General features: G+C 52.2%; 102 protein-coding genes, 1 tRNA gene, 3 rRNA genes, 1 other RNA gene, 3 pseudogenes and 1 other annotated feature (2 of these 111 only partly in view). Of the genes and pseudogenes, 65 read left to right on the plus strand and 45 right to left on the minus strand.

Features of this window, described 5'->3' with window-relative positions:
- The 5 genes and pseudogenes from U0026_RS06175 to U0026_RS06195 form a co-directional block, all read right to left on the minus strand.
- Nucleotides 1-326: the beginning of a TonB-dependent receptor plug domain-containing protein gene (locus U0026_RS06175; protein WP_062779769.1), read on the minus strand. Its footprint begins 1,810 nt before the window's first position; the window shows 326 of its 2,136 coding nt (coding positions 1-326); it begins with the start codon at nt 324-326; the stop codon falls past the left edge of the window.
- 292 nt (nt 327-618) lie between these two features.
- Nucleotides 619-861 (minus strand): DinI family protein, encoded by a 243-nt coding sequence (locus tag U0026_RS06180; protein WP_062779767.1) that lies wholly within the window; start codon nt 859-861, stop codon nt 619-621.
- A 1,122-nt stretch (nt 862-1,983) separates the two neighbouring features.
- Nucleotides 1,984-2,128: pseudogene (locus tag U0026_RS06185) on the minus strand (integrase); the annotation flags it as partial.
- Nucleotides 2,112-2,321 (minus strand): annotated as a pseudogene (locus tag U0026_RS06190) (DinI-like family protein). The pseudogenes U0026_RS06190 and U0026_RS06185, both read right to left, overlap by 17 nt.
- 56 nt (nt 2,322-2,377) lie before the next feature.
- On the minus strand, nt 2,378-3,193 hold the full coding sequence (locus tag U0026_RS06195; RefSeq protein WP_327030504.1) for a glycosyltransferase family 32 protein: 816 nt from the start codon (nt 3,191-3,193) through the stop codon (nt 2,378-2,380).
- 127 nt (nt 3,194-3,320) lie between these two features.
- Here U0026_RS06195 and U0026_RS06200 point away from each other — a divergent pair.
- Nucleotides 3,321-3,713, plus strand: a pseudogene (locus U0026_RS06200) (DUF4113 domain-containing protein); the annotation flags it as partial.
- Nucleotides 3,714-4,376: 663 nt separating this feature from the next.
- On the opposite strand, the gene U0026_RS06205 reads toward U0026_RS06200, so the two are convergent.
- Genes U0026_RS06205 through U0026_RS06225 form a run of 5 tightly spaced genes read right to left on the minus strand, consistent with a single transcriptional unit; the run spans nt 4,377 to nt 8,080 of the window.
- A complete protein-coding gene (locus U0026_RS06205) occupies nt 4,377-6,710 on the minus strand; it encodes a phage/plasmid primase, P4 family (protein WP_126440632.1) in 2,334 nt (777 codons plus the stop codon).
- A 14-nt stretch (nt 6,711-6,724) separates the two neighbouring features.
- Nucleotides 6,725-7,045, minus strand: a complete 321-nt coding sequence (locus U0026_RS06210; RefSeq protein WP_062779907.1) for a DUF5375 domain-containing protein — start codon at nt 7,043-7,045, stop codon at nt 6,725-6,727.
- The gene (locus tag U0026_RS06215; RefSeq protein ID WP_062779906.1) at nt 7,042-7,269 is read right to left on the minus strand and encodes a hypothetical protein; all 228 of its coding nucleotides are present in this window, start codon (nt 7,267-7,269) and stop codon (nt 7,042-7,044) included. The genes U0026_RS06210 and U0026_RS06215 overlap by 4 nt, the downstream gene beginning before the upstream one ends.
- Complete coding sequence (locus tag U0026_RS06220; protein WP_073971259.1) at nt 7,266-7,817, minus strand: host cell division inhibitor Icd-like protein; 552 nt, start codon at nt 7,815-7,817, stop codon at nt 7,266-7,268. Before U0026_RS06220 ends, U0026_RS06215 begins: the two co-directional genes overlap by 4 nt.
- A complete protein-coding gene (locus tag U0026_RS06225; protein WP_062779902.1) occupies nt 7,814-8,080 on the minus strand; it encodes a helix-turn-helix transcriptional regulator in 267 nt (88 codons plus the stop codon). Before U0026_RS06225 ends, U0026_RS06220 begins: the two co-directional genes overlap by 4 nt.
- 550 nt (nt 8,081-8,630) lie before the next feature.
- Between U0026_RS06225 and U0026_RS06235 the strand changes: the two genes are divergently transcribed.
- The 4 genes from U0026_RS06235 to U0026_RS06250 all read left to right on the plus strand — a co-directional run bounded on the left by U0026_RS06235 (nt 8,631) and on the right by U0026_RS06250 (nt 13,099).
- Entirely contained in the window at nt 8,631-9,434 is an 804-nt protein-coding gene (locus U0026_RS06235) for a capsid protein (RefSeq protein WP_126440638.1), read from the plus strand.
- The gene (locus U0026_RS06240; protein ID WP_062779951.1) at nt 9,431-9,673 is read left to right on the plus strand and encodes an ogr/Delta-like zinc finger family protein; all 243 of its coding nucleotides are present in this window, start codon (nt 9,431-9,433) and stop codon (nt 9,671-9,673) included. The genes U0026_RS06235 and U0026_RS06240 overlap by 4 nt, the downstream gene beginning before the upstream one ends.
- A gap of 15 nt (nt 9,674-9,688) precedes the next feature.
- Nucleotides 9,689-10,264, plus strand: a complete 576-nt coding sequence (locus tag U0026_RS06245; RefSeq protein ID WP_126440640.1) for a phage polarity suppression protein — start codon at nt 9,689-9,691, stop codon at nt 10,262-10,264.
- A gap of 492 nt (nt 10,265-10,756) precedes the next feature.
- Nucleotides 10,757-13,099, plus strand: coding sequence for an AAA family ATPase (locus U0026_RS06250; RefSeq protein ID WP_062779208.1), 2,343 nt, complete (start codon nt 10,757-10,759; stop codon nt 13,097-13,099).
- 33 nt (nt 13,100-13,132) lie between these two features.
- Here the strand turns inward: U0026_RS06250 and U0026_RS06255 are convergent, their stop codons facing one another.
- The 3 genes from U0026_RS06255 to smpB all read right to left on the minus strand — a co-directional run bounded on the left by U0026_RS06255 (nt 13,133) and on the right by smpB (nt 15,541).
- The gene (locus U0026_RS06255; RefSeq protein ID WP_062779211.1) at nt 13,133-14,326 is read right to left on the minus strand and encodes an integrase domain-containing protein; all 1,194 of its coding nucleotides are present in this window, start codon (nt 14,324-14,326) and stop codon (nt 13,133-13,135) included.
- Between the two features lie 193 nt (nt 14,327-14,519).
- Nucleotides 14,520-14,882: a transfer-messenger RNA gene (gene ssrA / locus U0026_RS06260) on the minus strand.
- 176 nt (nt 14,883-15,058) lie between these two features.
- Nucleotides 15,059-15,541 (minus strand): SsrA-binding protein SmpB, encoded by a 483-nt coding sequence (gene smpB / locus U0026_RS06265; protein ID WP_062779214.1) that lies wholly within the window; start codon nt 15,539-15,541, stop codon nt 15,059-15,061.
- 151 nt (nt 15,542-15,692) lie between these two features.
- Between smpB and U0026_RS06270 the strand changes: the two genes are divergently transcribed.
- A complete protein-coding gene (locus U0026_RS06270) occupies nt 15,693-16,130 on the plus strand; it encodes a type II toxin-antitoxin system RatA family toxin (protein WP_062779216.1) in 438 nt (145 codons plus the stop codon).
- The gene (locus U0026_RS06275) at nt 16,120-16,416 is read left to right on the plus strand and encodes an RnfH family protein (protein WP_062779219.1); all 297 of its coding nucleotides are present in this window, start codon (nt 16,120-16,122) and stop codon (nt 16,414-16,416) included. The genes U0026_RS06270 and U0026_RS06275 overlap by 11 nt, the downstream gene beginning before the upstream one ends.
- 69 nt (nt 16,417-16,485) lie before the next feature.
- Here U0026_RS06275 and bamE read toward each other — a convergent pair whose 3' ends face one another.
- The 3 genes from bamE to nadK all read right to left on the minus strand — a co-directional run bounded on the left by bamE (nt 16,486) and on the right by nadK (nt 19,597).
- On the minus strand, nt 16,486-16,824 hold the full coding sequence (gene bamE, locus U0026_RS06280) for an outer membrane protein assembly factor BamE (protein WP_062779222.1): 339 nt from the start codon (nt 16,822-16,824) through the stop codon (nt 16,486-16,488).
- A 147-nt stretch (nt 16,825-16,971) separates the two neighbouring features.
- Nucleotides 16,972-18,633, minus strand: coding sequence for a DNA repair protein RecN (recN, locus tag U0026_RS06285; protein ID WP_062779225.1), 1,662 nt, complete (start codon nt 18,631-18,633; stop codon nt 16,972-16,974).
- 85 nt (nt 18,634-18,718) lie between these two features.
- Nucleotides 18,719-19,597, minus strand: coding sequence for an NAD(+) kinase (nadK, locus tag U0026_RS06290; RefSeq protein WP_062779271.1), 879 nt, complete (start codon nt 19,595-19,597; stop codon nt 18,719-18,721).
- Between the two features lie 121 nt (nt 19,598-19,718).
- Between nadK and grpE the strand changes: the two genes are divergently transcribed.
- A complete protein-coding gene (gene grpE / locus U0026_RS06295) occupies nt 19,719-20,312 on the plus strand; it encodes a nucleotide exchange factor GrpE (RefSeq protein WP_062779228.1) in 594 nt (197 codons plus the stop codon).
- Nucleotides 20,313-20,355: 43 nt separating this feature from the next.
- Here the strand turns inward: grpE and U0026_RS06300 are convergent, their stop codons facing one another.
- Both U0026_RS06300 and U0026_RS06305 read right to left on the minus strand, forming a co-directional pair.
- On the minus strand, nt 20,356-21,642 hold the full coding sequence (locus tag U0026_RS06300) for an HlyC/CorC family transporter (RefSeq protein WP_062779231.1): 1,287 nt from the start codon (nt 21,640-21,642) through the stop codon (nt 20,356-20,358).
- 16 nt (nt 21,643-21,658) lie between these two features.
- Nucleotides 21,659-22,450 carry a cytochrome C assembly family protein gene (locus U0026_RS06305; protein WP_062779274.1) on the minus strand — a complete coding sequence of 264 codons (792 nt, stop codon included), beginning with the start codon at nt 22,448-22,450 and terminating at the stop codon, nt 21,659-21,661.
- 213 nt (nt 22,451-22,663) lie between these two features.
- On the opposite strand from U0026_RS06305, the gene ffh reads away from it, so the two are divergent.
- The 10 genes from ffh to U0026_RS06355 all read left to right on the plus strand — a co-directional run bounded on the left by ffh (nt 22,664) and on the right by U0026_RS06355 (nt 31,594).
- Nucleotides 22,664-24,028: a signal recognition particle protein gene (gene ffh, locus U0026_RS06310; protein ID WP_062779234.1), complete on the plus strand. Its 1,365-nt coding sequence runs from the start codon at nt 22,664-22,666 to the stop codon at nt 24,026-24,028.
- Between the two features lie 224 nt (nt 24,029-24,252).
- Nucleotides 24,253-24,501, plus strand: a complete 249-nt coding sequence (rpsP, locus tag U0026_RS06315; protein ID WP_062779237.1) for a 30S ribosomal protein S16 — start codon at nt 24,253-24,255, stop codon at nt 24,499-24,501.
- 18 nt (nt 24,502-24,519) lie between these two features.
- Nucleotides 24,520-25,068, plus strand: coding sequence for a ribosome maturation factor RimM (rimM, locus tag U0026_RS06320; RefSeq protein WP_062779240.1), 549 nt, complete (start codon nt 24,520-24,522; stop codon nt 25,066-25,068).
- Nucleotides 25,069-25,098: 30 nt separating this feature from the next.
- Complete coding sequence (gene trmD, locus U0026_RS06325; RefSeq protein WP_062779243.1) at nt 25,099-25,866, plus strand: tRNA (guanosine(37)-N1)-methyltransferase TrmD; 768 nt, start codon at nt 25,099-25,101, stop codon at nt 25,864-25,866.
- A gap of 41 nt (nt 25,867-25,907) precedes the next feature.
- Nucleotides 25,908-26,255, plus strand: coding sequence for a 50S ribosomal protein L19 (gene rplS, locus U0026_RS06330; RefSeq protein ID WP_062779246.1), 348 nt, complete (start codon nt 25,908-25,910; stop codon nt 26,253-26,255).
- 133 nt (nt 26,256-26,388) lie between these two features.
- A complete protein-coding gene (locus U0026_RS06335; RefSeq protein ID WP_062779249.1) occupies nt 26,389-26,790 on the plus strand; it encodes a DUF2946 domain-containing protein in 402 nt (133 codons plus the stop codon).
- A 57-nt stretch (nt 26,791-26,847) separates the two neighbouring features.
- On the plus strand, nt 26,848-28,218 hold the full coding sequence (locus U0026_RS06340) for a PepSY-associated TM helix domain-containing protein (RefSeq protein WP_062779252.1): 1,371 nt from the start codon (nt 26,848-26,850) through the stop codon (nt 28,216-28,218).
- A gap of 237 nt (nt 28,219-28,455) precedes the next feature.
- The gene (gene aroF / locus U0026_RS06345) at nt 28,456-29,526 is read left to right on the plus strand and encodes a 3-deoxy-7-phosphoheptulonate synthase AroF (protein ID WP_052284537.1); all 1,071 of its coding nucleotides are present in this window, start codon (nt 28,456-28,458) and stop codon (nt 29,524-29,526) included.
- Between the two features lie 9 nt (nt 29,527-29,535).
- A complete protein-coding gene (gene tyrA / locus U0026_RS06350; RefSeq protein ID WP_062779255.1) occupies nt 29,536-30,657 on the plus strand; it encodes a bifunctional chorismate mutase/prephenate dehydrogenase in 1,122 nt (373 codons plus the stop codon).
- 64 nt (nt 30,658-30,721) lie between these two features.
- A complete protein-coding gene (locus U0026_RS06355) occupies nt 30,722-31,594 on the plus strand; it encodes an SMP-30/gluconolactonase/LRE family protein (protein WP_062779277.1) in 873 nt (290 codons plus the stop codon).
- Here U0026_RS06355 and pheA read toward each other — a convergent pair.
- The 4 genes from pheA to bamD form a co-directional block, all read right to left on the minus strand.
- A complete protein-coding gene (pheA, locus tag U0026_RS06360; protein WP_062779258.1) occupies nt 31,591-32,751 on the minus strand; it encodes a bifunctional chorismate mutase/prephenate dehydratase in 1,161 nt (386 codons plus the stop codon). The genes U0026_RS06355 and pheA overlap by 4 nt on opposite strands.
- A 23-nt stretch (nt 32,752-32,774) precedes the next feature.
- Nucleotides 32,775-32,899: a sequence feature (Phe leader region), on the minus strand.
- Nucleotides 32,851-32,898, minus strand: a complete 48-nt coding sequence (gene pheL, locus U0026_RS06365) for a pheA operon leader peptide PheL (RefSeq protein WP_121497579.1) — start codon at nt 32,896-32,898, stop codon at nt 32,851-32,853. It overlaps the preceding feature by 48 nt.
- A 117-nt stretch (nt 32,900-33,016) precedes the next feature.
- On the minus strand, nt 33,017-33,358 hold the full coding sequence (raiA, locus tag U0026_RS06370; protein WP_062779261.1) for a ribosome-associated translation inhibitor RaiA: 342 nt from the start codon (nt 33,356-33,358) through the stop codon (nt 33,017-33,019).
- A 272-nt stretch (nt 33,359-33,630) separates the two neighbouring features.
- Complete coding sequence (gene bamD, locus U0026_RS06375; protein WP_062779280.1) at nt 33,631-34,374, minus strand: outer membrane protein assembly factor BamD; 744 nt, start codon at nt 34,372-34,374, stop codon at nt 33,631-33,633.
- 132 nt (nt 34,375-34,506) lie between these two features.
- Here bamD and rluD point away from each other — a divergent pair, with 132 nt between their 5' ends.
- From rluD to U0026_RS06415, 8 genes are all read left to right on the plus strand, one after another.
- On the plus strand, nt 34,507-35,487 hold the full coding sequence (gene rluD / locus U0026_RS06380; RefSeq protein WP_062779264.1) for a 23S rRNA pseudouridine(1911/1915/1917) synthase RluD: 981 nt from the start codon (nt 34,507-34,509) through the stop codon (nt 35,485-35,487).
- A complete protein-coding gene (gene yfiH / locus U0026_RS06385) occupies nt 35,484-36,215 on the plus strand; it encodes a purine nucleoside phosphorylase YfiH (RefSeq protein WP_062779267.1) in 732 nt (243 codons plus the stop codon). Before rluD ends, yfiH begins: the two co-directional genes overlap by 4 nt.
- 129 nt (nt 36,216-36,344) lie before the next feature.
- Nucleotides 36,345-38,918, plus strand: a complete 2,574-nt coding sequence (gene clpB / locus U0026_RS06390) for an ATP-dependent chaperone ClpB (protein WP_062779268.1) — start codon at nt 36,345-36,347, stop codon at nt 38,916-38,918.
- Nucleotides 38,919-39,362: 444 nt separating this feature from the next.
- Nucleotides 39,363-40,902: ribosomal RNA gene (locus U0026_RS06395) — 16S ribosomal RNA — on the plus strand.
- A gap of 70 nt (nt 40,903-40,972) precedes the next feature.
- Nucleotides 40,973-41,048 (plus strand) — tRNA-Glu (locus tag U0026_RS06400).
- A gap of 214 nt (nt 41,049-41,262) precedes the next feature.
- Nucleotides 41,263-44,172 (plus strand): 23S ribosomal RNA (locus U0026_RS06405).
- 97 nt (nt 44,173-44,269) lie between these two features.
- A 5S ribosomal RNA gene (gene rrf / locus U0026_RS06410) occupies nt 44,270-44,385 on the plus strand.
- Together the 16S, 23S and 5S rRNA genes with 1 tRNA gene alongside form the textbook arrangement of a ribosomal RNA operon.
- Nucleotides 44,386-44,653: 268 nt before the next feature.
- On the plus strand, nt 44,654-45,952 hold the full coding sequence (locus U0026_RS06415; RefSeq protein ID WP_062774619.1) for an MFS transporter: 1,299 nt from the start codon (nt 44,654-44,656) through the stop codon (nt 45,950-45,952).
- A gap of 2 nt (nt 45,953-45,954) precedes the next feature.
- On the opposite strand, the gene U0026_RS06420 is transcribed toward U0026_RS06415, so the two are convergent.
- The 5 genes from U0026_RS06420 to trxC all read right to left on the minus strand — a co-directional run bounded on the left by U0026_RS06420 (nt 45,955) and on the right by trxC (nt 51,668).
- A complete protein-coding gene (locus U0026_RS06420; RefSeq protein WP_062774618.1) occupies nt 45,955-46,281 on the minus strand; it encodes a YfiM family lipoprotein in 327 nt (108 codons plus the stop codon).
- Between the two features lie 42 nt (nt 46,282-46,323).
- Nucleotides 46,324-47,679, minus strand: coding sequence for a CDP-diacylglycerol--serine O-phosphatidyltransferase (pssA, locus tag U0026_RS06425; protein ID WP_062774616.1), 1,356 nt, complete (start codon nt 47,677-47,679; stop codon nt 46,324-46,326).
- A gap of 108 nt (nt 47,680-47,787) precedes the next feature.
- A complete protein-coding gene (locus U0026_RS06430) occupies nt 47,788-50,439 on the minus strand; it encodes a bifunctional acetate--CoA ligase family protein/GNAT family N-acetyltransferase (RefSeq protein ID WP_062774615.1) in 2,652 nt (883 codons plus the stop codon).
- 35 nt (nt 50,440-50,474) lie between these two features.
- On the minus strand, nt 50,475-51,173 hold the full coding sequence (locus U0026_RS06435; protein ID WP_062774614.1) for a tRNA-uridine aminocarboxypropyltransferase: 699 nt from the start codon (nt 51,171-51,173) through the stop codon (nt 50,475-50,477).
- Nucleotides 51,174-51,242: 69 nt separating this feature from the next.
- Nucleotides 51,243-51,668 (minus strand): thioredoxin TrxC, encoded by a 426-nt coding sequence (gene trxC / locus U0026_RS06440; RefSeq protein WP_062774612.1) that lies wholly within the window; start codon nt 51,666-51,668, stop codon nt 51,243-51,245.
- 204 nt (nt 51,669-51,872) lie between these two features.
- Between trxC and U0026_RS06445 the strand changes: the two genes are divergently transcribed.
- Nucleotides 51,873-52,973 (plus strand): tRNA/rRNA methyltransferase, encoded by a 1,101-nt coding sequence (locus U0026_RS06445; RefSeq protein ID WP_062774611.1) that lies wholly within the window; start codon nt 51,873-51,875, stop codon nt 52,971-52,973.
- A 146-nt stretch (nt 52,974-53,119) separates the two neighbouring features.
- Here U0026_RS06445 and ung read toward each other — a convergent pair whose 3' ends face one another.
- On the minus strand, nt 53,120-53,800 hold the full coding sequence (gene ung / locus U0026_RS06450) for a uracil-DNA glycosylase (protein WP_062774609.1): 681 nt from the start codon (nt 53,798-53,800) through the stop codon (nt 53,120-53,122).
- Between the two features lie 317 nt (nt 53,801-54,117).
- On the opposite strand from ung, the gene grcA reads away from it, so the two are divergent.
- Nucleotides 54,118-54,501, plus strand: coding sequence for an autonomous glycyl radical cofactor GrcA (gene grcA, locus U0026_RS06455; RefSeq protein WP_062774607.1), 384 nt, complete (start codon nt 54,118-54,120; stop codon nt 54,499-54,501).
- Between the two features lie 85 nt (nt 54,502-54,586).
- Here grcA and U0026_RS06460 read toward each other — a convergent pair whose 3' ends face one another.
- Complete coding sequence (locus U0026_RS06460) at nt 54,587-55,954, minus strand: PTS transporter subunit EIIC (RefSeq protein ID WP_062774606.1); 1,368 nt, start codon at nt 55,952-55,954, stop codon at nt 54,587-54,589.
- A gap of 272 nt (nt 55,955-56,226) precedes the next feature.
- On the opposite strand from U0026_RS06460, the gene U0026_RS06465 reads away from it, so the two are divergent.
- A complete protein-coding gene (locus tag U0026_RS06465) occupies nt 56,227-57,426 on the plus strand; it encodes an enolase C-terminal domain-like protein (RefSeq protein ID WP_062774604.1) in 1,200 nt (399 codons plus the stop codon).
- Nucleotide 57,427: 1 nt separating this feature from the next.
- Here the strand turns inward: U0026_RS06465 and U0026_RS06470 are convergent, their stop codons facing one another.
- Nucleotides 57,428-58,147, minus strand: coding sequence for a GntR family transcriptional regulator (locus tag U0026_RS06470; protein WP_062774603.1), 720 nt, complete (start codon nt 58,145-58,147; stop codon nt 57,428-57,430).
- Nucleotides 58,148-58,205: 58 nt separating this feature from the next.
- Nucleotides 58,206-59,537: an ATP-dependent RNA helicase SrmB gene (gene srmB / locus U0026_RS06475; RefSeq protein WP_062774601.1), complete on the minus strand. Its 1,332-nt coding sequence runs from the start codon at nt 59,535-59,537 to the stop codon at nt 58,206-58,208.
- Between the two features lie 127 nt (nt 59,538-59,664).
- On the opposite strand from srmB, the gene trmN reads away from it, so the two are divergent.
- Nucleotides 59,665-60,405 carry a tRNA(1)(Val) (adenine(37)-N(6))-methyltransferase TrmN gene (gene trmN, locus U0026_RS06480; RefSeq protein WP_062774599.1) on the plus strand — a complete coding sequence of 247 codons (741 nt, stop codon included), beginning with the start codon at nt 59,665-59,667 and terminating at the stop codon, nt 60,403-60,405.
- On the opposite strand, the gene nadB is transcribed toward trmN, so the two are convergent.
- Entirely contained in the window at nt 60,390-62,009 is a 1,620-nt protein-coding gene (gene nadB / locus U0026_RS06485) for an L-aspartate oxidase (RefSeq protein ID WP_062774597.1), read from the minus strand. The genes trmN and nadB overlap by 16 nt on opposite strands.
- Before the next feature lie 408 nt (nt 62,010-62,417).
- On the opposite strand from nadB, the gene rpoE reads away from it, so the two are divergent.
- The 11 genes from rpoE (at nt 62,418) to acpS (ending at nt 72,039) form a co-directional block, all read left to right on the plus strand.
- Nucleotides 62,418-62,993, plus strand: coding sequence for an RNA polymerase sigma factor RpoE (gene rpoE / locus U0026_RS06490; RefSeq protein WP_052282240.1), 576 nt, complete (start codon nt 62,418-62,420; stop codon nt 62,991-62,993).
- 31 nt (nt 62,994-63,024) lie between these two features.
- Nucleotides 63,025-63,672, plus strand: coding sequence for an anti-sigma-E factor RseA (gene rseA, locus U0026_RS06495; RefSeq protein WP_062774595.1), 648 nt, complete (start codon nt 63,025-63,027; stop codon nt 63,670-63,672).
- The gene (gene rseB / locus U0026_RS06500) at nt 63,672-64,625 is read left to right on the plus strand and encodes a sigma-E factor regulatory protein RseB (RefSeq protein ID WP_062774593.1); all 954 of its coding nucleotides are present in this window, start codon (nt 63,672-63,674) and stop codon (nt 64,623-64,625) included. The genes rseA and rseB overlap by 1 nt, the downstream gene beginning before the upstream one ends.
- On the plus strand, nt 64,622-65,098 hold the full coding sequence (gene rseC / locus U0026_RS06505; protein WP_062774592.1) for a SoxR-reducing system protein RseC: 477 nt from the start codon (nt 64,622-64,624) through the stop codon (nt 65,096-65,098). Before rseB ends, rseC begins: the two co-directional genes overlap by 4 nt.
- Before the next feature lie 299 nt (nt 65,099-65,397).
- Nucleotides 65,398-67,197, plus strand: coding sequence for a translation elongation factor 4 (lepA, locus tag U0026_RS06510; protein WP_062774590.1), 1,800 nt, complete (start codon nt 65,398-65,400; stop codon nt 67,195-67,197).
- 15 nt (nt 67,198-67,212) lie between these two features.
- Nucleotides 67,213-68,187 carry a signal peptidase I gene (gene lepB / locus U0026_RS06515; RefSeq protein WP_062774588.1) on the plus strand — a complete coding sequence of 325 codons (975 nt, stop codon included), beginning with the start codon at nt 67,213-67,215 and terminating at the stop codon, nt 68,185-68,187.
- A 221-nt stretch (nt 68,188-68,408) separates the two neighbouring features.
- Nucleotides 68,409-69,089, plus strand: coding sequence for a ribonuclease III (rnc, locus tag U0026_RS06520; protein ID WP_062774586.1), 681 nt, complete (start codon nt 68,409-68,411; stop codon nt 69,087-69,089).
- Nucleotides 69,086-69,991: a GTPase Era gene (gene era / locus U0026_RS06525; protein WP_062774585.1), complete on the plus strand. Its 906-nt coding sequence runs from the start codon at nt 69,086-69,088 to the stop codon at nt 69,989-69,991. Before rnc ends, era begins: the two co-directional genes overlap by 4 nt.
- A 133-nt stretch (nt 69,992-70,124) precedes the next feature.
- On the plus strand, nt 70,125-70,832 hold the full coding sequence (gene recO, locus U0026_RS06530) for a DNA repair protein RecO (RefSeq protein WP_062774624.1): 708 nt from the start codon (nt 70,125-70,127) through the stop codon (nt 70,830-70,832).
- A 95-nt stretch (nt 70,833-70,927) separates the two neighbouring features.
- A complete protein-coding gene (gene pdxJ, locus U0026_RS06535) occupies nt 70,928-71,659 on the plus strand; it encodes a pyridoxine 5'-phosphate synthase (RefSeq protein WP_062774583.1) in 732 nt (243 codons plus the stop codon).
- Entirely contained in the window at nt 71,659-72,039 is a 381-nt protein-coding gene (gene acpS / locus U0026_RS06540; RefSeq protein WP_062774582.1) for a holo-ACP synthase, read from the plus strand. Before pdxJ ends, acpS begins: the two co-directional genes overlap by 1 nt.
- Here the strand turns inward: acpS and U0026_RS06545 are convergent.
- Together U0026_RS06545 and U0026_RS06550 are read right to left on the minus strand one after the other, a co-directional pair.
- Nucleotides 72,036-72,296, minus strand: coding sequence for a YfhL family 4Fe-4S dicluster ferredoxin (locus U0026_RS06545; RefSeq protein WP_062774580.1), 261 nt, complete (start codon nt 72,294-72,296; stop codon nt 72,036-72,038). The two genes, acpS and U0026_RS06545, sit on opposite strands and share 4 nt — an antisense overlap.
- A gap of 93 nt (nt 72,297-72,389) precedes the next feature.
- A complete protein-coding gene (locus U0026_RS06550; RefSeq protein ID WP_062774578.1) occupies nt 72,390-73,238 on the minus strand; it encodes a MurR/RpiR family transcriptional regulator in 849 nt (282 codons plus the stop codon).
- Between the two features lie 225 nt (nt 73,239-73,463).
- On the opposite strand from U0026_RS06550, the gene yfhb reads away from it, so the two are divergent.
- Both yfhb and tadA read left to right on the plus strand, forming a co-directional pair.
- Nucleotides 73,464-74,099 carry a phosphatidylglycerophosphatase C gene (gene yfhb / locus U0026_RS06555; RefSeq protein WP_062774576.1) on the plus strand — a complete coding sequence of 212 codons (636 nt, stop codon included), beginning with the start codon at nt 73,464-73,466 and terminating at the stop codon, nt 74,097-74,099.
- 67 nt (nt 74,100-74,166) lie between these two features.
- Nucleotides 74,167-74,667: a tRNA adenosine(34) deaminase TadA gene (tadA, locus tag U0026_RS06560; protein ID WP_062774575.1), complete on the plus strand. Its 501-nt coding sequence runs from the start codon at nt 74,167-74,169 to the stop codon at nt 74,665-74,667.
- Between the two features lie 206 nt (nt 74,668-74,873).
- Here tadA and mltF read toward each other — a convergent pair whose 3' ends face one another.
- Nucleotides 74,874-76,412, minus strand: a complete 1,539-nt coding sequence (gene mltF / locus U0026_RS06565) for a membrane-bound lytic murein transglycosylase MltF (protein ID WP_062774573.1) — start codon at nt 76,410-76,412, stop codon at nt 74,874-74,876.
- A gap of 245 nt (nt 76,413-76,657) precedes the next feature.
- On the opposite strand from mltF, the gene purL reads away from it, so the two are divergent.
- From purL to glnB, 5 genes are all read left to right on the plus strand, one after another.
- Entirely contained in the window at nt 76,658-80,545 is a 3,888-nt protein-coding gene (gene purL / locus U0026_RS06570; protein ID WP_062774572.1) for a phosphoribosylformylglycinamidine synthase, read from the plus strand.
- Nucleotides 80,546-81,130: 585 nt separating this feature from the next.
- Complete coding sequence (locus U0026_RS06575; RefSeq protein WP_062774570.1) at nt 81,131-82,567, plus strand: sensor histidine kinase; 1,437 nt, start codon at nt 81,131-81,133, stop codon at nt 82,565-82,567.
- Between the two features lie 17 nt (nt 82,568-82,584).
- Nucleotides 82,585-83,283, plus strand: coding sequence for a two-component system QseEF-associated lipoprotein QseG (gene qseG / locus U0026_RS06580; protein WP_062774568.1), 699 nt, complete (start codon nt 82,585-82,587; stop codon nt 83,281-83,283).
- Nucleotides 83,270-84,607, plus strand: a complete 1,338-nt coding sequence (glrR, locus tag U0026_RS06585; protein ID WP_062774567.1) for a two-component system response regulator GlrR — start codon at nt 83,270-83,272, stop codon at nt 84,605-84,607. The genes qseG and glrR overlap by 14 nt, the downstream gene beginning before the upstream one ends.
- Nucleotides 84,608-84,675: 68 nt before the next feature.
- A complete protein-coding gene (gene glnB, locus U0026_RS06590) occupies nt 84,676-85,014 on the plus strand; it encodes a nitrogen regulatory protein P-II (RefSeq protein WP_002438074.1) in 339 nt (112 codons plus the stop codon).
- Between the two features lie 53 nt (nt 85,015-85,067).
- Here the strand turns inward: glnB and hmpA are convergent, their stop codons facing one another.
- Nucleotides 85,068-86,258: an NO-inducible flavohemoprotein gene (hmpA, locus tag U0026_RS06595; RefSeq protein ID WP_062774564.1), complete on the minus strand. Its 1,191-nt coding sequence runs from the start codon at nt 86,256-86,258 to the stop codon at nt 85,068-85,070.
- A 325-nt stretch (nt 86,259-86,583) separates the two neighbouring features.
- Here hmpA and glyA point away from each other — a divergent pair, with 325 nt between their 5' ends.
- Entirely contained in the window at nt 86,584-87,837 is a 1,254-nt protein-coding gene (gene glyA, locus U0026_RS06600; RefSeq protein WP_062774563.1) for a serine hydroxymethyltransferase, read from the plus strand.
- Between the two features lie 137 nt (nt 87,838-87,974).
- Here the strand turns inward: glyA and U0026_RS06605 are convergent, their stop codons facing one another.
- Nucleotides 87,975-88,397, minus strand: coding sequence for a DoxX family protein (locus U0026_RS06605; RefSeq protein ID WP_062774561.1), 423 nt, complete (start codon nt 88,395-88,397; stop codon nt 87,975-87,977).
- Between the two features lie 251 nt (nt 88,398-88,648).
- Nucleotides 88,649-88,843 (minus strand): ChiQ/YbfN family lipoprotein, encoded by a 195-nt coding sequence (gene chiQ / locus U0026_RS06610; protein WP_062774560.1) that lies wholly within the window; start codon nt 88,841-88,843, stop codon nt 88,649-88,651.
- Nucleotides 88,844-89,047: 204 nt separating this feature from the next.
- On the opposite strand from chiQ, the gene U0026_RS06615 reads away from it, so the two are divergent.
- On the plus strand, nt 89,048-90,184 hold the full coding sequence (locus U0026_RS06615; RefSeq protein ID WP_062774558.1) for a 3-phenylpropionate MFS transporter: 1,137 nt from the start codon (nt 89,048-89,050) through the stop codon (nt 90,182-90,184).
- Here the strand turns inward: U0026_RS06615 and csiE are convergent.
- A complete protein-coding gene (csiE, locus tag U0026_RS06620; protein WP_062774557.1) occupies nt 90,181-91,458 on the minus strand; it encodes a stationary phase inducible protein CsiE in 1,278 nt (425 codons plus the stop codon). The two genes, U0026_RS06615 and csiE, sit on opposite strands and share 4 nt — an antisense overlap.
- A 116-nt stretch (nt 91,459-91,574) precedes the next feature.
- On the opposite strand from csiE, the gene U0026_RS06625 reads away from it, so the two are divergent.
- A complete protein-coding gene (locus U0026_RS06625; protein WP_062774555.1) occupies nt 91,575-92,213 on the plus strand; it encodes a DUF1007 family protein in 639 nt (212 codons plus the stop codon).
- On the plus strand, nt 92,204-93,190 hold the full coding sequence (locus tag U0026_RS06630) for a nickel/cobalt transporter (RefSeq protein WP_062774553.1): 987 nt from the start codon (nt 92,204-92,206) through the stop codon (nt 93,188-93,190). Before U0026_RS06625 ends, U0026_RS06630 begins: the two co-directional genes overlap by 10 nt.
- A 62-nt stretch (nt 93,191-93,252) precedes the next feature.
- On the opposite strand, the gene U0026_RS06635 is transcribed toward U0026_RS06630, so the two are convergent.
- Together U0026_RS06635 and suhB are read right to left on the minus strand one after the other, a co-directional pair.
- Nucleotides 93,253-93,681, minus strand: a complete 429-nt coding sequence (locus U0026_RS06635) for an OsmC family protein (protein ID WP_062774551.1) — start codon at nt 93,679-93,681, stop codon at nt 93,253-93,255.
- 140 nt (nt 93,682-93,821) lie between these two features.
- Entirely contained in the window at nt 93,822-94,625 is an 804-nt protein-coding gene (suhB, locus tag U0026_RS06640; protein ID WP_062774549.1) for an inositol-1-monophosphatase, read from the minus strand.
- 118 nt (nt 94,626-94,743) lie between these two features.
- On the opposite strand from suhB, the gene trmJ reads away from it, so the two are divergent.
- The 11 genes from trmJ to sseB all read left to right on the plus strand — a co-directional run bounded on the left by trmJ (nt 94,744) and on the right by sseB (nt 103,662).
- Nucleotides 94,744-95,478 (plus strand): tRNA (cytosine(32)/uridine(32)-2'-O)-methyltransferase TrmJ, encoded by a 735-nt coding sequence (gene trmJ, locus U0026_RS06645; protein WP_062774547.1) that lies wholly within the window; start codon nt 94,744-94,746, stop codon nt 95,476-95,478.
- A 227-nt stretch (nt 95,479-95,705) separates the two neighbouring features.
- Nucleotides 95,706-96,197 carry a Fe-S cluster assembly transcriptional regulator IscR gene (gene iscR, locus U0026_RS06650; protein WP_062774545.1) on the plus strand — a complete coding sequence of 164 codons (492 nt, stop codon included), beginning with the start codon at nt 95,706-95,708 and terminating at the stop codon, nt 96,195-96,197.
- A 163-nt stretch (nt 96,198-96,360) separates the two neighbouring features.
- On the plus strand, nt 96,361-97,575 hold the full coding sequence (iscS, locus tag U0026_RS06655) for a cysteine desulfurase (RefSeq protein WP_062774543.1): 1,215 nt from the start codon (nt 96,361-96,363) through the stop codon (nt 97,573-97,575).
- A gap of 26 nt (nt 97,576-97,601) precedes the next feature.
- Nucleotides 97,602-97,988, plus strand: a complete 387-nt coding sequence (gene iscU / locus U0026_RS06660; protein WP_062774541.1) for a Fe-S cluster assembly scaffold IscU — start codon at nt 97,602-97,604, stop codon at nt 97,986-97,988.
- An 18-nt stretch (nt 97,989-98,006) separates the two neighbouring features.
- Nucleotides 98,007-98,330: an iron-sulfur cluster assembly protein IscA gene (gene iscA, locus U0026_RS06665; protein ID WP_062774539.1), complete on the plus strand. Its 324-nt coding sequence runs from the start codon at nt 98,007-98,009 to the stop codon at nt 98,328-98,330.
- Nucleotides 98,331-98,408: 78 nt separating this feature from the next.
- A complete protein-coding gene (hscB, locus tag U0026_RS06670) occupies nt 98,409-98,924 on the plus strand; it encodes a co-chaperone HscB (RefSeq protein ID WP_062774537.1) in 516 nt (171 codons plus the stop codon).
- Nucleotides 98,925-98,939: 15 nt separating this feature from the next.
- Entirely contained in the window at nt 98,940-100,790 is a 1,851-nt protein-coding gene (gene hscA / locus U0026_RS06675) for a Fe-S protein assembly chaperone HscA (protein ID WP_062774535.1), read from the plus strand.
- Nucleotide 100,791: 1 nt separating this feature from the next.
- On the plus strand, nt 100,792-101,127 hold the full coding sequence (fdx, locus tag U0026_RS06680) for an ISC system 2Fe-2S type ferredoxin (protein ID WP_062774533.1): 336 nt from the start codon (nt 100,792-100,794) through the stop codon (nt 101,125-101,127).
- An 11-nt stretch (nt 101,128-101,138) separates the two neighbouring features.
- Nucleotides 101,139-101,339 carry a Fe-S cluster assembly protein IscX gene (gene iscX / locus U0026_RS06685; RefSeq protein WP_062774531.1) on the plus strand — a complete coding sequence of 67 codons (201 nt, stop codon included), beginning with the start codon at nt 101,139-101,141 and terminating at the stop codon, nt 101,337-101,339.
- Between the two features lie 106 nt (nt 101,340-101,445).
- Nucleotides 101,446-102,732 (plus strand): aminopeptidase PepB, encoded by a 1,287-nt coding sequence (pepB, locus tag U0026_RS06690; RefSeq protein ID WP_062774529.1) that lies wholly within the window; start codon nt 101,446-101,448, stop codon nt 102,730-102,732.
- A 153-nt stretch (nt 102,733-102,885) separates the two neighbouring features.
- Nucleotides 102,886-103,662 (plus strand): enhanced serine sensitivity protein SseB, encoded by a 777-nt coding sequence (sseB, locus tag U0026_RS06695; RefSeq protein ID WP_062774527.1) that lies wholly within the window; start codon nt 102,886-102,888, stop codon nt 103,660-103,662.
- A 105-nt stretch (nt 103,663-103,767) separates the two neighbouring features.
- Here sseB and U0026_RS06700 read toward each other — a convergent pair whose 3' ends face one another.
- The 4 genes from U0026_RS06700 to U0026_RS06715 all read right to left on the minus strand — a co-directional run bounded on the left by U0026_RS06700 (nt 103,768) and on the right by U0026_RS06715 (nt 108,381).
- Complete coding sequence (locus tag U0026_RS06700; protein WP_062774525.1) at nt 103,768-104,541, minus strand: MurR/RpiR family transcriptional regulator; 774 nt, start codon at nt 104,539-104,541, stop codon at nt 103,768-103,770.
- On the minus strand, nt 104,541-105,386 hold the full coding sequence (gene sseA / locus U0026_RS06705; RefSeq protein ID WP_062774523.1) for a 3-mercaptopyruvate sulfurtransferase: 846 nt from the start codon (nt 105,384-105,386) through the stop codon (nt 104,541-104,543). The genes U0026_RS06700 and sseA overlap by 1 nt, the downstream gene beginning before the upstream one ends.
- A gap of 72 nt (nt 105,387-105,458) precedes the next feature.
- The gene (locus tag U0026_RS06710) at nt 105,459-106,823 is read right to left on the minus strand and encodes a 6-phospho-alpha-glucosidase (protein ID WP_062774521.1); all 1,365 of its coding nucleotides are present in this window, start codon (nt 106,821-106,823) and stop codon (nt 105,459-105,461) included.
- Between the two features lie 13 nt (nt 106,824-106,836).
- A complete protein-coding gene (locus U0026_RS06715) occupies nt 106,837-108,381 on the minus strand; it encodes a PTS transporter subunit EIIC (RefSeq protein ID WP_062774519.1) in 1,545 nt (514 codons plus the stop codon).
- 273 nt (nt 108,382-108,654) lie between these two features.
- On the opposite strand from U0026_RS06715, the gene U0026_RS06720 reads away from it, so the two are divergent.
- Both U0026_RS06720 and pbpC read left to right on the plus strand, forming a co-directional pair.
- Nucleotides 108,655-113,601 carry an alpha-2-macroglobulin family protein gene (locus U0026_RS06720; RefSeq protein ID WP_062774517.1) on the plus strand — a complete coding sequence of 1,649 codons (4,947 nt, stop codon included), beginning with the start codon at nt 108,655-108,657 and terminating at the stop codon, nt 113,599-113,601.
- Nucleotide 113,602: 1 nt separating this feature from the next.
- On the plus strand, nt 113,603-115,343 hold the 5' portion of the coding sequence (pbpC, locus tag U0026_RS06725) for a peptidoglycan glycosyltransferase PbpC (RefSeq protein ID WP_062774515.1). 578 nt of this gene lie beyond the right edge of the window; the window shows 1,741 of its 2,319 coding nt (coding positions 1-1,741); it begins with the start codon at nt 113,603-113,605; the stop codon falls past the right edge of the window.

Here is a 115,343-nt window from a genome sequence, read left to right on the forward strand (position 1 = left end):
TCGATAAGAATCAGTACGCGGGATGAAGCTTCGCCGCGGATGCGGATCTGTTTACGACCTGCCAGCGCATTGTCGGTCACTTCCACACCCGGAATGTCCTGAAGGTCATCAGCAATAGAGGTGTTAGTGGAGTTTTTAAGCGTCTGCTGGTCGATAACCTGTATGGTTGCCGGGCTTTCCCAAAGGCTGCTCTCTGAGCGGCTGGCGGTAACCACAAGGGTTTCATCTTTCTGTGAAGCGGAAGCCGTGGCGGCGCAAACGGCACCAGAGATAAACAGTGGCAGGGCGGAGAGTACCAACGACCCCCGGGTAATGGTGTGCTGCATCGTTAACCCCATGAATAATTATTTAATGATAATGATAATGAGAATCAATATCACCGAGGTTCTCATGTGGTGTTGTTAAGCGTCTACCAAAGAAGGTATAAAACAAATGCATCTTTGATTTGTGTCAATTTATGACTGAGGTTGAGTAGTGAATTGTGACGTCGATCACTTTAATTCTGATGGTAATTAGAGGGTTATAGCGGAAATTTTATTTAAGGAAGGAAGTTATTACGAAAGGTGAAACGCAGTTCCCGGATATCAGTACCCGGGATCGCTACAGGTTAAGCATTCATTAGTCTTCGGTTAACCACATTTCTGCTTCTTCAAACATCTCCTGAATGGCGCGGCTAATTTGCTCTTTCTCATGCTTGCTGGCATCGGTGTTGATACTCGGTAGCGTCATCATCGGCTTCACGCGTACTTCAGCATCAGGAAAGATGCGATGAACCCGTTTGGTTAATTCATTCAGAATGATCTCTTTTGCGCCTGGAAGACCTTCAAAATTACGTTTGTCATAAACGAGCTCGACGAACATGTTGCTATCATCCTTAAGTTAAGTAGTCTGGGGGTATTTATACTGTGTTTTTATCCAGTGTCAAGTGTGGTGGGGTGATACGGTGTAAGTGTTTTTGCTGTTTTCACTGCTGGGCAGTCAGGTGCGGTAAGAGTTGAAAGAGATTTTTGAGAGGGGGTGCGGTAAGTTACGGGTACAAAAAGGCCCACAGGCTTACGTCGTGCGGGCTTTCAGGACTTCGTATCAGGCTCTGGTGACCATCAACAAAGGATTTTGGTGGGCTGGGGAGGTTTGACCCCCCGTCTGAATGATTTTAACTATTTGTTTTTATTGAAATCATGCTGAATCATAAGATCCACGTAGCTTTTGTAGACTTCTTCGTGTCCAGCCATTTGATATAGGTGTAAACCTTAACACATAGTTAGATTCAATATCTGTGCTATGATAACAATAATGACACTCAATACTAGAGGCCTACTTATTTGTTGTGGTTACCATCATTGTCCTGAAACTCTAAAATAAGTGTCGGGCCATTTATTTTCGTACTACCAAACATTCCATTTTATATCATTGCGAAACTGATGTTTTCAATTACTGTAACAATGGTGTTGTGTGATTCTAATAAAGCATTCTGAGTCTTTGAATTATAGGGTAATACAAAATATATATCATGATTCATGGTGACGCAAAAATACTGAAGATGTTTTTTGTTTATTTTGAATTTATATTCATTGTGATTTCATTCAAAAGCGAAACTATCGTCGGGTTTTCAATGTTTCTCTTGGAAAAATGGCTGAAAGTGTTTTAGTCCTTTGCAAACATCATATTCCCAGTGGTGCTTGAGTGAAACCGCCGTGCCCAAACCTATATTGTTAAGCTCTATGCGTATTCTCTCTTCTATGCATGGTACCTTAAAATCAAATTTAGTTAAGTTATTAGCCGACGTTTGAGTGCAATAATATTTTATTATCAATATGGTTTTTTATTAAATAATGCGTTGAAAAATAGTTAACCATATGGCATATAATGCGGCAATGGCTGAAATGAAAGTGCCAAACGAGGATGCATAGCTGAGGATTTTATCAAGCATATTGATGGTCACTTATTAAGTTCCCGCTCTGAAGTTAGAACGGGAATTATTAATTATTTAGCGTGGCTATGCAGGCTATTTACAGCGGTTGAGTTGTCATCTTCTTTAAGATATCTTCCGTAATGCCTAAATAGCATTTCAGGCCCCCATATGACCCATTTGGGCCGCTAGCCAGAACAGGTTAACTCGTTGACTGATTATATGCCTTCAGTTTTTCCCGACCACTTTTGCTGGCATCGCTATTTAAAATGTTCGCCGGCATTGGCTCCACTATCACTTCGGTATCAGGGAAGATCCGGCGTACCCGTTTCGTCAACTCGCCAGATATAACATCTCAGGTCCCTGCCAAACCATCAACATTATGCTTGTCATAAATCAATTCAACGAACATAAAACCTCTCCGGGAAATTACTGTAATTGTAATCATCATCAGGCCGAGTAGAGTGCTCATGGGGTTCTAAGTAAGAGTAAATATGAGATTTTTTTCGTTATCTTAACTGAAAAAAGTGTTTTTTCATTAGATAGAATAGGGAGTTCTCCTTTATCTGATCTTTTCTTTAATCGACTAACGAATAGCCTGTTGAAAATTTTTAATTTATCTTTTCTGGTGTGAGACATTAACCAAGAGCCGGAGAAGTGATGTATGGAATAATTTTTTTTATTATCAACCTTCTCGCAAAAGTAATTTGATGGGAAAATAATTTCTTTTTCTCGTAGGTGAATTGTGTTGTCTGATGAAAATGGTTGGGATATATTGAATTCCTTGACAAGGAATTCGGTGATTAGCAGTGTGTTTGGTGTGAGATTAAATTTATTTTTAATTATGAATTTTTTATTTTTATATGTATCCAGTAAATCTTTTATAATGCTATTTTCTTTAGAGGCACCCATTACCGCTGATGTAATAGGGAGAGTTTTGCCATTAAATACTTCATGGCAACTAAAAAAATTGAGTGATAGCAGGTTATCAAACTCTTTTGTTACCTCGACATCTGTATCCAGATAGATACCGCCGTGATGGTATAAAGCGTAGAGCCTTATATAGTCGGAGACAAAAGCCCATTTTTCATTTTTATACGCTTCGATCGCATAAGTGTTTTTAATAAAGTCCATACATTCATTCCCCCATTCTATAATTTCATAATCGGGGAGGAATTTTTTCCATGTAGCGATGCACTCTAAAACAAATGGGGGTTTAGTTTTATTACCGACCCAAATATAGTGAATCTTTTTAGGTATCAAGAAAAACCTCTTCATTGCCATCAATAACAGTTATGAAAATATTATCACTAACCGTACTTTTGTGCAGGTATTTTCCTTCCTGCCTTGGGTTGTTGACTCACCTGCACACATTGATAGGCGAGGTGATCATCTCTGAAATCATCAGCGCAAACCTTCTCCGCTCGCGCAGAATGAGCGTTATTACGGAAATAGTGTATCGGTAAAGCTACTGACACCTACGCAAGATAGCAGGGATATTATAGCGGCGGCTGTACGCTGTCTTGACGCCATTTGGGAGGATGGGCATCGTTATCAAAAGGCTGGTGTAATGCTTGGCGACTTCTATAGCCAGGGCGTAGCGCAGCTAATCTTTTTTGATGGTCACGCTCCGCAGAAAAATAGTGAAAAGTTGATGGAAGTTCTGGAACATCTCAATAATAAGGCTGGACGAGGTACATTGTCCTTCGCGCGGCAGGGTATTCAGCAACAGTGGCAGATGAAGAGAGAAATGTGTTCACCCCGGTACACGACGAGATTGAGTGACTTATTGCAGGTGAAGTGAAACAAAAAAGCCCGCATCAGCGGGCTTTTTTGTCATTCAGGAGCCACGGCTCCTTTACGTATTCTTTTTTGTCCCCTCACCGTCTGGTCGGTGCCCTGCTGAGACTGCTAACTTCCTGTTATTGCTAGTGCTGTCCTAGCACTGTCCAATCATGAGCTGGGGGAATCTGAATAAATTATACATCTAACTAAAATTAAAAGACTTTTTCTAATTCAGATTTCAGGTGTGTACTTAAACGTGTACCAATTATGGAATGTCACAAAAAATCTGTCTTCCTTTGATTGTTGTTTATTAATCATTTGGAGCAACGTTAGACATTATTCCTACACCATAAAAATCTTTTTTTGCGTTTAACTGTTCACACTGTTCATCTTGATATCTTCCATTATTAAATCAATGGGTTAAATGATGATGAGTTGGTGAATAGTGAACAGATGACTCTTCACTTTAATGCTTTTTGTTCGCGTTGAATGAGCCGGATCAGGCAACTAGGGGGGCAAAAAGTTTTTTTAGGTTTTACTGTTCACTCTGTTCACCTTCCATTTTTATATAATATTTTCATGATGTTAACTGATGAATAGACGGTGAAGGGTGAACAGTCGATTGTTCACCTCGCGGGACAGTTAGACATAAAAAGACCGGCTGTTGCCGGTCTGAGGTGGGTTATGTCGCTGCGGATTCATCGCATTTCGGCAGCCAGTCGCCGTTGCTGTCCTCCTTGAGCGTCAGGTTTGTCTGCGTCCCTTGTTTGGTGTGCCGCTTCTCGTAGTTCATCCCGTACTCTTTCAGCATCATCGGCAGCCCCAGCCCGAACATTTTCAGGCTCAGTACATGCTTGTACCCGTTCGCCTCCATATACACCAGATAGGCGTGATAGAGATAGTTACGTGGCTGTCGCGGGATGATATTGGCATTCCCCATAAACATTCCGTTCGTCTGCGGCAGCGCTTTCAGATAGCCGCAAAAATCAAACGTCGGATCAGCGTCGCGCTTGATACTGAGCGCCTCGTCGGAGTTTTGCTGTGACTGGAGCAGGGAGCGCGCCGTCATCGGGTCGCTGAACTGCTGCATAAGCTGGCGCACGATGACGGCCAGCTCGCGCGCAATTTTGTCCTTAAGCTGCGGGTCACGCTCCTCAGGGGCAATTTGCTCCGGGAAGTGGATTATCACCCGGCGACGGGATACGCCGCCGCTGCGGTCGGTAAAGCGCATCGGGTTATTGTTCACGGCCAGAATCACCGCCGGGATATAAGCCGAATAGGCGTCGCGGTATTTCGGGTCGACTGACACGGCATCGCCGCCGGTGATGGCTTTAAGTCCCGCGCCGTCACCGCTCCATTTCTCCTGGTCAGGCAGGCGTATCAACGAGAAGCCAATCAGCGCCGCGCGTTCACGTGGTGATTCCAGCGTCTCAATGGTCGCCGACGTAGCGTTATCCTCCCCGGCGAGCAGGGTCGCAATTTCAGCCAGGATACTTTTTCCGCTCCCTCCGGGGCCAGTCACTTCGAGAAAGAGCTGCCAGTCGTAGCGGTTCGCCAGCACCATAAACAGCGCGGCGAGTATCACATTACGCTTTTCAGCGTTGCCGCTGGCTGCACGGTCGAGCCAGCGCCAGAAGCTTGGCGCGTGGGTTTCCAGCGTTTCGCCCTCTACCGGCGGGGTAAAATCCACGTCACACAGGGTGCGCAGCCAGTGCGATTTGCTGTGCGGGCTGAACTTGCCGGTCACGGTATCGAGTACGCCATTGCGAAAACCAATCAGACGACGCGCCGGGGCGGCCTGCTGCGGGATAATCAGTTTCAGGGTGTCGACCACCGAGGCAATTCGCCCTGACGAGAACGGGGCGCGCAGACGCTGGAATAGTCCGGCCACGTCGCGTGCAAAGTCCGACGGTGGAATGATTTTCCATGTCCCGGCTTCATAGCGTGAGAGGAGCTGGCCGTTCGCATCCACGGCCAGCGCTTCGCCGTAATGCTCATGCACCCGCATCGCCTTTTCACTGGTACTCATGGCGGTAAATTCCGCTTCGCTCATGGTGTCGAAAGGGCTTTGTGCTGCTGGCCTGATGGCACTGTAAATCGCTTTGCGCGTGGCGTCCTCACCTTCCAGCGAAAACGCATCATTCCAGTCACCGAATACCGGCGGGAGGGCAACCGTGCCCTCACAGGCCTGTGCGGCCGTTTCGGCTTTGGTCTGGCCGTTCCCACTGAGGTCGCGGTCGGCGGCGAGGATAATCTGGCAGGCCGGGTGTTTCTGATGGGCAAGGCTCGCCAGAGAAAGGAGGTTCACGGACGAGAGCGCCACCATGACGGTTTCGCCGGTCAGGTGATGCACGGTGAGCGCGGTCGCATAGCCCTCCGCTATCCACAGCCGCTTTCCCGCCTCTTTTTTTCCCTCGATAAGATGATACGCCCCTTTCACCGCTCCGCCTTTCAGGGTGCGTTTGAGGCCGTCAGAATTAATAAGCTGAACGTTAACCACCGCGCCGGTATCGTCCTGCAGCGGCACGATCACATCACCGGCGCGGTACGTCACGCCGCCGGTTTTGTGCGTGGTGGTCAGCGTCAGGCATTCGAGCGCAGGAAAGCCCTTGCGGGTCAGGTAGGCGTTGCCGGTGGCCGGTCGGGTTTTCTCCATGAGCTTTACGGCCAGCGCGGCAGCCGCTTTGCGGTCGGCATCGGTTTCAGCCTCTGCGGTAGCAATCACTTCCGGGGCAACCGGTGGCAGGTTGCCGGTCACGGCGTTCACCTTCCCGGCAGCCCCTAACGGAGTCACTCCAAACACTTTCTCAACCAGTTTCAGACCGTCCCCCGCGCCGCACTGGTTACAAAACCACGTCCCGCGCCCCTCTTTATCATCGAAGCGAAAGCGGTCTGAGCCGCCACACACCGGGCAGGACTGATGCCGGTTTTTAATGACCTTCACACCCAGCACCGGGAGAATGCGCGACCAGTGGCCACATGCCAGTTTTACTGTATCTGTTACGTTCAATTTCATTGTTATTTTCTCCCTCAGTGCAGTACCGGTGTGGTGATATGGCGGGCACAGAGTTCATCCATCACGGCCAACCCGAGAAAGGACAGTGACGGCGCGGCTTTCAGTGGTCTGGCTTCCATTAAATCTTCCAGCAGAGCACAGGCAATCTGGCGGCCTTTTTCCTCGCCGTGCTGGCGCAAATAAAAGCCCTCCAGTTCATCAGAAATGGCGTTTTCCAGCGTATCGAGGGTGAGATGCGGGTAGCGGTGCTGACGTTCGCACAGGGTCAGCCAGGCACAGGCCACGGCACGACGATACAGGGCGGCGCGTAATACAGGCGGTAATGGCTTTTTCATACGTTACCCTCCCCGGCCAGCCAGCGCTGATTGCAGCGCTCGACCACGCCGTCGAGCTGTGCGGTCATCAGGTAAATCACGGAGGTGAGCTGGGATTGCTGCGCCGGGTCGCGGCGGAGGGTGGCACAGTCCTGCTCCTGCATCATCGCGCTGACAAAGTGGCCGATATTACGCAGGTGCTCAAGGCATTCGAGTTCTTTAATGCTGATGGTGGTGTGTTTCATGCGTGCACCTCTGCAACCGGCAGACGGCCAGCAAACGAGAGGATGTAATCACGAACAAGGGAAAGACGTGCGGTGTGTTCGTCACCGGCCACGGTGCGAAGCATGCAGATACGGGGTTTACGGTCTGCGCGACGAACAGCAGCAAACACGAAAACAAATTGCGGGTGAGATAGGGTGAGGGTCGTAGCCATAAGGGCAACCTCCTGTGAATAGCGGTTATTGCCACCACCGGAGTTCCTACGCTCATGGGTGGTGACCCGAACGGGGGTAGGAATACCGGCTTCACAGAATACCGGCCAGCCCGAAGGCTGCCCCGCCCGGGCCACCATTATCTGACAGAAGCCACGGTGAAAACACCACAGCCCGAAAAATGGGTGTACCTGAGCAACGACGTAAAAAAAGACGCATGGCGCGTCTGTTGTCGCCTGTGAATTACACGGGTTCCTACGCCCGGCTGTCGATTTTGCGACAGCGGGAAAACTATACCTGGAAACGGCGAACGGAAGCAAGCCAGAAAAAGGGGCTTTCAGAAGAACGGCCATCATCATGCGTCACAGCTCCGGTTACGAGCGGCGATCCGCTCGGCCATCCATGCGGTGATTTCTGACTGCGCCCACGCCACGTTTTTACCGCCAAGCGAGATCTGTTTCGGGAAAGCCTTCCGGCTGATGAGGTCATAAATCGTAGAGCGGGACAGGCCGCACAGGTGCATCACTTCGGGCAGGCGAATAAAGCGCTCTTGAGCGGCGTCAGAAAACGGTATTGGTGGGGCGACAGGCGCAGAAGACGGGGAAGAAAAAGCAGTATGCATCGGGCTACCTCATAAAGTCCATACAGTGCCGGTCGTGTCCGTCCGGCCTCGGGTAGCTCTCTATTTTGTGAATATTTTCTCTCAGGGCAACAAGTCATTTTGTACCGACTCGCCACACAACAAACTGTTAACAAGGGAATGGCAAACACTGACAATCAATGACAATCGTTGGCAATTCTTGATAATCCAGAAGCAAATTTATGATTACTATTATTTATATATATTGAGTTATTAATCGTAAAAAAATCTAAGCAGAAAGGCCGAAGAAAAATAGGTGGGTGAACAGAGGTGAACAGACGGTGAACAGTCAGCCCCTCAACTGTTCACCCTTTAATTTACTGTATTACTTATCTTTTTTCTTATGGTGAACAGTGGTGAATAGTTAATAGTGAAAAAACAAACAGAGAGAGTGATTTTCCTAGGCCTTTCTCTGGCGAGCCGGGTTTTTAAGTCCTGTTTGTGCCATGACTGCTACAACCTCAATGAATCGAGTTGTTGTCTGAGGGGCGGCAGAATGGCGTCAGGTTGAAAACACACAGAGAGCCCGACGATGAAAGCAGAGTTATTTACTTCAGTAATGAAAACCATTGGTAGCACGCAGAACGAGCAAATCCGCACGGCCATTGAGAGCGCACTGGATACTATTAACGAGAAGGCAAACCAGAACGCAGAGACCACGATAAACAACGCTCTTGATGCATTCAGTCAGGCTAAATCCGCACACACGGAAAATATGCTGAAACTGAATGATATTGAGGCCGCCATTACCCGCAGCGAGAAAGAACGCCAGAACGCGCTGAATGAGAGTGCCGAAGCTGAGCAGAACTGGCGCACCCGTTTTCGCGAACTGCGCGGCATGATGACCCCGGAGCTGAAAGCCGAACATGGTCAGCGGGTGGCCGGTCGTGAGCTGGCGGAGGAATTCACGGCCCTGATTGCTGAACTGGAAGATGATAAGACCCGTACCATGCTGGCAGCCTGCGCATCAGGAGATAAGTACGTCGGCACCCATTTTACGGTGTTCTCTGCCTATGCCCGAAACGAGTGGGCTGCCGTGATGAAATCCATTCCTCCTGCTCTGGTACGCGCTTTTGCTTTGCGTCTGCGTGAGCTCAAAATGAGTGGAGAAGAACACCCACACAATATTCTGATTCAGGAGCTGGGTGAGAACGTACTGGCACAGAGCCAGTATTACGCATTCAACATGGAGCATGAGCCGGTAATTTTACAGATTGGCCTTCACCGTCCTGCGCTCACCGGCGTGGATATGAAACTGTATAAAAGCCCTGTCCAGAGAACGTTGCGGGCTAAAGAACTGGCGCAGAAGAAACAACCGCAGGGGGTGAAGCCATGATGCGCTGTCCGTACTGCAAACAGGCCGCCCATGTTCGCACCAGTCGTTACCTGTCGGATAACGTCAAACAGAGTTATCTCCAGTGCGTGAATGTCTTCTGCTCCGCGACCTTTCGCACCATTGAGTCTATCGATGAGGTGATACGGCCACCGGCAGAAGAAAAGCCTACCCCGTCTCCAGCAGCACCCGTGACGCCGCCCCGTATTCTGGACTGCGCCCGTTCATCACTGCGCCACTGATTCAGGAGAAAAGAAATGATACGAGCACCATTGGAGCAGGCCTTTGAGACCTGTCAGAAGAATAAAACGGACTGGATGCACAGCAAGTCCGCGCTGGCACAGGCTGAAATGGCGCTGAAAGAACATGAGCTGACCTGCATCCGTTATGAGCCTGACGCAGCACAGGCACTGCGTGATGATATTGACCTGAAAAAATGGGCAGTAAACCAGTCAGCCGGTCGGTATATCCGGTCACATGAGGCTGTGCAGCGTATCAGCATGCGTCGCCAGCTCCACGCCTTTATGCAGGTCAGTGGCGACCCGCTAGCCGCAGCACTGGCGCCGGAATTAATGCACCTCAGCGAACAACCTGAAATCGTCAGGGAACGGGCTCTCGACCGGGCGGCCGCCAGCATTCGCGAAGCGCTATCAGTCCATCTGGCCAGCGGAAGAGATATTCATTATGCGCATGATGACCGGGATATTCTGACAACCATCGGGTTCCGGCCTGACAGAGCATCCAGAGAAGACAACCGTGCAAAATATACACCTGAACAGAGTCAGATTTTCATGTGCCGACAGGCCACGCAGACCCGCAAAAAATCTGCATAAAACACCCCGAAAATACCCGTCTTTTTAAGAAAAATAGCCATGCATGCATACGCTGCATGGCTTTGCATGCAAAACCCTGAATTTCCCACACTCCACCGCACCAGTGCTGGCGCGGCCTGAAGCCCTGCATGCACCTGCATTAAAAGCGCCCCCGGAAGCGGGCAGGCGAGGAGGGGGTAGTATTGCGCGCTGTCTATGATTATTTATTTTATCCTAACCATGATTGATAGATTGTTCATGAAGGAGACGTTCAAAGGCATAGCTGATGGCATTTGACAAAGACATAGGGGACGCTCTTGGGCATTAAGCCGCAAATGGATAGTGAAAGATAGAAATCTCCTTTTGCTGCGTTGCTGCATAATCATGAGAAGTATAAAAACTATTGAGATAGTTGATTGATTTTTGAGGATGATCTTTGTTATCTGGTAGAGTTTTGTATATTGTTTAGCTACTATATTTTAAGATTTATGAAATGTAAGTAAGGAGCGCTGCATGTTATACAAAATAGTTAAGCTAAATAATATTAAACAATTAAATCATCTATCCCCCCCTGATCATAGTTTCGATTCTCTCAATTTGATTTATGGGAATAATGGTGCTGGTAAATCTACAATATGCAAGATTTTTAGTTTACTTAATGAAAAGGATTTTTCATTAATAGAGAGGTTGAAATCTATAGAATGTAGTGAAGATGATTCTGTTGATTTAAATTTTCTTTTCATGGAAAATGGAAAACCAAAATCTATAGTAAAGAAAAATATTTCGGAGTTGATTTGGAAGTTCAAGGTTTTTAATCAAGAGTTTATTGATAATAATGTTTATGCTGGTTCTAAGGTGGCCAGTAGTAATTTAAAAAACTATCATGATTTTTGCTTGGGTGATGCCTCAGTCGATAAACAAAAAGAAATAAATGACCTTAAGTCTGAAAATGAAATCAACAATATCCCGGCTAATATATTAAGAACAAGCATTGAATCTAGGTTTCAACCAAGATTAGAATTCAAAGATATTTTAAAAATAAAGCGAAAAAAGGATTTTGATGTAGAAAATGAACTTGTAAGGCTAAATAAAAACCTTGCGGATTTATCAGATGTGGCTGTTATAAAGTTAAGAGTAAAACCTAAAAAAGTATCATTTGATAAACCATCAATCGATCTGAATTTTTTCGATGTATCATTAGATAGTATATCTAAAGAAGCGAAGGATAAAGTTGATCAACACATAGCCTTGCATCTAAAGGAGAGGGATGTTGGATGGCTTGAGAGTGGGTTAGGTCTCGTAACTGAAAAAAACAATTGCCCTTTCTGTGCTCAGCCTCTAAGTGAATCCCCTATTTTTTCGATGTTCAATACTTTCTTAGGGAATGAATATGATAATGCTGTTTCGAAGTTTGAAGGTGAAAGCTCAAAGGAATATCTCAGGTTAGCATCAAAATGTAATGAATTTGAAGGAATTAGAAATATTATAACAAATAACGAGATAGCAATAAATGCTTGGTTGGATAAGTTAGAGTTGAAACAATTTACATTTGACAATAGCAAGTTGGTTGAGGGATTTTATGATGTACTTTCTAAATTAGATAGATTTATTAACCAGAAACTGAAAGATGTTTTTCAAGAAGTGAATTTTAAACTTTTACAAGAAGAATTTAATTCTCTTTTTAATGAGATTGATTTTGGTGCTTATAATGAATATATAGATGCAACTAATAAATTAATTAATGACTACCTATTGACTCTTGATCAGACGACGATCTCAGATGTTCAGTTCCAGATCGATACTGTAAATAACTATAAATTGAAGTTTCGAAAAGATACTCTTGATGATTTGGCCGTTTATGAAAACCATGAAAAACAAAGAAAGGCTAATGAGTCAAAAATAAAGGTATTAAGAGAGAAGATAATTATAGAGCAAGAGTCCCTAATTTCTAACCATAAGGATGAGATTAATAAATTACTAATTGGTTTTAATAGTAATATTAGAATAGTTGGGATAAATAGAGATAATAAAGCAGGTGGAGGCAACACTAGATTTAAATTTAAAATCGCGTTTCTTGGTAAAGAGTTAGCATTAGAAAATGAATCAGATAGTAAGTTTTTACTGACTGAAGTCTTAAGTATGGGCGATAAATCAGCATTGGCATTAGCATTTTTCCTTTCTAAATTTAAAAATAAAATTCATGAAAATGATATTATTATCTTCGATGATCCTATGTCTTCATTAGATAGTCATCGAAGAAATAAGACTATAGTTGAGTTGTCAGATATCCTTAATAAAGGAGCGCAAGTTTTTGTTTTCAGTCATGATGCATCTTTTTTAACTGACATGAGGAAATATTCAGGAAACACATCTCTTGCAAAATGTTTTGAACTATATGTTAACATTAATGATTTAAATGAGTACGATCTAAATAGTTCTAAGGTTTTCAAAAGCAAAATAATTTATAAAGATAATTTTGATGTTTACGTGAAACATTCTTATGAACTTGAATATAAGACATTACATAGTTTTGTTAAATCGCCAACAGAAGATTCGAAAGTAGCTACAGCTAGATTAATACGCCCAATACTTGAAGCTTATATGAGAATGCATTTACCTAACCATTTTACGGAAGGGCATTGGTTGGGAGAAATGATCAGCCTCATTCGTAATGAGACCGATCCATATAGTCCTCTGTATGATAGTACAAGCTGTCTTAGTAAAATTGAACAGATAAATGAATTTTCAAAAAGCTATCATCATGCAGATGGTTTTGATACAAAGATTAAAGAACTAAATACACAAGAGTTGCATGAAGTTGCCAAAAATACTCTTCTTTTCATTACTGGCATTTAATTTAATTTAAAGTGAGGCATTGCCTCACTTTTATTAATTATTTCTTTTTACAAGTTCTGCCCACCAAAGCATGAGATCGATTCTCTGTGTTAAGTAAGTTGAACGATTATATGCACGCCTAACTTCATTTTTATCACTGTGCGCAAGAGCAGCTTCAATTACATCAGCATTAAATCCTGCTTCATTTAATGCTGTGCTTGCAATGGAACGTAAACCATGTGCAACCAACTTTCCCCCATACCCAATTCGTTTTAAAGCAGCATTAGCCGTCTGGCTATTCATAGCTTGCTTAGGATCATTTCTACTTGGAAAAACATGTTCTCGATGAGTACTGATAGGCGTCATTACCTCCAGAATATCCAAAGCCTGAGGAGATAAAGGAACAATGTGCTCACGTTTGCCTTTCATCCGTTCTGCTGGAATAGTCCACTGCTTAGTACCGAGATCGATTTCTTCCCATTTAGTACCGGAAGCCTCAGCAGGGCGGACAAGCGTCAGGAGCTGCCATTCAATCAAACAACGAGTCGAAACTGAGAGATTAGACATCACTAGTGAGCGCATCAACTTTGGCAATTCCTCCGGTCTCAACGTGGGCATGTTTTGCTTCTTCGGCCGTTCAAAAGCCATACCTACGCCTGACGCTGGATTAGCATCAAGCAAGCCGGTATTTACAGCGTAAATCATGATCTCATTAATTCTCTGTACCAGACGACGAACTGTCTCCAGTGCACCACGCGCTTTAATTGGCTCTAGCGCTTCAATGATCGTTCTGGCTTTGATCTCCTGAACAGGTATCTCGCCAATAGCAGGGAACACGTCCTTATCTAAGGAGCGCCAAATATCTTTTGCATAATCCGGTGTGACGCTTTTGCACTTTAGCTGGAACCAATTGGCAGCAACAGTAGAGAAAATGCTGTCCAGCTCTATTTGGAGCTGTTCTGAAACCATCTCTTGTTGCTGCTGAGGGTCTATCCCTTGTACCAATAGGGACAAATGCTGCTCGCGTATCTGACGTGCTGCTGCAAGCGTAAGGGCAGGATATGCGCCAAGGCTCAGATTTGTACGGCTGGTACTGTTTGGTCGCTGGTAGCGAAAACGCCAAAGTTTTTTACCAGAGGTTTTGACGAGTAAGAACAGACCGTCACCATCGTGCAGTGTAAAATCTTTTTCGCGAGGTTTCGCTTTTAGGATTTCGTTGTTAGTGAGGGGGCGTGTAATGCGCGCCATGTCTGGATTCCTTCCATAATTGGTACACGTTTAATGGACCACAGTATAGCGTGTACCTAAACGTGTACCAATTTTTACTGGATTTAGGCGGATCGTCTCGGACGTTTACAGACACAAAAAAGCCCGCAGGACTTACGCCATGCGGGCTTCTAGGACTTCTACGGATGACTCTAGAATCATCTTCGAAGGATTTTGGTGGAGCTGGGGGGATTTGAACCCCCGTCCGAAATTACTACATCCTCAGTACTACATGCTTAGTCAGTCTTTACATTCGCACGCCAGCTGCGGACAGACACGCCACTAACGAACTAGCCTGATTAGTTTTAGCACTTCAGCCCCAGGCAGGACATCCGCGCGATCTCTTTTGGGTTTGACCTCTCTTTATCCCCGTCTTAAGAGCGGAAGCTAGGGAGAGAGGGCTCCTAGCAGGTTATTAAGCTGCTAAAGCGTAGTTTTCGTCGTTTGCGACTATTTTTTTGCGGCTTTTTACGAGGCAAACCGCCCCTCGGCATGCACCTTGGGTTTCGCAAATCCCGTCGAATCCAGAATCAGCCCCAATAGCGTTACATCAAGTATAACAGAGTTACGTCATTCGTTACCAGTGAAAAACGTGCCTCAACAAGCCGTTAGCTGTGCGTTTATCACTCACACAGTGTGTTCCGGGGATTATTAAATGACATGCGATGCGTTCGCACCGGACATATGTCGATTTAAAATCCGCCGAAATACAGCTTAACGTCCAGCGTGTTTCATGATGCGGGCCTTGTCGACCTGCCATTCACGATCTTTAACGTCATCACGCTTGTCGTGCTGTTTCTTACCTTTGGCAACACCGATTTTGACTTTACACCAGGCGTTCTTCCAGTACAGAGAAAGTGCGACTACGGTGTAACCTTCGCGGTTGATGCGGCCATACAGGTTTTCCAGTTCACGCTTATTCAGTAGCAGTTTACGTGTACGCGTTGGATCGCAAACGTAGTGGGTGGAGGCTACCGCCATAGGCGTGAAATTGGCACCGAACAGATAGGCTTCGCCATCTTTTAGAATGACGTAGCTGTCGCCGATGTTGGCTTTGCCCGCGCGTAGGGATTTGACTTCCCAGCCCTGGAGGGCGAGGCCCGCTTCAAATTCTTCTTCGATAAAGTATTCGTGACGGGCGCGTTTGTTTTGCGCAATGGTGGCTGATCCAGGTTTGTGTGCTTTTTTCTTTGTCATATTATCCTGAAATTATCGCTTATCTGATAAACATAGCCTCAAGCTCCCGCGAGGCGTAATAGGTTATCTTAGCATGATATAGACAGTGTCCGTTTTTTTTAACAGTAGATAAATGATACTATTTACGCCGTGTTCGATCATGGAAATTGCTATGCCTCAGATTAGCCGTACTGCACTGGTTCCCTACAGCGCAGAGCAAATGTATCAACTGGTGAATGATGTGAATGCCTACCCGGATTTTATTCCTGGTTGTACTGGCAGCCGTGTACTGGAGTCAGGGCCGACGCAAATGACGGCGGCGGTCGATGTCTCTAAGGCGGGTATCAGCAAAACCTTTACCACGCGTAATACGTTAACCGATAACCAGAGCATCCTGATGCATTTGGTGGATGGGCCGTTTAAGAAATTGATTGGCGGCTGGAAATTTACGCCGTTGAGTCAGGATGCCTGCAAGATTGAGTTTCAGCTCGACTTTGAGTTTACCAATAAACTCATTGAGCTGGCGTTTGGCCGTATCTTTAAAGAACTGGCGCTGAACATGGTGCAAGCATTCACGATGCGCGCCCGAGAGGTGTACAGTGTCGGGTAACATCGTCGCCGAAGTTGTTTATGCGTTGCCGCAAAAGCAGTATTTGCAGCGGGTGACGCTGGAAGAAGGCTCCACAATTGAGCAGGCAATCCAGGCAAGCGGTTTGCTGGCGCTGCGTGATGATATCGACCTCAGTAAGAATAAGGTGGGTATTTATAGTCGCCCGGCTAAGTTGCAGGATATTGTTCACGATGGCGACCGGGTTGAGATCTATCGCCCACTGATAGCTGACCCGAAAGAACTACGGCGTCAGCGGGCTGAGAAATCCGCGCAGAATAAGGAATAACACCTTTTTTCCGTGTTTTTCAGATAATAAAAAAGCGCTCATTGAGCGCTTTTTTTGTCACCGCTGACCTTACTTCGTCAGGTTCGGTTTGTTGTCGATGTTGGTTAGCACGCCGCTGCTGTTGAAGGTCAGGGTCAGCGTCTGCTGAGTCACTTTCTCATGTCCTGGCTGCTGGCGGAAAACGTAGAACCAGGTGCTGGTGCCGAACGGGTCGGTCATCATTGGGGTACCCAGAGTGTAGGCAACCTGTTGTTGCGTCATGCCGGTATGGATTTTGGCAATATCGTTAGGTACCAGGTAGTTCCCCTGACTAATATCAGGACGGTAAACCACTCGCTCCAGAGTGGAACAGCCTGCAGTCATCATCAGAAGAACCGCTGCGGCGGCAGTCAGCGTTTTACAGCGCATAGTGATTTGATTCCTTTTCGTGCCCGAACAGTACGCGGCTCATAAGTATATGCCGATGATAATAGACCTGACGTGACTTGGAAACCTTTGCGATCGGGTCTAACGGCGTTTTTATTGTGAACTGAGACTCCCGGAAATCCAAAAAGTTTATGCAGCCAGCAACTCTTTCGCATTCGCAAGGGTGTTTCGTGTGACTTCGCTCCCACCAAGAAGGCGTGCTAGCTCTTGTAGACGGGCACGTTTATCTAGCGGCTGCATGTGAGTTTCAGTCATTTCACCGTCGGTTTCTTTGCTGACGTAGAAATGATGATGTCCGCAACCCGCTACCTGCGGCAGGTGGGTAACACACATGACTTGAGTTGATTCGCCTAACTGGCGCAGTAGTTTTCCCACCACCGCAGCGGTAGGGCCGCTGATGCCCACGTCAACTTCATCAAAAACGAGGGCCGGCGTTTCCATTTTACGTGCGGTAATCACCTGAATGGCTAACGCAATACGCGACAGTTCACCACCGGAGGCGACTTTGGCAATGGCCTGTAGCGGTTGCCCTGGGTTGGTGGTGACGCGGAATTCAATGCGGTCTGCACCTTCAGCCGTCAGATGCTGCTCTTCAAAGCGGACGTCGATATCAAATACGCCGTGCGGCATGGAGAGCATATGCATGCTGTCGGTAATCAACTGCGCTAATTCGTCGGCACTTGCCTTACGCTGCGCATGCAGCAGCTGTGCCGTTTCTAGCGCCATTTGATGTTGGCGTGTTGCAGAGAGCTTTAGCGTCTCCAGCGAATCCGTCTGGTCATCAAGCTGCTGCTGTTCTTCAAGCAATGACTGATAATATTCCGGCAGCGCTTCCGGTGAGATTTGGTGCTTACGAGCCAAAGAAATCTGCTTTGATAAACGCTGCTCAAGTTCGTATAGACGGTTTGGGTCAAGATCGAGACGATCGCAATAGTGGCGTAGCTCATCGCTGGCTTCACTCAGTTGGATCGCTGCTTCTTCCAGCATATCGAGGACGCTAGAAAGCTTCCCGTCCATACTGGCCAGTTCACCGGCTAGCTGACGGGCGGTATAAAGCTGGCTTTGTAGATTGACGTCGTCCCCGTCGGCCAGAATGGCTAAAGCATGCTGACTGGTGGCAATTAACTGCCCGCTGTTAGCGAGCCGTTTGTACTCTTCATCTATTTGTTCGTATTCGCCTGGAAGAGGGTGGAACTCAATCAGTTCTCTGAGCTGATATTGCAGCAGTTCGGCACGGGCGGTGCGCTCCTGGCTCTGCTGCTGGTGCATGGCGAGGTCGCGGCAGCTTTGATTCCACAAGCGGTAGTGCTCTGCCATTTTTTGTGCGAGGTCACTTTCACCAGCATAGGCATCAAGCAGGCTTTTTTGATGCTCAGGCTTCACCAACTGCTGATGCGCGTGTTGTCCGTGGATCTGGATGAGTAATTGCCCCAGCTCACGTAGCTGCGAGAGGGGAACGGCGGTGCCGTTGATAAAACCACGAGAACGACCGTCGCTGCTGATCACGCGGCGAAGCAGGCACTCGCGACCATCTTCCAGTTGGTTTTCTTCAAGCCACCGCAATGCAGCGGGCGTATCTTTTAACGCGAAGCGGGCACAAAGATCGGCACGGCTGGCGCCGGCACGCACCATGTCAGATTCGGCACGGCCACCCAGGCACAGACCAAGCGCATCAATGGCAATAGATTTACCGGCACCGGTTTCCCCGGTGATTGCCGTCATTCCACTGTTGAAGTCGATCTCAAGTTCACGAACGATCGCAAAATTACTGATGGTCAGTTGTGCCAACATAGCCGCTTTCCTGTATGAAAATACATAACTGGTTTTACATACAGTATAGACTGGTTTTTTATACAGTAAAGAGGCTATGTTAAATTTAGAACAACTTTTTTGACCAGCCGAGCTTGGTGCTTAATGTATTGAAATAGCTGTAGTCTTTAGGATGAATTAGATTGAGGTGATATTCGCTACGGCGAATCAAAACATCCTCACCCTCCTGGATAGGCAGCGCAATCTGGCTGTCACAGCTGATTTCCAGGTCGTTGCGGCGGTGGGAGAAACGCAGTCGAATAGTGCTGTTGCTGTTAATCACCAGCGGACGCGCTGACAGGGTGTGCGGGAACATCGGCACCAGCGTAATTGCATCCAGTGATGGCGTCAGAATGGGGCCACCCGCTGAGAGTGAGTAAGCCGTTGAACCGGTAGGGGTTGAGATAATCAGCCCGTCTGAGCGTTGAGAGAAGGCAAAAGTTTCATCAATATACACTTCAAACTCGATCATATGCGCGACTTTACCTGGGTGGAGTACCACTTCGTTAATGGCGGTACTGATCCGCTTCTGGCAGTTCTGCTGACATACCTGCGCTTCCAGAAGGAAACGTTTTTCGGCGATATAATTCCCCTCCAGCACGTCGGCAAGCTGCTGGTGGGCATTATCTGGGTCGAGGTCGGTTAGAAAACCCAGGTTGCCACGGTTAATGCCGATAACGCTCACGTCGTAACGCGCAAGCGTGCGGGCAGCACCGAGCATATTCCCATCCCCTCCCACAACAACGGCGAGATCAGCTTTCTGACCAATTTCCGCCAGCGTACCGGTCTTAACGTTATCAAGCTTCAGTTCCTGGGCTATCTGGCGCTCAACAATCACATCGTAGCCTTTGGTGCAAAGCCAGCGATAGAGCATTTCATGTGTCGTCAGGGCCGTCGGGTGACGAGGGTGTCCTACAATACCGATACACTTGAAATGATTGTTCATTTTCTGAATGTCCTTGTGCCAAAGATTGGTGACAATGTGAGAGCTTCCCTTGAAACCTGGAATCTGATCCCCATAATAAGCCAAGTTAGCGAGATGATTGTGAAAAAACGCGGAGAAATTCATGAGTAGTAAAGAACAGAAAACGCCTGAGGGGCAATCCCCGGAAGAAATTATCATGGATCAGCACGAAGAAGTTGAGGCGGTTGAATCAGACGCTTCTGCTGAGCAGGTGGATCCGCGCGATGAAAAAATTGCGAACCTTGAGTCGCAGTTAGCGGAAGCCGAAACCCGCGAGCGTGAAAGCGTGCTGCGTGTGAAGGCGGAAATGGAAAACCTGCGTCGTCGTACTGAAATCGACGTCGAGAAGGCTCACAAATTCGCCCTGGAAAAATTCATCAACGAACTTCTGCCAGTGCTGGATAGCCTGGATCGCGCATTGGAAGTTGCCAACAAAGACAATGAAGCGATGGCGGGGATGATTGAAGGTATCGAACTGACCCGTAAGTCTATGCTGGATGTGGTGGCTAAGTTTGGTGTGCAGGTCGTTGCGGATATCAACGTCCCGATGGACCCGAACGTTCACCAGGCCATTGCGATGGTAGAGTCTGACGAAATCGCTGCTGGCAACGTGCTGATGGTGATGCAAAAAGGCTATACACTGAACGGTCGAACCATTCGCGCTGCGATGGTCTCCGTTGCAAAGGCGAAGGGCTAACCTTTACCTTTATCCCTCTCCCCTGGCGGGGAGAGGGTATTGATTAATCCGCCACACTTTCCCGAAGCGGTCGTATCGGGCTCACCTGAACCTGCTTAATCACATTATCCTGCACGTCGAGAATATCGATATCGTATTGCGCGATACGCACTCGCGTACCTGCCGCAGGGATCTCTTCTAATGCCTCTACAATCATACCGTTAACCGTTCGCGCTTCATCTTCCGGTAGATGCCAGTTAAAGGCTTTATTGAGTTCACGAATATTGGCGCCACCGTCAATAATGACCGAACCATCGTTCTGCGGATTGACCTCTTCAGCAAGGGAAGGGGACATGGAGGTGGTAAAATCGCCGACAATTTCTTCGAGAATATCTTCGACTGTAATCAGCCCCTGAATATCGCCGTACTCATCAACCACCAGGCCGACTTTTTTCTTATTGCGTTGAAATTTAACCAGTTGAATGCTGAGCGGGGTGCCTTCAGGCACAAAGTAGATCTCATCCGCGGCGCGTAGCATGACTTCTTTGGTGAACTCTTTTTTCTCAGTCATCAGGCGGTAGGCTTCGCGCAAGCGCAACATGCTGATGGCATCGTCGAGAGAATCGCGGTACAGCACGATACGGCCGTGTGGGGAGTGCGTCAGTTGGCGGACGATGGACTTCCAGTCATCATTGATGTTAATACCCACGATTTCGTTGCGTGGCACCATGATGTCGTCAACGCTCACCTTTTCTAAATCCAGAACCGATAGCAGCATGTCCTGATTACGACGTGAGATTTGCGTGCGCGATTCGTTCACGATAGTGCGCAGTTCATCTTTGCTGAGCGCGCTACTGATCGTGATATCCGTTTTGATGCCCATCATGCGCATCAGAAGGCGGGTAATAATATTCAGCAGCCACACTAGCGGCATCATAATTATTTGCAGCGGTGCTAACAGGAAGCTGCTGGGATAGGCAACCTTTTCCGGATACAGTGCGGCAATGGTTTTCGGCAGGACTTCCGCAAAAACCAGCACCACGAAGGTTAAGATCCCGGTGGCGATCGCCACACCCATATCGCCATACAGGCGCATACCGACAATCGTACCAAGTGCAGAGGCCAGAATATTAACGAGGTTGTTGCCAATCAGCACCAAGCTGATTAAACGGTCAGGCTTTTGCAGTAGCTTTTCGACGCGACGAGCCCGGCGGTCGCCTTGTTTCGCCAGATGACGTAAGCGGTAACGGTTTAGCGTCATCATGCCGGTTTCAGAACCGGAGAAATAGGCGGAGATGACCACCATGATGATCAATGTGACGATCAGCGTGGTGGTTGAAATATGTTCCAAGAGAAGTCCTTAGTACTTAACTCACAAATTGTTGAATGACACGACTACCGAAATAGGCAAGGGTCAGAATGCCGGCGCCCGCAACGTTAAACCAGACGACCCGACGACCGCGCCAGCCTTCATGATAGTGGCCCCACAACAATACGATATAGACAAACCAGGCAATGATAGAAAGGACGGCCTTATCAATATTTTCCATGCTAAAGAGGTTATGCATGTAAAACAGGCCGGTACAGAGCGTGAGGGTGAGCAGTACGACGCCAACTTGCGTGATGTGGAACATTTTGCGTTCGATAACCATCAGCGGCGGCATTTCATGACTAAATGCCAGCTTTTTGTTCTTCAACTGATAGTCGATCCACGCCAGCTGTAGTGCGTATAAAGCAGCGATAATCAGCGTTGCATAAGAGAACAGCGACAGGCCAATATGCACCAGCATCCCCGGTGTCGCTTCCAGATGGGTGATGAATTCGTTAGGCATGAAGGTGGCGAACGCAAGGTTTATCAGCGCGAAGACATAAACAATAGGCAATAACAGCCAGCCACGGTTTCTTGAGGCGACAATCGTCATCACCGTACAGATCATCAGGCTAACAAGGGAGCCGACGTTTAACAGGCTGAGATTCTGCCCGCCTTCACCTCCCGGCAAAATACGTGCTTCCAGTGCAAACGCATGGCATACCAGCGCAACGGTGGCGGAGAGAATGGCCATACGCCGCCAGCCGCTGTTTTTTTGCAGCAGACCAGGGATAATCAGCGCGAGGCTGATGGAGTAGGCAACAAGCGCGAGCAGGGCAAAAACAGGCATAAAGTGTCGGCGGTCGTCAAATAGAAGAAAGAGATGCAGTATATACGCAAAATCCATCAAGTTGTATCAGGCGCATAGCCTGCGTGTATTGCGTTACGTGACGTCAGTGTCAACCGCAGCCTCACAACTCGCTCTGTGTCGTGTTATACTCCCGCAAATTTCCGTTTTTTGGTCGCGTTAGCGACTCACCGTTTCCACCCCAGGCGAGAGACAATGTTTGATAATTTAACCGATCGTTTGTCGCGCACGCTGCGCAACATCAGTGGCCGTGGACGCCTTACTGAAGAGAACGTCAAAGAGACGCTGCGCGAAGTGCGTATGGCGCTGCTGGAGGCTGACGTTGCGCTGCCAGTAGTGCGTGATTTTATCAATCGCGTAAAAGAAAAAGCGGTTGGTCACGAAGTTAACAAAAGCCTGACGCCGGGCCAGGAATTCGTCAAAATCGTTCGTAGCGAACTGGTTTCGGCGATGGGCGAAGAGAATCAGAGCCTGAATCTGGCGGCTCAACCACCGGCTGTTGTGCTGATGGCGGGTCTGCAAGGTGCGGGTAAAACCACAAGCGTTGCGAAGCTGGGTAAATTCCTGCGCGAGAAGCACAAGAAGAAAGTGCTGGTCGTTTCTGCCGACGTGTATCGCCCAGCGGCGATCAAGCAGTTGGAAACATTGGCTGAGCAGGTTGCCGTCGACTTCTTCCCGTCAGACGTTGGTCAGAAGCCTATCGATATCGTTAATGCGGCGCTCAAAGAAGCGAAGCTGAAATTCTACGATGTGCTGCTGGTGGATACCGCCGGTCGTCTGCACGTTGACGAAGCGATGATGGACGAAATCAAGCAGGTTCACGCGGCGATTAACCCGGTGGAAACCCTGTTTGTGGTCGATGCCATGACCGGCCAGGATGCGGCGAATACCGCGAAGGCATTCAATGAAGCGCTGCCGCTGACCGGTGTCGTGTTGACGAAAGTCGACGGTGATGCGCGTGGCGGTGCGGCGCTCTCGATTCGTCATATTACCGGCAAGCCAATCAAGTTCCTGGGTGTCGGTGAGAAAACCGAAGCGCTGGAGCCATTCCATCCGGACAGGATTGCTTCACGTATTCTGGGTATGGGCGACGTGCTGTCGCTTATCGAAGATATTGAAAGCAAGGTTGACCGCGCACAGGCTGAGAAACTGGCCACCAAGCTTAAGAAGGGTGATGGTTTTGACCTGAACGACTTCTTAGACCAGCTCAAGCAGATGAAAAACATGGGCGGTATGGCGAGCCTGATGGGCAAATTGCCTGGCATGGGTCAGCTCCCGGACAACGTCAAATCCCAGATGGATGACAAGGTGCTGGTGCGTATGGAGGCCATCATCAACTCGATGACGCTGAAAGAGCGCGCTAAGCCGGAAATCATCAAGGGTTCCCGTAAGCGTCGTATTGCTCAGGGCTGTGGCATGCAGGTTCAGGACGTTAACCGTCTGCTCAAGCAGTTTGACGACATGCAGCGCATGATGAAGAAAATGAAGTCGAAAGGCGGCATGATGAAAATGATGCGCGGCATGAAAGGCATGATGCCGCCAGGATTCCCTGGCCGTTAATCCCTTTCGCCGGGGCGTGCAGGCTCACGAACTGCACGCCCAGGTGATGACAAACACATCGACTTAACGCTGTCTATTACGGTAACACCCTGGTTATCGTGCGGTAAAAGACAGATGTTGATTGCAATTTCCCCAGAAATGAGTAAAATTTTCGGGCTTTTAATATGACACCGGGCCCCCTCCCTCGATGGGGCCCGGTTGTTCTATTCACACAAGAGGATGTTATGGTAACTATTCGTTTAGCACGTCACGGCGCTAAAAAGCGTCCGTTCTACCAGGTTGTTGTCACTGACAGCCGTAACGCACGTAACGGTCGCTTCATCGAGCGCGTTGGCTTCTTCAACCCACTGGCTGGCGAAAAAGAAGAAGGCACTCGTCTGGATCTGGATCGCGTAGCTCACTGGGTTGGCCTGGGCGCTACTGTTTCCGATCGCGTAGCAGCGCTGATCAAAGCTGCTAACAAAGCAGCTTAATCTGTCACGGTGGTCATGATGAGCAAACAACTCGCCGCAAAAGCACCTGTTGATCCGATCGTATTGGGCAAAATGGGTTCTTGCTACGGTATCCGTGGTTGGCTCAGAGTGTTTTCCTCCACCGAGGACGCCGAAAGCATTTTTGACTATCAGCCCTGGTTAATCCAGAAGGCGGGTCAGTGGCAGACCGTTGAGCTGGAAAGCTGGCGCTACCACAGTCAGGATATCGTCATTAAGCTGAAAGGCGTTGACGATCGCGATGCCGCGAATCTGCTGACGAACTGCGAAATTATCGTAGATTCATCACAGTTACCGGCGCTGGATGATGGAACCTACTATTGGAAAGACCTTATGGGCTGCCAGGTAGTGACCACAGAAGGCTACGGTCTCGGTAAAGTCATTGATATGATGGAAACCGGGTCGAATGACGTTCTCGTCATTAAGGCAAACCTGAAAGATGCATTTGGCATCAAGGAACGTCTCGTACCGTTCCTCGATGGGCAGGTTATCAAGAAAGTCGATCTCACTACTCGTACTATCGAAGTAGATTGGGATCCTGGTTTTTAAATCTCCGGATAAACGGTAAAAGACGGCGCTATGTGGATTGGCATAATTAGCCTGTTTCCTGAAATGTTCCGCGCAATTACCGATTACGGGGTAACTGGCCGGGCAGTAAAAAATGGCCTGCTGAACATCCAGAGCTGGAGTCCTCGTGACTTCGCTCATGACCGGCACCGTACCGTGGACGATCGTCCTTACGGCGGCGGACCGGGGATGTTAATGATGGTGCAACCTTTACGGGACGCTATCAATGCAGCAAAAGCCGCGGCAGGTGAAGGCGCGAAGGTGATTTATCTGTCACCTCAGGGACGCAAGCTTGATCAAGCAGGCGTCAGCGAACTGGCAACGAATCAAAAGCTGATTCTGGTGTGCGGTCGCTACGAAGGCATAGATGAGCGCGTAATTCAGACCGAGATTGATGAAGAATGGTCAATCGGCGATTACGTTCTCAGCGGTGGTGAGTTACCGGCAATGACGCTGATTGACTCCGTTTCCCGGTTTATTCCGGGTGTACTGGGCCATGAAGCTTCAGCAATCGAAGATTCGTTTGCTGATGGATTGCTGGACTGTCCACACTATACTCGCCCTGAAGTGTTAGAAGGAATGGAAGTACCGCCAGTTCTGCTGTCGGGGAACCATGCCGAGATACGTCGCTGGCGTTTGAAGCAGTCGCTGGGCCGCTCCTGGCTTAGAAGACCTGAACTTCTGGAAAACCTGGCTCTGACTGAAGAGCAAGCAAGGTTGCTGGCGGAGTTCAAACAGGAACACGCACAACAGCAACATAAACATGATGGGCTGGTCTAAGACCCCCAAATATCAGTTTACCCAGGATAAGAGATTAAATTATGAGCAACATTATTAAGCAACTTGAAGACGAACAGATGAAGCAGGACGTACCTTCATTCCGTCCGGGTGATACCTTGGAAGTGAAAGTATGGGTTGTTGAAGGTTCCAAAAAACGTCTGCAGGCATTTGAGGGCGTGGTTATCGCTATTCGTAGCCGCGGTCTGCACTCTGCATTCACTGTTCGCAAAATTTCCAACGGCGAAGGTGTTGAGCGTGTCTTCCAGACTCACTCTCCAGTAGTTGACAGCATTGCTGTTAAACGCCGTGGTGCTGTACGTAAAGCTAAACTGTACTACCTGCGTGAGCGCACTGGTAAGTCTGCTCGTATCAAAGAGCGTCTTAACTAAGATTCGCGCAAGCGACATCCTGTTAGAAAAGGGCTGGCCGAAAGGCTGGCCCTTTTTTTATCTTTTAAAGCACCCCTCGTTAACATCTGGCTGATAAATCATTTACAATGCCCTCGATTACCGGGAGGACAGGGTGAACGGAAAAAAAATCAGCATACCAGCATTGAAACGGCGAGCCGCCTGGCTTGCGTTGTTTGCTATGGCGCTGATTATCTTTGCTCCGCTGGTCTCCATTTCACTACAACAGTCGCCGATGAGCGCGATGCCAGGTATGCACCACGATATGAGCATGCCGATGCCCGCACACCATTCTGCACCGGAAACTATGCCCATCGATCATGGTGAAGCCTGTGGTTACTGCGTACTGTTAGCTCATACTCCAGGTCTTATCCTGGCACTGTGTATCCTGTTGTGCGCATTACTGCTGCGTGTGACGACCGTATCTCTGCCGCCGGTGGTGAAGCACTGGCGTTATTTCCCCTGGCTTTTCCCCGACACCCGCGCACCGCCGCGATGCTCTGCTTTACCTGCTTAATAACGATAAATGATGCAAAAAGCGTCACGCCACTTTTCGTAAATATGAAGGAAGAGTATGACTACCTGCACCTCGCGGGCGGCATGGGTGCATCTGCTGCGCCGCCTGCACTTTTTTATCGGCCTGTTTGTCGGGCCATTCATCTTCGTCGCTGCACTCACCGGCACGCTATACGTGGCGACACCGCAACTGGAAAGCCTGGTGTATCGCCAGGCATTACACGCTAGCGTGAACGGTGAGCGCCACACGCTTGCGGAACAAATTGCGGTGGCGGAGCATACGCTTGCCACTCCGCTGCGGTTGAACGCAGTACGTCCAGCGCTGGAGTCTGGTGAAACCACGCGGGTAATGTTTGCTGATCCCTCGCTTGGGGAATCGGAGAACCGCGCTATTTTTATCGACCCGGTTACGCTTGCGGTAAAAGGGGATATGACGGTTTACGGTACCAGCGGAATATTACCGCTGCGCCAGTGGATTGATTATGCCCATCGCTCGCTGCTATTAGGCGATTTTGGCCGGCTTTACAGCGAACTGGCTGCATCGTGGATGTGGATTGCGGCGCTTGGGGGAATTGTGTTGTGGGCTTTCACCCGGCCTAAACGACGTATCAAAAACCGCCTGCAGAACACTCGGCGGGTTCACGTCACACTAGGCTGGTGCCTGCTGGCAGGAATGTTGCTGTTTTCTGCTACCGGGTTAACCTGGTCACAATGGGCGGGTGGGAACGTCGATAAAATGCGCGCGGCAATGGGCTGGATGACGCCGCAGGTGAATACGCAATTGCAAGGCGGCAGTAAAATGGTGATGGATCCCCATGCCGATCACCATGAGCACCATGGTGGGATGACCATGAGCGAACAGCCGATCGTCACTGACAAGATTGACGCTATTCTGAACGTCGCGCAGCTTGCGGGTATTAACGCGACGCATCTGGAGATCCGCCCGCCGCGCAGTGAAGACCGCGGCTGGACGGTGACGGAGATTGACAGGCGCTGGCCGACGCAGGTTGATGCCGTTGCGGTCGATCCTCACTCTCTTGCGATTATCGATCGGACACAATTTGCCGATTTCCCGTTGATGGCGAAATTAACGCGCTGGGGCGTGGATTTCCATATGGGCGTATTATTTGGCCTGCCGAACCAATTGTTCTTGATCGCGTTCGGCCTGGCATTGTGCGTGGCAATCATCATGGGGTATCGCCTGTGGTGGATTAAACGCCCGGCACAATCATCGCTTAATCCGCTGCAAACGCTCACACAAAGCTGGCTGGCGCTTGCATGGCCCGCCCGCATTGCGGCGCTGTTTCTCGCCGTTGCATTGGGGCTATCCATGCCGGTGATGGGCGTTAGTCTGGCGCTGTTTGTTGTCGTCGACTGGTTACGCTGGCGTAATGCGATGATTCGAACGTTATCGCCGGGCATTGAATAACCCAGCACAAATGAAGTGTTATCTGAGGGCGAGCGCATAGGCGTTCGCCCTTTTTAGTTTAATAGCCTCAGTGTAATATTATGTTTACATGTTCAGACGGTTTATTTTGCTTTTAATAGGGTGTTGTAAACAATAATTTACGGAATTTGGATTGAAATCTTTACTGATTATGATATTGTGGCTTCACCTCATTGAGGAAACCACTATCGCAAACGAGCCATAACAGGTAATGCCATCATGCAAAAAGACGCGCTGAACAACGTAAATATCGCCGATGAACAGGTTTTGATCACCCCAGATCAACTGAAAGCTGAATTCCCGCTTACCGTAGAGCAGGAAGCGCAAATCGCCCAATCACGTAAAACGATTTCTGACATTATTGCCGGTCGCGATCCGCGCCTGTTGGTAGTGTGTGGGCCTTGCTCTATTCACGATCCTGAAGCTGCCATCGAATACGCGCGTCGATTTAAAACCCTTGCGGAAGAGGTCAGCGATAGCCTCTACCTGGTTATGCGCGTCTATTTTGAAAAGCCTCGTACCACTGTTGGCTGGAAAGGGCTTATCAACGATCCGCACATGGATGGCTCGTTTGATGTAGAAGGTGGTTTGAAAATTGCTCGTCGTCTGCTGGTTGAACTGGTCAGCATGGGGCTGCCGCTGGCGACCGAAGCGCTGGATCCGAACAGTCCGCAATACCTGGGCGATCTGTTTAGCTGGTCAGCGATTGGTGCGCGTACTACCGAGTCGCAAACTCACCGAGAAATGGCGTCTGGCTTGTCGATGCCGGTTGGCTTTAAAAATGGCACAGACGGCTCCCTGGCGACGGCTATCAACGCGATGCGTGCTGCGGCAATGCCTCACCGTTTTGTTGGGATTAACCAGGCCGGTCAGGTTTGTCTGTTGCGTACTCAGGGTAACCCTGATGGTCACGTGATCCTGCGCGGTGGTAAAAAGCCAAACTACGGCCCAGAAGACGTGGCGCAGTGTGAAAAAGAGATGGAACAAGCAGGACTGCGCGCATCGCTGATGGTAGATTGCAGTCATGGTAATTCCAATAAAGACTATCGCCGTCAGCCAGCGGTGGCGGAATCCGTTGTCGCACAGATCAAAGACGGTAATCGTTCTATCATTGGTCTGATGATTGAGAGCAATATTCACGAAGGCAATCAGTCCTCCGAGCAGCCGCGCTGTGACATGAAATACGGCGTTTCTGTGACCGATGCCTGCATCAGTTGGGAAGCAACGGATGCGTTACTGCGTGAGCTCGACAAGGATTTACGCGGCCATTTGGCGGCTCGTCTGGCGTAAGAGGATTGTATGGTTGCTGAACTGACCGCGCTGCGCGATCAAATTGATGCTGTAGATAAGGCGCTGCTGGATCTGCTGGCAAAACGTATGGAACTGGTGGCGGAAGTTGGCGAAGTCAAAAGTCAGTATGGCTTGCCAATTTATGTCCCGGAGCGTGAGGCTTCAATGCTGGCCTCACGCCGCAAAGAAGCCGCGGCGATGGGCGTGCCGCCTGACTTGATTGAAGATGTTCTGCGCCGTGTTATGCGTGAGTCCTACTCCAGTGAAAACGACAAGGGATTTAAAACCCTGTGTCCATCGCTGCGTCCGGTGGTGATTGTCGGTGGCGATGGGCAGATGGGGCGGTTATTTGAAAAAATGCTGACGCTATCTGGCTATCAAGTCCGTACGCTGGAAAAAGAGGATTGGGCGCGCGCGCCGGAACTGGTTGCCGATGCGGGTATGGTGATTGTTAGCGTGCCGATTCACGTCACCGAACAGGTGATTGCGAAACTGCCACCGTTGCCGTCGGACTGCATTCTGGTGGACTTGTGTTCGGTGAAAGCCGGGCCGTTGCAGGCGATGCTGTCGACGCATGCTGGTCCCGTTGTTGGTTTACACCCGATGTTTGGCCCTGACAGCGGCAGCCTGGCGAAGCAGGTTGTGGTTTACTGTGATGGTCGCCAGCCTGAAGCTTATCAGTGGTTCCTTGAACAGATTCAGGTCTGGGGGGCGCGCTTACACCGTATCAGCGCCGTCGAGCACGATCAGAACATGGCGTTTATTCAGGCGCTACGTCACTTTGCGACCTTTGCTTACGGCTTACATCTGGCTGAAGAAAACGTACAGCTCGAACAATTGCTGGCGCTCTCCTCACCGATTTACCGTCTGGAACTGGCGATGGTTGGACGACTGTTTGCCCAGGATCCGCAGTTGTACGCAGACATTATTATGTCATCAGGCAACAATCTGGCGCTGATTAAACGTTACTACCAGCGTTTTGGCGAGGCGATAAGCCTGCTGGAACAAGGCAACAAGCAGGCGTTTATTGACAGCTTCCGTAAGGTTGAGCATTGGTTTGGCGACTACGCACAACGTTTCCAGAGTGAGAGCCGCGTCCTGTTACGTCAGGCGAATGATAATCGGCAGTAGCTGAAAACTGTATATACTTGAAAGCTAGGGGAAATCCTCTGGCTTTTTTTATGGGATAAAGATGATGGCTGACGCAAACCTGCTGTTTGATTACACCGGACATTTACCGGAATGCCCGACCTGGAGCGAGAGTGAACAGGCACTGTACTGGGCTGACATTATGGAGTGTGAAATCCACCGTTATGAGATTGCCAGCGGTGAACACCAGATTCTCCAGTTTCCAGAAGAGGTCGGCTGTTTCTCCCTACGAGAAAAGGGCGGGTTTATCGTCGCGCTGCGTAGCGCGATCTGGCTTGCCGATAGTCGTGGCCTGCTGGTGCACAAAATCTGTGATAACCCAAGTAACCCGCAGCTAGCACGTTTTAATGACGGGGGGACAGATAGGGACGGGCGCTTTTACGCCGGAACCTTCTGGGGACCCGGTGATTACAACGGCGCGCTGCTTGTTCGTGTTGATAATCAGCTCAACCCGAAGGTTATCCAGTGCGATATCCGTGGTGCGAACGGTCTGGCATTTAGCAATGATAAACGCTGGATGTATACCTCTGATACGCCTAACGGGGTGATTTACCGTACGCCGCTGGATGTGCAGGGGGAGCCGGGTTTGCGTGAGGTGTTCCGTCAGTTTAAAGCCGGTGAAGGGATCCCCGATGGCGCGGCGATAGATGAAGAAGGCTGCTACTGGAGCGCGATGTTCGATGGCTGGCGGATAGCGCGTTTCTCACCCGAAGGTGAGCAGCTTGCCGAGTATCGACTGCCGGTAAGATGTCCGACGATGGTTTGCTTTGGCGGGGCGGATATGCGCACGCTCTTTATCACCACGACCCGTGAAAATATGTCGGCGGCGGAAGTGACGCAGTACCCGCTATCGGGTGCTATCTTCACCCTGCCAGTGGACGTAGCAGGAATGAAGAAGAAGCCGTTTATCGAAGTTTAAATCGGATCAACCGGTACCACATTTTCGCTCGGGTAGCTCCCCAGCACTTTCATGGAGCGGGTAATCCCAGACAGCTCTTTCAGCGCCTTTTGCATCGGCAAGGCTTCCAGGTTAGCCTGGATATCGAGATAAAACATCTCTTCCCATGGATTGCCGTGGATAGGGCGTGACTCGAGTTTGGTCATGATAAGCTTATGGTTACGCAACACCAGCAGAGCCTCTACCAGCGCACCCGCCTGTTGCCCGGTGGCAATTAACAAGGTGGTTTTTGCCGGAACCTGATCGGAGACGTTAACGGCTTTGCGCGCCAGTACCAGGAATCGGGTGATGTTTTGCGTCTGATTGGCCTGACAATGTTCTAGCACTTGTAAGCCATAAAGCTTGCCGCCGGCTTCGCTGCCCAGTGCGGCTACGGTTGGCGAGTTGGCCTGCGCCACTTTTTCCATCGCTGCTGAGGTGCTCTCAGTGTACTCAATTTTCCATTGCGGATAGTGGCTCAGGAATTGGCTGCACTGCTGGAAGGGTTGTGGATGGCTGTAGACGGTTTCAATGGTGTCCAGGGTGGTGGTGCTATTGGTCAGCACACAGTGGTCGATAGGTATCGTCATCTCGCCGACAATCGACAGGCTGGTGTGCTGCAACAGGTCATAGACGTCATTGATCCCGCCGGAGCTGGTGTTCTCGATTGGCACGACGGCATAGTCGGCCTGTCCAGTTTCAACCTGATTAAAGATATCGGCAAACTTCAGACAACCGCTTTCAATGAACTGCTCGAAATGGCGAGCGGCATACTGGCGTGCGGCCAGGTGCGAGTAAGAGCCTTTTGGACCGAGAAAGGCGATACGCGCAGAGTGCGGATTGATTTGGTTCAGATGCTGCTGAAGCAACGTCTGCTGGGTGAGTACGGAGTCTTCAATAATGAGCTGGAACAGGCGAGTAATGTAATGCGCATCAAGCTGGTGCGTTTTGCCAATGGTAATCAGACGCTCCAGCAGGTCACGTTCGCGATCGATATCGCGCACCGGGCGATGGGAAGCCAGCTTTGCTTTACCTACCTCGATGGCAAGGCCGCGACGTTCTGCCAGCAGGCTCACTAATTTCTCATCCAGCGCGCTTATCTTATCGCGTATCGCCAGTAATGGGTTTTCCGAAGTCATCATGTTTGCCTTTCTTGTTATCAATAAAAAAGGCCTCCCGGTTGGGAGGCCTTAATGTTCGTCTTCGCATTCTTTATCACACGACGAAACGCCTCCCATTCAGGGGAAGGTAAAAAAGAATGCGAAGAAAAACGGAAGTAATTTCACGGTTGGTTAAATCCTTAACGTCACGAGGTTTTACAGTACCCGGTCTGTTTTCACTCTGTCAATAAAAAACGCGCCCGAAGGCGCGTTGGCGATACACATTAAAGTTTAAAGTTCAGTTTTACTCTTCTTCTTCAACTTCTACGAAGCTTGCGTCTTTCACAGACGTTGCTGCGCGACGGGCTTCCCCTTTGTGCTGCACCTTGTTCAGCTGCCGTTCCAGCTTGTTGATCAATTCGTTAATGGCAGTATACATATCCTCATGTTTTGCGCTGGCGACGAGATGCCCGTTCGGGGTGTTCATCGTGGCATCAGCAACAAAGCCCTGTGGCTCTTTAGAGAGAATGATATGTGGGTTGATTAACTGAGTTTGCCATTTTTCCAATTTGGCGAGACGGTCTGCGACATGCTGGCGAATAGCCGGAGTAATTTCCATTTGTTTACTGGTAATGTTCATTGTCATAAATTTTACCTCTTGTCTTTCCGTCTTGGTGATTCCAGCATACCTCGGATTTGGTTAAAATGTGTGATCAATATCACATTATTTTGTCACTTTTTGTCAGTGCCTTCATTTTGTGAGTCAGGACAGGAAGAAGCGATTTAATACTTGTCGAATCGGAAAAATGCAGCCATATTTGATAGGATGATTTGCGGCTAAACCGCTTCAGCTTTTGATGAAAAGAATAAAAAAACGGCAGCCAATCGGCTGCCGTTTTGCTTTCTGTGAGGTCTGAATCAGGACTGCGTATTCTTGCTGTTGGCAGCAATAATTTTCGCCACTTTGTCAGCCTGCGCTGTCATCTGCATTTCGCGATAAGCGTTTTCCATCTTCGGTAACGCATCACGGGTTGCCTGGGTATCCGGGTAGTTTCGCATCATGTTTTCGGTGCGGTTAACGACGGCAACCCACGCGCCACGCGCGGTGTAGTAATCAACAACGGAAAGCTCATATTTTGCCAGACGGTCTTTTAAGAAGACCAAACGTTTGTTGGCATCGGTCACATACTGACTATTCGGGTAGCCGCGCACCAGCTTCGAGAAGTCATTGAATGCGTCACGGGCATGCTGCGGGTCACGGTCAGAGCGATCAACCCCGAAGAAGCCCTGTAGCGCGCTATCATCCAGCGCCATGTTCGTCAGGCCGCGCATGTACATCACATAGTCGATGTTTGGGTGCGTTGGGTTCAGACGGATGAAACGGTCAATGGCGGCCTGAGCCAGCGGCAGATCGGCATTTTTATAGTATGCGTAGATCAGATCCAGTTGAACCTGCTGAGAATAAGGTCCAAACGGATAGCGGTTATCCAACGCTTCCAGTTGCGTTATTGCCTGTTTCCAGTTACCGTCCTGGAGCTTTTGCTGAGCAGTTGCGTAGATTTCATTAGGCGGATTATCAGGAACCTCGTCCTTAGAACCAGAGCACCCCGCCAAAGCCAGGCTCAACGTGGCCGCTGCCACCAGATATTTCATGCGCGTCATGACGTTTTGACTTTCCTCAAAATGTTTATACGGGATATTCACAGTTCCTGTTCCCGACTAAGACCAGCTACAATAGCACACTATATTAAACGGCAAAGCCGTAAAAACCCAACGTTAACGAAGAAGCTGTCTATGGCACAACAAGTACAACTCACCGCAACGGTGTCCGAATCACAACTCGGTCAACGCTTAGATCAGGCTTTGGCCGAAATGTTCCCTGATTATTCGCGATCGCGAATAAAAGAGTGGATTTTGGACCAACGTGTCCAGGTCAACGGCAAGATTTCGGATAAGCCGAAAGAAAAAGTCATGGGTGGCGAGACTGTCGCTATCGATGCCGAAATCGATGAAGAGATCCGTTTTGAAGCACAGGATCTCCCGCTTGATATCGTGTATGAAGATGAAGATATTCTGGTCATCAACAAGCCTCGTGGTTTCGTTGTGCATCCGGGTGCCGGTAACCCGGACGGCACGGTACTCAATGCACTGCTACATTATTATCCGCCAATTGCCGACGTACCGCGAGCGGGCATCGTGCATCGTCTGGATAAAGACACAACGGGTTTGATGGTGGTTGCGAAAACAGTCCCCGCTCAAACGCGTCTGGTGGAATCGCTGCAATTGCGCGAAATCACCCGTGAATATGAGGCTGTGGCCATTGGTCACATGACCGCTGGGGGATCTGTTGAGGAGCCTATCAGCCGTCACCCGACTAAACGTACGCACATGGCGGTACACCCGATGGGTAAACCGGCGGTGACGCACTATCGCATCATGGAACACTTCCGTGTGCACACGCGTCTGCGACTGCGTCTGGAAACCGGACGTACGCACCAGATCCGCGTGCACATGGCGCATATCACCCATCCGCTGGTGGGCGATCAGGTTTACGGCGGGCGCCCACGTCCACCAAAAGGCGCATCGGATGAGTTTATCTCGACATTGCGTAAGTTTGACCGTCAGGCTCTGCATGCCACCATGCTGCGTCTCTATCACCCGATCTCGGGTATTGAGATGGAATGGCATGCGCCAATTCCTGAAGATATGGTCGAACTTATCGCCGTGATGCGTGACGACTTTGAAGAACACAAGGATGACGTAGACTGGCTATGACCAAAATCATTGTCCCGGAGTGGCCGCTGCCAGTAGGCGTGGCCGCCTGTAGTTCAACGCGTGTCGGTGGTGTCAGCCAGGAGGCATGGGATGCACTGAATCTCGGCGCTCACTGTGGTGATAATCTGGAGCACGTTGAAGAAAACCGTAAACGCATGTTCGCGGCAGGTAAACTGCCATCGAAACCTGTGTGGCTGGAGCAGGTGCATGGGAAAGATGTTCTGCATCTCACCGGTGAACCCTATGCGTCTAAGCGCGCTGATGCGTCCTACAGTAATACTCCCGGGACGGTGTGTGCGGTTATGACGGCAGATTGTCTGCCGGTGCTGTTTTGCAACAGAGCGGGCACCGAAGTTGCGGCAGCACATGCTGGCTGGCGCGGTTTGTGTGACGGCGTGCTGGAAGAGACAGTGGCCTGCTTTAACGACAGTCCTGAAAACATTCTTGCCTGGTTCGGCCCGGCTATCGGGCCACAGGCGTTTGAAGTTGGCCCTGAAGTGCGTGAAGCGTTTATGGCGAGAGATACCAACGCCGTGGACGCTTTCCGTCCGGCTGGCGAAAAGTATTACGCTGATATCTACCTGCTAGCACGTCAGCGACTGGCTAATCTTGGTGTGACCAACGTCTTTGGCGGTGACCGCTGTACCTTCAGCGAAAAGGATGATTTTTTCTCATATCGCCGCGACCGTATTACGGGTCGTATGGCAAGTTTCATCTGGCTGATATAACCTATAGAATCAAGACGATCCAGAACGCTGATAATTTTTTCTCATTGAATAGGTCAATTAACCTTGAATAATTGAGGGATGACCTCATTTAATCTCCTGTAGCAAATTTGACCTATTATGGGAGGAGTCATGCGTCTGGATCGTCTTACTAATAAATTCCAGCTTGCTCTTGCTGATGCCCAGTCACTCGCACTTGGGCAAGACAACCAATTTATAGAACCTCTTCATTTAATGAGTGCCTTGCTGAATCAGGAAGGGGGCTCTGTACGTCCTTTATTAACGTCCGCAGGTATCAATGCCGGCCAGTTACGCACGGCTATCGATCAGGCATTGAGCCGTTTGCCTCAAGTGGAAGGCACCGGTGGCGACGTGCAGCCGTCTCAGGATTTGATTCGTGTACTGAATCTTTGCGACAAACTGGCGCAAAAAAACGGCGATAACTTTATTTCGTCAGAGCTGTTTGTTATCGCAGCGCTAGAATCCCGGGGCACCCTGGCTGAATTACTGAAAACAGCTGGCGCGACAACTGCCAATATTACTCAGGCAATTGAAAAGATGCGTGGAGGTGAAAGCGTGAATGATCAGGGGGCCGAAGACCAACGTCAGGCCTTGAAAAAATATACCGTCGATCTTACCGAGCGTGCCGAGCAGGGCAAACTCGATCCGGTTATCGGTCGTGATGAAGAAATTCGCCGTACCATTCAGGTGCTGCAGCGTCGTACCAAAAATAACCCGGTATTAATCGGTGAACCCGGTGTAGGTAAAACCGCAATCGTCGAAGGGCTGGCGCAGCGCATTATTAACGGTGAGGTGCCTGAAGGCTTGAAAGGCCGGCGCGTGTTGGCACTGGATATGGGCGCGCTGGTGGCTGGGGCGAAATATCGCGGTGAGTTTGAAGAACGTCTGAAAGGTGTTCTGAACGATCTGTCGAAACAGGAAGGCAACGTTATTCTGTTTATCGACGAGCTGCATACCATGGTTGGCGCGGGTAAAGCCGATGGTGCAATGGATGCCGGCAATATGCTGAAACCAGCGCTGGCGCGAGGGGAATTGCACTGCGTCGGGGCGACAACCCTTGATGAGTATCGTCAGTATATAGAAAAAGATGCCGCGCTGGAGCGCCGTTTCCAGAAAGTGTTTGTGGCTGAACCGTCAGTGGAAGATACCATCGCTATTCTGCGTGGGCTGAAGGAACGCTACGAGCTGCATCACCATGTACAGATTACTGACCCAGCAATTGTGGCGGCGGCGACGCTGTCTCATCGCTATATTGCTGACCGTCAGTTGCCGGATAAGGCCATCGACCTTATTGATGAAGCGGCTTCTAGTATTCGTATGCAAATTGACTCCAAGCCGGAAGAGCTGGACAGACTTGACCGCCGTATTATTCAGCTCAAGCTGGAACAGCAGGCGTTACTCAAAGAGTCTGATGAGGCGAGTAAAAAACGTCTCGATATGCTCAACGAAGAACTGGAAGATAAAGAACGCCAGTACTCGGTATTAGAAGAAGAGTGGAAAGCTGAAAAAGCCTCACTCTCCGGAACGCAAACTATCAAGGCTGAACTGGAGCAGGCGAAGATTGCCATTGAGCAGGCTCGTCGTGTCGGTGACCTCGCGCGGATGTCTGAACTGCAGTACGGTAAAATTCCGGAGCTTGAGAAACAGCTGGAGGCTGCCACCCAGTCCGAAGGCAAAACCATGCGTCTGTTACGTAATAAAGTAACGGATATTGAGATTGCTGACGTACTGGCCCGCTGGACGGGGATTCCAGTTGCCAGAATGCTGGAGGGTGAACGCGATAAACTGCTGCGTATGGAGCAGGATCTGCATAGCCGCGTAATTGGTCAGAATGAGGCAGTGGAAGCGGTATCGAATGCGATTCGTCGTAGCCGTGCAGGGCTGTCGGATCCAAACCGTCCTATCGGTTCGTTCCTGTTCCTGGGGCCAACCGGTGTCGGTAAAACCGAACTGTGTAAAGCGCTGGCTAACTTTATGTTCGACAGCGATGACGCAATGGTGCGTATCGATATGTCTGAGTTTATGGAGAAACACTCCGTCTCTCGTCTGGTGGGGGCGCCTCCAGGATATGTCGGTTATGAAGAGGGCGGTTATTTGACGGAAGCAGTTCGTCGTCGCCCATATTCCGTCATCCTGTTGGATGAAGTGGAAAAAGCGCATCCGGATGTTTTCAACATTCTGTTGCAGGTGCTTGATGACGGTCGTTTGACTGATGGGCAGGGGAGAACGGTCGACTTCCGTAATACGGTTGTCATTATGACTTCTAACCTGGGGTCTGACCTGATTCAGGAACGGTTTGGCGAGCTGGATTACGGTCATATGAAAGATCTGGTGCTGGGCGTGGTCAGCCACAGTTTCCGCCCGGAATTCATTAACCGTATAGATGAAGTTGTTGTGTTCCACCCACTGGGTGAATCGCATATTGCTTCTATCGCACAGATTCAGCTGCAACGTCTGTACAAACGTCTGGAAGAACGCGGGTATGAAACGCAGATTTCCGATGAGGCTCTGCTGCTGCTGAGTAAAAACGGTTACGACCCGGTATATGGTGCTCGTCCGTTGAAACGCGCAATCCAGCAGCAAATAGAGAACCCGCTGGCACAGCAAATTCTCTCTGGCGAGCTGATTCCTGGAAAAATTGTCCATCTGGAAGTGAAAGACGATCATATTGTGGCAGTGCAGTAAGTCACAAAAATAAGAAAACGAGCCCTTTGGGGCTCGTTTTTGTATATAAACCAGGCAAAAATAAGCGTTATGGATGAAAAGTAAGCGAACGAATAGTTTTTTTCGATTTATGCTTGCGACTTCTCAGTTTCTCCCTATAATGCGCCACCACTGACACGGAACAACGGAATAGAAGCCGCCGGGTCAGCGAGGTTCTTAAGAGAACTTCAGCAGAGAAAAGCGAAATTAAACGCTTGACTCTGAAGCGGGAAAGCGTAATATGCACATCCCGCGCCGCTGAGAAAGCGAGGCGGCACTGCTCTTTAACAATTTATCAGACAATCTGTGTGGGCACTCGAAGATACGGATTCTTAAACGTCGCAAGACGCTAAATGAATACCAAGTCTCAACGAGTGAACATACGTAATTCATTACGAAGTTTAATTCATTGAGCATCAAACACTTAAATTGAAGAGTTTGATCATGGCTCAGATTGAACGCTGGCGGCAGGCCTAACACATGCAAGTCGAACGGTAGCACAGAGAGCTTGCTCTTGGGTGACGAGTGGCGGACGGGTGAGTAATGTCTGGGAAACTGCCCGATGGAGGGGGATAACTACTGGAAACGGTAGCTAATACCGCATAACGTCGCAAGACCAAAGTGGGGGACCTTCGGGCCTCACACCATCGGATGTGCCCAGATGGGATTAGCTAGTAGGTGGGGTAATGGCTCACCTAGGCGACGATCCCTAGCTGGTCTGAGAGGATGACCAGCCACACTGGAACTGAGACACGGTCCAGACTCCTACGGGAGGCAGCAGTGGGGAATATTGCACAATGGGCGCAAGCCTGATGCAGCCATGCCGCGTGTATGAAGAAGGCCTTCGGGTTGTAAAGTACTTTCAGCGAGGAGGAAGGCATTGTGGTTAATAACCGCAGTGATTGACGTTACTCGCAGAAGAAGCACCGGCTAACTCCGTGCCAGCAGCCGCGGTAATACGGAGGGTGCAAGCGTTAATCGGAATTACTGGGCGTAAAGCGCACGCAGGCGGTCTGTCAAGTCGGATGTGAAATCCCCGGGCTCAACCTGGGAACTGCATTCGAAACTGGCAGGCTAGAGTCTTGTAGAGGGGGGTAGAATTCCAGGTGTAGCGGTGAAATGCGTAGAGATCTGGAGGAATACCGGTGGCGAAGGCGGCCCCCTGGACAAAGACTGACGCTCAGGTGCGAAAGCGTGGGGAGCAAACAGGATTAGATACCCTGGTAGTCCACGCCGTAAACGATGTCGACTTGGAGGTTGTTCCCTTGAGGAGTGGCTTCCGGAGCTAACGCGTTAAGTCGACCGCCTGGGGAGTACGGCCGCAAGGTTAAAACTCAAATGAATTGACGGGGGCCCGCACAAGCGGTGGAGCATGTGGTTTAATTCGATGCAACGCGAAGAACCTTACCTACTCTTGACATCCAGAGAACTTAGCAGAGATGCTTTGGTGCCTTCGGGAACTCTGAGACAGGTGCTGCATGGCTGTCGTCAGCTCGTGTTGTGAAATGTTGGGTTAAGTCCCGCAACGAGCGCAACCCTTATCCTTTGTTGCCAGCGGTTCGGCCGGGAACTCAAAGGAGACTGCCAGTGATAAACTGGAGGAAGGTGGGGATGACGTCAAGTCATCATGGCCCTTACGAGTAGGGCTACACACGTGCTACAATGGCATATACAAAGAGAAGCGACCTCGCGAGAGCAAGCGGACCTCATAAAGTATGTCGTAGTCCGGATCGGAGTCTGCAACTCGACTCCGTGAAGTCGGAATCGCTAGTAATCGTAGATCAGAATGCTACGGTGAATACGTTCCCGGGCCTTGTACACACCGCCCGTCACACCATGGGAGTGGGTTGCAAAAGAAGTAGGTAGCTTAACCTTCGGGAGGGCGCTTACCACTTTGTGATTCATGACTGGGGTGAAGTCGTAACAAGGTAACCGTAGGGGAACCTGCGGTTGGATCACCTCCTTACCTTAAAGAAACGTGCTTTGAAGTGTCCACACAGATTGTCTGATAGAAGTAATGAGCAAAATAGTACCGAGTCCCCATCGTCTAGAGGCCTAGGACACTGCCCTTTCACGGCTGTAACAGGGGTTCGAATCCCCTTGGGGACGCCATACCGGATAATGAGTGAAAGACATTATCCACGATATCTCAAAACTGACTTTCGAGTCACGTTTGAGATATTTGCTCTTTAAAAATCTGGATCAAGCTGAAAATTGAAACGACACACTGTGTCTGTTCTCCGTAATAAGAACAGATAAGCGGTGTGTTCGAGTCTCTCAAATTTTCGCAACGCGGAATGTTTTACGAAACATCTTCGGGTTGTGAGGTTAAGCGACTAAGCGTACACGGTGGATGCCCTGGCAGTCAGAGGCGATGAAGGACGTGCTAATCTGCGATAAGCGTCGGTAAGGTGATATGAACCGTTATAACCGACGATTTCCGAATGGGGAAACCCAGTGTGTTTCGACACACTATCATTACGTGAATACATAGCGTAATGAAGCGAACCGGGGGAACTGAAACATCTAAGTACCCCGAGGAAAAGAAATCAACCGAGATTCCCCTAGTAGCGGCGAGCGAACGGGGAGCAGCCCAGAGTCTGAATCAGCATGTGTGTTAGTGGAACGGTCTGGAAAGTCCGGCGATACAGGGTGATAGCCCCGTACACAAAAATGCATGTGTTGTGAACTCGAAGAGTAGGGCGGGACACGTGGTATCCTGTCTGAATATGGGGGGACCATCCTCCAAGGCTAAATACTCCTGACTGACCGATAGTGAACCAGTACCGTGAGGGAAAGGCGAAAAGAACCCCGGCGAGGGGAGTGAAACAGAACCTGAAACCGTGTACGTACAAGCAGTGGGAGCCTTGATTTATCAGGGTGACTGCGTACCTTTTGTATAATGGGTCAGCGACTTATATTCTGTAGCAAGGTTAACCGAATAGGGGAGCCGAAGGGAAACCGAGTCTTAACTGGGCGTTAAGTTGCAGGGTATAGACCCGAAACCCGGTGATCTAGCCATGGGCAGGTTGAAGGTTGGGTAACACTAACTGGAGGACCGAACCGACTAATGTTGAAAAATTAGCGGATGACTTGTGGCTGGGGGTGAAAGGCCAATCAAACCGGGAGATAGCTGGTTCTCCCCGAAAGCTATTTAGGTAGCGCCTCGTGAATTCATCTTCGGGGGTAGAGCACTGTTTCGGCTAGGGGGTCATCCCGACTTACCAACCCGATGCAAACTACGAATACCGAAGAATGTTATCACGGGAGACACACGGCGGGTGCTAACGTCCGTCGTGAAGAGGGAAACAACCCAGACCGCCAGCTAAGGTCCCAAAGTCACAGTTAAGTGGGAAACGATGTGGGAAGGCTCAGACAGCCAGGATGTTGGCTTAGAAGCAGCCATCATTTAAAGAAAGCGTAATAGCTCACTGGTCGAGTCGGCCTGCGCGGAAGATGTAACGGGGCTAAACTGTGCACCGAAGCTGCGGCAGCGACACTATGTGTTGTTGGGTAGGGGAGCGTTCTGTAAGCCGTTGAAGGTGTCCTGTGAGGGGTGCTGGAGGTATCAGAAGTGCGAATGCTGACATAAGTAACGATAATGCGGGTGAAAAACCCGCACGCCGGAAGACCAAGGGTTCCTGTCCAACGTTAATCGGGGCAGGGTGAGTCGACCCCTAAGGCGAGGCCGAAAGGCGTAGTCGATGGGAAACAGGTTAATATTCCTGTACTTGGTGTTACTGCGAAGGGGGGACGGAGAGGGCTATGTTAGCCGGGCGACGGTTGTCCCGGTTTAAGCATGTAGGCGGAGAGTTTAGGTAAATCCGGACTCTTATTAACGCTGAGGTGTGATGACGAGGCACTACGGTGCTGAAGTAACAAATGCCGCACTTCCAGGAAAAGCCTCTAAGCATCAGGTAACATCAAATCGTACCCCAAACCGACACAGGTGGTCAGGTAGAGAATACCAAGGCGCTTGAGAGAACTCGGGTGAAGGAACTAGGCAAAATGGTGCCGTAACTTCGGGAGAAGGCACGCTGATATGTAGGTGAAGTGGTTTACCCATGGAGCTGAAATCAGTCGAAGATACCAGCTGGCTGCAACTGTTTATTAAAAACACAGCACTGTGCAAACACGAAAGTGGACGTATACGGTGTGACGCCTGCCCGGTGCCGGAAGGTTAATTGATGGGGTTAGCTGTAAGGCGAAGCTCTTGATCGAAGCCCCGGTAAACGGCGGCCGTAACTATAACGGTCCTAAGGTAGCGAAATTCCTTGTCGGGTAAGTTCCGACCTGCACGAATGGCGTAATGATGGCCAGGCTGTCTCCACCCGAGACTCAGTGAAATTGAACTCGCTGTGAAGATGCAGTGTACCCGCGGCAAGACGGAAAGACCCCGTGAACCTTTACTATAGCTTGACACTGAACACTGGTCCTTGATGTGTAGGATAGGTGGGAGGCTTTGAAGTGTGGACGCCAGTCTGCATGGAGCCAACCTTGAAATACCACCCTTTAATGGCTGGTGTTCTAACGTAGACCCGTTACCCGGGTTGCGGACAGTGTCTGGTGGGTAGTTTGACTGGGGCGGTCTCCTCCTAAAGAGTAACGGAGGAGCACGAAGGTTAGCTAATCCTGGTCGGACATCAGGAGGTTAGTGCAATGGCATAAGCTAGCTTGACTGCGAGAGTGACGGCTCGAGCAGGTGCGAAAGCAGGTCATAGTGATCCGGTGGTTCTGAATGGAAGGGCCATCGCTCAACGGATAAAAGGTACTCCGGGGATAACAGGCTGATACCGCCCAAGAGTTCATATCGACGGCGGTGTTTGGCACCTCGATGTCGGCTCATCACATCCTGGGGCTGAAGTAGGTCCCAAGGGTATGGCTGTTCGCCATTTAAAGTGGTACGCGAGCTGGGTTTAGAACGTCGTGAGACAGTTCGGTCCCTATCTGCCGTGGGCGCTGGAGAATTGAGGGGGGCTGCTCCTAGTACGAGAGGACCGGAGTGGACGCATCACTGGTGTTCGGGTTGTCATGCCAATGGCATTGCCCGGTAGCTAAATGCGGAAAAGATAAGTGCTGAAAGCATCTAAGCACGAAACTTGCCCCGAGATGAGTTCTCCCTGACTCCTTGAGAGTCCTGAAGGAACGTTGAAGACTACGACGTTGATAGGCTGGGTGTGTAAGCGTAGCGATACGTTGAGCTAACCAGTACTAATGAACCGTGAGGCTTAACCTTACAACGCCAAAGGTGTTTTGTTGGTGATGAGACACGATATTCAGCTTGAGACAGATTAAATCGACATGCAGAGATGCGTGTTGATAAACAGAATTTGCCTGGCGGCAACAGCGCGGTGGTCCCACCTGACCCCATGCCGAACTCAGAAGTGAAACGCCGTAGCGCCGATGGTAGTGTGGGGTCTCCCCATGCGAGAGTAGGGAACTGCCAGGCATCAAATAGTGAAGAAGCCCATCCTGCCGGATGGGCTTTTTTGCGTGTGTGCGAAATGAAAGCACGGATAAAACTCCGGCCTACATTCCGTTCCTTTTATTACCTACCCCTGCAGCTAATCCTAAATCGTTCTCTTGCTAACAAAAAATGTGATATCCATCACTCATTTCTGTATAACAATTATATAACATTTCGTTTACTAAAATATCTGCCTGCGTGACGTGTACGCCCGGTAAGGCAGGAGACCGTTTTTGGCAGGAGTTAATAAATGGCTGTAAACAGTGTGACGCCGGAAGGGACGCTTACCGACGGCGATACTCGCCGTCGAATAATGGCAATCGTCGGAGCATCATCCGGGAACCTTGTTGAATGGTTTGATTTTTATGTTTACTCATTCTGTTCTCTGTACTTCGCCCATATTTTTTTCCCATCTGGAAATACCACCACTCAATTGCTTCAGACCGCTGGCGTATTTGCAGCCGGGTTTTTAATGCGTCCGATTGGTGGTTGGTTATTTGGTCGCATAGCCGATCGTCGCGGGCGTAAAGTCTCGATGCTAATCTCTGTATGCATGATGTGCTTCGGCTCTCTGGTTATTGCTTGCCTACCGGGCTATAGCGTAATTGGTACCTGGGCTCCCGCATTGTTACTGTTAGCGCGCCTGTTCCAGGGAATATCCGTTGGTGGTGAATATGGCACCAGCGCGACCTACATGAGTGAAGTCGCAATTGAAGGCCGTAAAGGATTCTATGCATCATTCCAATACGTTACGTTAATTGGTGGCCAACTGTTAGCTGTTCTGGCGGTGGTCATTTTGCAAAACGTCCTGAGCAGTGAAGACCTCCATGCCTGGGGATGGCGTATTCCATTTGCAATGGGTGCTGTGCTGGCGATTGTTGCTCTTTGGTTGCGTCGCCAACTGGATGAAACCTCGCAGAAAGAAACACGTACGTTAAAAGAGGCGGGATCATTCAAAGGACTGTGGCGAAATCGTAAAGCTTTTATGATGGTGCTTGGTTTTACCGCAGCAGGCTCGCTGAGTTTCTATACCTTTACTACCTATATGCAGAAATATCTGGTCAATACGGCGGGTATGAGCGCGAACCTCGCAAGTCTTATTATGACTGCGGCGCTATTTGTCTACATGTTGGTCCAGCCACTTTTCGGTCTACTCTCTGATAGAGTTGGGCGACGCACCTCGATGCTTTGTTTTGGCGCATTAGCCACGCTGTTTACCGTACCCATTCTTACGGCGCTTCAAAATGTCACTTCGCCATATGCCGCATTTGCATTGGTCATGTGCGCGTTGCTGATCACGAGCTTCTACACTTCCATCAGCGGCATCCTGAAAGCTGAGATGTTCCCGGCACAAGTGCGCGCGCTTGGGGTGGGACTCTCGTATGCGGTTGCCAATGCATTGTTTGGCGGTTCTGCGGAATATGTGGCTTTATCGCTAAAATCTTCAGGTATAGAAACAGTCTTCTTCTGGTATGTAACCGTTATGGCCGCGCTGGCGTTCCTGGTATCTTTAAAACTGCACCGGAAAGGGAAGGGATTACGTTTGTAACGCTAATGATGCGCCAGTTGCCACACCGTATAACCCGTTGTGGCACCGGCGACATCCCATGCAAAGTCTTTCCAGCTCCAACCGCTCCCAGTGGGGCGGCTATCCCATAGTTCTTTCGATGCCCCCAGACTCACGGAAAACATAAAGCCAATCGCGGCACTGCGATCGCGATTAATACCTTGATGCTGAGCATATTCATTGCCGGCAGCAGCCAGCATGGCTGAAGCAATAAAATGTTGCGCTTTATCCTGCCCGGTCCAGGCATCATTAGCCATATGGCTACAGCCGCTAAGCGTTAACATACAACAAAGGAGAGCGATGCGTGACATACCTACCCCTGAAAAAAAGCCCCGTCTGAATGGGGCTATGTTTTAAAGAATACGGCTGATAAGTCTATCGATACGGATACGTCGTAAACGGCGGATAAGTTTTCTTACCTTCACCGGATAATCAGCAATACTCTGCAGATCGCGGTAGTGATTAACGACAGTGGTGTGCTGACGAATCAAATCCAGCTCTTTCTGGCGCATCGATGCCAGCTGCCTTTTCGGGTCGTGAATCAACACAGCGTTTTCCAGATCCAGACGCCAGGCCCGTGGATTGAGGTTGTTACCGGTAAGCAACATCCACTCGTTATCAACCCACATCCCTTTCAGGTGATAGCTGTTATCAGCATCTTTCCACAGGCGAACCACGAGCTGATCGGTATTAATATAATACTGGAGTCGGCTCAGGAAGCGTCGCAGGTTAATCTCATACAGATAGGGGAGTGCGCCGATAATCTTAAACGGCTCATTTTCCGGAATATAGAAGTCGTTAGCGGTCTTATCGCCGACGATAATCTCAACTTTCTTACCTTCTCGCAGCAGGCGAATAATATTGCGAACCAGCAACGCAGGCAGGTTGAAATATGGTGTGCAGATAGTCAACTTTTCTTCGGCACACGGCATCAAATGGAAAATTGTTTTGTTGAGCTCGCTGGATTTGCCTAAACCGACCAGCGGTGTCACGGTCAGTTCATCATCACCCGCATTACCCTGGTAATGGTAACCGGTATCGCGGAGTTCCTGACGATATTGACGGATCTCATTTTTGATTTCCGGACTTTTTGGTCGCTCGCTACTGTCCAGGCGATTAACGCCGCGACCTTCAACCAGATTTTGTAAAACCCAGTTAAACATGATATCCGCCATCTGTGGATTGCGAATGCACTGATAACGATCGTAGCGATATTTATCATGCTGATGTAGATAGACATCGTTGATGCTCGCGCCGCTATAGAGCACGGAATCATCAATAATAAAGCCTTTAAAGTGCAGCACGCCAAGAGCTTCACGCGTGTTGATAGGCACGCCATAAACCGGAACATCTACGCCCGGATTCTCTTTGGCTGTACGGCAATACCAGTCAGCATTGGTATTTGAAGCGGCTGCGCCAATACGCCCACGCTGTGCGCGGTGCCAATCAACCAGAACCCGGACATCCAGCTCCGGGCGTTGACGTTTGGCATCGTACAGGGCTTGCAGAATCGTCTTTCCGGCGTCGTCCTGTTCGAGGTATAACGCGACGATACAAATCCGGCGTGTAGCGCTGGCGATTTTTGCGAGCAGGGCTTCACGGAAATCTGCTGGAGCATAGAAAAACTCAATATCATCAACAGACTGTGAAAGCTTGGGTAGTTGGGCAAGGTGTTGTTGATGTTTATTACGCTTAAATTTTGACAACATCACAGTGCGTTTCTTCTCTGATTTAGTGAAGGGTCTTCTGTATCAGGCAGACGACGTAAGCGGTCGATGATACCATCTCTGCCGGGCAAGGGCAGCATTTCCAGCAACTTAGTCATCAGTTAGCCTCAGCGATAATCCAACAATGCCATCTTCGAGCTGAATGTCTACCTCGAAACCAAGCTTCCTCGCGAGTGCTATCATTCCACGATTGTTCGGCATCGTAATCCCGTTTAGCCGTGCCAAACCGTGAGCGCGGGTGTAGCCGATTAATTTATCCAGCAAGCGCCCGCCGAGGCCGAGACCTTTTAGATCAGAACGAACCAGCACGGCGAACTCAGCATCAATATTATCGGGATCGGAAATTGCTCGCGTGACCCCCAGGATCTCGGTGCGATCGCCAGTTCCATATACAGCAACAAAAGCCATTTCTCGATCGTAGTCGATCTGCGTCATGTTGGCTAAATCATCATGGGTAAATTCGTTGATCTCATTAAAGTAACGATAATAGAGATCTTCTTTTGTGACCCGCGCAATAAACTGCTGCAACAGTGGTTCATCCTCCGGCAAAATCGGCCGGAAAAGACACTGGTCACCGTTCTTCATCGTGACCCACTCCTCAAGGTGCTGGGGGTAGGGGCGTATGGCAAGACGGCTTTCGCTGGAGCCGCTGAACGGCGCAATATCCAGACTGACGTCGAGCGCGGTGAATTCATTGCCTGAGGCAAGCAGAGGATGGATATCCAGACGCTGGATCTCCGGGCAATCGACTATCAGATTCGAAACCTGCACCAAAAGTTGGCTGAGGCCGGCAATATCAAGCGGACGCAATGCACTACGCCCACGGATTTTCTTGCTCTTAATCGCCTGGATAACCAGATAGCGGGCTAACGTCATGTTGAGCGGCGGCAGTGCGACGGCGGCCTGATCTTCTGCACGCCACTCTACGCCGCCTTCACCCAGCATGATCAGCGGACCAAATACCGGATCATGTTCAACTACCACGCGCAGCTCCTGAGCTCCGGCACGGTTCGCCATACTTTGTACCAATAGGCCGTGAATGCGCGCCTGGGGCCAGGTCATTTTCACTCGATCGAGGATAGCATCTGCCGCCTGCTGTACCTCGGCGGCGGTGCGCAGATAGAGCATCACCCCCTGAACCTCTGATTTATGCGGGATGTCCGGCGAGCGCAGCTTCAACGCGACCGGATAGCCAATTTGCTCGGCGATATGCACCGCTTCGGCGCTATCGGAAGCAATCCAGGTTGGTAACGTATTCAGACCGTAAACATTTAAAATGGGGCGTACTTCATGGGTATCCAGCGCACGAACGCCGTTATCGATCGCCTGCTGTAATAGCTCATGTGCCTGAGCACTATTGGCGGCCAGACTCTGCGGCAAAGCCGGGGTTTCACGCAGTTGCTTCTGGTTTCGACGATATTCCACCATATGCATAAAGGCGGTAATCGTTCCTTCCGGGGTCCGGTAGGTGGGAATACCGGCATCGCTGAACATCCGACGTGCTTCAATTGAGGAATATTCCCCACACCAGTTGGTGAGCACGCTGATGTAATTTCCACGCGGATGGTGCTTGATAAGCTCAATCAACGCGGCGGCGCTTTCGCTCCCCGTTGCGGTAGCGCTGGGGGCATGAATGATCATTAACGCATCCAGATCTGGACTATTGAGCAAGACGTTAACCGCTGAAGAATAATGGCTGATACTGGCATCATCGCGTAGATCTAACGGGTTGTTAGCTTCAACGGTATCTGGTAACAGCGCCTGAAGCTGTTGGCGCGTCTCATCGCTTAGTGTAGCGAGTTTACCATTGCGCGCCCAATGTTCATCCAGTGCCAGTGCGGCAGGGGCTGCGCCGTTACTGATAATCATCAACCGTTCACCACGCAGTGGGCGCATATGGCTAAGGGTTTCTACGGCAGAAAACAGTTCATGGGTATCCTGCACTCGCAGTAACCCGGCACGTTGAATGGCAGCGTCCCAGGCGGGATCCATTCCGGAATTGACGTGCAACAAGCGCTGAGCCGCAGGGCTCCGACCACTTTTAATCACCAGTATAGGTTTGTTACGTGAGGCGCTGCGGGCGGCAGAAACAAAGCGCCGGGCGTCACTCAATTGCTCCAGATAGAGCAAAATTGCACTGGTCTTGCTATCACGCGCCAGGTAATCGAGCAGATCATCCACGTCGATATCCAGACTATCACCCAACGCAATAAAGTAGGAGAAGCCCATTTCGCGCTGTTGCGCCCAGTCCAGTATGGTATTGGAGACGGCAGCAGACTGGGAAATAAACGCCAGTTTGCCTTTACGGATAGGAACCGGCGAGAAACTGGCGTTCAGCCCCTGCCATGGCGCCAGCAGTCCCAGACTGTTCGGCCCGAGCAGACGCATCTGATAACGTGCGGCGCACTCTTTAAGCGCGCTGAATTGATCGGGAGTGGAAGACAGAATAATGCAGGTCTTACAGCCTTTTTCGCCCAGAGATTCCAGTAACTCCAGATTACGGCGGGCGTGGGTGCACAGCACCGCCAGGTCGGGGGAGAAGGGGAGACTGTCGATGGTCGGCCACGCCAGTACGCCAAGCACAGCTTTCCATGTTGGCGTAACGGGTAAAACCGGGCCAGCAAAACCGCCCGCCAGCAGGTTTTGCATCATCAAGAAACCGGCACGCTGTGGCTTCATTGAAGCGCCAATAACCGCGATAGATTTTGGCCTAAGAAGTGCTTCCAGCCCACGCTGACTCATACCGGTTTTCCTTACGCGACAGTGATCGTATGAGTTTAACCGTTTTCCGTCTGGAGGGTTGTGATGTTGCCCTGATGATGCGCTTTTCCTGCCAGATAGTTTTCACGAAAACGGGTGAAGTGCTGGCTAAGCGCCGTAGCCGCGCCGGTATCACCCGCTAAATCCAACAGGGCAATGGCGACCTCGGCAGTGCAGTACTGACCTTCGGCATGGACTTCGCGCAGGCTGTAGGCCGATACGCGGGAGAGATCGACGGAAATCAGCGGCAGGTTATCCAGCCATGGACTTTTGCGGAACATTTTCCGCGCTTCCGGCCAGGTTCCGTCTAACATAATAAAAAGCGGCGGCTTACCGGAAGGCGGCGCGCTAAGTACCTGACGTTCGGGGCCAGCATATGAGGACGGGAATACGACCATTGGCTGATAATCGGGATTTTTGACTAGATCCAGCAATGCCTGTGGCGGTTCAGTACGCGACCACTGGAAAGCGTCAGTCAGCGGTAAAATATCGGCAATCAGACGACCGGTATTGCTTGGCTTCATTGGCTCGGTGTCGAACATCACCAGACAAAAACGACTGTTTGCTGGATGAGGAACAATGGTATTGCACAGACAATAGCCAGTGACCAGCAAGCAGCGCTGGCAGCGGCGAACCCGGTTACCACGGGCAAGAAAAGGGCGAGTCGCGCGGGCTAAACGCTCGGCGCGCAACCGAAGAACGGCATTATCATTCATGGGGATTGAGCGGCAAAAACGCTATTGTCGCAGAGGACAATACGGGGCACAAGATGTGCCCCGTCGGAACTATTGTTGAAGGGCTTCGTTCAACCAGCTTTCAAACGGTGCTTTCGGTACCGCGCCGTTTAGCATGTCGACCACTTCACCATTTTTGAAGATCATGATAGTTGGGATGCTGCGAATACGAAAACGTGCGCTGAGTTCACGCTCTGCTTCGGTATTCACTTTTACAAAGCGAACTTTACCGCTACGCTCTTCAGCAACATCTTCGAAAATGGGTGCAAAATTACGGCAAGGGCCACACCAGGGCGCCCAAAAATCGACGACAACCGGGAGATCGTCCTTCAGCAGTTTATCCAGCGTGCTGTCCGTGGCGTTGATAACATCACCATCAAACAAATCTTCACCACAGCGACCACATTTTGCCGCGTCGTTAAGACGCTCCTCAGGAATGCGATTAAGCGCCTGGCAGTGGGCACAAACGGTATTCATAACTCACCTCTGGGTCATTATGTTGCAGGACGGCAATGTTGCCGAATGTTTCTATAATGTTACACATTATCAACGAGACTGTATTAATCAACAATGCGTTTTATCCAATGGGTACAATAGTCGTAGTCTTTTTTATGAAGTAATGGCTAAGCGCTAACACATCAGGTAATCTGCGCGCTTCGCGCAGCGCAGGTGGAGAAAAACATGAGCGACGAACTAAAGAACAAAAACGGCAAGGTCAAAGTGATGTACGTCCGCAGTGACGATGACTCGGACAAACGCACCGAAAATCCACGTACTGGTAAAGGCGGAGGCCGTCCTGGCACATCCCGTGCTGGTACTTCCCGTGCCGAAGGTGGTCGTCGCCCTGCCCGTGATGACAGAAAAGGACCTAACAGCGATCGTGGCCGTGAACGAGGCCGTGACCGCGATGTTGAACGCGATCGCGACCGCGGTGACGGTTCCCCATGGCGTACGGTTTCTCGTGCCCCGGGTGATGAAACCATCGTGAAGCCGGATCACGGCGGCATCAGCGGTAAAAGCTTTATCGATCCAGAAGTACTGCGCCGTCAGCGCGCGGAAGAAACCCGTGTTTACGGTGAAAATGCCTGTCAGGCGCTGTTCCAGAGCCGCCCGGATGCGATTGTTCGCGCCTGGTTCGTACAGAGCGTTACCCCGCGCTTTAAAGAAGCGCTGCGTTGGATGGCAGCAAACCGTAAAGCCTATCACGTGGTTGATGAAGAAGAGCTGGCAAAAGCGTCTGGCACTGAACACCACGGTGGCGTTTGCTTCCTGATTAAAAAGCGTAACGGAACGTCCGTACAGCAATGGGTTTCCCAAAGCGGTGAAGATGATTGCGTGCTGGCGCTGGAAGATGCAGGTAACCCGCATAACCTCGGCGCAATGATCCGTAGCTGCGCGCACTTCGGTGTGAAAGGCGTTATCTTGCAGGATGCCGCTTTGCTGGAATCCGGTGCGGCAATTCGTACCGCAGAAGGCGGTGCCGAGCATGTTCAGCCGATTACGGGTGATAGCTTCATCGATGCGCTGGAGCAGTTCCGTAAAGCGGGCTACACCATCGTCACCACCAGCAGCAACGGCAATGGTTTACCGCTGTTTAAAGCGGAACTGCCGAAGAAAATGGTGCTGGCCTTAGGTCAGGATCGTGATGGCGTTTCCGAAGCTGCCGCCGCGATTGCGGATATGAGCGTATCAATTGACGGCACCCGTGCGGTAGAAGGCCTGAACGTCTCTGTGGCGACCGGCGTACTGCTGAGCGAATGGTGGCGTCAGCATAAAGCGTAAGCAAGCGCGATGTTGAAAAAAAACCGGTAGAGGCGACTCGACCGGTTTTTTTATATGTGCAATATTTCCCGGCGGCGCTGCGCTTGGCCGGGCTACGATTCAGATGTAGCCCGGCCAAGCGCAGCGCCGCCGGGAATACACCAGACTTACTCCGGCAAGACAGGCATCCAGTCAATCGGTGTTTCACCGCGTCGCTCCAGCCACTGATTAGTCTGCACAAAGTGATTGCTACCAAAAAATCCACGGTGTGCAGATAGCGGCGATGGATGCGGTGCTTTCAGCACGCAGTGGCGCTGGGTATCAATAATCGCGCCTTTTTTCTGCGCGTGCGCTCCCCATAATAAGAACACTACGCCTTCGCGGTGTTCGTTAATCAGCGCGATCACTTTATCGGTAAAGGTTTCCCAGCCGAGGCTGGCGTGTGAATGCGCCTGCCCTGCACGAACGGTCAGTACAGTGTTGAGCAGCAGCACGCCCTGGCGTGCCCAACTTTCAAGGTAGCCGTGGTTCGGGCGCGTAAAACCAGGGATGGTTCCTTCAAGCTCTTTGTACATATTCAGTAGAGAGGGTGGTGTTGCGATACCCGGCTGTACGGAGAAGGCCAGACCGTGTGCCTGATTAGGACCGTGATATGGGTCCTGCCCGAGGATCACGACCTTCACATCGTTTAATTCGGTAAAGCGAAAGGCGTTAAACACATCTTTCTGCGGCGGATAGATAGTCTCACCCGACTGACGCTCATTGGCGACCGTGGTAAGCGTGTTAACGAAGTAAGGTTGTTGTTTTTCAGTGGCCAGCACATCATGCCAGGTTAAAGGGGTTGTCATCTCGCTCTCCTGCGAATCTCTATCACCCTAGCTTAACTGCTTCTTTCTCCATCACAAAATCGGATGGTCTTTAAAGAGGAATGAGCCAAAAAAAAGTTGAATATTTACAAGGATTTTTGTTATTTACGAGCTGTGTAACTTGATGCAAAACAAGTATTTCCTCTCATGACCACTTTGTGGGTATGGTTTTTATTGATTTAAATCAAAGAATCAAGGGTGCTCGAGGGGTATATATACACTCAAGCAACAATGGTTTTACCAATTGGCCGCGAGACGGTCGATTAAAAACGAATATAAAGAGCCTAGGGAGGCATCAAATGATTACAGGTATCCAGATTACTAAAACGGCTAACAACGACCTGATGAACTCATTCTGGCTGCTCGACAGCGAGAAAGGTGAAGCTCGCTGCCTGTGTGCCAAAGGTGGTTATAAAGAAGATGACGTGGTTGCACTGAGTGCGCTGGGCGACATCGAATACCGTGAAATCCCGGTTGAAGCAAAACCAGAAGTTCGCGTAGAAGGTGGTCAGCACCTGAACGTTAACGTTCTGCGTCGCGAAACCCTGATGGATGCGGTTGAACACCCAGAAAAATATCCGCAGCTGACCATCCGCGTTTCCGGCTATGCCGTACGCTTTAACTCTCTGACGCCAGAACAGCAGCGCGACGTTATCGCTCGTACCTTCACCGAAAGCCTGTAATTTCTCAGGGGTGGGAGGTTAGGGCGTCGAATTAGCTGACGCCGGTGGATAAGTCCCCTCGCAGATTTCTGCGGGGGGATTTTTTTTACAGCTTCTGCTCGCGCCCAACCAGAATGGTGGTGAGCGTGAAAGAAAGCACCAGCGCAATGGCGACCCCTGAAAGGGCAAAAATAAACCCGGGCCCGATATAAGCGGGCAGGCTGAAGATACTCGATAAGATATAGCCATACAGCCGCACACCGAAGAACGCAATAAATGCCGAGGCGAGAGAGCTCGCGACGGTCGCGGCAATAAACGCTTTTTTATAGCGCGTCAGTACGCCAAACAGAGCAGGCTCGGTGATCCCCAGTAATGCCGAGATTGCGGCGGACAGAGTCACGGTGCGGTTGTCTTTGTTCAGACGCCAGATAGCAAAGGTCGCCCCCGCGATAGCCATATTAGCCATAAACATCATTGGCATCAGCATGTCATAGCCACGATCGCTGAAATTTTGCAGCGCGATTGGCGTCATGGCATGGTGCATTCCGGTGAGAATGGCAACGGGGCGAATCGCCCCGACAACCAGCCCGGCAAAGCTTGCCGATACGCCAAACAATCCTTCAATAAACCACGCGAGCATTTTCCCCAACCAGATCCCGATGGGGCCGATAATCACCAGCGCTGCCAGCGCACCGATAAACAGCGTCAACGTAGGAGTAAATACCGTCTTCAGCACTTCTGGCATGACTCTATCCACCGCCTGATGGATATATTTCAGCGCGAGAATTGAGAAAATGACCGGGATGACGCTTGAAGCATAGTTAAATACCGAAACGGGGATGGTGTTGAGTAGCCAAAGCGCAGAAACCGCACCATCCTGATGCGCCACCAGGGCCTTTGCAGCGTCAATTAGCGTGGGATACATCAGACAAGCCGCGACAGCAACGGCCAGATACTCATTGGTTTTAAAGATTTTTGCCGCCGAAACCGCCAGGAAAAACGGCAGGAAATAAAATACGCCGCTGGCAATCAGGTCGATAATCATCACGGTGTCGCTTTGGGTCGATACGAACTTTAGGGCGATCAACCCTGCCAGCAAACCTTTGATCATCCCGGCCCCCGCAATGGCGGGAACAATCGGGCCAAACACGCCGGAGACGGTATCCATAAACAGCGACACCAGGCTTTTCCGTTCTTTTTTTTTCCCGCTGGCGGCCGTTTTATCACCCGCACCCAGCGTATCCTGTAGCAACTCGTACCAACCGTTGACTTTTGGCCCGATAATTATCTGAAACTGATCGCTTTGCAACTGCGCACCTAATACACCGGGCAACTGCTTAATCTCATCCTGGGCAATTTTATTATCATCAACCAAATCAAAGCGTAGTCGGGTCATACAGTGCCAGACTTTATTGATATTCTCCGGCCCGCCCACCAGACGAATAATCCTGCTGATAGCCTCTTGCGTCCCCATAACGGCTCCTGCGATAAGTTTGTTATTTTCTTGTGTCGCTGAATAGTAAGTAAGCCAATCAATAAAAACAAACCAATAAAATATGATGATAGTCACATTTTGCCGTTTATTGGGCGCTGAGTGTGATTGTTTTGGGTAATTGGTTCGTTTTTTTAATATAAATAACGTCATTAACAGACCAAAAAAATTAAATAATAAAAATGTTTACCCATGACTAAAAATAGGGCGAAGATAATGCCATTCTTATTTTTATTTTCCACAGGGAGCCGTCTGTGAAACCTACGCTAATTACTGCGATTGAGTGCTTTATCACCCGTCCCGATCGCCATAACCTGGTGACGGTCAGAGTGACCACCGATAACGGAACGGTAGGGCTAGGCTGCGCAACTTTCCAGCAACGACCGCTGGCGGTGAAAACGCTGGTGGATGAATACCTGCAACCTCTGTTGCTAGGCCGCGATGCGAACAACATCGAAGATCTCTGGCAGATGATGAACGTCAACGCATACTGGCGCAACGGCCCTCTGATGAATAACGCGATCTCCGGCGTGGATATGGCGCTATGGGACATTAAAGCGCAGCTGGCGGGCATGCCGTTATATCAATTGTTGGGAGGAAAATCGCGCGATGCCATTGCGGCCTACACTCATGCTAGTGGAGAAACGCCGGAAGCGCTTTTTGTCTCGGTCGATAAATTGTTGGATCAGGGTTATCGTCATATTCGCTGTCAGCTGGGATTTTATGGCGGCACGCCGCAAGAAATGCAGACGCCGGAAAATCCAACGCCGGGAGCCTGGTACGATCAGGATGAATACGTTCGCAACACTGTCGAAATGTTCCGCTTGCTACGCGTACGTTATGGGCACCGTTTCCATATTCTGCATGATGTTCATGAACGCTTATTCCCGCAGCAGGCATTACAGTTGGCGAAACAACTTGAGCCTTACCAACCCTGGTTTATTGAAGACATTTTGTCACCACAGCAAAGCCCGTGGCTGGCACAAATTCGCCAGCAGAGCAGTATCCCGCTGGCGATGGGGGAGCTGTTTAACAACCCGGCGGAATGGCACGATCTTATTGTTAACCGGCAGATTGATTTTATCCGCTGTCATATTTCACAGATTGGCGGCATTACCCCAGCCTTGAAGCTGGCGGTTCTCTGTCAGGCTTTTGGTGTGCGCCTGGCCTGGCATGGCCCGGGAGATATGACGCCAATCGGCGTGGCGGTAAATACCCATCTGAACATTCACCTGCATAATGCGGCTATCCAGGAATATATTCCGCGCTCGACGTCTACCGATGCTATTTTCCCCGGCGCACCTCATGTAAAAAATGGCTTTATCTACCCACCCACCGCACCGGGGATTGGTGTCGGTTTTGATGAGGCGCTGGCACGAGAAAATCCGGTGGTTTACCGCCCGCATGAATGGACGCAAAGTCGCTTGCCGGACGGCGCTATCCACACACCGTGAGTTACGCTTGCGGTTGCTGACGAAAGGCGAGGTTATCGCGGTTATGGGGGATCACGTAGGTGCAGGAGTAGTTAATATCGATGATGTCGCTAATCTCATACACGCGCCCGCCGTCGAGGATCCCGCGGTTATTGATGTGCATGGCCGGGCTGCCTTTTTTACAACCCAGTAAAATAGCCTGCTCCCGGCTCACGCTCACAGCGCGATAGCTGGTCAGCAGGTGCGAAATCGGGAATCCCTTCTCCAGCACGTACTGCTGTAGAGAGCGTTCAATAACCTCCTGACTGAGGTCGGTGAACAGGGCAGCAGGCATACGGGATATTTCGATTTGCGTAGCAATGTCATCGACAAAACGCAGACGACAAAATTGCCAGATAAAGTCATCCTCGGAGAGGCCAAATATTTGCTGATCTTCCCGGTCTGGACGCTTTTTATGCAGGCTTATCATCCGGTAGCGCATCTGATCAAAGCGCTTCTCGGTAATCGAGTTATAGACCAGCGGATTACTGCGCGTCTGCTCGTTTATCCAGATCCCTGAGCCCTGCACAATTCTGACAACACCAATGCTGGCCAGCTTTTCCAGTGCCTGGCGAATGGTGAAGCGTGAAACGCCGTACTCCTGAGCCAGTTGACGTTCTGGTGGCAGCTTACGCGCACTGCCGCTGTGTTGTTGATAGATTTTGCTAAGGAGATCTTGAGTCACAAACTCTTTTTTCTTCATGGCAGACGGCTCTTATCCCTGAATACGAAAACGCCGGGAAGTTATCCCGGCGTTTAATTTACTCTTCGGTGCTCTGCTCTACAGCATCGCTGCCGCTTGGCTTGCGGCGTTTGCCAACGTTCTTGGCATCGCGGTGACGTTTCTTCACGCGCGGTTTTTCTTTATCTTTCTCTTTTTGCTCGGCACGTTTTGCGAGCGCTTTTTTCGATGGCTTGCCGGTCATCTTCTCGCTTGGCGGACGAGTCACTGGGCGCAGCCCCTCGATCACGCGGGCTTTAAGTGGCTCATCAACATAGCGGCCAATCTTCATCAGCAGTACGTAGTCGTGAGCCTCAACCAGAGAAATCGCGGTACCTTTACGCCCCGCACGACCGGTACGCCCGATACGGTGCAGGTAAGTGTCACCACTGCGCGGCATATCGAAGTTGATAACGTGGCTCACGTCAGGGATATCAATACCACGTGCCGCAACGTCTGTTGCAACCAGCACGTTAACGCGACCTTCGGTCAGACGTTTAATGCCTTCGGTACGCTTAACTTGCGGCATTTCGCCTTCAAGATAGCAGTTGTTGATATTAATAGAGCGCAGCTTATCAGCCAGTTCGTGCACACGCTCACGCTTGCGTACAAATATGATGGTACGCGTGGCGTCTTCTTGTTTCAGCAAGTGCTCAAGCAGTTTGAATTTGTGGTCGAAATCATCGGCACGGTAGTACCACTGATGAATCTTCTTGCGCTCGCGCGTGGAAGGATCGGCAGAGACTTCTACCGGATCTTCTAGCAGACGCTCAGCAAAATCTTTAATCGCATCGCCTTCAAGGGTTGCGGAGAACAGCAGAGTTTGTTTACGCCAGCGGGTTTCACCGGCGATATGCTCGATATCCTGAGCAAAGCCCAGATCCAGCATACGGTCAGCTTCATCCAGGATCAGCGTTTCAACGGCGCGGCAGTCGAAGTTTTCTTCTTTAATGTATTGCATCAAACGACCGGTGGTCGCGACGACAATATCCTGGTTTTCGCTGAACACTTCAGCGTGGTTCATATATGCCACGCCACCGGTGATGGTCGCGATGTCCAGATTTGTATTTTTTGCCAGCTCGCGGGCATGATCGGCAACCTGCATTGCCAGCTCACGGGTTGGTGTGAGGATCAAAATACGCGGCGGGCCGGATTTTTTGCGCGGGAAGTCGAGCAGGTGCTGCAACGCAGGCAGCAAATACGCCGCTGTTTTACCGGTGCCGGTTGGCGCAGAACCGAGAACGTCACGTCCTTCGAGCGCAGGCGGAATGGCGGCGGCCTGGATGGCAGTTGGGCGCGTAAAGCCTTTACTCTGGAGGGCTTCCAGCAGGCTTTCGTCAAGTTCAAGTTCGGAAAAAGTCGTTACAGTCATGATTACCTCTGTGTGAGGCGGTGATTATAGACGTTACAGCTTTAATCTTCATCTGTTTGTATGGCTATCTGTTCTCGGGTATTGTTCATAACCGAAATATTATCTCGTTTTATCGGCAAGGTCGCATATGACGTCTGACTCTAAATCCGTGTTGCGCCGCAACGGGTTTACCTTTAAAAATTTTTTTGTGGCTCACGATCGCTGTGCGATGAAGATTGGCACCGATGGCATTTTACTCGGCGCCTGGTCCCCGATTGCTCGTGTTAAGCGGATTCTGGATATTGGCACCGGCAGTGGACTGCTGGCGTTAATGCTAGCACAGCGCACCGATGACAGCGTGATGATAGACGCCGTTGAATTGGATGAAGAGGCGGCGGAGCAGGCGCGGGAAAACGTTGCTGAATCTCCGTGGGCGGACAGAATTCAGGTACACACGGCGGATATCCAGCCGTGGATTGCGGGACTGACTACGCGCTACAACCTGATTGTCAGCAACCCGCCTTACTATGAACAGGGCGTTGAATGTTCGACGCCGCAGCGTGAACAGGCGCGTTATACGACAACGCTCAATCATCAGACGTTACTGACGTGCGCGGCCGATGCTATCACCGAAGACGGTTTCTTTTGCGTCGTATTACCCGAAAATATCGGCCAGACTTTTACTCAGCAAGCGCTGTCGATGGGCTGGCATTTGCGTTTACGCACCGATGTCGCTGAAACCCAAGTGCGCCTGCCGCATCGGGTTCTATTGGCATTCTCGCCGAAAGTGGGGGAGTGCTTTAGCGACAGGCTGGTGATTCGGGGGCCAGAACAGCAGTATTCGGAAGGTTACACTGCCCTGACCCAAGCGTTCTATTTATTTATGTGAACGAGCGGTGAGAGTACCGATGGGCCAGATTCTGCTAATAAATCCGGGTAATCCAGCGTGTAATGCAGCCCTCGACTCTCTTTTCGCATCATCGCACAACGTACGATAAGTTCCGCGACCTGCACCAGATTACGCAGCTCCAGCAGATTATTGGACACGCGGAAACGGGAATAGTACTCGTCCAGCTCTTGCTGCAACATGTTGATGCGGCGCAGCGCGCGTTCCAGTCGTTTGGTGGAGCGCACAATTCCGACGTAATCCCACATAAACAGGCGCAGCTCGTGCCAGTTATGCTGAATCACCACCAGCTCATCAGAATCTTCAACCCGGCTTTCATCCCACGTGGGCAGTTTTTCTGCCTGGCGGGCGTAAGGCATCCGTTTATGGATATCTTCCGCAGCCGACCAGCCATACACCAAACATTCCAGCAACGAGTTTGATGCCATACGGTTAGCGCCGTGTAGCCCGGTATAGCTCACTTCACCAATCGCATACAGGCCGTCCACGTCGGTGCGACCATAGTCGTCGACCATCACGCCACCGCAGGTATAGTGCGCCGCAGGGACAATTGGCACCGGCTCTTTGGTTAAATCGATACCCAGCCCGATTAATTTTTCATAAATCATCGGGAAATGCTGACGTACAAAGGCTTCCGGCTTGTGACTAATGTCCAGGTACATACAGTCAACGCCCAGACGTTTCATCTCATGATCAATTGCACGGGCCACGATATCGCGCGGAGCCAGCTCACCACGCGCGTCGAAATCCGGCATAAAACGGCTACCATCGGGGCGTTTTAAGTGTGCGCCTTCGCCACGCAGAGCCTCTGTCAGCAGGAAGTTACGTGCCTGTGGATGATACAGTGCGGTAGGATGGAATTGGTTAAATTCGAGATTCGCCACGCGGCAACCTGCGCGCCAGGCCATGGCGATACCGTCCCCGGAGGAAATATCCGGATTGGTAGTGTATTGATACACCTTCGATGCGCCGCCGGTTGCCAGCACGACTGATTTTGCCGCACAGGTTTCAACCTTCTCTTTATTACGATCCCAGATCCACGCGCCAACCACGCGCCGGGTCCCCGGTAAACCGATTTTATCCGAGACGATGAGATCGACGGCATTACTGCGTTCGAGTACGCGAATATTAGGGTGGTTTAACGCTTTGCTGACCAGCGTGTTTTCCACTTCTCGCCCGGTGGCATCGGCGGCATGCAAAATGCGCCGGTGGCTATGGCCGCCTTCACGGGTTAAATGATAGCTCTCTTCCCCGTTAGCCTGGATCTGAGTATCAAAAAGCACTCCCTGGTCGATAAGCCACTGTACGCAATGCTTTGCATTGCTGGCGACAAACGACACGGCTTGTTTGTCGCAAATACCGGCACCGGCAATTAGCGTATCTTCAATGTGCGAGTCAATGCTGTCGGTTTCGTCGAAAACGGCAGCAATCCCCCCTTGAGCGTAGAAGGTTGAACCTTCACTAATGGGGCCTTTGCTCAATACGATAACTGAACTGTGTTCAGCAAGACGCAGTGCCAGCGACAAACCGGCAGCACCGCTACCGACGATCAGGACATCACAGGAAAGTTCTGGAAGTGAGTTCATTTGCTTTGTTTAATTTACTAAACACGGTTTGGGCAGAGTAGCACTATAAAAGCGACGAGGGCAGGGTTTTTTTACGCTATGGTTGTAATGACTAAACAATGATGACAAAACCGGACGCGAAAAATCATAAGATAACTACGAGCGCGGACAGCTATTTATGATGAAATAAAGGCCGGGTTACGTTACTCTTCACTGGATTTGCGTTTTTATTTCGCAACTTACGTATTGTTGTGTATTGGCAGACATATAATGACAGACAATGAAGCGTCTGCTGATCAACAAAAAACAAAGCGTGACGGAACTTTACGAAAATCGAACACTCTAAGTTTCTGCTTGCTCATAATGCATAGTAGTAGAGTGGCATTCTGATTACGCATGGGAATAGGGTTTGGGGAGACATTACCTCGGATGAGCGAGCAGTTAACGGACCAGGTCCTGGTTGAACGGGTCCAGAAAGGAGATCAAAAAGCTTTTAACCTGCTGGTGGTGCGCTATCAGCATAAGGTTGCGAGTCTGGTCTCCCGTTATGTGCCATCTGGCGATGTGCCGGATGTCGTACAAGAGTCTTTTATAAAGGCCTATCGCGCGCTGGATTCTTTCCGGGGAGATAGTGCTTTCTATACGTGGCTGTATCGTATTGCAGTGAATACGGCCAAAAATTACCTGGTTGCTCAGGGCCGTCGTCCGCCGTCAAGCGATGTTGACGCGAGCGAAGCTGAAAACTTTGAAAGCGGCGGCGCTTTGAAAGAAATTTCGAACCCTGAGAACTTAATGTTGTCAGAAGAACTGAGACAAATCGTTTTTCGCACCATTGATGCGCTTCCGGAAGATTTACGCATGGCAATTACCTTGCGGGAGCTAGATGGCCTAAGCTATGAAGAGATAGCGGCTATCATGGATTGTCCGGTCGGTACGGTTCGTTCACGTATTTTCCGGGCGCGAGAAGCTATTGATAATAAAGTTCAACCGCTTATCAGGCGTTGACGGAAGCGGGATACTGGAAAAGGTATTAGGCATGCAGAAAGAAAAACTTTCCGCCTTAATGGATGGTGAAACGCTGGATAGCGAGCTGTTGACCGAGTTGTCACGCTCGTCAGAGTTGCAGGAAACCTGGGAGAGCTATCACCTCATTCGTGATTCGCTGCGCGGCGACACGGCTGATGTGCTTCATTTTGATATCTCTTCTCGCGTGATGGCCGCCATCGAAAATGAGCCTGTTCGTCAGACGACAACACCGCTTATTCCTGAAGCCCAGCCAGCACCTCATCAATGGCAGAAAATGCCGTTCTGGACAAAAGTACGTCCATGGGCAAGTTCGCTTACCCAAATGGGCGTGGCAGCGTGCGTTTCGCTTGCTGTTATCGTTGGCGTTCAGCAGTATAATGGCAAAACTGATTCCACCCAGCCAGAATCGCCGGTGTTCAATACATTGCCGATGATGGGGAAAGCGAGTCCGGTTAGCCTGGGTGTCCCTTCAGACGCCACGAGCGGTACCGGTCAGCAGCAGGTTCAGGAACAGCGTCGCCGTGTTAATGCTATGCTGCAGGATTACGAATTGCAGCGTCGCTTACACTCAGAACAGTTGCAGTTTGAGCAGGCACAAACTCAGCAAGCCGCTGTTCAGGTGCCGGGCTATCAAACTCTAGGAACGCAATCGCAGTAATGAAGCAACTTTGGTGTGCCATGTCACTTGTGGCTGGTAGCCTGTTCTTCTCCGCAAACGCCTCGGCAGATGTATCGTCCGGGGCGTTGTTGCAGGAGATGAATCTGGCCAGTCAGTCACTCAACTACGAGCTGTCGTTCGTCAGCATTAATAAATCAGGCGTCGAATCGCTACGCTATCGTCACGTGCGTCTTAATGGACAGCCTCTGGCGCAGCTACTGCAGATGGATGGCCCACGGCGTGAAGTCGTGCAGCGCGGTAGCGAAATCAGCTACTTTGAGCCGGGCCTCGATCCCTTTACGCTGAACGGCGACTACATCGTCGACTCCCTGCCTTCATTGGTCTATACCGATTTCAAACGCCTTGCGCCTTATTACGATTTTATCTCCGTCGGACGCACGCGCATTGCCGATCGCATGTGTGATGTCATCCGCGTTGTGGCCAGAGACGGTACTCGTTATAGCTACATTGTGTGGATGGATTCAGAGAGCAAGCTGCCAATGCGCGTTGATCTCCTTGACCGTGATGGTGAAACCCTGGAGCAGTTCCGGGTTATCGCGTTCACCACGGGCGATCAGGTGAACAGCAGCATGCAAAACCTGGCGAAAGCGAGTTTACCACCGCAGCTCTCGCTGCCAACGGGAAGCAATGTTGCTTTTAACTGGTCATCGGGCTGGCTGCCGCAGGGCTTTAAAGAAGTCTCAACCAGTCGCCGCACGCTGCCGGGCATTGACGGTCCGGTCGAGTCGCGCCTCTTCTCCGATGGTCTTTTCAGCTTCTCGATTAACGTCAGTCGCGCTAACGCCAGCAGTACTGAACAGATACTGCGTACCGGACGCCGGACGGTCAGCACCACAATTCGCAATCAAGCGGATATCACCATCGTCGGTGAACTGCCGCCGCCAACCGCCAAACGCGTTGCTGATGGTATTTCGTTCAAAGGTGCACAATGATTAAAGAATGGGCCACCGTTATTGCATGGGATAACGGTATGGCGCAGGTGAGCTGTGACGTAAAAACGTCCTGTAACAGCTGCTCCTCACGCGCGGGTTGTGGAACGCGGGTGCTGAATAAGCTCGGGCCGCAAACCAGCCATACCATATCTGTTCCCAGCGCAGAACCACTGGTGGCAGGGCAGAAAGTCGAATTAGGAATCACCGAAAGCAGCCTGCTCGGATCCGCTATGCTGGTTTATATGTCACCGCTAATCGGGCTATTTGTGGTTGCTTCGCTGTTTCAGGTGCTGTTTGGTTCGGATATCGCCGCGTTATGCGGGGCTGTGCTCGGCGGCGTCGGCGGTTTTCTGATTGCCAAAGGATTCTCTCCCCGGCTTGCTGCGCGCGAGACCTGGCAGCCCATTATTATCAGCATAGGGCTTCCCCCCGACCTGATTCGCACCACATCATCTTCTGAAATGAGCCAGTGATAACACTGGCTTTATTATTTTTGGAACACTCCTCGCAGGAAGCGCTATGCTTGGCGGGAAGAGCATTTCCTGGTTACGCGGTTGTAGTGTAGAATGCGGCGTTTTCGAACGACTAGACACAAAATCATTCGAGTTGCGTCAAGGCGGCAAGCGAATGAATCCCCGGGAGCGTACATTAGTACGTGACAGGGGTGAGTGAGTGCAGCCAACGCCGAGGCAACTTGAAGGATGCCGTGTCTAAAACGTCAGGCTCCGTACCGCGGCCTCAAAGTATTCGTAAGGCATAAATATATTAATATATGAAGAATATACGTAACTTCTCCATCATTGCACATATCGACCACGGTAAATCAACGCTGTCTGACCGTATTATTCAGATTTGCGGTGGCCTTTCCGATCGTGAAATGGAAGCCCAGGTTCTGGATTCAATGGATCTCGAACGCGAACGTGGCATTACCATCAAAGCACAGAGCGTGACGCTGGATTTCAAATCGTCCGATGGGGAAACCTATCAGCTTAACTTTATCGACACCCCGGGCCACGTTGACTTCTCCTATGAAGTATCGCGTTCTCTGGCGGCCTGTGAAGGCGCACTGCTGGTGGTTGACGCCGGGCAGGGCGTAGAAGCTCAGACGCTGGCGAACTGCTATACCGCGCTGGAAATGGAACTGGAAGTTGTGCCGGTTCTGAATAAAATCGACCTGCCAGCCGCCGACCCTGAGCGCGTGGCGGAAGAGATTGAAGATATTGTCGGCATCGACGCGACCGATGCAGTCCGCTGCTCGGCGAAAACTGGTGTGGGTGTAACCGACGTTCTGGAACGTCTGGTGCGTGATATTCCGCCGCCGGATGGCGATCCGGAAGGCCCATTACAGGCGCTGATCATCGACTCCTGGTTCGATAACTACCTCGGCGTAGTCTCGCTGGTCCGTATTAAAAACGGCACCATGCGTAAGGGCGACAAAATCAAAGTGATGAGCACAGGCCAGGTCTACAATGCAGACCGCCTGGGCATCTTCACACCGAAGCAGGTTGATCGTACTGAGCTTAAATGCGGCGAGGTAGGTTGGCTGGTTTGCGCCATTAAAGACATCCTCGGCGCACCGGTTGGCGATACGCTGACGCAAGCACGTAACCCGGCAGATAAAGCGCTGCCAGGCTTCAAAAAGGTTAAGCCTCAGGTTTATGCGGGTCTGTTCCCGGTCAGCTCTGACGATTACGAAAACTTCCGTGATGCGTTAGGCAAGCTGAGCCTGAACGACGCCTCCCTGTTCTATGAACCAGAAAGTTCTACCGCGCTGGGCTTCGGCTTCCGCTGTGGCTTCCTGGGTCTGCTGCACATGGAGATCATTCAGGAACGTCTGGAACGTGAATACGATCTGGATCTGATCACTACCGCGCCAACCGTAGTCTATGAAGTGGAAACCACCAGCAAAGAGACTATCTACGTCGATAGCCCGTCTAAGCTGCCGCCACTGAATAATATCTACGAATTGCGTGAGCCGATTGCAGAATGTCATATGCTGCTGCCGCAGGCTTACCTCGGTAACGTGATTACTCTGTGTATCGAGAAGCGTGGCGTGCAGACCAACATGGTTTACCACGGTAACCAAGTTGCGTTGACCTATGAAATTCCGATGGCAGAAGTGGTGCTCGACTTCTTCGACCGTCTGAAGTCTACCTCTCGCGGCTATGCGTCGCTGGACTACAACTTCAAACGCTTCCAGACATCTGACATGGTGCGCGTTGATGTTCTCATCAACAACGATCGTGTCGATGCGTTAGCGCTTATCACCCACCGTGATAACTCGCAGAGCCGCGGTCGCGATCTGGTTGAGAAGATGAAAGAACTTATCCCACGCCAGCAGTTTGATATCGCCATTCAGGCGGCAATTGGCACGCACATCATTGCGCGTTCAACGGTCAAACAGCTGCGTAAAAACGTTCTGGCGAAATGCTACGGTGGCGACATCAGCCGTAAGAAAAAACTGCTGCAGAAACAGAAAGATGGTAAGAAGCGAATGAAGCAGATCGGTAACGTCGAACTGCCGCAGGAAGCTTTCCTTGCCATTCTGCATGTTGGGAAAGACAGCAAATAATCTTAAGGAGTTGGCATGGCGAACATGTTTGCCCTGATTCTGGTGATTGCCACACTGGTCACGGGCTTGCTGTGGTGCGTTGATAAATTTATCTTCGCACCAAAACGACGGGAACGTCAGGCTGCGGCGCAGGTCGCAACGGGCGATTCGCTGGATAAAAATACGCTGAAAAAAGTGAGCTCGAAACCGGGCTGGCTGGAAACGGGTGCCTCGGTATTCCCGGTGCTGGCTATCGTGCTGATTGTGCGCTCGTTTATCTATGAGCCGTTCCAGATCCCATCTGGTTCGATGATGCCGACTCTGCTGATTGGCGACTTTATCCTGGTGGAGAAATTCGCATACGGGATTAAAGACCCTATCTATCAGAAGACGATTATTGAAACGGGTCATCCGAAACGCGGCGATATCGTGGTGTTCAAATACCCGGAAGATCCACGCCTTGATTACATCAAGCGTACCGTGGGTTTGCCTGGGGATAAAGTGACCTACGATCCAGTGTCCAAGCAGGTGACTATCCAACCAGGATGCAGTTCCGGTCAGGCGTGTGGTAACGCGCTGCCGGTAACGTATTCCAACGTTGAACCGAGCGATTTTGTCCAGACCTTCTCGCGCAGCAACGGCGGCGAGGCGACCAGCGGCTTCTTTGAAGTACCTAAGGGCGAAAGCAAAGAAAACGGCGTACGTCTGACACAGCGTCAGGAAACGCTTGGTGAGGTTAATCACCGTATTTTGACCGTGCCAATCGCACAGGATCAGGCGGGGATGTACTATCACCAGTCCAGTTTGCCGCTGGCGACCTGGATTGTGCCGCCAGGACACTACTTCATGATGGGTGATAACCGCGACAACAGCGCGGATAGCCGTTACTGGGGCTTTGTGCCGGAAGCCAATCTGGTCGGTAAAGCCACAGCTATCTGGATGAGTTTTGATAAACAAGAAGGCCAATGGCCTACCGGCGTGCGTTTAAGTCGTATCGGCGGGATCCATTAATTCTTCGTTTGACTTCGTGCGGCAGCCAAATTGCTGCCGCACGAATTATTTCATGTTTAAATCCATCCAAACTAACGACATCCCTCGTCGTTGTGTATAGAATATCCCCCCGAAGTTTCGGATGTCTCTGAACGAGAGACACGGCACACGAAACCGCATTGGTTTTCCTCAGGTCTGTTTCGTGTGCTGCATTTTTGACGCATTCATTTATTTGGTATCGCATGAACCCCATCGTAATTAATCGGCTTCAACGGAAGCTGGGCTACACTTTTGTTCATCAGGAGTTGTTGCAACAGGCGTTAACGCACCGTAGCGCTAGCAGCAAACACAACGAACGCTTAGAGTTTCTGGGCGATTCAATTTTAAGCTACGTGATTGCTAACGCGCTCTATCATCGCTTCCCTCGCGTGGATGAAGGCGATATGAGCCGGATGCGCGCGACATTAGTTCGTGGAAACACGCTGGCGGAAATCGCCCGTGAATTCGAACTGGGCGAATGTCTGCGTTTAGGGCCGGGTGAGTTGAAAAGCGGCGGCTTCCGTCGTGAATCTATTCTGGCTGATACGGTTGAAGCATTGATTGGCGGGGTATTCCTCGACAGCGATATTCAAAACGTAGAAAGACTGATCCTCTCCTGGTATCAGACTCGCCTGGACGAAATTAGTCCGGGCGATAAGCAAAAAGATCCAAAAACACGCTTGCAGGAGTACCTGCAAGGCCGCCATCTGCCGCTGCCCTCTTATCTGGTGGTACAGGTGCGTGGGGAAGCACACGATCAGGAATTTACTATCCACTGCCAGGTTAGCGGCCTGAGTGAACCGGTGGTCGGCACAGGTTCTAGCCGTCGCAAGGCGGAACAGGCTGCCGCCGAAGAGGCGCTGAAAAAGCTGGAGCTGGAATGAGCGAAGAAAAAACATACTGCGGATTTATTGCCATCGTTGGTCGTCCGAACGTCGGCAAATCTACCTTACTGAACAAGCTGCTCGGGCAGAAAATTTCGATTACTTCCCGAAAAGCGCAGACGACACGTCACCGTATCGTCGGCATCCATACCGAAGGGACTCATCAGGCGATTTATGTCGATACCCCGGGTCTGCATATGGAAGAGAAGCGTGCTATTAACCGCCTGATGAACAAGGCGGCAAGTAGCTCCATTGGTGACGTTGAGCTAATCATTTTCGTAGTCGAAGGCACCCGCTGGACGCCGGATGACGAAATGGTGCTGAACAAGCTGCGCGGCGGTAAAGCGCCGGTTATTCTGGCGGTAAATAAAGTCGATAACGTACAGGAAAAAGCGGATCTGTTACCGCACCTGCAGTTCCTCGGCAGCCAGATGAACTTCCTGGATATCGTACCACTCTCTGCTGAGAGTGGGCTGAACGTGGACACCATTGCCGGGATTGTGCATAAGCACCTGCCGGAAGCTATCCACCACTTCCCGGAAGATTACATCACCGACCGTTCACAGCGCTTTATGGCTTCTGAAATCATCCGTGAAAAACTGATGCGTTTCCTGGGCGCAGAGCTGCCGTACTCGGTGACCGTTGAAATCGAACGCTTCGTCTCTAACGAACGTGGTGGATATGATGTCAACGGCCTGATTCTGGTTGAACGTGAAGGCCAGAAGAAGATGGTGATTGGGAACAAAGGTTCCAAGATCAAAACCATCGGTATCGAAGCTCGTAAAGACATGCAGGATATGTTCGAAGCGCCTGTTCACCTGGAACTGTGGGTGAAAGTGAAATCAGGCTGGGCCGATGACGAACGCGCACTGCGTAGTCTCGGTTATACTGACGATCTCTGATCCTTTTATACTCTATGGCTTTCGAGGCGCAGAAAGGCGGCAAGGCCGTGAGTCCCCAGAAGCTTACTTCAGTAAGTGACTGGGATGAATGGGCGCAGCCAACGCATCTGCGGCTTGAAAGACGACGAGTATGATGGAGGGCTGGCAGCGCGCATTTGTCCTGCATAGTCGTCCCTGGAGCGAAACCAGCCTGATGCTGGACGTCTTCACGGAAGAATCGGGTCGCGTGCGCCTTGTGGCTAAAGGCGCACGTTCCAAACGTTCCAACCTCAAAGGCGCTCTACAGCCTTTTACCCCCCTGTTAGTACGCTTTGGCGGACGTGGCGAAGTCAAAACGCTACGTAGCGCAGAGGCCGTCTCGTTGGCACTCCCTTTAAGCGGCATCACGCTCTACAGCGGCCTGTACGTCAATGAACTGGTGTCCCGCGTACTCGAACACGAAACCCGTTTCTCCGAACTGTTCTTCGACTATTTACACTGTATCCAGGCATTAGCAGGCGTTACCGGCTCACCGGAACCGGCCCTGCGTCGTTTCGAGTTGGCGCTGCTGGAGCATCTGGGTTATGGCGTCGATTTCCTGCACTGCGCGGGGAGCGGGGACGAAGTCGATGACACCATGACTTACCGTTATCGTGAAGAGAAGGGGTTTATCGCCAGTATTGTGATTGATAACAACACCTTCACTGGACGCCATTTGAAGGCGCTGTCGACCCGTGAGTTTCCGGATCTCGACTCTCTGCGCGCTGCAAAACGCTTTACCCGTATGGCGCTGAAGCCGTATCTTGGTGGGAAACCGTTGAAGAGCCGCGAATTATTTCGCCAGTTTGTACCGAAACGATAGCTGATATCACGCTCACCGGGCTTTTCTCCCTCGCCCTTTGGGAAGAGGGCTGGGTGAGGGGAAAGAACACAAAAAATAAAAACACGAGGATTGTCATGGCTGAATTACTGTTAGGCGTCAATATTGATCACATTGCCACCCTGCGTAACGCACGCGGCACCGCATACCCGGACCCGGTGCAGGCGGCATTTATTGCCGAACAGGCCGGCGCGGATGGCATCACCGTGCATTTACGCGAAGACCGTCGCCATATCACCGACCGCGACGTGCGTATTCTGCGTCAGACGCTGGACACCCGCATGAATCTGGAAATGGCGGTGACCGAAGAGATGCTGACTATCGCTTGTGAAACCAAGCCGCATTTCTGCTGCCTGGTGCCAGAAAAGCGCCAGGAAGTGACCACCGAAGGTGGTCTGGATGTGGCAGGTCAGTTGGACAAAATGCGCGATGCCTGCAAACGTCTGGCCGATGCGGGCATTCTGGTATCGCTGTTTATCGATGCTGATAATGCGCAGATCAAAGCTGCCGCCGACGTTGGCGCACCGTATATCGAAATTCACACCGGTTGCTACGCCGATGCGACCACCGACGCTGCACAAGCTAAAGAGCTGGAACGCATCGCGAAAGCGGCAACCTATGCCGTTAGCTTGGGCCTGAAGGTTAACGCCGGACACGGTCTGACCTACCACAACGTGAAAGCAATTGCTGCGCTGCCGGAAATGCACGAACTGAACATCGGCCACGCCATTATTGGTCGTGCGGTCATGAGCGGCCTGAAGGACGCTGTGGCCGAGATGAAGCGCCTGATGCTGGAAGCGCGCGGCTAATGGCGATTTTAGGGTTAGGTACCGACATCGTCGAAATCGCCCGTATCGAAGGTGTGATCGCCCGCAGTGGCGATCGCCTCGCTCGCCGTGTGTTAAGCGATAACGAATGGACCATCTGGGAAACACACCAGCAGCCAGTACGCTTTCTGGCGAAACGCTTTGCGGTCAAAGAGGCCGCATCGAAAGCGCTGGGCACCGGTATTCGCAACGGGCTGGCATTCAATCAGTTTGAAGTTTACAACGATGAATTGGGCAAGCCGAAACTGCGTTTATGGGGAGAGGCAAAATTGCTGGCAGAACGGATGGGGGTGGCGTATATGCATGTGACGCTCGCCGATGAGCGCCACTACGCCTGTGCTACGGTGATCATCGAAAGCTAGATTTTATCCGCGTGATGCATCTGGACAAACTTGTCCCACAGCTGCTCTTCGCTTTCCAGATGTGCCTGATCCTTTAAAATCGTATTCGGGATCGGGCACACTTTCTGACAGGTCGGCGTCTCATAATGGCCGATGCACTCGGTGCAGCGATCGCTGTTGATCTCGTAAATGCTGTCACCCATCGAAATGGCCTCATTCGGACATTCCGGTTCACACATATCGCAGTTGATACATTTTTTGGTGATTAACAGCGCCATCAGGAAATTCTCAGAAACGTAATAAACAGGGCGCGCATTATACGCTCATTTTCCGCTCAGGCCATACCTTTTATGTGGTGATAGCACTGCCGATCAAACCAGCTTTTTCACCAGCGCTTCGCTGTGACGAATACGCTCCGGTGCATTCTCCAGATCCTGTTGCACCAATCCCATAAACAGTAAATCCGTCAGCATCATCTGCGCGCTGGTCGAGGAAATTGCCGCGCTACGTGTGGCCTGTTCTTCCGCGATGGTGTAGAGGCAATGTGTCGCCCGCTGCTGAAGCGTATTGGGTGAGAAGCCCGTAATGGCCAGTACCTTACCGCCGACGCGTAGGGTTTCATCGGCCGCCAGATTAATCTCCCGACGCGCTCCGGAATAGGAAATAGCCAACAGCAAATCGTCCTTCGACATGGCCTGGACGGTAGCCAGCAGGGCGTGCATATCCAGTTCAGAAACGGCATTTAACCCGATTTTCATCAACTTCCAGCTAAAATTGCGCGCTACCAGGCCCGATGCGCCAATTCCGGTCAGGATAATGCGCCGAGCACTACGCAACAGCGTTACCGTTTCCACCAGCTTGTCTTCGCTGTTGACGTCGAGAGAGGCGTGCATGGCCGCCACATTATCTTTAATCAGTTTTTCGCCCACCAGACGCAGTGGATCATCACCACAAATCTGGTTATGTACCGGCACGGAGTGCGGATTGACGTTACTGGCCATCGCTTCACTTAAGGCCAGTTTTAGCGCTGGGAAACCTTTAAAACCGAGTTTCTGGGCAAATTTTACCACGCTGGACTGGCTGACCCCGGATTGGCTTGCAAGCTGCTGTGAGCTTAAGTGACGTGCCAGGTCCGGCTGCGCCAGAATAAAATCGGCCAGCTTTCTGTCGCTTTGCGCCAGCTGGGGATAACGCTGGCGTATACTGATTAAACAATTCATAAAAACCTCGCGGGCAATAATGGCGACGGCGTGCCCGTTAACTAATCTACGCGTTTGAAAGAATTATGTATTCTATTATAACGGAATAATTCGAATTAAATATTCCATCTAAGGTTAATAGCCCAGATTTTTCGCCAACTCTTCGTCACAACCCCACTGGGCGAAAGCGTGCTACCAATCTGTTAATCTATGTATTGAACTGATTACGAATGACAGGAGTCTCTTTTGACAAGCCATTCTCGCCATGTGGTGTTTTTCGATCTTGATGGCACGTTACATCAGCAAGATCTGTTCGGAGCATTTATCCGTTATTTGCTGCGCCGCTTACCGCTCAATACGTTGCTGGTATTGCCATTGCTGCCAATTATCGGCGCCGCTATGTTACTCAAGGGACGCGCAGCACGCTGGCCAATGAGCGTGCTACTGTGGGGCTGCACATTCGCTCGCCGTGAAGCGACGCTTAATGCGCTAGAGGCGAGTTTTATTATCTGGTTTCGTGCCACGGTAACGCCGTTCCCGGTGGTGCAGCAACGCTTAGACAGCTACCTAAGTCGACAGGATGCCGATGTCTGGCTAATTACCGGATCGCCGCAGACGCTTGTTGAACGCGCCTACGCTGACGCGCCGTGGATGTCTCGCATCAACCTGATTGGTAGCCAGATGCGCCGTGCCTTTGGCGGGCGTGTTTTATCTGTGCGCTGCCTGGGCCATGAAAAAGTGGTACAGCTTGAGCAACGTCTTGGTACGCCGCTGCGTCTTTACAGCGGGTATAGCGACAGTAAGCAGGATAACCCGCTACTTTATTTTTGTGAGCACCGCTGGCGCGTGACGCCACACGGTGAACTGGAGCAGCTTGAATAAGCATGCGCTGCTCTTTGATGGATATTGTGTATAATGCGCGGCGTTTTATCATCTGGAGCCCCCGACGTTGTCTGATACTGAACTCAACCATGAATACTGGATGCGCCATGCGCTGATGCTTGCCAAACGCGCCTGGGACGAAGGGGAGGTGCCGGTAGGCGCTGTGCTGGTGCATAAAAACCAGGTGATAGGCGAAGGCTGGAATCGCCCGATTGGTCGTCACGATCCGACGGCACATGCGGAAATTATGGCGTTACGCCAGGGCGGCCTGGTGCTGCAAAACTATCGGCTTATCGATACCACGCTGTATGTGACTCTGGAACCTTGCGTCATGTGTGCGGGCGCCATGGTACACGGCCGTATTGGCAATCTGGTGTTTGGCGCGCGCGATGCTAAAACCGGCGCGGCGGGTTCGTTGATTGACGTATTACATCATCCCGGAATGAACCATCGAGTTGAGATCGCTGAAGGTGTGTTGGCCGACGAATGCTCGGCGATGTTGAGTGATTTCTTCCGCCACCGTCGGCAGCAGCAAAAAGCGTTAAAGCAGGCGGCGAAGCACGATTAACCTAGAGTGCCAGTCCCGGGGGCGGCGTAAACGCCTTGCCCGGGCTACCATTTACCTAGTGCGCGGTTTTACATAGGACGACATTCGTTGGTAGCCCGGCCAAGCGCAGCGCCGCCGGGAAGTACCCGCAGCTTTCTCCCCAACAGCTTAAACATTCACAGGCGATGCTGACCATCAAATCCGAGCTGACATTTTAAACTGAACGTTTATTTTTTCGGTGAGAATCTCAGCAATGACGGGTCGCCGTTGCTGTAATCGCTCCGGCGTAAAAATGAGAACAGCCCAAAAGCATTATCGCCCTGATGCAGTTCATCTGGCGATACCGAAGGATAGGCCTGAGCAATTGCCTTCTCTTCCGCTTCCCGCTGTTCTTTTTCCTGCAAATAGCCGACGAGGCTTATCTGGTACTTACGAATATTCTCAACGTAAGCGTAAGCTTCATGCCCACGGGCATAACCGTAGGTCAGCTTGCTATACCAGGGTTTCTGGCTCAGTAACGGCAGACGCTGCTTCACATCGGCCCAGCTATCAGGGTTGCCTTTTTGTTTTGCGGTGAGCGCACGTGCGTCGAGCATATGGGCATAACCGAGATTATAGGCGGCGAGCGCAAACCAGATTCGTTCACCTTGCGGCACGGTATCCGGAACCTTGTCCATCATATCTTCGATGTAACGCATCCCGCCGCTGATGCTTTGCTCGGCATCGGTTCTGTCGGTTAATCCCAGACTCTGGGCGGTATTTTTGGTGAGCATCATCAGACCACGCACGCCGGTGGGGGAGGTAGCGAGCGGATCCCAGTGCGACTCCTGATAAGAAATGGCTGCCAGCAGGCGCCAGTCGATCTCGCTAGCGTACTTTTCAAATAGCGGCTGTAAATCGGGCAATACGTTATCGACCGCGCGCAGGAATGAACGCGTATCAACATAGTCAAAATCATTGCCGTGGCCGAGATACTTTTCTTCCAGACGGGCAAGGGTGCCGTCATCATTAATGTTGTTGAAGAAGTCGAGCATTGCGGCTGTGAGCGTATTGTCATCATCCTGTAGGCTAAACCAGGTGACCGGCTGCTCGTCAGTGATATCCAGCGCTACCGCCAGTTCAGGATGAACACGCTGGAATAGACCAATCGCCACCGAATCGGCAATGGTGTAGTCCAGTTTGCCATCGATAACCGCCTGCATCAGATCGACCGACGCGCGTTTGTCGTCAACGGTCCATGACAGGTCTGGGTACTTCTTCTGTTTTAAACTGTGCAGATCGTTTATGACCACCTGCCCAGGGGCCACGATGAGCTGGCCTGCGGTGATGTTACTGAGGCTACGAGGCCGCGTATTACCCACGCGATAAACCAACTGCTGTGAAACGGAGTAGTAGGTGGGGCCGGGCTGATAGTTTTTGACCCGTTCGCTGTTATAGACCAGCCCCGCCGCCAGCATATCGGCGTCGTTATGGTCAAGGTCATCAAAAAGCTGGCTGATATTCTGCCGCACGGTGATTTTCAGCTTCACGCCGAGGTAGTCAGCAAACTGCTGAGCTAACTCATAGTCGAGGCCAATATCTTTATCATTATAGGTACTGTAGGTCAGCGGGGATTGCACGGTACTGACGCGCAGCTCCCCCCGCTCTTTGATCGCGGCGATTCGGTTTTCTGGTTTGCCAAACCAGGGAATTGATGGCCATAGGGCCGCTGCCAGCAACAGCGTCACAACGCCGATGAGCAGATAATTAATCTTAAGTTTTTTCAAATAGTTAATTCGCCCAGATGTAAGTATAAATCCCTGACGACGTTACGGTTTGCTATAGATTGAGCGGCATTTTGCTTAACATTGCGCCACTTGGCAACTGATTCGAGAAGTAGGTCACATCTATTGGTAAAGCGCGCCGCTGATTTTATTTCGACGCAAACGGTTTCGTCGCGGCGCAGGATTCTCTATAATAGCGCCCGTTCTCCCCCATTGCGCACACTGAAAGCTGAGAAGACGAGAGACTTATGATGGAAATTCTGCGTGGTTCGCCTGCACTGTCTGCATTTCGCATTAACAAACTGCTGACGCGTTTTCAGGCAGCCAACCTCCCGGTAAGCAATATATACGCTGAGTATGTCCATTTTGCCGACCTGGAAGCGCCGCTAAATGAAGAAGAGCAGTCCAGGCTTTCGCGACTGTTGCAGTATGGCCCAAGCCTCAACAGCCATACACCGACCGGTAAACTGCTGCTCGTCACTCCCCGCCCTGGCACTATCTCTCCCTGGTCTTCGAAAGCTACTGACATTGCTCATAACTGCGGCCTGCCACAGGTTCTGCGTTTAGAGCGCGGCGTAGCGTATTACCTCGATGCTCCTGACCTGACCGCTGTACAAGCGAATGCTGTGGCGGCAGAACTGCACGACCGCATGATGGAGAGCGTATTTGGCTCCCTGCAGGATGCCCAAAAACTGTTTGCTCACCATCAACCCGCTCCGGTCACCAGTATTGATCTGCTGGGGCAGGGACGTCAGGCGCTCATTGAGGCCAATATCCGCCTTGGCCTGGCGCTGGCTGATGATGAAATTGATTACCTGCAAGATGCGTTTAGCAAGCTGGGGCGCAACCCGAACGACATCGAGCTGTACATGTTTGCGCAGGCCAACTCCGAACACTGTCGCCACAAAATCTTCAACGCCGACTGGATTATCGACGGTCAAGAACAGCCGAAGTCGCTGTTTAAAATGATTAAAAACACCTTCGAAACCACGCCGGATCACGTGCTGTCAGCGTACAAAGATAACGCCGCCGTGATGGAAGGTTCCGAAGTGGGTCGCTACTTTGCCGATCACGCCACCGGCCGCTACGATTTCCATCAGGAGCCAACGCATATCCTGATGAAAGTGGAAACCCATAACCACCCGACCGCTATCTCGCCATGGCCAGGTGCGGCAACCGGCTCTGGCGGCGAAATCCGTGACGAAGGCGCTACCGGGCGCGGTGCGAAACCGAAAGCCGGGCTGGTGGGCTTCTCCGTATCTAACCTGCGTATTCCAGGCTTTGAACAGCCGTGGGAAGAAGATTTCGGCAAACCTGACCGTATCGTTACTGCGCTGGATATCATGACCGACGGCCCGCTGGGAGGCGCTGCGTTTAACAACGAATTTGGTCGTCCGGCGCTGACCGGCTACTTCCGTACCTATGAAGAGAAAGTGAACAGCCACAACGGCGAAGAGCTGCGCGGCTATCACAAACCGGTCATGCTGGCGGGCGGGATCGGCAACATACGCGCCGATCATGTGCAGAAAGGCGAGATCGTGGTGGGCGCAAAACTGATCGTCCTCGGCGGCCCGGCCATGAACATCGGTCTGGGCGGCGGTGCAGCCTCTTCAATGGCTTCCGGCCAGTCTGACGCTGACCTCGACTTTGCCTCCGTCCAGCGCGACAACCCGGAAATGGAACGTCGCTGCCAGGAAGTTATCGACCGCTGCTGGCAGTTGGGCGATGCGAACCCGATTCTGTTTATCCATGACGTCGGCGCAGGCGGCCTGTCTAACGCTATGCCGGAACTGGTGAGCGACGGTGGGCGCGGCGGTAAGTTTGAACTGCGCGACATCTTAAGCGATGAGCCTGGCATGAGCCCGCTGGAAATCTGGTGTAACGAATCTCAGGAGCGCTATGTACTGGCGGTGTCTGCGGACCAGTTGCCGCTGTTTGACGAATTGTGCAAACGCGAGCGTGCGCCTTATGCGGTGATTGGTGAAGCGACCGAAGAGCTTCATCTTTCCATGAACGACAGCCATTTTGACAATCAGCCTATTGACCTGCCGCTGGACGTGCTGCTGGGCAAAACGCCGAAAATGACCCGCGACGTGCAGACCCTGAAAGCCAAAGGCGAGCAGCTGGCGCGTGAGAATATTTCTCTGGCCGATGCGGTGAACCGCGTGTTGCACCTGCCGACCGTGGCTGAAAAAACCTTCCTTGTTACCATCGGCGACCGTACCGTTACCGGCATGGTAGCGCGTGACCAGATGGTCGGCCCGTGGCAGATTCCAGTGGCTAACTGTGCGGTCACCACCGCCAGCCTTGATAGCTACTACGGTGAAGCCATGGCGATTGGCGAACGTGCGCCGGTCGCTCTGCTGGACTTCGCGGCTTCCGCCCGTCTGGCGGTCGGCGAAGCGCTGACTAACATTGCCGCTACCCAGATTGGCGACATTAAACAGATTAAGCTCTCTGCTAACTGGATGTCTGCTGCCGGTCACCCGGGCGAAGATGCTGGCCTCTACGAAGCGGTAAAAGCGATTGGTGAAGAACTATGTCCTGAGCTGGGCCTGACTATCCCGGTGGGCAAAGACTCCATGTCGATGAAAACCCGCTGGCAGGAAGGTAATGAGCAGCGTGAGATGACTTCACCGCTGTCGCTGGTGATTACCGCCTTTGCCCGTGTCGAGGACGTGCGTCATACCATCACTCCAGAGCTCTCCACGGATGATAACGCCTTGTTGCTTATCGACCTGGGTAAAGGTCACAACACGCTGGGCGCCACCGCGCTGGCGCAGGTTTATCGTCAACTGGGCGACAAACCTGCGGACGTGCGTGACGTTGCGCAGTTGAAAGGTTTCTACGATGCCATTCAGACGTTGGTGGCCGAACGTAAGCTGCTGGCCTACCACGACCGTTCCGATGGTGGCCTGCTGGTTACCCTGGCTGAGATGGCATTTGCCGGTCACTGTGGCATCGAAGCTGATATCGCTGCTTTGGGCGACGATCGTCTGGCGGCACTGTTTACCGAAGAACTGGGCGCCGTGATTCAGGTTCGTGCAGCGGATCGTGAAGCCGTCGAAGCGATTCTGACCGCAAGCGGTCTGGCTGACTGCGTACATTACCTCGGTCAAGCGGTCGCGGGTGACCGCTTCACGCTGACTGCCAACGGCCAGCCGGTGTTCAGCGAAAGCCGTACTACGCTGCGTATGTGGTGGGCAGAAACCACCTGGCAAATGCAGCGCCTTCGCGACAACCCGGAATGTGCTGACCAGGAACACCAGGCGAAAGCTAACGATAACGATCCGGGCCTCAATGTTAAGCTGAACTTCGATATCAATGCGGATATCGCGGCACCTTACATTGCGACCGGTGCGCGCCCAAAAGTGGCCGTACTGCGTGAGCAGGGCGTGAACTCCCACGTCGAAATGGCAGCCGCCTTCCACCGTGCGGGCTTTGACGCTATCGACGTGCATATGAGTGACCTGTTAGCGGGGCGCACTGGCCTTGACGCATTCGATGCGCTGGTGGCCTGTGGCGGCTTCTCCTACGGCGACGTACTGGGCGCGGGCGAAGGGTGGGCAAAATCCATTCTGTTCAACAACCGCGTGCGCGATGAGTTTGCCACCTTCTTCCATCGTCCACAGACGCTGGCGCTGGGCGTATGTAACGGCTGTCAGATGATGTCTAACCTGCGTGAACTGATCCCGGGCAGCGACCTGTGGCCGCGCTTTGTGCGTAACCACTCTGACCGCTTTGAAGCGCGCTTTAGCCTGGTTGAAGTGGCATCCAGTCCATCGCTGCTGCTTGCTGGCATGGAAGGTTCGCGCATGCCAATCGCCGTTTCCCACGGCGAAGGCCATGTCGAAGTCCGCGATGCGGCTCACCTGGCGGCACTTGAAAGTAAAGGTCTGGTGGCGCTGCGCTTCGTGGATAACTTCGGTAAAGTCACCGAAACTTACCCGGCTAACCCGAACGGCTCGCCAAACGGTATCACCGCCGTCACCAGCGAAAGCGGTCGCGTAACCATCATGATGCCGCACCCGGAACGCGTATTCCGCACGGTGGCTAACTCCTGGCACCCGGAAAACTGGGGCGAGGATAGCCCGTGGATGCGCATCTTCCGCAATGCGCGTAAACAGCTCGGCTAATCATTTTGCCTACGCATCAAGCCCCTTCTCGTAAGGGGCTTTTTTTTATTTATCGTACACGCTCCTGTAGCCCGGCACACAGTGACGCCAAGATGCCTCAGGTGTCTGCAAATCCCGACAGCACCGTATTATGATGTCTCCAATAGGAGACACTTAATTCATTGATTTAAAGAATATTTATTTTTACGTGAAAGGTATGTTGCTGTTTAGCGACACAAAGTACAAAAAACACCCAATCACAAATAGAAAGGTAATAGGTATATTTCCTATATTTTTCATTGTGTTAATTTATTGTTTTGCACTGTGGCACGCATCATGCATAATATCAACCAGTGGCTCATTCACCTCCTTATGTCAGCCCCTTCGGGACGTGCTACATAAACTTCGAATGACGCACAACAAGGTGCCTGCCGTCCAGCAAATGATAATAGCGCTGCTTTATCAACCATCGGGCGAAACGTTGAGTTAGGCACCGCCTTATTCCGGCACAAAGCCGGGCTTATGCCCGGCTTTGTGCTTTCTGACCTTTCCCTCGTTAAGATCCTCAGTTAGCATTCCAGTACGTTGCTTTATTGAGACACCCCTTTGAAACGCCTCTCTCTTTTCCCACGATCGCTACGGCAACTGGTCACGCTGGCGTTCCTGCTGATCCTGTTACCACTGTTAGTGCTGGCCTGGCAGGCATGGCAGAGCCTGAACATCCTCAGCGCGCAGGCAGAACAGACCAACCGCACCACGCTTATCGACTCACGCCGCAGCGAAGCGATGGCCAGCGTTGCGCTGGATATGGAACGCAGCTACCGACAGTACTGTGTCCTCGACGATCCGACGTTGGCGAAGGTGTATCAAACGCAACGCAAGCGCTATGGCGAGATGCTGGAAGCGCACGCTGGTGTGCTGCCAGATGACGCGCTGTATCAGCGATTACGGCAAAATTTGCAGGAACTGGCGGAGCTTGATTGCACCAACAGCGGCCCGCAAAAAGCGGCAGCGGAAAATCTGGCAGCGTTCTCCACCGCGAACGGTGAACTGGTGCAGGCCACGCGCACCGTGGTCTTTTCACGTGGACAACAGCTTCAGCAGGCGATTGCCGAGCGTGGTCAATTCTTTGGCTGGCAGGCGCTGGTGTTGTTCCTGGTCAGCCTCGTAATGATGTTACTGTTTACCCGCATGATTATCGGCCCGGTGAAGGGCATTGAACGCATGATTAATCGTCTGGGAGAAGGGCAAACGCTTGAGGGCGAGATTATGTTCAGGGGCCCGCGTGAACTGCGTTCGGTGGGGCGGCGTATCGTCTGGCTCAGTGAACGACTGTCATGGCTGGAATCCCAGCGCCACCAGTTCTTGCGCCATCTCTCTCATGAATTGAAAACACCGCTTGCCAGCATGCGCGAAGGCACCGAACTGCTTGCAGATCAGGTGGTTGGACCGCTCAATGCGGAACAAAAAGAGGTGGTCGCGATCCTTGATAGCAGTAGTCGCAATCTGCAAACCCTGATTGAACAGCTACTGGACTACAACCGTAAATTGAGCGAAACCGCCATCCGAATGGAGCCGGTGACGTTAGCGCCGCTGGTAGATATGGTGGTTTCTGCGCACAGCCTACCCGCACGGGCTAAAATGATGCACACGCAGGTAGATTTACAGGCACCTGCTTGCCTGGCGGAACCGACGCTACTGATGAATGCACTGGATAATCTTTATTCGAATGCGGTGCACTATGGCACTGAATCCGGTAACATTTATCTTCGTAGCGCCCGGGAAGGCACCACCGTGTCGATTGAAGTTATCAATACCGGAACCGCCATCCCGGACGCAGAAAAATTAATGATTTTTGAGCCTTTTTATCAGGGTAGCCATCAACGCAAAGGTGCGGTGAAGGGGAGCGGCCTTGGGCTAAGTCTGGCGCGTGACTCTGTGCGCAAAATGCACGGCGAGCTAGTGCTTCTCGATACATCGGACGGCAACGTCTGTTTTCGCATCGAACTCCCAGCCCCTGTGCTCGAAAAAAACATCACATGAATCAATATCGAGTGACTATGCGGCAACTTTTAGCACGAACTGGTCTGCAACAGCGGCCGTGGCGTAGCGGGTTATTTGGCCTCGCCTGCCTGGTGCTGTCCGGCTGCAACACCACGTCGACGCCACACAATGCCGATTCCGGTGCTGGCGAAAATGAACCTCACCAGCAGGTGGCCGATTATTTGTCGACCGACTGTGACGATATCTGGTCGTTCGGTGGTGACGCCGCCGAAAATAATCCGCTCTACTGGCTACGAGGCATGGATTGTGGTGATCGCCTTGCCGCCGCCGAGGCCCGCGCCAGAGCCAATCAGTTGACGACTGCAACCTGGCAACAAGCTTTTAAGCGCGGCATTCTGCTGGCAAACGCTAAGATCACCCCCGGTGAACGGCGGCGGATGGTCAATGATATCGATGCGCTCAGCGCGCAAATTCCTGTGCGTATTCGTCCACTCTACCAGGTCTGGCGCGATGCTCAAGGGCTGCAACTTTCGCTGGCTGAAGAGCGGCAGCGCTATACGAAATTACAGGAAAGCAACGACACGCAACTCGATGCGCTGCGCTTGCAACAGCAAGAGTTACAGACTGAGTTGGATCTGACCACCCGCAAACTGCAAAATCTGACGGACATTGAACGTCAGCTCTCCAGTCGTAAACCGGGGGCGGATATGTCCCACGGCGGCGCATCTGACGAGGATAAACATGACGAACCGTAAACCCGCACACCTGCTGCTGGTGGATGACGATCCCGGCTTGTTAAAACTGCTGGGAATGCGCCTTTCAAGCGAAGGCTACCGCGTGGTGACGGCGGAAAGCGGTCAACAGGGACTTCGGGTGCTGGCGAAAGAGCGCATCGATCTGGTGATTAGCGACCTGCGCATGGATGAGATGGACGGTCTGCAGTTATTCAGCGAAATCCAGAAAGTGCAGCCGGGTATGCCGGTTATCATCCTCACCGCCCACGGCTCTATTCCTGACGCGGTCGCTGCTACCCAGCAGGGCGTATTCAGCTTCCTGACCAAACCGGTCGATAAAGACGCGCTGTATAAAGCGATTGATGAAGCGTTAGAACGCTCTTCTCCGGCGATGGATGAACAGTGGCGCGAGGCGATTGTTACCCGCAGCCCGTTGATGCTACGGTTGCTGGAGCAAGCGCAGATGGTAGCGCAGTCTGACGTTAGCGTGTTGATAAACGGCCAGAGCGGCACTGGCAAAGAGATTCTGGCGCAGGCCATCCACAACGCCAGTCCGCGCCATGCGAAGCCGTTTGTCGCCATTAACTGCGGCGCTTTGCCGGAACAATTGCTGGAGTCGGAACTGTTTGGCCATGCCCGCGGAGCGTTTACCGGCGCGGTAAGCCAGCGCGAAGGGCTATTTCAGGCTGCGGAAGGCGGTACGCTATTTCTCGATGAAATTGGTGATATGCCCGCGCCGTTGCAGGTGAAACTGCTGCGTGTTTTGCAGGAACGTAAAGTCCGTCCGTTGGGCAGTAACAAAGATTTAGACATTAATGTTCGAATTGTCTCCGCCACTCACCGCGACTTGCCTAAAGCTATGGCGCGGGGCGAGTTTCGCGAAGATCTCTTTTACCGTCTGAACGTGGTTAATCTGAAGATCCCAACCCTTGCCGAACGTACAGAGGATATTCCGCTGCTGGCGAACTATCTGCTGCGCCAGGCGGCCGATCGCCACAAGCCTTTTGTTCGCGCGTTTTCCACAGATGCTATGAAACGGCTGATGGCGGCTAACTGGCCAGGCAACGTGCGCCAGCTGGTTAACGTTATCGAACAATGCGTTGCGCTAACCTCCTCACCGGTCATCAGCGATGCGCTGGTCGAGCAGGCGCTGGAAGGGGAGAATACGGCACTTCCGACCTTCGTCGAGGCGCGTAATCAGTTTGAGCTCAACTATTTACGCAAGCTGCTGCAAATCACCAAAGGCAACGTTACCCATGCCGCCAGAATGGCCGGACGCAACCGCACCGAGTTCTATAAATTACTCTCGCGCCATGAACTGGATGCTAACGATTTTAAAGAGTAGCACCGTACATACGACTGATTTATGATACGGTGAGCAACCGGTTACGCGAAAAAAACGACAGGAACACCATGAAAAAAATTGATGCGATTATTAAACCCTTCAAACTTGATGACGTACGTGAAGCGCTGGCGGAAGTTGGCATTACCGGGATGACGGTAACGGAAGTGAAAGGCTTTGGTCGTCAGAAAGGTCACACCGAACTTTACCGTGGCGCGGAGTACATGGTCGACTTTCTGCCGAAGGTGAAAATTGAAATCGTGGTGACCGACGATATCGTCGATACCTGTGTCGATACCATTATCCGCACTGCGCAGACCGGTAAAATCGGTGATGGCAAAATATTTGTCTTCGACGTGGCGCGCGTAGTACGTATCCGTACCGGTGAAGAAGACGACGCGGCTATCTAATCCGCGTCGCGCGTGTGTAGGCCGGATAAGCGTAGCGCCATCCGGCATCACCATTACAGGACTTTATGCGGGCCAAAACACTCGTAATGAATGTTCTCGTTCTTCACCCCTAATCCCACCAGCTGTTTTGCCGCAAACTGCATAAAACCGACCGGACCGCACAGATAGAACTGCATCGCCGGGTCGCTGATTGCCCCTTCCACTCGATTCAAATCCATCAGACCCGTGCTATCGAACGCGCCTTTTTCCTGATCGGTTGTGGTCGGTTCACGATACCAAGTGTGCGCGGTAAAGTTCGGCAGTGAACGACCCAGCTCGCTGACTTCGTCAGCAAAAGCATGCACATCGCCATTTTCTGCCGCGTGGAACCAGTTAACCTGCGCGCTATGGTTGTTTTTCGCCAGCGTATCAAGCATCGCCAGCATTGGCGTCTGGCCGACACCGGCGGAAATCAGCGACACTGGAGTATCGGTTGCCACATCCATAAAGAAATCACCGGCAGGCGCCGCCAGATGAACGGTATCGCCTTCGCTGGCATGGTTGTGCAACCAGCTAGACACCTGGCCGCCATCTTCACGTTTCACCGCAATCCGGTAGCCTTTGCTATCTGGAGTACGGGTCAGTGAGTACTGACGAATTTCCTGGAATTCAAAATCCTCAGGTTTCAGCCAGACGGCCAGATATTGTCCAGGACGATAGTCGGCAACCGGCTGACCGTCGACCGGCTCCATCTCGAAGCTGGTAATAAGCGCGCTACGTGGCGTTTTCTTCACTATACGGAACGCCCGGGTGCCTTCCCAACCACCTGTTTTGTTCGCACTTTCCTGGTAGATCTGCGCTTCACGGTTAATGAATACGCCTGCCAGTACACCGTAAGCTTTGCCCCATGCATCCAGCACTTCCTGGCCCGGGCTGAACATTTCATCCAGCGTTGCCAGCAGGTGCCCGCCTACGATGTCGTATTGCTCGGGTTTAATCTGGAAGCTAGTGTGCTTCTGGGCAATTTTTTCAACCGCAGGCAGCAGGGCAGCCAGATTATCAATATTGCTGGCGTAAGCGGCAATCGCGTTGAACAGCGCTTCACGTTGGTCGCCGTTGCGTTGGTTGCTCATATTGAAAATCTCTTTCAGTTCCGGATTATGGGCAAACATCCGGTCATAAAAGTGGGCGGTCAGTTTTGGGCCGGTTTCAACCAATAGAGGGATAGTGGCTTTTACGGTAGCGATGGTTTGAGCGTCTAACATAGCAGGCATCCTTGAATGTTATTTATTGTTGCATGTTAAATGCATCTTATAAAAATACCCCTGCTTTGTAAATGGTTCTTTGTAATATTGCATTAATGCGGTTACAACATGAATTATTCACATCACAATCTTGAAAAGAAATCCGTTTCCCTGTCGAAGGTCTTTATTCCTCAACCCCTTGTGTAGCTTGAAGGTAAACGTTTGCGTAATTTCGCTTGTCAAGACCTGTTATCACACAACTAATCAGTTATACTGTTCGCCGTTGTCCCACAGGACTGCCTTTTTCAGGTCAAAATTTTATTGTTAGCTGAGTCAGGAGATGCGGATGTTAAAGCGTGAAATGAACATTGCCGATTATGATGCCGAGTTGTGGCAGGCTATGGAGCAAGAAAAAGTACGTCAGGAAGAGCACATTGAACTGATCGCCTCCGAGAACTATACCAGCCCGCGCGTCATGCAGGCGCAGGGATCTCAGCTGACCAACAAGTATGCTGAAGGTTACCCAGGCAAGCGCTACTACGGTGGCTGCGAATACGTTGATATCGTTGAGCAACTGGCCATCGACCGTGCTAAAGAACTGTTTGGCGCAGACTACGCTAACGTGCAGCCGCACTCCGGTTCTCAGGCTAACTTCGCGGTCTACACCGCGCTGCTGCAGCCAGGCGATACCGTTCTGGGTATGAACCTGGCGCAGGGCGGTCACCTGACTCACGGTTCTCCGGTCAACTTCTCCGGCAAACTGTACAACATCGTTCCTTACGGTATTGATGAGTCCGGTAAAATTGACTACGAAGACATGGCGAAGCAGGCACAGACTCACAAACCGAAAATGATCATCGGTGGTTTCTCTGCTTACTCCGGTGTGGTTGACTGGGCAAAAATGCGTGAAATCGCTGACAGCATCGGCGCATACCTGTTCGTTGACATGGCACACGTTGCCGGTCTGATTGCCGCAGGCGTTTACCCGAACCCGGTTCCACACGCTCACGTCGTGACCACAACCACTCACAAAACCCTGGCGGGTCCACGTGGTGGTCTGATCCTGGCGAAAGACGGTAGCGAAGAGCTGTATAAAAAACTGAACTCCGCTGTCTTCCCAAGCGCGCAGGGCGGCCCGCTGATGCACGTGATCGCGGCAAAAGCTGTGGCACTGAAAGAAGCGATGGAACCTGAGTTCAAGGTTTACCAGCAGCAGGTTGCGAAAAACGCCAAAGCGATGGTCGAAGTCTTCCTGAACCGTGGCTACAAAGTGGTTTCTGGCGGTACTGAAAACCACCTGTTCTTGCTGGATCTGGTTGATAAAAACCTGACCGGTAAAGAAGCTGATGCGGCGCTGGGCCGTGCAAACATCACCGTGAACAAAAACAGCGTACCAAACGATCCGAAGAGCCCGTTTGTGACTTCCGGTATCCGTATCGGTTCCCCGGCTGTGACTCGCCGCGGCTTCAAAGAAGCTGAAGTGAAAGAGCTGGCTGGCTGGATGTGTGACGTGCTGGACAACATCAATGATGAAGCCAACATCGAACGCATCAAAGCAAAAGTGCTGGATATCTGCGCTCGCTTCCCGGTTTACGCATAAGCGCTAACCGTAAGATGCAAAAAAGGCCGCGAAAGCGGCCTTTTTTATGCCTGATAAAATGTAGCCCGGGCAAGGCATTTACGCCGCCCCCGGGGCTGTTCCCGGCGTCGCTGCGCTTGGCCGGGCTACTTTTTGTTTTAACGTCTATCCAGTGAAATCCTTCCCGGCCCGACAACCGCTAGCAGTAAGAATCCGCCTGCAATACTGATGTTCTTATAGAAGTTAATCATATTTGGCATCACCGCATCGCCGGTCATATCCCAGTAATGGTGACCGATAACCGCAGTCCCCAAGGTGTAGAAAACAAAAATCACCGCCAGCGGACGGGTGAAAAAGCCCAGGATAACCAGAATAACTGCCGGAACCTCCATCACAATCGCAATAATTGCCGCCAGTGAAGGCATTGGTGCGCCGGTTGCGGCCATATATTGCACCGTGCCATCGAAGTTGAGCATTTTCGGATAGCCGGAGAGGATAAACAGCAGCACCAGGGCAATGCGAGCAATCAGCAATATGAGGTCGCGTGATGCCCCGAAATCAAAATAACGAAGTGAGTTCATGTGAGTGCCATCAGGTAAGTACGTGTGATTTAAACGTAATACACAATTTTGCGAATCGCCACATGATGGAATTAAATCAACCTATGGACGGGTCGTGGCTTTGATACCCGGTTATATGAATAATTTTAATACCGGTCAGGTGTTTTTTTTTGACTGTTTAACGGCGGCGCATCTACGCGACTAATAACCTGAAAAAGGGCGAGATGAAATCGCCCTACAGGATTTAGTTGAACTGGCGCAATGTGCGGTGTTTAGCGTGGGGCTTTGAGGATCGGATCGCACTTCGCGCTGCTGGCCTGACCGTTTCCGCTGATGGCCGCCTGAATGCATTCCTGATAATCCAATGATGAGACGGCTTCATTGTCGCTGTGCGACTGTGGCGCAGGTTGGCTATTGGCGCAGCCTGCCAGAGTCAGAATAACAATTAAAGGGAATAGAGGTTTCATGCTTCTTCCTGATAAGTGGCGATCCGTTTTGGCAGTGTGCCCTATAGATGAATAATGGGCAGTAACCAATTGTGCCCATGAATAGGCCTAGTTGGGACAGGTAAAGGTGATGCGCATCACATTTATCTGTTAAGCAAGAAGGGTAATGCTCATAAGAACATGGTGTGTGTCAGTAAACTATGGCCTCCAAAACGGGAGGACCCCATGGTTTTGCACTCCACGCGCTGGCTGGCGCTCAGCTACTTCACCTATTTCTTTAGCTACGGTATTTTTCTGCCTTTCTGGAGCGTGTGGCTCAAAGGGGCGGGGCTGTCACCTGAAACCATCGGTATTTTGTTGGGGGCAGGGCTGGTGGCCCGGTTCCTGGGGAGTTTACTGATTGCCCCACGCGTGAGCGATCCATCACGTTTAATTCGCGTACTGCGCATTCTGGCGCTAATGACCTTGCTGTTCGCGCTGATGTTTTGGGCCGGGACAAACGTGGCCTGGCTGATGGTGGTGATGATTGGTTTTAACCTCTTCTTCTCGCCGCTGGTGCCGTTAACGGATGCGCTGGCAAACACCTGGCAAAAACAGATAACCATGGACTATGGCCGGGTGCGTCTGTGGGGCTCGGTGGCCTTTGTCATCGGGTCAGCATTGACAGGGAAGCTGGTCAGTCTTTACGGCTATCAGGTGATTTTATTGATACTCAGCCTCGGCGTTGCCTCGATGCTGCTGGGTATGCTGCTGAAACCCTCCGTCATGCCGCTGGGTGAATCCCGCCATCAGGAGTCAGTAGGGTGGTCAGCCTGGCGTGGTTTGGTGACGCATAACTGGCGTTTTCTGACCTGCGTCAGCCTGCTGCAAGGGGCGCATGCCGCCTACTATGGCTTCAGCGCTATTTACTGGGAAGGGGCGGGGTATTCGGCCTCGGCGATTGGCTATTTATGGTCGTTAGGGGTAGTCGCTGAAGTGGTGACCTTTGCGTTGAGCAAAAAAGTGTTCCGCCGATTCAGCGCCCGTGACCTGCTGTTACTGTCGGCTATTTGCGGCGTCATTCGCTGGGGGCTAATGGGCTGGACCACGAGCCTGCCGTGGCTGATTTTGATTCAACTTCTCCACTGCGGTACTTTTACGGTCTGCCATCTGGCGGCCATGCGCTACATTGCGGCGCGTCAGGGCAGCGAAGTGATCCGCCTTCAGGCGATCTACTCGGCGGTGGCGATGGGCGGCAGTATCGCCGTGATGACCATGTTCTCTGGTTTCCTTTACCAGCATCTGCATCAGGGGCTGTTCTGGGTGATGGCGCTGGTGGCCTTGCCAGCAGTGATATTGCGGCCTAAATCGGTGATGCGTTAAGTCTCTAGCATTTTGCAGATATGCTGCTGTTGATGTTCGCTGAGCGGCTGTTCTGCGTGGATCAGCGGCGGCGAGAACAGCGGGAGAGCGATGGCATACGGCGAGATGATGAGGGTGCTGTCTTTCGGCGCGCCCTCTGTCTGGAACGTATGTGCCGCCAGATACTTCACGTTCAGCGGCAGCAGGGTCAGCTCACGCAACTGCTGCTCAATTTCCTGCTCAAGCGTAGGATTATCGCCGGTTAATAACACCACCTGTTTCTCGTGCAATTCACTCTCCTGCATTAATCCCGCGCCAAAAATGACCGCAATCAGTGCTGCTTCGTCGTTGCTAAAGTGCAATCTGTACCGGGCTTCAAAATCAGCTAATGCCGCGCGAGTGGTGCGGATAAGCCGGGGATAGAGGCGGTGGATCTCTTCGGGAAGGTGGTTATCGATACCAATGCCAAAAATGCAGCGGTTCAGTGCCTGCGAGAGATGGGTGTAAAGCTGACGGCTCAGTCCGCGTTCATCGGTAAAGTGACAGTTGGCGATGCGCTGAAAATGGTCGACCAACCGGGTCACGGCCTGATAAAGCTGCTGGTCCTGACCCTGGTTTTCATCGCGTGCAACGGGAATTTTAAGCAGCATAAACAGCAGCGCCAGAAATTGCTGCTCGTTATGGTTCGGGGCCTGTTTTACCCGACGCTGCCAGTGGCGAACGATCTCAGCCGCCGTCTGGAATTCGGCGGCTGACTGTGTCCAGGTGCTTTGTAATGCGTTGAACTGCGGGCTTTCACCCAGATGATGTTGTAGCAAGCAATACTGCAAATAGAGGCGTAAAAGCTGCCCGTCTCGGGATTCAAATTGGCGTTGCAGGCTGCGCCCACAGCGGTTGACCAGCGCCTGCAGATTGGTTTCGTCATACAGATTACGGGCAATTTTTAGCTGTTTAAGCTGCGTTTTCAGCCCTGGTGTAAAATAGTCGGTGACAAATTGCGGACACAGACGCAACGCGCGGCGGAGCCAGTGTAGTAAGCACAGGCGCAGGTCGAGGTTGGTGCCTTCAATCCGATAGCATCCATTCGCCAGGGTGGCGATCGCCAGACGATGGTAACGCTCGATCTCCAGGCCCGCATCAACGATATCTTGCCGGACGATTGAAACATCGACATTATTCACTTTGCCGATATATTCCGGCGTAATGGAATGCCCTGGGAGATACAGCATCAGCAACGCCTGGCAGCGGCGCTGCGGACTGGAAAGCACAGATGGGGGTTCGAGTACGCTCATCATCTGTTGTCATCCAGCAGCAGGTAGTAGGAATAAGCGTAGACAAAAGATAACGACAGCTAATGGGCTTTCGCTAAGGAATGCTGGCGGCGGTCACAGAATTTTTCACTGAGGAACGGATGAAGAGAGTGAAACAATGCGTGGTTCTGGTGTTTCTTGCGGTTTTATCGTTAAGCGCCCGCGCGCACCCGCACAGTTTTATCACCATCACTAACCAACTGGTAGTCAGCGATGGTCAACTTACCGGCATGAAAATGCGCTGGGTCATGGACGAGTTGACCTCGGCTGATTTGCTATACGACGCCGGGAAAGCTCAGCCGGGCGATGAAGTATGGAAAAAACTGGCCGCGGAAGTGATGGCCAATGTGCTGGGGCAGCATTATTTCACTGAGTTCTGGCATGACGGTAAAAAGGTGAAGTTTGAGAACCTCCCTACGGCTTATGGCCTGGCGCGGCAGGGACATCAGGCAGTATTGACCTTTACGCTCCCGCTGGCGACGCCGCAAAAGCTTGCCGGTCAGACCTTCACGTTCTCGACGTTCGACCCAACCTACTATGTTGATATGAGCTATGAAAAGGACGGGGATGTTGCATTTTCTCCTGACTTTACCGGCTCGTGTAAAGTCAGTGTCCATACGCCAAAGCCTAATGAAGATATGCTCTCGTACGCGCAGTCGCTCGATAAAGAAGATGCGCCGGAAGAGGATATGGAGCTCGGTAAACAGTTTGCCCAGAAGGTGACCGTACAATGTCAGTGAGTTCAACGAGCAGACGCCCTTCACGCGGTTGGTTACCGCTGTGGCCGCTGCTGCTGTTTATTGTCGCCGCTGTAGTCGGCCTGCTGTGGTTATGGCAATTCTGGCCACAGGTGATGATGAAAAGCATCATCTGGCAGCGTGACGTTAACCAGCAAATGAGTGGTTTGCTACAAGCCGTGGCGGCGAATCCGGCACAGGCAGGCGGCGCACTATTACTGTTTAGTTTTGTTTATGGCGTGCTGCACGCGCTGGGGCCTGGACATGGCAAAGTGGTGATCACCACCTGGCTTGCCACCCATCCATCAAAACTGAAGTCGAGCATCGCTCTGACGCTGGCGGCTTCTTTATTACAAGGACTGGTCGCAATTGCTCTGGTGGTTGTTGTACTGACTCTCCTGCAACTTCCGGCGCGTCAGCTGCATCTGAGTAGCTTCTGGTTAGAGAAGGGCAGTTACGCGCTGGTGGGAGTCCTCGGATTATTGTTGTGCTGGCGGGCGCTAAAAAAACTGCGCGTGCTGTTACGAAAACCCAAATTCACCGCGTTTACGCCGCAGCATGTTCACCATGAAGGCTGCGGTTGTGGGCACCAGCATATGCCGGATCCTGAACGGTTGAGAGAAGGCGACGACTGGCGCGCCAGGCTGATGATCGTTTTGTCGATGGGGATGCGCCCGTGTTCCGGGGCAATCATGGTGCTATTGTTCAGTAAAGTCATTGGCGTCTTTGCCTGGGGAGTCGCCTCGGCGCTGGCGATGGCGGCAGGAACGTCGTTGACCATAACCTCACTGGCTCTGCTGGTGCATGCGTTTCGATCGCTTGCGGTAAAACTCGGCGGGCATAAAACGCCGGCGCTTTGGCGGCAGATTGGCTGGAGTACGCTGGCGTTGGCGGGGGGCGTAATTTTAGTGGTCGCGGCAGTGGTCATGTGGGGAAGTGCGGTGCCGGTGCCGGTGGCAAGAGGCATCAGGCCGTTCTAAGTCCGTAGTTAACGCTATTGCGGGGCACCAGCAGTGACCCGCAATTCAGCGTCTGAAATGTATTAATTCAACGTATAATCCAGCGTGATTTCAGCTTTCAATAGCTGCGATACCGGGCAACCGGCTTTTGCTTTCTGGATGATGCCGTCGAACTGCTGCGCTTCAATGCCGGGTACCTTGACCTTACTTTGCAGCGTAATTTTGGTAATCGCAAAACCGCCATCTTTTTTATCGAGTGAAACATCCGCGGTGGTATCAATGGTATCGGCGGTATAGCCCGCTTCGCCCAGCATCAACGATAGCGCCATTGAGAAACAAGCCGCATGAGCCGCGCCGATAAGCTCCTCCGGGTTGGTGCCCTTCGCGCCTTCAAAGCGGGTGTTAAAGCCGTAAGGTTGCTGGTTAAGAACGCCACTTTCAGTCGAGACCGTCCCTTTACCGTGTTTGATATCGCCTGACCAGTGCGCTGAACCGTGTTTATGAATTGTCATCTTCGTTCTCCTTTTGGCTTACAAAGGATTAAGTATAGACCACGGATACAGTGGTAATGGGAATCGAGATAATTCTGGGGGAAGGGGGCGAAAAAAAAGAAGCCCATAAAGGGCTTCTTATTGTAATGCGTTATCTGGACTTAGCGCTTGAGCGCTTCGCTCAGTTCGTCACGCATATTCGCCAGCATAGATTTCACAACACGTGGGTTACCCGCAACGATGTTGCCGGTCAGCATGTGGTTGTGGCCGCCGGTGAAGTCGCACACCAGGGCGCCAGCTTCACGAGCGATCAGTTCGCCAGCTGCGAAATCCCAAGGCTTCAGGCCAATTTCAAAGTAACCGTCAACGCGTGCGGCGGCAACGTAGGCCAGATCCAGCGCAGCAGAACCTGAACGGCGGAAGTCCGCACATGCGGTAAACATGTTGCCGAGGATTTTCATATAAGCAGGAGCGTGTTGCTTAGCTTTGAACGGGAAGCCGGTGGCGATAATGGTGCCATCGAGGTCGCGAGCGATGCTGCCACGCAGACGGTAACCGTTGAGCTGTGCGCCCTGGCCACGAGTCGCGGTGAACAGTTCGTTACGCATTGGATCATAAACTACCGCGACTTCAGTACGGCCTTTGATGCGTACTGCGATAGATACCGCGAAGTGCGGCAGACGTTTGATAAAGTTGGTGGTGCCATCCAGTGGATCGATAACCCATTGAACATCCAGATCTTCGCCAACATGTTCACCGCTTTCTTCGGTGATAATGGTGTGTTGCGGGTAAGATTTGCGGATTGTTTCGATAATAATCGCTTCGGCGGCTTTATCGACGTTAGTCACGAAATCGTTACTGCCTTTCTGGCTCGTTTCAACAGAGTCAGGCGTTTCATAGTGTTTGGCAATTACATTACCCGCCTTGCGCGCTGCGCGCACGGCGATGGTCAGCATCGGATGCATCGGTCTCTCTCACTGGATGTTAAAGAACGGGAAAACGGCGCAGAGTATAGCAGCGAGAACAGAACATGTCTTCGTTTTATGATAATATGGCTGAATAATCTTTAGACGAAGAAAGACAATGCTGCAAAATATCCGAATCGTGCTGGTTGAAACCTCTCACACCGGCAACATGGGCTCTGTCGCCCGCGCTATGAAAACCATGGGTTTAACTAATCTGTGGCTGGTCAATCCGCTGGTCAAACCGGACTCGCAGGCCATCGCTCTCGCGGCGGGTGCCAGTGACGTTATTGGTAACGCGCAGATCGTCGATACGCTCGACGAAGCGCTGGCCGGTTGTAGCCTGGTGGTCGGCACCAGCGCGCGTTCCCGCACGCTGCCGTGGCCGATGCTGGACCCGCGTGAATGCGGCCTGAAAAGCGTTGCAGAAGGTGCTCATGCACCGGTTGCGCTGGTGTTTGGCCGTGAGCGCGTTGGCTTGACCAACGACGAATTGCAGAAATGCCACTATCACGTGGCGATCGCTGCCAACCCAGAGTACAGTTCACTGAACCTGGCGATGGCGGTGCAGGTTATTGCTTATGAAGTGCGTATGGCCTGGCTGGCGACGCAGGAAAGTGATGCGCCGGTGGTTGAACAAGAAGAGACGCCGTATCCGCTGGTGGATGATCTGGAACGTTTCTACGGCCACCTTGAGCAGACGCTGCTGTCTACCGGTTTTATTCGTGAAAACCACCCTGGACATGTCATGAGCAAGTTGCGTCGCATGTTCACCCGTGCGCGCCCGGAAAGCCAGGAACTGAACATCCTACGTGGGATTCTGGCGTCGATTGAGCAGCAGAATAAAGGTAAGTAGCGTCCCCGGCGGCGCTGCGCTTGGCCGGGCTACAGCCTGGTAGCCATCGGCCGACCCCGGGTTTGACATCAAACCATTACCGCACGGAACGCCAAATACCCGACTAATTTAGTCAAGTAAATAGTTGACTGTTTTAGTCGGGAATGTCAGACTTGGCCCTGCTATGCAATACCCCCATTATTATATTAAAAACCCCGGGCAGGGGCGAGTTTGAGGTTAAGTAAGACATGAGACTGACATCTAAAGGACGTTACGCCGTGACCGCGATGCTGGACGTTGCACTCAACTCCGAATCGGGCCCGGTACCACTGGCCGATATTTCAGAACGTCAGGGAATTTCACTCTCCTATCTGGAGCAGCTGTTTTCCCGTCTGCGTAAAAATGGACTGGTGTCCAGCGTACGCGGCCCAGGCGGTGGTTATCTGCTAGGTAAAGAAGCTATCCACATCGCTGTGGGTGAAGTGATTAGCGCAGTGGACGAGTCCGTTGACGCGACCCGCTGTCAGGGGAAAGGTGGCTGCCAGGGCGGCGATAAATGTTTAACCCACGCACTGTGGCGCGACCTGAGCGACCGTCTGACCGGTTTCCTGAACAACATCACCTTAGGTGAACTGGTGAATAACCAGGAAGTTCTGGACGTGTCAGGCCGTCAGCACACGCAAGACACCTCCCGCAATACCCGCGTACAAGACGCAATCGACGTTAAGTTACGCGCATAATCTAGCCGTCCTGTCTTACGCCTTCAGGGCGTATCAGACAGGACAGGTTAAATAAAAATGAGATTTCAGAGTCAGGCCGGGACCTTGGGTCCCGTCAACACGGTCGTACATCCAGCCGGTTGCCTGATTCCTTGCATTGAGTGATGTACGGAGTTAAAGAGCAATGAAATTACCGATCTATCTCGACTACTCCGCAACCACGCCGGTGGACCCGCGTGTTGCCGAGAAAATGATGCAGTGTCTGACCCTGGACGGAAACTTTGGTAACCCCGCTTCCCGTTCACACCGTTTCGGCTGGCATGCTGAAGAGGCGGTAGATATCGCCCGTAATCAAATTGCCGACCTCGTGGGCGCTGACCCGCGTGAAATCGTCTTTACGTCCGGTGCGACTGAATCCGATAACCTGGCGATCAAAGGTGCTGCTAACTTTTATCAGAAAAAAGGCAAGCACATCATCACCAGCAAAACCGAACACAAAGCTGTGCTGGACACCTGTCGTCAGCTCGAGCGTGAAGGTTTTGAAATTACCTATCTGGCGCCTCAGCGCAACGGCATCATCGACCTGAAAGAACTTGAAGCGGCGATGCGTGACGACACCATCCTCGTTTCTATTATGCACGTGAACAACGAAATCGGCGTGGTGCAGGATATCGCGACTATCGGCGAACTGTGCCGTGCGCGTGGCATCATCTATCACGTGGATGCGACTCAGAGCGTGGGCAAACTGCCAATCGATCTGAGCCAGCTGAAAGTTGACCTGATGTCTTTCTCCGGTCACAAAATTTACGGCCCGAAAGGTATCGGCGCGCTGTACGTGCGTCGTAAACCGCGTATCCGTATCGAAGCGCAGATGCACGGCGGCGGTCACGAGCGCGGTATGCGTTCTGGCACCCTGCCTGTTCACCAGATCGTGGGTATGGGTGAAGCTTACCGTATCGCGAAAGAAGAGATGGAAACCGAGATGGCGCGTCTGCGCAGTCTGCGTAACCGTCTGTGGGACGGCGTGAAAGATATGGAAGAGGTTTACCTTAACGGTGACCTCGAGCAGGGCGCACCAAACATCCTCAACGTCAGCTTCAACTATGTTGAAGGTGAGTCGCTGATTATGGCGCTGAAAGATCTGGCGGTTTCCTCCGGTTCTGCCTGTACGTCTGCAAGCCTTGAGCCATCCTATGTGCTGCGTGCACTGGGCATGACCGATGAGCTGGCACACAGTTCTATCCGTTTCTCTTTAGGTCGTTTCACTACTGAAGAAGAGATTGACTACACCATCAAGCTGGTTCGTAACTCCATCGGCCGTCTGCGTGACCTTTCTCCTCTGTGGGATATGTTCAAACAGGGCGTGGATATCAACAGCATCGAATGGTCACATCACTAATTCGGCACCAATAAGGAGAATTCATCATGGCTTACAGCGAAAAAGTAATCGATCACTACGAAAATCCACGTAACGTGGGTTCTTTCGACAACAGCGACGAAAGCGTCGGTAGCGGCATGGTCGGTGCACCGGCATGTGGCGATGTTATGAAGTTGCAGATTAAAGTCAACAATGACGGTATCATTGAAGACGCGCGTTTCAAGACTTACGGCTGCGGTTCCGCCATTGCCTCCAGCTCTCTGGTCACCGAATGGGTGAAAGGGAAATCTCTGGACGAAGCACAGGCGATTAAAAACACCGATATCGCAGACGAGCTTGAACTGCCACCGGTGAAAATTCACTGTTCTATCCTGGCAGAAGACGCGATTAAAGCCGCCATTGCGGATTACAAAAGCAAACGTGAAGCAAAATAATTAAGAGTTGAGGTCATTATGTCGATTTCCTTAAGCGACAGTGCGGCAGCGCGAGTCAATACCTTCCTGTCAAACCGTGGTAAAGGGTTTGGCCTGCGTTTGGGCGTCAGAACGTCCGGTTGTTCAGGTATGGCTTATGTACTGGAATTTGTTGACGAGCCGGCGGCAGAAGACACCGTTTTCGAAGACAAAGGCGTGAAAGTTGTTATCGATGGTAAGAGCCTGCAATTTCTTGACGGTACGCAGCTGGACTTCGTGAAAGAAGGTCTGAACGAAGGGTTTAAATTCACTAACCCTAACGTGAAAGATGAGTGCGGTTGCGGCGAAAGCTTTAACGTCTAGTTTTGAGTCCTGCCAACCCCACCATGGTTTTCGTACTGTGCGTGGGGTTTGTTTTAATTAGTTAACCCTGAGACTGTCATGGATTACTTCACTCTCTTTGGATTGTCAGCCGGTTATCACGTAGACACTCAGGCCCTCGCGGCACGTTTCCAGGACCTGCAGCGTCAGAACCACCCCGACCGTTTTGCCAGCGCCAGCGATGCCGAACAGCTTGCTGCGGTGCAACGCTCTGCCAACATCAATCAGGCATGGCAAACCCTGCGTCACCCGCTGACTCGCGCGGAATACCTGCTCTCTCTACACGGTTTCGACCTCTCTTCTGAACAGCACACTGTGCGCGACACCGCGTTCCTGATGGAACAGCTGGAACTGCGCGAAGAGCTTGATGAAATCGAGCAGGCAAAAGACACCGCGCGTCTGGAAGCCCTGCAAAAACGTGTCAAAGCAATGTATACCCAACGCCAGCAGCAGATGGTGGCGGAATTAGACGGTGAAACGTGGGATGCGGCGGCAGATACCGTGCGCAAACTGCGCTTTCTCGATAAACTCCAAAGCAGTGCTGAATTACTCGAAGAAAAGCTGCTCGATTTCTGATTTTGGAAGCTTAACATGGCCTTATTACAAATTAGTGAGCCTGGCTTAAGTGCCGCACCGCACCAGCGTCGTCTGGCGGTGGGTATTGACTTAGGCACCACCAATTCCCTGGTTGCAACCGTGCGTAGCGGCCAGGCCGAAACGCTGGCTGACGACCAGGGTCGCCACCTGCTGCCTTCCGTGGTGCATTACCAGGCGCAGGGTCAGGTTGTCGGTTATGACGCGCGCGCCAACGCCGCGCTGGATCCTGCCAACACCATTAGTTCGGTAAAACGCATGATGGGTCGCTCGCTGGCGGACATCCAGGCGCGTTACCCGCATCTGCCGTATCAGTTTGAAGCCAGTGAAAACGGCCTGCCAATGCTGGTGACGAATGCCGGTGTGTTGAACCCGATTCGCGTCTCCGCAGATATTCTGAAAACGCTGGCGGCGCGGGCAACCGAATCGCTCGCCGGTGAACTGGACGGCGTGGTTATCACCGTTCCAGCCTATTTTGACGACGCACAGCGTCAGGGCACCAAAGACGCGGCGCGTCTGGCGGGCCTGCATGTCCTGCGTCTGCTGAACGAACCGACCGCCGCGGCGATTGCCTACGGTTTGGACTCCGGTCAGGAAGGGGTGATTGCCGTTTATGACTTAGGCGGTGGCACCTTCGATATCTCCATTCTGCGCCTGAGCCGCGGTGTGTTTGAAGTGCTGGCAACCGGCGGCGATTCCGCGCTGGGCGGCGACGACTTCGACCATCTGCTGGCCGACCATATCCGCGAACAAGCAGGCATTGCCGATCGCAGCGATAACCGCGTACAGCGCGAATTGCTGGATGCCGCAATCGCCGCCAAAATCGCCTTAAGCGATGCGGACAGCGTCGCCGTTGAGGTGGCGGGCTGGAAAGGCGAAGTCACCCGTGAACAGTTTAACGATCTTATTTCCGCGCTGGTGAAGCGTACTCTGCTGGCCTGTCGCCGCGCGCTGAAAGACGCGGGCGTGGAAGCCGCTGAAGTGCTGGAAGTGGTGATGGTTGGCGGTTCAACCCGCGTACCGCTGGTACGAGAGCGCGTGGGCGAGTTCTTTGGCCGCACCCCGCTGACCTCCATCGACCCGGACAAAGTGGTAGCCATTGGCGCTGCCGTTCAGGCTGATATTCTGGTCGGTAATAAGCCGGACAGTGAAATGCTGCTGCTTGACGTGATCCCGCTTTCTCTCGGCCTCGAAACCATGGGCGGCCTGGTGGAGAAAGTGATCCCGCGTAACACCACGATTCCGGTGGCGCGCGCGCAGGAATTCACCACCTTCAAAGACGGACAGACCGCGATGTCTATCCACGTAATGCAGGGCGAGCGCGAACTGGTGCAGGACTGCCGCTCGCTGGCGCGCTTTGCGCTGCGCGGTATTCCGGCATTACCGGCTGGCGGTGCGCATATTCGCGTGACCTTCCAGGTTGATGCGGATGGTCTGCTGAGCGTCACGGCGATGGAGAAATCCACCGGCGTTGAATCCTCGATTCAGGTGAAACCGTCCTACGGTCTGACCGATGGCGAAATCGCCACCATGATTAAAGATTCCATGAGCTACGCCGAGCAGGACGTGAAAGCACGCATGCTGGCGGAGCAGAAAGTGGAAGCGGCGCGCGTGCTGGAAAGCCTGCAAAGCGCGCTTGCCGCAGATGCCGCGCTGTTAAGCGCCGCAGAGCGCCAGGAGATTGACCACGCTGCCGCCGAGTTAAGCGCTGCGGCAGTGGGTGATGACACTGACGCCATCGAACAAGCCATTAAAAACGTTGACAAACAAACCCAGGAATTCGCCGCTCGTCGTATGGACCAATCCGTCCGTATGGCGCTGAAAGGCCAATCCGTGGACGAGGTTTAATATGCCAAAGATTGTTTTTCTGCCCCACCAGGACCTGTGTCCGGATGGCGTAGTTGTGGAAGCTGAGACCGGTGAAACCATTCTGGATGCTGCGCTGCGTAGCGGTATCGAGATTGAACACGCCTGCGAAAAATCCTGTGCCTGTACCACCTGCCACTGCATCGTGCGTGAAGGTTTCGATTCGCTTCGAGAAAGCACTGAAGACGAAGACGATATGCTGGATAAAGCCTGGGGACTGGAGCCGGATAGCCGTCTGAGCTGTCAGGCGCGCGTCACCGACGAAGATCTGGTTATCGAAATCCCGCGTTACACAATTAACCACGCACGCGAGCATTAACAGGGGATAGTATGGGACTGAAGTGGACTGATAGCCGCGAAATCGGCGAAGCGCTGTACGACGCCTTCCCGGATACCGATCCGAAGACCGTGCGTTTTACCGATCTGCACCAGTGGATTTGCGACCTCGAAGATTTTAATGATGACCCTCAGGCATCAAATGAAAAAGTTCTTGAGGCAATTCTGCTAGTCTGGTTGGATGAAGCAGACTAATTTTGCATCATGATCCACGCTGCAGATACGTTGGCGACGCGAATCATTTAGCAAAAAACTAACGGGCTGCCATTCGGCGGCCCGTTTGCTAATAAGGATAAAAATAATGACAGAAGCCATGAAAGTGACCCTTTCTACCCAGCCAGCCGATGCGCGCTGGGGGAATAAAGCCACCCACAGTATTAATGATGAAGGTATTGTCCTGCACCTGACTGGCCGCGATGATGCGGGGTTGATTCAGCGCGTGGCGCGTAAAATCGACGGCATGGGCATTAAGCACGTTGCATTAAGCGGCGAAGGCTGGAACGTTGAGAACGCCTGGGCTTTCTGGTCCGGTTACAAAGGGCCGAAAGGCACGCGTCAGGTTGAATGGCCTGAACTCGACGATGCACAACGTCAGGAACTGGATAACCGTCTAACCTACATCGACTGGGTGCGTGACACCATCAACGCACCGGCCGAAGAATTAGGCCCTGAACAGCTTGCACAGCGTGCGGTTGACCTGCTGTGCGGTGTTGCGTGCGACAATGTTTCCTATCGCATCACCAAAGGCGAAGACCTGCGCGAGCAAAATTATATGGGCCTGCACACCGTAGGTCGCGGTTCCGAGCGCCCACCGGTATTACTGGTGCTGGATTACAACCCAACCGGTGATAAAGAAGCCCCGGTTTATGCTTGTCTGGTGGGCAAAGGCATCACGTTCGATTCCGGCGGTTACAGCATCAAGCAGAGCGCCTTTATGGACTCTATGAAGTCTGATATGGGCGGCGCGGCAACCGTCACCGGCGCGCTGGCGCTGGCGATTACCCGTGGTCTGAACAAGCGTGTGAAGCTGTATCTGTGCTGTGCCGATAACATGGTCAGCGGCAATGCGTTCAAGCTGGGCGATATCATCCGCTATCGGAACGGCAAAAACGTAGAAGTGATGAACACCGACGCAGAAGGGCGTCTGGTGCTGGCCGATGGCCTGATTGATGCTAGTGCGCAGAAACCAGAGCTTATCATTGATGCGGCGACCCTGACCGGTGCGGCGAAAACGGCGTTGGGTAACGACTACCACGCGCTGTTCAGCTTTGACGACCAACTGGCAAACCGCCTGCTGGCGAGCGCTCAGGCGGAAAACGAAGCCTTCTGGCGTCTGCCGCTGGCTGAATTCCACCGCAACCAGTTGCCGTCTAACTTTGCCGAACTCAATAACACCGGCAGCGCGGCCTATCCGGCTGGCGCAAGCACCGCGGCGGGCTTCCTGTCCCACTTTGTGGAAAACTACCATCATGGCTGGCTGCACATTGACTGCTCGGCAACCTATCGCAAATCTGCCGTTGAGCAGTGGTCGGCGGGTGCGACCGGGTTGGGCGTGCGGACTATCGCGAATTTGTTGACCGCCGAGTAATATTTCCCCCTCACCCTAACCCTCTCCCCAAAGGGGAGAGGGGATCGAACGGCGTTCTCCCTTAAGCTCTGGGTTGAAGTTTCACTCGGTTTTCTCCCTCGCCCCTTTGGGGAGAGGGCCGGGGTGAGGGGGAACCACAGAACTGGAACCACTATGTCCGAAACCAAAAACGAACTCGAAACCCTACTGGAAAAAGCGGCAACCGAACCCGCTCATCGCCCGGCATTTTTCCGTACCCTACTGGAATCCACCGTCTGGGTACCCGGTACCGCGGCTGATGAAGGCCAGGTTGTCGATGACAGCGCTTTAGATATCCAGCACTGGGAAAAAGATGACGGCACTTCGGTTGTCCCATTCTTTACCTCGCTGGAGGCCCTGCAACAGGCCGTCACCACCGAGCAGGCTTTTGTGGTGATGCCGGTGCGCACGCTGTTTGAAATGACGCTGGGCGAGACGCTGTTCCTCAACGCCAAACTGCCCACCGGCAAAGAGTTCACTCCACGTGAAATCAGCCATCTGATTGGCGAAGAGGGTAACCCGTTGAGCACGCAGGAAGTGCTGGAAGGCGGCAGTGCGCTGCTGTTGTCCGAGGTGGCCGAACCGCCAGCGCAAATGGTGGAATCGCTGACTACGCTGTTTAAAACCCTGAAAACGGTGAAACGCGCGTTCCTGTGCTCCATCAAAGAGCACGCTGACGAGCAGCCAAATCTGTTGATTGGTATCGAAGTGGAAGGGGATATCGAAGAGGTTATTCACGCCGCAGGCAGTGTTGCCACCGACACGTTGCCAGGTGATGAGCCGATTGATATCTGCCAGGTCGTCGAAGGTGAGAAGGGCATCAGCCACTTTATGCTGGCGCATATCACCCCGTTCTATGAAAAACGCTGGGGCAGTTTCCTGCGCGATTTCAAACAGAACCGGATTATTTAGCTCGCGTGATGTTTCCCCGGAGTCGGTGCTAACGCACCTCGTCCGGGCTACAATTTCGCACATTTGTAGCCCGGCAAAGCGCAGCGCCGCCGGGACGGTTCCGCATCACCCCGTCGCTTCCAGCAACAATAAATCCATCAGTAGCACAAGATTCGACTCAAACGACGTCACCCCTGCCGCTTCGGCGGCAAAATGCACCGCTTCGTCATAAAGCGCGAAATGCACATCGGCAAGGCCTGCCAGGGTATTTGCTGAGGCGCGGGTGAATGCAACGACCGTCATCCCAACATTACGCGCAATGCGCGCTTTATCGAGCACCTGCTCGGTCTCACCGCTGCGTGACACGGCAATAAACACCTGATAGCGCGCCGCGTTGCTTAAGAAGATATTGCGGCTATCGCCCGGTCCTGAAATGAATGCCGTTTTGCCCAACACCTGCAACTTCTTGGTCAGGTACTCAGCAAACAGATAGGAAAATCCTGCACCGTAGAGAAAAAAGCGCTCCTGTTCGCGTAGGAGGCGGGTGAACTGCAGACGTTTTTCAGCCGTCGCCCACCCAAAAGTAAGCTGATAGTTGGCGATAAAATGGTTAAACAGCGCCGAATTCTCATCGACGCCATCCGTCTGCTGCACCGCAATATGCGGAGTCTCCGCCAGCAGACTTTTACAGTGCCAGATAAATTCGCTGTAGCCGCTAAACCCCAGCTTCTGGCACAAACGCATAATCGTGGCGGTTGAGACAAAGGTTGCCTGAGCCAACTGACGGACGGTGATATTGCCCACCAATAACGGATGATCCGTCAGGTGGGCTAACACCCGGTACTCCGCGCGAGTGAGCGATGTCCCGCGCATCAGCAGCGGCGTCAGGCGATTATCCATTACTGTGCAGGCTCAATCGGCAGATCGGCGCGCGCGCCCCATTCGCTCCAGGAACCGTCATAAAGGGTAACGTCAGGCGCATCAAGCGTGGCCAGTGCCAGGGCAACGACCGCGGCAGTCACGCCGGAACCGCAGCTGACAATAATCGGCTGGCTTAAATCAACCCCCTGGCGAGCAAAGATGGTTTCCAGTTCATCGGTAGTTTTCAGCTCACCGTCCACCACCAAATCCCCCCACGGCACGTTACGTGCGCCGGGAATATGACCGCGGCGTAAACCCGGGCGAGGCTCATCAACCAGGGCATTAAAACGCGGAGCGGGACGCGCATCAACCAGTTGAGCTGTCCCCTCGTGACTGGCGATCAGAACTTCGGTCAACCGTTTTACGGACTCAGGGCTGAACTCAGATTCAAACTCGCCCTCACTGCTGTTAGCTTCACCTTGTTCCAGCAGCAGTTCATCACGCTGCCAGCCGGCCAGACCGCCCGCCAGAATTGACACCCGTTGGGCGCCGAACGTCCGCAGCATCCACCATGCGCGCGGCGCGGAGAACAGGTTGCCTTCATCATAGATAACCAGATGCTTATCACGGCTAACGCCCAGTTCACGCATCGCCACGGCAAACGCTTCCGGGCGCGGCATCATGTGCGGCAGGGGAGAGGTGTGGTCACTGAGGGCTTCTATATCAAAAAAGACCGCGCCCGGCAGATGTCCGGCACGGAATTCAGCGTTGAGATCGCGGTGCTCTTGTCCCGGTGGCGCCATACGGGCGTCAATAATCTGTACTTCCGGGTCATCAATGTGCTCAGCCAGCCAGTCGGCGGCAACAAAAAACGAAGTGGTCATAATACCCTCCATTATGAATTATAAAGGGATTGTCGGTGTTTTTTGTCACACCGACAAGCGACCATCCGTTTATTAGCGCGTTGCTTCACCCTTTTTCCAGGCGTGATGCAATTCTGGCCAGTAGTCTCGGTTAGCCGCAATCATTTCATCAAGGATGGCTTTGGCATGCGCCATCGTCGGCACCGTTCGGTTAAGGGTGAAAGCCTGTAGTGCTTTTTCGTAGCTGCCTTCCAGCGTCGCTTCAACCAGCAGTTGCTCTGAAGCCAGTTGCTGCATTAACAATGTTTGGTGGAACAACGGCACCTTGCCCATGCGCACCGGCTCCGGGCCGTTGGCGGTGATGTAGGCCGGAACCTCGACCATGGCATCATCTGGCAGATTGGCAATTGCCCCTTGGTTCTCCACGATGACCAGGTGACGCTGGCGTAAATCAAAGGCCAGCGAGCAGGCGACGTCGACGATAAAGGCACCGTGTACGCCGACGTGGAAAGCGTCGGGCAGAATGCCGGTGTTCTGATACTCAACCGCTGCGGCGAACAGTTTTTTCTCACGCCCGTCCATTACTTCGTTGGCGCGGGTATAGTCTGGGTTTTGATGCTCAACAATCTGGTTAGGCATCAGGTAGTACTGCAAATAGGGGTTAGGCAGATATTCCGGGAAGCAGTCCATCATCGGCTGAATATTACGCCAGGTTTTCACCCATGACGGATCGGCGTGCTGCGGGTCGGTCTGCGCGGCATCTTCCGTCAGTAGGCCAAATTTCGCCACGTGGCGGCGCAGCTCCGGCATTTTATCTTCGCCGTCGACGCGCACCTGGGTAAACCAGCCAAAGTGGTTGAGGCCGAAGTAGTCAACGTCTAATTTGTGGCGATCTACGCCGAGGATCGCCCCCATATTACGCATGGCTGCCACCGGCATATCGCAGATGTTCAGCACCCGTGCATTCGGGCGTAAACGGCGGATCCCTTCGGCGACGATCGCGGCCGGGTTGGAGTAGTTGACGATCCACGCTTTCGGAGAGGCGTAGCGCTCAACCAGATCGATAAGTTCAGCCATCGGCAGAATCGTACGCAGGCCGTAGGCCAGCCCACCGGGGCCGCAGGTTTCCTGACCGACCACGCCGTGTCGCAGTGGGATTTTTTCATCCTGCTCGCGCATCTTGTACTGGCCCACGCGCATTTGCGCAAAGACGAAGTGCGCGCCGCTAAACGCCGTTTCCGGACAGGTGGTGACGGTAAATTTAATGCTTTGGCTATGGTCGCGGATAACCTTTTCTACGACAGGTGCAATGGTATTCTGCCGCGCTTCGTCAATATCGTAGAGACGAATCTCTGCCAGTGGAAAGTCAGCAAGGCGCACCATCAGACTCTTGACGATACCCGGTGTGTAGGTGCTACCGCCACCGGCGATGGCCAGGATAAATGGGGATTTCAACATGTTATAGCCTCCTTTAGAGAACCGCTTCAACGGCTTCTCGCATTTTTTTGACATGCAGCCCGTAGACCACCTGAACGTTATTACCCTGCTTGATGATGCCTTTGGCACCGGTCGCTTTGAGCTGCGGTTCGTTAATTTGCGCCACGTCCTTCACGCTGACGCGCAGGCGGGTGTAGCAGTTGTCCACCACCTCGATATTGCCGCGTCCGCCTAGCCCTTCAATGATGGTGGCACCCAGCCCTTCGTTGTTGCCCTTCGCCTGATATTCCTGCTTGCTGTAAAGCCGGGTTTGCTGGTCATCCTCTTCACGTCCTGGCGTTTTCATATCAAAACGCAGGATCAGGAAGCGGAAGATAACGAAGTAGAGCGCGAACATAATCAGCCCCACCACGATATACATCGGCCAGTTCGATTTGGTGGTGCCCAGCGGCAGGTTGTAGAGAATAAAATCGATGATCCCGTTGGCTCCGATAGCGTGGACGCCGAACAAAGAAAACAGCGTCATGCCGATACCGGTAAGCACCGCGTGTACGACAAACAGCAGCGGGGCAACAAACAGGAAGGAGAACTCGAGCGGCTCGGTGACGCCAACCAGCATCGAGGTGAGCGCCGCCGGGATCAGAATGGCTTTGGCAACGGCCTTACGCTCAGGCCGGGCGGTGACATACATCGCCAGCGCCGCCGCAGGCAGGCCGAACATTTTGCTGATGCCACGCGCATCCCATACCACCGTGCTGCTTAACTGTGTCACGTTATGACAGGCCATCTCGGCGAAATAGATATTGCGTGCGCCCTGATACAACGTTCCGCACACCTCTTTCGAGCCGCCCAGTTCGGTATACAAAAACGGGGTATAAACCAGATGATGCAGTCCGGTTGGCACTAATATGCGTTCCAGAAAACCGTAGATCGCCACGCCAAAGGGGCCGGAACCTTTAATGGCTAAGGCTAATGCGCTGATACCGTGCTGCGCCCACGGCCACAGTTCGCTCATCACCACGCCAAGCAAAATCGCCACCGGCAGAATAATGATGGTGACAAAACAGTGGCCGGAATAAATCGCCATCGCGCCGGAGAATTGCACGCTGGAGTAACGGTTATATAAGTAGCCGGTGAGAGCGCCGGTCAGGATCCCGGCGAAAACGCCCATCTCCAGCACCTGAACGCCGAGCACCATACTTTGCCCGGCGGTGCGCATCTGGTCGGCGGAAGCCAGTTCACCCTGGAGCTGGAGCGTAACGTTCATCGCGTTGATAAAGACAATAAAGGTCACCAGCCCCAGGAGAGCGGCATAGCCTTTATCGCGAGCGGCAAGGCCAATCGGAATCCCGACCGCGAAGATCATCGCCAGGTTGACCAGCAATGAAACGGCGGATTTGGCAATCAACTGACCCAGATTTTGTACCGCCGGATAACCCAGCAACGGAATGTAGTCAGCCAGACTGCCGTTACCCAGCACGTTACCAAAAGCGATAAACAAACCGACGATAGGCAAGATCAGTACCGGCCCGTAGAGGGATTTGCCAAAATTTTGCAACGCATTAACGGCTCTTTTCATGTTGTTCTCCAATTTTTGAACCGCGTTGATAAGGGGATAAGACCCGCAGACGTTAACAGCACAATAGCCTGCTAAGCCATCTATCTTATTGTTTTAAAAACAAAGTACGCACAACGTCACATGTAACGTTGCGTGTTGTGATCGGCGTAACACGTTAAGGACGTGAAGTGATGGGCGAGAAAATGGGATTATATCGACTACTGGCAAACTACGGTCTGGGGCATAATACTGTGTTGACGACACAATCAGATTTCACCCCTCAGAGGTTACAGGATGAAACCCTTTCGTTTAGCAACGCTGGCCCTCGCGCTGGCGATGACGTTCACGCTGGCTGGATGCGACAATAATAACGACGACAAGACCGCCGTGCCTGCAACGCCGACCAAAACGGATAGCGCTGCGCCAAAAGCGGATCCCGCCCGACTTCAAAAACTCGCCCAGCAAAGTCAGGGCAAAACGCTCTCTTTGCTTGATGCCTCGGAAGTCCAGTTGGACGGCGCGGCCACGCTGGTGCTGACCTTCTCCATCCCGCTTGATCCTGAACAAGACTTCAGTAAAAGCGTCCATCTGGTGGATAAAAAAAGCGGCAAGGTCGATGGCGCCTGGGAACTGGCACCGAACCTGAAAGAGCTGCGTCTGCGGCATCTTGAGCCAAAACGTGACCTGATTGTGACCGTTGAACCCGCGCTACTGGCGCTCAATAAAGCCACCTTCGGAACGAGCGTTGAAAAAACGCTGACCACCCGAGATATTGCGCCGAGCGTGGGTTTTGCCAGCCGAGGCTCGCTCTTACCAGGCAAGGTCATTGAAGGGCTGCCGGTGATGGCGCTTAACGTACCGCACGTGGACGTTAATTTCTTCCGCGTGAAGCCTGAAGCGCTGGCGTCATTTGTCAGCCAATGGGAATACCGCAGTTCGCTAAGCAACTGGGAGTCAGATGAGCTGCTGAAAATGGCGGACCTGGTGTATACCGGGCGCTTTGACCTCAACCCGGCACGTAACACCCGCGAAAAATTGTTGTTACCGCTAAAAGACATTACGCCGTTGCAGCAATCCGGCGTTTATATCGCCGTGATGAATCCGGCGGGGCAGTATAGCTACAGCAATGCCGCGACGCTGTTTACCCTCAGTGACGTTGGCGTGTCGCTCCACCGTTATCACAATCAACTGGATGTGTTTACCCAGAGCCTGGAAAACGGCGCTGCGCAGTCGGCGGTGGAGCTGACGCTCATCAACAGTAAAGGGCAAACTCTGGCGCAGGCTACCAGCGATGCGAAAGGGCATACCACCCTGCAATCCGATAAGGACGCGGCGCTGCTGTTGGCACGCAAAGATGGGCAGACAACCTTACTCGACCTCAAACAGCCCGCGCTTGATCTGGCCGAGTTTGATATCGCCGGTTCGCCGGGCTACAGCAAGCAGTTCTTTATGTTCGGCCCGCGCGATCTCTATCGTCCGGGCGAAACGGTGATTTTAAACGGTCTGCTGCGCGACAGCGACGGCAAGCCGCTGGCTGAGCAGCCGGTGAAACTGGAGGTCGTCAAGCCGGACGGTACGGTTATCCGCAGCCTGGTCAGCAAACCGGTTAATGGTCTGTATCAACTGACCTATCCACTGGACAGCGGCGCAGCAACCGGCATGTGGCACATTCGCGCTAACACCGGCGATAACCAGCCGCAGGAATGGGATTTCCAGGTCGAGGATTTTATGCCCGAGCGCATGGCCCTCAATCTGACGCCAAAGGCGACGCCGCTCTCTCCGGCGGATGACGTGAAATTTGATGTGGTCGGTTACTACCTTTACGGCGCGCCTGCCAACGGTAATAGCCTGCAAGGTAAGCTGTTCTTACGTCCGCTACGCGACGCGGTAGCGGCACTACCGGGCTTCCAGTTTGGTGATATTGCTCAGGAAAATATGACCCGCAGCCTCGATGAGATGGACCTGAAGCTTGATGCAAAAGGTCGTACCGAGGTTACCACTGCCAGCCAGTGGCAGGAAACGCATTCTCCATTACAGGTGATTCTCCAGGCTAGCCTGCTGGAGTCTGGCGGTCGGCCGGTTACGCGTCGTGCGGTTCAGGCTATCTGGCCTGCTGCTGAGCTGCCGGGCGTACGCCCTCAGTTTGCTAGCAAAGCGGTCTATGACTACCGTACCGATACCACGGTTAATCAACCTATCGTTGAAGAAAACAGCCAGGCAGCGTTCGATATTGTTTACAGCAACGCGCAGGGTGAGAAAAAGGCGGTTTCAGGTTTGCAGGTCAAGCTTATCCGTGAGCGCCGTGATTACTACTGGAACTGGTCGGAAGGCGACGGTTGGCAATCTCGCTTTGATCAAAAAGATCTGGTGGAGGGAGAAGAATCGCTGGATCTGAAAGCGGATGAAACCGGAAAAGTTAGCTTCCCGGTGGAATGGGGCGCCTATCGCCTGGAAGTGAAAGCGCCAAACGAAGCGGTCAGCAGCGTGCGTTTCTGGGCAGGCTATAGCTGGCAGGATAACAGTGACGGCACCGGCGCGGCGCGCCCTGACCGTGTAACTTTAAAGCTCGATAAACCGAATTATCAGCCGGGCGATACTATCAAACTGCATGTAGCGGCACCCGCTGCGGGCAAAGGTTATGCGATGGTCGAATCCAGCGAGGGACCGCTGTGGTGGCAGGAAATTGATGTGCCAGCACAGGGGATGGATCTCTCCATCCCGGTGGATAAAAGCTGGAACCGCCATGACCTTTATCTGAGCACGCTGGTAGTGCGTCCGGGTGATAAATCCCGCTCGGCGACACCAAAACGGGCGGTAGGTGTCCTGCATCTGCCGCTGGGCGATGAGCAACGTCGACTGAATATCGCGCTGGATAGCCCGCAGAAAATGCGCCCGAATCAGCCGCTGACCGTCAAAGTGAAGGTCAATCGTAAAGAGGGAGCGGCACCAAAACAGGTGAACGTTCTGCTCTCTGCGGTGGATAGCGGTGTGCTGAATATTACCGACTACACCACGCCGGATCCGTGGGAAGCCTTCTTTGGCCAGAAACGTTACGGTGCGGATATCTATGATATTTATGGCCAGGTCATCGAAGGGCAGGGGCGTCTTGCCAGCCTACGCTTCGGTGGTGATGGCGATGAACTCAATCGCGGCGGTAAACCGCCGGTTAACCACGTCACCATTATTGCCCAGCAGGCGCAGCCGGTGGTGCTTGATGAAAACGGTGAAGGCATCATCACCATGCCTATCGGGGACTTTAACGGCGAACTGCGCGTCATGGCGCAGGCGTGGACGGCGGAAGACTTCGGCAGCGCTGAATCGAAAGTGATAGTGGCCGCACCGGTGGTGGCGGAATTGAACATGCCGCGCTTTATGGCAAGCGGCGACAGTGCTCGTCTGACGCTTGATGTCACCAACCTCACAGGCCAACCGCAGACGCTGAACGTGAAAATTGCCACCGGCGGCCTGATTCAGTTGAAAAGCGCGCAGCCCGCGCCATTAAAACTGGAGCCGGGCGTCCGTAGCACGCTGTTTGTGCCGGTAAGCGCAGGCGAAGGGTATGGCGATGGCGATATTAATGTCACCGTGTCAGGCATGACGCTGCCGGGTGAAACGCTGGCAGAGATGCAAAAGTCATGGAAAATCGGCGTCCGTCCGGCCTTCCCGGCGCAGACGGTAAATAACGGCGCGGTGCTTCAGCCGGGTGAAAGCTGGAGCGTTCCGCCGAATCTAAATGCATCATTCTCACCGGTGACGCTGCAAGGGCAACTGCTGTTAAGCGGCAAACCGCCGCTTAATCTGGCGCGCTATATTCGCGAACTGAAAGCCTATCCGTATGGTTGTCTGGAGCAGACGGCAAGCGGACTCTTCCCGCAGCTTTATACCAATGCCGAGCAGCTTAAGGCGCTGGGCATTGCGGGCGATAGTGATGACAAACGTCGTGCAGCGGTTGATATAGGTATCTCGCGCCTGCTGCAAATGCAAAAAGATAACGTCGGGTTTGCCCTGTGGGACAAAGAAGGATCGGAAGAGTACTGGTTGACGGCCTACGTCATGGACTTCCTGGTACGAGCAGGGGAACAGGGCTACAGCGTCCCAGCCGAGGCGATTAACAAAGGCAACAACCGGATGCTGCGCTACCTGCAAGAGCCGGGGTTGATGAGCGTGCGCTATACCGATGATACCGCTGCCAGCCGCTTCGCTATTCAGGCTTATGCGGGACTGGTGCTGGCACGTCAGCAAAAAGCCCCATTGGGTGCGTTGCGTGAATTGTGGGAACGCCGTAGTCAGGTGCGCTCCGGCCTGCCGCTGATGCAGTTGGGTATTGCACTGAAGGCGATGGGCGATGCTCCGCGCAGCGAACAAGCGCTTCAGTTAGCGCTGACTACCAAACGTTCAGACCAAACGCGCTGGCTGGCGGACTACGGTAGCGATCTGCGCGACCATGCCCTGATGCTTTCGCTGCTGGAAGAAAACAAACTCCTGCCTGATGCTCAGAATGCGCTGCTGCAAACCCTCTCTGAGGAAGCTTTTGGCGAACGCTGGCTGTCGACCCAGGAAAACAATGCGTTATTCCTGGCGGCAAAAAGTGTCCTGAGTCTGCCGGGTAACTGGACGGCGCAAACCACGCTTTCAAGCCAACCGCTGCAAGGCGACAAATCGCTGACGCAAAACCTGAATGGTGAACAGCTGGCTGCCCTTAACGTGACAAACACTGGTGAACACCCGCTGTGGCTGCGTCTGGACAGTGCTGGTTATCCAGAGAGCGCCCCGGCAGCATCAAGCAACGTTTTGCATATCGAACGTCAGTTCTTTGGTACTGATGGTGAAAGCAAATCGTTGTCTTCGCTGCGCAGTGGCGATTTGGTTCTGGTAAAACTTGACGTCAAAGCCAGCCAGAACGTACCGGATGCACTGGTGGTGGATATGCTGCCCGCAGGTCTGGAGCTGGAAAACCAGAACCTGGCGAATAGTAGCGCTAACCTGCAAGACAACGGCGGTGAAGTACAAGAGTGGCTAAACCAAATGCAGCAGGCGGATATTCAGCATATGGAATTCCGTGACGATCGCTTTGTTGCTGCGGTGGCCTTGAATGCCAACCAACCGGTGACGCTGGTGTATCTGGCGCGTGCGGTGATGCCGGGCGCCTATCAGGTGCCGCCGTCGCAGGTTGAATCGATGTATGTACCGAGCTGGCGAGCGACGAGCGCTTCGGGCGATATGTTGATTGTCGTGCCGTAAGATGCATTTTTGCAGGCGAAAACGCCCCTGCTGGCGCTGGCTGGCCGGGGCTGTTGTTATTCTGTTTGTGGGTATTGTGCTGGCCGATAGGCTCTGGCCACTCCCCCTGCATGAAGTCACCCCCGCACGCGTGGTGGTGGCGCAAGACGGTAGCCCACTATGGCGTTTTGCCGATGCTGATGGAATCTGGCGCTATCCGGTGACGATCGAAGAGGTATCACCGCGTTACCTTGAAGCGCTGATCCAGTATGAAGACCGCTGGTTCTGGGATCACCCTGGCGTGAACCCATTTTCTATCGCGCGAGCCGCTTGGCAGGATTTAACTGCTGGCCGGGTCGTGTCGGGCGGCAGTACCCTCACCATGCAGGTGGCACGCCTGTTGGATCCGCATTCCCGTACCTTCGCAGGCAAGGTGCGCCAGCTGTGGCGCGCTTTCCAGCTTGAGTGGCATCTTTCTAAACGCGATATTCTCACACTCTACCTTAACCGAGCGCCGTTCGGCGGTACGTTGCAGGGCATCGGTGCGGCGAGCTGGGCCTATCTTGGCAAACCACCGGCGCAACTGAGCTACGCTGACGCTGCGTTACTGGCCGTATTACCGCAGGCCCCGAGTCGCTTACGACCCGACCGCTGGCCTGAAAGAGCGCAGGCTGCGCGCAACAAAGTTCTCGATCGCATGCTTACTCAGCATGTCTGGCCTGCTGGCGCGGTGAAAGAGGCGAAAGAGGAAGCCGTATGGCTGTTCCCGCGCCAGATGCCGCAGTTAGCGCCGCTGTTTTCACGACAGATGCTGGCGCGCAGCAAGGATGAGAAAATCGTCACTACCTTGGATGCCGGGTTGCAGCGCCAGCTCGAAGATTTGGCGCTGAACTGGAAATCACGCTTACCGCCTCGAACCTCGCTGGCGATGGTGGTGGTCGATAACCACGATATGAAAGTTCGCGGATGGGTCGGTTCAGTGGATATTGCCGATGACAGCCGTTTTGGTCATGTTGATATGGTAACGGCTATTCGCTCGCCGGGCTCAGTATTAAAACCGTTCCTGTACGGCATGGCGCTCGATAGCGCATTCATTCATCCGGCGTCTCTCCTTCAGGACGTCCCGCGCCGGGTGGGCGATTATCGTCCCGGCAATTTCGACAGCGGTTTCCACGGCCCGGTGAGCATGAGCGAAGCGTTAGTGCGTTCGCTAAATCTTCCGGCAGTACAGGTGCTCGATGCTTATGGGCCGAAACAATTTGCCGCCCGCCTGCGTAATGCGGGGTTACCGCTGATTCTGCCAGCGGGTGCGGAACCCAATTTGTCACTGATTCTTGGCGGCGCGGGCGCACGTCTGGCTGATATTACCGCCGCGTACAGCGCTTTGGCGCGTCACGGTAAAGTCGGGACGCTGCGGATGCTGGCAAGCGATCCACTGGTTGAGCGGCCGCTGCTTTCGCCAGGTTCAGCATGGATTATCCGCCGAATTCTGGCGGGAGAAGCCCAGCCGTTGCCGGATGCCGCATTATCTCAGGTGGTGCCGCTGGCGTGGAAAACGGGCACCAGCTACGGCTACCGCGATGCCCTGGCGATTGGCGTGAACGCCCGCTACAGCATCGGTATTTGGGTTGGCCGCCCGGACGGAACGCCGGTGGCCGGGCAGTTTGGTTTTGCCAGCGCGATACCGCTTTTGAATCAGGTCAATAACCTGTTGCTCTCAAGAAACTCGCGTCATCAGAAAGACCGGGATCCGCGTCCTGCGT

The organism is Kluyvera intermedia (assembly GCF_034424175.1).
GTDB lineage: Bacteria > Pseudomonadota > Gammaproteobacteria > Enterobacterales > Enterobacteriaceae > Kluyvera > Kluyvera intermedia.

Bases quoted from the DNA above. Each gene is read 5' to 3' on its own strand.
- iscA (WP_062774539.1), top strand. From the start codon at position 98,007: ATGTCGATTTCCTTAAGCGACAGTGCGGCAGCGCGAGTCAATACCTTC.
- U0026_RS06250 (WP_062779208.1), top strand. From the start codon at position 10,757: ATGTTATACAAAATAGTTAAGCTAAATAATATTAAACAATTAAATCAT.
- acpS (WP_062774582.1), top strand. From the start codon at position 71,659: ATGGCGATTTTAGGGTTAGGTACCGACATCGTCGAAATCGCCCGTATC.
- trmD (WP_062779243.1), top strand. From the start codon at position 25,099: ATGTGGATTGGCATAATTAGCCTGTTTCCTGAAATGTTCCGCGCAATT.
- U0026_RS06205 (WP_126440632.1), bottom strand. From the start codon at position 6,710: ATGAAATTGAACGTAACAGATACAGTAAAACTGGCATGTGGCCACTGG.
- U0026_RS06245 (WP_126440640.1), top strand. From the start codon at position 9,689: ATGATACGAGCACCATTGGAGCAGGCCTTTGAGACCTGTCAGAAGAAT.
- pssA (WP_062774616.1), bottom strand. From the start codon at position 47,679: ATGTTGTCAAAATTTAAGCGTAATAAACATCAACAACACCTTGCCCAA.
- sseB (WP_062774527.1), top strand. From the start codon at position 102,886: ATGTCCGAAACCAAAAACGAACTCGAAACCCTACTGGAAAAAGCGGCA.
- fdx (WP_062774533.1), top strand. From the start codon at position 100,792: ATGCCAAAGATTGTTTTTCTGCCCCACCAGGACCTGTGTCCGGATGGC.
- trxC (WP_062774612.1), bottom strand. From the start codon at position 51,668: ATGAATACCGTTTGTGCCCACTGCCAGGCGCTTAATCGCATTCCTGAG.
- lepB (WP_062774588.1), top strand. From the start codon at position 67,213: ATGGCGAACATGTTTGCCCTGATTCTGGTGATTGCCACACTGGTCACG.
- bamD (WP_062779280.1), bottom strand. From the start codon at position 34,374: ATGACGCGCATGAAATATCTGGTGGCAGCGGCCACGTTGAGCCTGGCT.
- raiA (WP_062779261.1), bottom strand. From the start codon at position 33,358: ATGACAATGAACATTACCAGTAAACAAATGGAAATTACTCCGGCTATT.
- trmN (WP_062774599.1), top strand. From the start codon at position 59,665: ATGACGTCTGACTCTAAATCCGTGTTGCGCCGCAACGGGTTTACCTTT.
- U0026_RS06720 (WP_062774517.1), top strand. From the start codon at position 108,655: ATGAAACCCTTTCGTTTAGCAACGCTGGCCCTCGCGCTGGCGATGACG.
- U0026_RS06700 (WP_062774525.1), bottom strand. From the start codon at position 104,541: ATGGATAATCGCCTGACGCCGCTGCTGATGCGCGGGACATCGCTCACT.
- iscU (WP_062774541.1), top strand. From the start codon at position 97,602: ATGGCTTACAGCGAAAAAGTAATCGATCACTACGAAAATCCACGTAAC.
- hmpA (WP_062774564.1), bottom strand. From the start codon at position 86,258: ATGTTAGACGCTCAAACCATCGCTACCGTAAAAGCCACTATCCCTCTA.
- U0026_RS06255 (WP_062779211.1), bottom strand. From the start codon at position 14,326: ATGGCGCGCATTACACGCCCCCTCACTAACAACGAAATCCTAAAAGCG.
- grcA (WP_062774607.1), top strand. From the start codon at position 54,118: ATGATTACAGGTATCCAGATTACTAAAACGGCTAACAACGACCTGATG.
- U0026_RS06415 (WP_062774619.1), top strand. From the start codon at position 44,654: ATGGCTGTAAACAGTGTGACGCCGGAAGGGACGCTTACCGACGGCGAT.
- pdxJ (WP_062774583.1), top strand. From the start codon at position 70,928: ATGGCTGAATTACTGTTAGGCGTCAATATTGATCACATTGCCACCCTG.
- U0026_RS06630 (WP_062774553.1), top strand. From the start codon at position 92,204: ATGTCAGTGAGTTCAACGAGCAGACGCCCTTCACGCGGTTGGTTACCG.
- nadB (WP_062774597.1), bottom strand. From the start codon at position 62,009: ATGAACTCACTTCCAGAACTTTCCTGTGATGTCCTGATCGTCGGTAGC.
- U0026_RS06420 (WP_062774618.1), bottom strand. From the start codon at position 46,281: ATGTCACGCATCGCTCTCCTTTGTTGTATGTTAACGCTTAGCGGCTGT.
- iscX (WP_062774531.1), top strand. From the start codon at position 101,139: ATGGGACTGAAGTGGACTGATAGCCGCGAAATCGGCGAAGCGCTGTAC.
- rseC (WP_062774592.1), top strand. From the start codon at position 64,622: ATGATTAAAGAATGGGCCACCGTTATTGCATGGGATAACGGTATGGCG.
- grpE (WP_062779228.1), top strand. From the start codon at position 19,719: ATGAGTAGTAAAGAACAGAAAACGCCTGAGGGGCAATCCCCGGAAGAA.
- ffh (WP_062779234.1), top strand. From the start codon at position 22,664: ATGTTTGATAATTTAACCGATCGTTTGTCGCGCACGCTGCGCAACATC.
- U0026_RS06305 (WP_062779274.1), bottom strand. From the start codon at position 22,450: ATGCCTGTTTTTGCCCTGCTCGCGCTTGTTGCCTACTCCATCAGCCTC.
- U0026_RS06210 (WP_062779907.1), bottom strand. From the start codon at position 7,045: ATGAAAAAGCCATTACCGCCTGTATTACGCGCCGCCCTGTATCGTCGT.
- era (WP_062774585.1), top strand. From the start codon at position 69,086: ATGAGCGAAGAAAAAACATACTGCGGATTTATTGCCATCGTTGGTCGT.
- aroF (WP_052284537.1), top strand. From the start codon at position 28,456: ATGCAAAAAGACGCGCTGAACAACGTAAATATCGCCGATGAACAGGTT.
- U0026_RS06710 (WP_062774521.1), bottom strand. From the start codon at position 106,823: ATGTTGAAATCCCCATTTATCCTGGCCATCGCCGGTGGCGGTAGCACC.
- nadK (WP_062779271.1), bottom strand. From the start codon at position 19,597: ATGAACAATCATTTCAAGTGTATCGGTATTGTAGGACACCCTCGTCAC.
- U0026_RS06625 (WP_062774555.1), top strand. From the start codon at position 91,575: ATGAAGAGAGTGAAACAATGCGTGGTTCTGGTGTTTCTTGCGGTTTTA.
- rimM (WP_062779240.1), top strand. From the start codon at position 24,520: ATGAGCAAACAACTCGCCGCAAAAGCACCTGTTGATCCGATCGTATTG.
- U0026_RS06340 (WP_062779252.1), top strand. From the start codon at position 26,848: ATGACTACCTGCACCTCGCGGGCGGCATGGGTGCATCTGCTGCGCCGC.
- iscS (WP_062774543.1), top strand. From the start codon at position 96,361: ATGAAATTACCGATCTATCTCGACTACTCCGCAACCACGCCGGTGGAC.
- U0026_RS06430 (WP_062774615.1), bottom strand. From the start codon at position 50,439: ATGAGTCAGCGTGGGCTGGAAGCACTTCTTAGGCCAAAATCTATCGCG.
- U0026_RS06240 (WP_062779951.1), top strand. From the start codon at position 9,431: ATGATGCGCTGTCCGTACTGCAAACAGGCCGCCCATGTTCGCACCAGT.
- trmJ (WP_062774547.1), top strand. From the start codon at position 94,744: ATGCTGCAAAATATCCGAATCGTGCTGGTTGAAACCTCTCACACCGGC.
- srmB (WP_062774601.1), bottom strand. From the start codon at position 59,537: ATGACTGTAACGACTTTTTCCGAACTTGAACTTGACGAAAGCCTGCTG.
- lepA (WP_062774590.1), top strand. From the start codon at position 65,398: ATGAAGAATATACGTAACTTCTCCATCATTGCACATATCGACCACGGT.
- recO (WP_062774624.1), top strand. From the start codon at position 70,125: ATGGAGGGCTGGCAGCGCGCATTTGTCCTGCATAGTCGTCCCTGGAGC.
- clpB (WP_062779268.1), top strand. From the start codon at position 36,345: ATGCGTCTGGATCGTCTTACTAATAAATTCCAGCTTGCTCTTGCTGAT.
- suhB (WP_062774549.1), bottom strand. From the start codon at position 94,625: ATGCATCCGATGCTGACCATCGCCGTGCGCGCAGCGCGCAAGGCGGGT.
- U0026_RS06460 (WP_062774606.1), bottom strand. From the start codon at position 55,954: ATGGGGACGCAAGAGGCTATCAGCAGGATTATTCGTCTGGTGGGCGGG.
- U0026_RS06470 (WP_062774603.1), bottom strand. From the start codon at position 58,147: ATGAAGAAAAAAGAGTTTGTGACTCAAGATCTCCTTAGCAAAATCTAT.
- csiE (WP_062774557.1), bottom strand. From the start codon at position 91,458: ATGATGAGCGTACTCGAACCCCCATCTGTGCTTTCCAGTCCGCAGCGC.
- U0026_RS06270 (WP_062779216.1), top strand. From the start codon at position 15,693: ATGCCTCAGATTAGCCGTACTGCACTGGTTCCCTACAGCGCAGAGCAA.
- rseA (WP_062774595.1), top strand. From the start codon at position 63,025: ATGCAGAAAGAAAAACTTTCCGCCTTAATGGATGGTGAAACGCTGGAT.
- purL (WP_062774572.1), top strand. From the start codon at position 76,658: ATGATGGAAATTCTGCGTGGTTCGCCTGCACTGTCTGCATTTCGCATT.
- bamE (WP_062779222.1), bottom strand. From the start codon at position 16,824: ATGCGCTGTAAAACGCTGACTGCCGCCGCAGCGGTTCTTCTGATGATG.
- rpsP (WP_062779237.1), top strand. From the start codon at position 24,253: ATGGTAACTATTCGTTTAGCACGTCACGGCGCTAAAAAGCGTCCGTTC.
- U0026_RS06435 (WP_062774614.1), bottom strand. From the start codon at position 51,173: ATGAATGATAATGCCGTTCTTCGGTTGCGCGCCGAGCGTTTAGCCCGC.
- glyA (WP_062774563.1), top strand. From the start codon at position 86,584: ATGTTAAAGCGTGAAATGAACATTGCCGATTATGATGCCGAGTTGTGG.
- U0026_RS06225 (WP_062779902.1), bottom strand. From the start codon at position 8,080: ATGCATACTGCTTTTTCTTCCCCGTCTTCTGCGCCTGTCGCCCCACCA.
- sseA (WP_062774523.1), bottom strand. From the start codon at position 105,386: ATGACCACTTCGTTTTTTGTTGCCGCCGACTGGCTGGCTGAGCACATT.
- glnB (WP_002438074.1), top strand. From the start codon at position 84,676: ATGAAAAAAATTGATGCGATTATTAAACCCTTCAAACTTGATGACGTA.
- U0026_RS06235 (WP_126440638.1), top strand. From the start codon at position 8,631: ATGAAAGCAGAGTTATTTACTTCAGTAATGAAAACCATTGGTAGCACG.
- U0026_RS06220 (WP_073971259.1), bottom strand. From the start codon at position 7,817: ATGATGATGGCCGTTCTTCTGAAAGCCCCTTTTTCTGGCTTGCTTCCG.
- U0026_RS06605 (WP_062774561.1), bottom strand. From the start codon at position 88,397: ATGAACTCACTTCGTTATTTTGATTTCGGGGCATCACGCGACCTCATA.
- rpoE (WP_052282240.1), top strand. From the start codon at position 62,418: ATGAGCGAGCAGTTAACGGACCAGGTCCTGGTTGAACGGGTCCAGAAA.
- rplS (WP_062779246.1), top strand. From the start codon at position 25,908: ATGAGCAACATTATTAAGCAACTTGAAGACGAACAGATGAAGCAGGAC.
- smpB (WP_062779214.1), bottom strand. From the start codon at position 15,541: ATGACAAAGAAAAAAGCACACAAACCTGGATCAGCCACCATTGCGCAA.
- rnc (WP_062774586.1), top strand. From the start codon at position 68,409: ATGAACCCCATCGTAATTAATCGGCTTCAACGGAAGCTGGGCTACACT.
- U0026_RS06715 (WP_062774519.1), bottom strand. From the start codon at position 108,381: ATGAAAAGAGCCGTTAATGCGTTGCAAAATTTTGGCAAATCCCTCTAC.
- U0026_RS06615 (WP_062774558.1), top strand. From the start codon at position 89,048: ATGGTTTTGCACTCCACGCGCTGGCTGGCGCTCAGCTACTTCACCTAT.
- yfiH (WP_062779267.1), top strand. From the start codon at position 35,484: ATGACCAAAATCATTGTCCCGGAGTGGCCGCTGCCAGTAGGCGTGGCC.
- U0026_RS06215 (WP_062779906.1), bottom strand. From the start codon at position 7,269: ATGAAACACACCACCATCAGCATTAAAGAACTCGAATGCCTTGAGCAC.
- U0026_RS06545 (WP_062774580.1), bottom strand. From the start codon at position 72,296: ATGGCGCTGTTAATCACCAAAAAATGTATCAACTGCGATATGTGTGAA.
- pheA (WP_062779258.1), bottom strand. From the start codon at position 32,751: ATGACTTCGGAAAACCCATTACTGGCGATACGCGATAAGATAAGCGCG.
- chiQ (WP_062774560.1), bottom strand. From the start codon at position 88,843: ATGAAACCTCTATTCCCTTTAATTGTTATTCTGACTCTGGCAGGCTGC.
- rluD (WP_062779264.1), top strand. From the start codon at position 34,507: ATGGCACAACAAGTACAACTCACCGCAACGGTGTCCGAATCACAACTC.
- iscR (WP_062774545.1), top strand. From the start codon at position 95,706: ATGAGACTGACATCTAAAGGACGTTACGCCGTGACCGCGATGCTGGAC.
- recN (WP_062779225.1), bottom strand. From the start codon at position 18,633: ATGTTGGCACAACTGACCATCAGTAATTTTGCGATCGTTCGTGAACTT.
- U0026_RS06180 (WP_062779767.1), bottom strand. From the start codon at position 861: ATGTTCGTCGAGCTCGTTTATGACAAACGTAATTTTGAAGGTCTTCCA.
- U0026_RS06445 (WP_062774611.1), top strand. From the start codon at position 51,873: ATGAGCGACGAACTAAAGAACAAAAACGGCAAGGTCAAAGTGATGTAC.
- U0026_RS06195 (WP_327030504.1), bottom strand. From the start codon at position 3,193: ATGGCAATGAAGAGGTTTTTCTTGATACCTAAAAAGATTCACTATATT.
- hscA (WP_062774535.1), top strand. From the start codon at position 98,940: ATGGCCTTATTACAAATTAGTGAGCCTGGCTTAAGTGCCGCACCGCAC.
- qseG (WP_062774568.1), top strand. From the start codon at position 82,585: ATGCGGCAACTTTTAGCACGAACTGGTCTGCAACAGCGGCCGTGGCGT.
- ung (WP_062774609.1), bottom strand. From the start codon at position 53,800: ATGACAACCCCTTTAACCTGGCATGATGTGCTGGCCACTGAAAAACAA.
- U0026_RS06550 (WP_062774578.1), bottom strand. From the start codon at position 73,238: ATGAATTGTTTAATCAGTATACGCCAGCGTTATCCCCAGCTGGCGCAA.
- hscB (WP_062774537.1), top strand. From the start codon at position 98,409: ATGGATTACTTCACTCTCTTTGGATTGTCAGCCGGTTATCACGTAGAC.
- U0026_RS06635 (WP_062774551.1), bottom strand. From the start codon at position 93,681: ATGACAATTCATAAACACGGTTCAGCGCACTGGTCAGGCGATATCAAA.
- glrR (WP_062774567.1), top strand. From the start codon at position 83,270: ATGACGAACCGTAAACCCGCACACCTGCTGCTGGTGGATGACGATCCC.
- U0026_RS06355 (WP_062779277.1), top strand. From the start codon at position 30,722: ATGGCTGACGCAAACCTGCTGTTTGATTACACCGGACATTTACCGGAA.
- tyrA (WP_062779255.1), top strand. From the start codon at position 29,536: ATGGTTGCTGAACTGACCGCGCTGCGCGATCAAATTGATGCTGTAGAT.
- pepB (WP_062774529.1), top strand. From the start codon at position 101,446: ATGACAGAAGCCATGAAAGTGACCCTTTCTACCCAGCCAGCCGATGCG.
- rseB (WP_062774593.1), top strand. From the start codon at position 63,672: ATGAAGCAACTTTGGTGTGCCATGTCACTTGTGGCTGGTAGCCTGTTC.